The 111,717-nt window shown below is 67.2% G+C and carries 110 protein-coding genes and 5 pseudogenes (2 of these 115 only partly in view); 37 read left to right on the top strand and 78 right to left on the bottom strand.

The window, feature by feature from the left end:
- A protein-coding gene (locus tag IB278_RS15450; RefSeq protein ID WP_145747403.1) for a bifunctional protein-serine/threonine kinase/phosphatase crosses the window boundary here: on the top strand, positions 1-613 show its final stretch. It extends 1,121 nt beyond the left edge of the window; the window shows 613 of its 1,734 coding nt (coding positions 1,122-1,734); the start codon falls outside the window, past its left edge; the stop codon is at positions 611-613.
- 28 nt (positions 614-641) lie between these two features.
- Here the strand turns inward: IB278_RS15450 and IB278_RS15445 are convergent, their stop codons facing one another.
- From IB278_RS15445 to IB278_RS15435, 3 genes are all read right to left on the bottom strand, one after another.
- Complete coding sequence (locus tag IB278_RS15445) at positions 642-4,727, bottom strand: autotransporter outer membrane beta-barrel domain-containing protein (RefSeq protein ID WP_192323910.1); 4,086 nt, start codon at positions 4,725-4,727, stop codon at positions 642-644.
- A 261-nt stretch (positions 4,728-4,988) separates the two neighbouring features.
- Positions 4,989-5,222, bottom strand: a complete 234-nt coding sequence (locus IB278_RS15440) for a hypothetical protein (protein WP_145747325.1) — start codon at positions 5,220-5,222, stop codon at positions 4,989-4,991.
- Positions 5,223-5,248: 26 nt separating this feature from the next.
- Positions 5,249-5,509 (bottom strand): hypothetical protein, encoded by a 261-nt coding sequence (locus tag IB278_RS15435; protein ID WP_192323908.1) that lies wholly within the window; start codon positions 5,507-5,509, stop codon positions 5,249-5,251.
- Between the two features lie 291 nt (positions 5,510-5,800).
- Between IB278_RS15435 and IB278_RS15430 the strand changes: the two genes are divergently transcribed.
- The 9 genes from IB278_RS15430 (at position 5,801) to IB278_RS15390 (ending at position 15,486) form a co-directional block, all read left to right on the top strand.
- Positions 5,801-6,217: a type IV pilin protein gene (locus IB278_RS15430; protein ID WP_192323906.1), complete on the top strand. Its 417-nt coding sequence runs from the start codon at positions 5,801-5,803 to the stop codon at positions 6,215-6,217.
- Positions 6,211-6,810, top strand: coding sequence for a prepilin-type N-terminal cleavage/methylation domain-containing protein (locus IB278_RS15425; protein ID WP_192323904.1), 600 nt, complete (start codon positions 6,211-6,213; stop codon positions 6,808-6,810). Before IB278_RS15430 ends, IB278_RS15425 begins: the two co-directional genes overlap by 7 nt.
- Positions 6,807-7,979 carry a PilW family protein gene (locus IB278_RS15420; RefSeq protein WP_192323902.1) on the top strand — a complete coding sequence of 391 codons (1,173 nt, stop codon included), beginning with the start codon at positions 6,807-6,809 and terminating at the stop codon, positions 7,977-7,979. Before IB278_RS15425 ends, IB278_RS15420 begins: the two co-directional genes overlap by 4 nt.
- Before the next feature lie 2 nt (positions 7,980-7,981).
- Positions 7,982-8,536, top strand: coding sequence for a hypothetical protein (locus IB278_RS15415; RefSeq protein WP_145747330.1), 555 nt, complete (start codon positions 7,982-7,984; stop codon positions 8,534-8,536).
- Between the two features lie 46 nt (positions 8,537-8,582).
- Positions 8,583-11,681: a pilus assembly protein gene (locus IB278_RS15410; protein ID WP_192323900.1), complete on the top strand. Its 3,099-nt coding sequence runs from the start codon at positions 8,583-8,585 to the stop codon at positions 11,679-11,681.
- A gap of 14 nt (positions 11,682-11,695) precedes the next feature.
- Positions 11,696-12,211, top strand: a complete 516-nt coding sequence (locus tag IB278_RS15405; RefSeq protein ID WP_192323898.1) for a GspH/FimT family protein — start codon at positions 11,696-11,698, stop codon at positions 12,209-12,211.
- Between the two features lie 121 nt (positions 12,212-12,332).
- The gene (locus IB278_RS15400) at positions 12,333-13,175 is read left to right on the top strand and encodes a DUF6502 family protein (protein ID WP_192323896.1); all 843 of its coding nucleotides are present in this window, start codon (positions 12,333-12,335) and stop codon (positions 13,173-13,175) included.
- The gene (locus IB278_RS15395; RefSeq protein ID WP_192323894.1) at positions 13,172-14,536 is read left to right on the top strand and encodes a DUF5666 domain-containing protein; all 1,365 of its coding nucleotides are present in this window, start codon (positions 13,172-13,174) and stop codon (positions 14,534-14,536) included. The genes IB278_RS15400 and IB278_RS15395 overlap by 4 nt, the downstream gene beginning before the upstream one ends.
- A gap of 95 nt (positions 14,537-14,631) precedes the next feature.
- Positions 14,632-15,486: a L,D-transpeptidase gene (locus tag IB278_RS15390; RefSeq protein ID WP_192323892.1), complete on the top strand. Its 855-nt coding sequence runs from the start codon at positions 14,632-14,634 to the stop codon at positions 15,484-15,486.
- Here IB278_RS15390 and IB278_RS15385 read toward each other — a convergent pair.
- On the bottom strand, positions 15,483-16,067 hold the full coding sequence (locus tag IB278_RS15385; RefSeq protein WP_145747336.1) for a hemerythrin domain-containing protein: 585 nt from the start codon (positions 16,065-16,067) through the stop codon (positions 15,483-15,485). The genes IB278_RS15390 and IB278_RS15385 overlap by 4 nt on opposite strands.
- 190 nt (positions 16,068-16,257) lie before the next feature.
- Here IB278_RS15385 and IB278_RS15380 point away from each other — a divergent pair, with 190 nt between their 5' ends.
- Positions 16,258-16,767 carry a universal stress protein gene (locus IB278_RS15380; protein WP_145747337.1) on the top strand — a complete coding sequence of 170 codons (510 nt, stop codon included), beginning with the start codon at positions 16,258-16,260 and terminating at the stop codon, positions 16,765-16,767.
- 23 nt (positions 16,768-16,790) lie between these two features.
- On the opposite strand, the gene IB278_RS15375 is transcribed toward IB278_RS15380, so the two are convergent.
- Together IB278_RS15375 and IB278_RS15370 are read right to left on the bottom strand one after the other, a co-directional pair.
- On the bottom strand, positions 16,791-17,012 hold the full coding sequence (locus IB278_RS15375; RefSeq protein ID WP_145747338.1) for a hypothetical protein: 222 nt from the start codon (positions 17,010-17,012) through the stop codon (positions 16,791-16,793).
- A gap of 49 nt (positions 17,013-17,061) precedes the next feature.
- On the bottom strand, positions 17,062-18,249 hold the full coding sequence (locus IB278_RS15370) for a fatty acid desaturase (RefSeq protein ID WP_192323890.1): 1,188 nt from the start codon (positions 18,247-18,249) through the stop codon (positions 17,062-17,064).
- Positions 18,250-18,371: 122 nt separating this feature from the next.
- On the opposite strand from IB278_RS15370, the gene IB278_RS34220 reads away from it, so the two are divergent.
- Positions 18,372-18,785 (top strand): BON domain-containing protein, encoded by a 414-nt coding sequence (locus tag IB278_RS34220; RefSeq protein WP_261380456.1) that lies wholly within the window; start codon positions 18,372-18,374, stop codon positions 18,783-18,785.
- Positions 18,778-21,129: a phosphoketolase gene (locus IB278_RS15360; RefSeq protein ID WP_192323888.1), complete on the top strand. Its 2,352-nt coding sequence runs from the start codon at positions 18,778-18,780 to the stop codon at positions 21,127-21,129. Before IB278_RS34220 ends, IB278_RS15360 begins: the two co-directional genes overlap by 8 nt.
- Positions 21,130-21,144: 15 nt before the next feature.
- Here IB278_RS15360 and IB278_RS15355 read toward each other — a convergent pair whose 3' ends face one another.
- The 11 genes from IB278_RS15355 to IB278_RS15305 form a co-directional block, all read right to left on the bottom strand.
- Positions 21,145-21,849, bottom strand: a complete 705-nt coding sequence (locus tag IB278_RS15355) for a sulfite exporter TauE/SafE family protein (protein ID WP_192323886.1) — start codon at positions 21,847-21,849, stop codon at positions 21,145-21,147.
- Positions 21,850-21,851: 2 nt separating this feature from the next.
- On the bottom strand, positions 21,852-23,264 hold the full coding sequence (gene hemN / locus IB278_RS15350) for an oxygen-independent coproporphyrinogen III oxidase (RefSeq protein ID WP_192323884.1): 1,413 nt from the start codon (positions 23,262-23,264) through the stop codon (positions 21,852-21,854).
- Positions 23,261-23,512: a hypothetical protein gene (locus IB278_RS15345; protein ID WP_145747343.1), complete on the bottom strand. Its 252-nt coding sequence runs from the start codon at positions 23,510-23,512 to the stop codon at positions 23,261-23,263. The genes hemN and IB278_RS15345 overlap by 4 nt, the downstream gene beginning before the upstream one ends.
- Positions 23,509-23,802: a FixH family protein gene (locus tag IB278_RS15340; protein WP_145747344.1), complete on the bottom strand. Its 294-nt coding sequence runs from the start codon at positions 23,800-23,802 to the stop codon at positions 23,509-23,511. The genes IB278_RS15345 and IB278_RS15340 overlap by 4 nt, the downstream gene beginning before the upstream one ends.
- Positions 23,803-23,815: 13 nt before the next feature.
- Entirely contained in the window at positions 23,816-25,279 is a 1,464-nt protein-coding gene (gene ccoG / locus IB278_RS15335; protein ID WP_192323882.1) for a cytochrome c oxidase accessory protein CcoG, read from the bottom strand.
- Between the two features lie 15 nt (positions 25,280-25,294).
- Entirely contained in the window at positions 25,295-26,206 is a 912-nt protein-coding gene (gene ccoP, locus IB278_RS15330) for a cytochrome-c oxidase, cbb3-type subunit III (RefSeq protein ID WP_145747346.1), read from the bottom strand.
- A gap of 19 nt (positions 26,207-26,225) precedes the next feature.
- Entirely contained in the window at positions 26,226-26,366 is a 141-nt protein-coding gene (locus IB278_RS15325) for a CcoQ/FixQ family Cbb3-type cytochrome c oxidase assembly chaperone (RefSeq protein WP_012747922.1), read from the bottom strand.
- Between the two features lie 13 nt (positions 26,367-26,379).
- Positions 26,380-27,009 (bottom strand): cytochrome-c oxidase, cbb3-type subunit II, encoded by a 630-nt coding sequence (ccoO, locus tag IB278_RS15320; protein ID WP_192323880.1) that lies wholly within the window; start codon positions 27,007-27,009, stop codon positions 26,380-26,382.
- A gap of 9 nt (positions 27,010-27,018) precedes the next feature.
- On the bottom strand, positions 27,019-28,458 hold the full coding sequence (gene ccoN, locus IB278_RS15315) for a cytochrome-c oxidase, cbb3-type subunit I (RefSeq protein WP_192323878.1): 1,440 nt from the start codon (positions 28,456-28,458) through the stop codon (positions 27,019-27,021).
- Positions 28,459-28,523: 65 nt separating this feature from the next.
- Positions 28,524-28,661, bottom strand: coding sequence for a cbb3-type cytochrome oxidase assembly protein CcoS (ccoS, locus tag IB278_RS15310; protein WP_012747919.1), 138 nt, complete (start codon positions 28,659-28,661; stop codon positions 28,524-28,526).
- Positions 28,661-30,988, bottom strand: coding sequence for a heavy metal translocating P-type ATPase (locus tag IB278_RS15305; RefSeq protein WP_192323876.1), 2,328 nt, complete (start codon positions 30,986-30,988; stop codon positions 28,661-28,663). Before IB278_RS15305 ends, ccoS begins: the two co-directional genes overlap by 1 nt.
- Positions 30,989-31,092: 104 nt before the next feature.
- On the opposite strand from IB278_RS15305, the gene IB278_RS15300 reads away from it, so the two are divergent.
- A complete protein-coding gene (locus IB278_RS15300) occupies positions 31,093-31,536 on the top strand; it encodes a universal stress protein (RefSeq protein WP_192323874.1) in 444 nt (147 codons plus the stop codon).
- A 207-nt stretch (positions 31,537-31,743) separates the two neighbouring features.
- Here the strand turns inward: IB278_RS15300 and IB278_RS15295 are convergent, their stop codons facing one another.
- From IB278_RS15295 to IB278_RS15285, 3 genes are all read right to left on the bottom strand, one after another.
- Complete coding sequence (locus IB278_RS15295; RefSeq protein ID WP_192323872.1) at positions 31,744-32,700, bottom strand: T6SS immunity protein Tli4 family protein; 957 nt, start codon at positions 32,698-32,700, stop codon at positions 31,744-31,746.
- A 37-nt stretch (positions 32,701-32,737) separates the two neighbouring features.
- Positions 32,738-34,579 carry an esterase/lipase family protein gene (locus tag IB278_RS15290; protein WP_192323870.1) on the bottom strand — a complete coding sequence of 614 codons (1,842 nt, stop codon included), beginning with the start codon at positions 34,577-34,579 and terminating at the stop codon, positions 32,738-32,740.
- 262 nt (positions 34,580-34,841) lie between these two features.
- On the bottom strand, positions 34,842-35,834 hold the full coding sequence (locus tag IB278_RS15285) for an AraC family transcriptional regulator (protein WP_145747352.1): 993 nt from the start codon (positions 35,832-35,834) through the stop codon (positions 34,842-34,844).
- A 236-nt stretch (positions 35,835-36,070) separates the two neighbouring features.
- On the opposite strand from IB278_RS15285, the gene IB278_RS15280 reads away from it, so the two are divergent.
- Positions 36,071-37,120, top strand: a complete 1,050-nt coding sequence (locus IB278_RS15280) for an aldo/keto reductase (protein WP_145747353.1) — start codon at positions 36,071-36,073, stop codon at positions 37,118-37,120.
- Here the strand turns inward: IB278_RS15280 and bioD are convergent.
- From bioD to bioA, 3 genes are read right to left on the bottom strand one after another with little or no spacing between them, the layout of a single operon-like run.
- Entirely contained in the window at positions 37,103-37,831 is a 729-nt protein-coding gene (gene bioD / locus IB278_RS15275; protein WP_225612908.1) for a dethiobiotin synthase, read from the bottom strand. The two genes, IB278_RS15280 and bioD, sit on opposite strands and share 18 nt — an antisense overlap.
- A 20-nt stretch (positions 37,832-37,851) precedes the next feature.
- On the bottom strand, positions 37,852-39,084 hold the full coding sequence (gene bioF / locus IB278_RS15270) for an 8-amino-7-oxononanoate synthase (RefSeq protein WP_192323866.1): 1,233 nt from the start codon (positions 39,082-39,084) through the stop codon (positions 37,852-37,854).
- On the bottom strand, positions 39,068-40,480 hold the full coding sequence (bioA, locus tag IB278_RS15265; RefSeq protein ID WP_192323865.1) for an adenosylmethionine--8-amino-7-oxononanoate transaminase: 1,413 nt from the start codon (positions 40,478-40,480) through the stop codon (positions 39,068-39,070). Before bioA ends, bioF begins: the two co-directional genes overlap by 17 nt.
- Positions 40,481-40,904: 424 nt before the next feature.
- On the opposite strand from bioA, the gene IB278_RS15260 reads away from it, so the two are divergent.
- Together IB278_RS15260 and IB278_RS15255 are read left to right on the top strand one after the other, a co-directional pair.
- Positions 40,905-41,102 carry a hypothetical protein gene (locus tag IB278_RS15260; RefSeq protein ID WP_145747357.1) on the top strand — a complete coding sequence of 66 codons (198 nt, stop codon included), beginning with the start codon at positions 40,905-40,907 and terminating at the stop codon, positions 41,100-41,102.
- 44 nt (positions 41,103-41,146) lie between these two features.
- A complete protein-coding gene (locus tag IB278_RS15255) occupies positions 41,147-41,860 on the top strand; it encodes a UdgX family uracil-DNA binding protein (protein ID WP_192323862.1) in 714 nt (237 codons plus the stop codon).
- On the opposite strand, the gene IB278_RS15250 is transcribed toward IB278_RS15255, so the two are convergent.
- A complete protein-coding gene (locus IB278_RS15250; protein ID WP_192323860.1) occupies positions 41,824-42,432 on the bottom strand; it encodes an alpha-ketoglutarate-dependent dioxygenase AlkB in 609 nt (202 codons plus the stop codon). The two genes, IB278_RS15255 and IB278_RS15250, sit on opposite strands and share 37 nt — an antisense overlap.
- Positions 42,419-44,761, bottom strand: a complete 2,343-nt coding sequence (locus tag IB278_RS15245) for a helicase C-terminal domain-containing protein (protein ID WP_192323858.1) — start codon at positions 44,759-44,761, stop codon at positions 42,419-42,421. Before IB278_RS15245 ends, IB278_RS15250 begins: the two co-directional genes overlap by 14 nt.
- 148 nt (positions 44,762-44,909) lie before the next feature.
- Between IB278_RS15245 and IB278_RS15240 the strand changes: the two genes are divergently transcribed.
- From IB278_RS15240 to IB278_RS15220, 5 genes are all read left to right on the top strand, one after another.
- The gene (locus IB278_RS15240) at positions 44,910-48,416 is read left to right on the top strand and encodes a response regulator (RefSeq protein WP_145747361.1); all 3,507 of its coding nucleotides are present in this window, start codon (positions 44,910-44,912) and stop codon (positions 48,414-48,416) included.
- The gene (locus tag IB278_RS15235; RefSeq protein WP_307698535.1) at positions 48,413-49,267 is read left to right on the top strand and encodes a CheR family methyltransferase; all 855 of its coding nucleotides are present in this window, start codon (positions 48,413-48,415) and stop codon (positions 49,265-49,267) included. The genes IB278_RS15240 and IB278_RS15235 overlap by 4 nt, the downstream gene beginning before the upstream one ends.
- Positions 49,264-49,872 (top strand): chemotaxis protein CheB, encoded by a 609-nt coding sequence (locus IB278_RS15230; RefSeq protein ID WP_192323856.1) that lies wholly within the window; start codon positions 49,264-49,266, stop codon positions 49,870-49,872. The genes IB278_RS15235 and IB278_RS15230 overlap by 4 nt, the downstream gene beginning before the upstream one ends.
- Complete coding sequence (locus tag IB278_RS15225; protein WP_192323854.1) at positions 49,859-51,082, top strand: hybrid sensor histidine kinase/response regulator; 1,224 nt, start codon at positions 49,859-49,861, stop codon at positions 51,080-51,082. The genes IB278_RS15230 and IB278_RS15225 overlap by 14 nt, the downstream gene beginning before the upstream one ends.
- A gap of 74 nt (positions 51,083-51,156) precedes the next feature.
- On the top strand, positions 51,157-51,534 hold the full coding sequence (locus IB278_RS15220) for a response regulator (RefSeq protein ID WP_261380457.1): 378 nt from the start codon (positions 51,157-51,159) through the stop codon (positions 51,532-51,534).
- A 4-nt stretch (positions 51,535-51,538) separates the two neighbouring features.
- Here IB278_RS15220 and IB278_RS15215 read toward each other — a convergent pair whose 3' ends face one another.
- Positions 51,539-51,895: a hypothetical protein gene (locus tag IB278_RS15215; RefSeq protein ID WP_145747366.1), complete on the bottom strand. Its 357-nt coding sequence runs from the start codon at positions 51,893-51,895 to the stop codon at positions 51,539-51,541.
- 125 nt (positions 51,896-52,020) lie between these two features.
- Positions 52,021-52,968 (bottom strand): adenylate/guanylate cyclase domain-containing protein, encoded by a 948-nt coding sequence (locus IB278_RS15210; protein WP_192323852.1) that lies wholly within the window; start codon positions 52,966-52,968, stop codon positions 52,021-52,023.
- Between the two features lie 236 nt (positions 52,969-53,204).
- Here IB278_RS15210 and IB278_RS15205 point away from each other — a divergent pair, with 236 nt between their 5' ends.
- Positions 53,205-53,477 carry a hypothetical protein gene (locus tag IB278_RS15205; RefSeq protein WP_261380458.1) on the top strand — a complete coding sequence of 91 codons (273 nt, stop codon included), beginning with the start codon at positions 53,205-53,207 and terminating at the stop codon, positions 53,475-53,477.
- Between the two features lie 22 nt (positions 53,478-53,499).
- Here the strand turns inward: IB278_RS15205 and IB278_RS15200 are convergent, their stop codons facing one another.
- From IB278_RS15200 to IB278_RS15165, 8 genes are all read right to left on the bottom strand, one after another.
- On the bottom strand, positions 53,500-54,459 hold the full coding sequence (locus IB278_RS15200) for an LD-carboxypeptidase (RefSeq protein ID WP_192323850.1): 960 nt from the start codon (positions 54,457-54,459) through the stop codon (positions 53,500-53,502).
- Positions 54,456-55,565, bottom strand: coding sequence for a tRNA adenosine(34) deaminase TadA (tadA, locus tag IB278_RS15195; RefSeq protein WP_192323848.1), 1,110 nt, complete (start codon positions 55,563-55,565; stop codon positions 54,456-54,458). Before tadA ends, IB278_RS15200 begins: the two co-directional genes overlap by 4 nt.
- Positions 55,555-55,758: a hypothetical protein gene (locus IB278_RS15190; RefSeq protein WP_145747371.1), complete on the bottom strand. Its 204-nt coding sequence runs from the start codon at positions 55,756-55,758 to the stop codon at positions 55,555-55,557. Before IB278_RS15190 ends, tadA begins: the two co-directional genes overlap by 11 nt.
- Before the next feature lies 1 nt (position 55,759).
- A complete protein-coding gene (locus IB278_RS15185) occupies positions 55,760-56,404 on the bottom strand; it encodes an FMN-binding negative transcriptional regulator (RefSeq protein ID WP_192323846.1) in 645 nt (214 codons plus the stop codon).
- A 44-nt stretch (positions 56,405-56,448) separates the two neighbouring features.
- Complete coding sequence (locus tag IB278_RS15180) at positions 56,449-57,147, bottom strand: ankyrin repeat domain-containing protein (protein ID WP_145747373.1); 699 nt, start codon at positions 57,145-57,147, stop codon at positions 56,449-56,451.
- Positions 57,147-57,650: a GlcG/HbpS family heme-binding protein gene (locus tag IB278_RS15175; protein WP_145747374.1), complete on the bottom strand. Its 504-nt coding sequence runs from the start codon at positions 57,648-57,650 to the stop codon at positions 57,147-57,149. The genes IB278_RS15180 and IB278_RS15175 overlap by 1 nt, the downstream gene beginning before the upstream one ends.
- A gap of 138 nt (positions 57,651-57,788) precedes the next feature.
- Positions 57,789-58,430, bottom strand: coding sequence for a response regulator transcription factor (locus tag IB278_RS15170; RefSeq protein WP_192323844.1), 642 nt, complete (start codon positions 58,428-58,430; stop codon positions 57,789-57,791).
- Positions 58,427-59,926, bottom strand: a complete 1,500-nt coding sequence (locus IB278_RS15165) for a sensor histidine kinase (protein WP_192323842.1) — start codon at positions 59,924-59,926, stop codon at positions 58,427-58,429. The genes IB278_RS15170 and IB278_RS15165 overlap by 4 nt, the downstream gene beginning before the upstream one ends.
- A 61-nt stretch (positions 59,927-59,987) precedes the next feature.
- Here IB278_RS15165 and IB278_RS15160 point away from each other — a divergent pair, with 61 nt between their 5' ends.
- The gene (locus tag IB278_RS15160) at positions 59,988-61,061 is read left to right on the top strand and encodes a DUF72 domain-containing protein (RefSeq protein ID WP_192323840.1); all 1,074 of its coding nucleotides are present in this window, start codon (positions 59,988-59,990) and stop codon (positions 61,059-61,061) included.
- Here IB278_RS15160 and IB278_RS15155 read toward each other — a convergent pair.
- Entirely contained in the window at positions 61,058-61,558 is a 501-nt protein-coding gene (locus IB278_RS15155; protein WP_145747378.1) for a RidA family protein, read from the bottom strand. The genes IB278_RS15160 and IB278_RS15155 overlap by 4 nt on opposite strands.
- Before the next feature lie 102 nt (positions 61,559-61,660).
- The gene (gene thpR, locus IB278_RS15150) at positions 61,661-62,281 is read right to left on the bottom strand and encodes an RNA 2',3'-cyclic phosphodiesterase (RefSeq protein ID WP_192323837.1); all 621 of its coding nucleotides are present in this window, start codon (positions 62,279-62,281) and stop codon (positions 61,661-61,663) included.
- Positions 62,282-62,435: 154 nt separating this feature from the next.
- Between thpR and IB278_RS15145 the strand changes: the two genes are divergently transcribed.
- Positions 62,436-63,008, top strand: coding sequence for a protocatechuate 3,4-dioxygenase (locus IB278_RS15145; RefSeq protein ID WP_192323918.1), 573 nt, complete (start codon positions 62,436-62,438; stop codon positions 63,006-63,008).
- Here the strand turns inward: IB278_RS15145 and IB278_RS15140 are convergent.
- From IB278_RS15140 to IB278_RS15110, 7 genes are all read right to left on the bottom strand, one after another.
- On the bottom strand, positions 62,941-64,515 hold the full coding sequence (locus tag IB278_RS15140) for a PepSY domain-containing protein (protein WP_192323835.1): 1,575 nt from the start codon (positions 64,513-64,515) through the stop codon (positions 62,941-62,943). The two genes, IB278_RS15145 and IB278_RS15140, sit on opposite strands and share 68 nt — an antisense overlap.
- A 32-nt stretch (positions 64,516-64,547) precedes the next feature.
- On the bottom strand, positions 64,548-66,641 hold the full coding sequence (locus IB278_RS15135; RefSeq protein WP_192323833.1) for a TonB-dependent receptor: 2,094 nt from the start codon (positions 66,639-66,641) through the stop codon (positions 64,548-64,550).
- 65 nt (positions 66,642-66,706) lie between these two features.
- Positions 66,707-67,687 (bottom strand): CobW family GTP-binding protein, encoded by a 981-nt coding sequence (locus IB278_RS15130; protein ID WP_145747382.1) that lies wholly within the window; start codon positions 67,685-67,687, stop codon positions 66,707-66,709.
- A gap of 40 nt (positions 67,688-67,727) precedes the next feature.
- Entirely contained in the window at positions 67,728-68,633 is a 906-nt protein-coding gene (locus tag IB278_RS15125; protein WP_192323831.1) for a metal ABC transporter substrate-binding protein, read from the bottom strand.
- Position 68,634: 1 nt separating this feature from the next.
- A complete protein-coding gene (locus IB278_RS15120) occupies positions 68,635-69,510 on the bottom strand; it encodes a metal ABC transporter permease (protein WP_145747384.1) in 876 nt (291 codons plus the stop codon).
- Positions 69,507-70,268 (bottom strand): metal ABC transporter ATP-binding protein, encoded by a 762-nt coding sequence (locus IB278_RS15115; RefSeq protein WP_192323829.1) that lies wholly within the window; start codon positions 70,266-70,268, stop codon positions 69,507-69,509. Before IB278_RS15115 ends, IB278_RS15120 begins: the two co-directional genes overlap by 4 nt.
- The gene (locus IB278_RS15110; RefSeq protein WP_186454304.1) at positions 70,265-70,417 is read right to left on the bottom strand and encodes a hypothetical protein; all 153 of its coding nucleotides are present in this window, start codon (positions 70,415-70,417) and stop codon (positions 70,265-70,267) included. Before IB278_RS15110 ends, IB278_RS15115 begins: the two co-directional genes overlap by 4 nt.
- A gap of 80 nt (positions 70,418-70,497) precedes the next feature.
- Between IB278_RS15110 and IB278_RS15105 the strand changes: the two genes are divergently transcribed.
- Together IB278_RS15105 and IB278_RS15100 are read left to right on the top strand one after the other, a co-directional pair.
- Entirely contained in the window at positions 70,498-70,653 is a 156-nt protein-coding gene (locus IB278_RS15105) for a hypothetical protein (protein WP_186454305.1), read from the top strand.
- Between the two features lie 91 nt (positions 70,654-70,744).
- Positions 70,745-71,032, top strand: a complete 288-nt coding sequence (locus IB278_RS15100; RefSeq protein ID WP_145747385.1) for a DUF6616 family protein — start codon at positions 70,745-70,747, stop codon at positions 71,030-71,032.
- Positions 71,033-71,106: 74 nt separating this feature from the next.
- Here IB278_RS15100 and IB278_RS15095 read toward each other — a convergent pair whose 3' ends face one another.
- On the bottom strand, positions 71,107-71,484 hold the full coding sequence (locus IB278_RS15095; RefSeq protein ID WP_145747386.1) for a winged helix-turn-helix transcriptional regulator: 378 nt from the start codon (positions 71,482-71,484) through the stop codon (positions 71,107-71,109).
- Between the two features lie 65 nt (positions 71,485-71,549).
- On the opposite strand from IB278_RS15095, the gene IB278_RS15090 reads away from it, so the two are divergent.
- Positions 71,550-71,939: a YybH family protein gene (locus IB278_RS15090; protein WP_145747387.1), complete on the top strand. Its 390-nt coding sequence runs from the start codon at positions 71,550-71,552 to the stop codon at positions 71,937-71,939.
- A gap of 17 nt (positions 71,940-71,956) precedes the next feature.
- On the opposite strand, the gene IB278_RS15085 is transcribed toward IB278_RS15090, so the two are convergent.
- From IB278_RS15085 to IB278_RS15075, 3 genes are read right to left on the bottom strand one after another with little or no spacing between them, the layout of a single operon-like run.
- Positions 71,957-72,862 carry an alpha/beta hydrolase gene (locus IB278_RS15085; protein ID WP_192323827.1) on the bottom strand — a complete coding sequence of 302 codons (906 nt, stop codon included), beginning with the start codon at positions 72,860-72,862 and terminating at the stop codon, positions 71,957-71,959.
- A 6-nt stretch (positions 72,863-72,868) separates the two neighbouring features.
- Complete coding sequence (locus IB278_RS15080; protein WP_192323825.1) at positions 72,869-73,258, bottom strand: RidA family protein; 390 nt, start codon at positions 73,256-73,258, stop codon at positions 72,869-72,871.
- 7 nt (positions 73,259-73,265) lie between these two features.
- Positions 73,266-74,174, bottom strand: coding sequence for a diiron oxygenase (locus tag IB278_RS15075; RefSeq protein WP_192323823.1), 909 nt, complete (start codon positions 74,172-74,174; stop codon positions 73,266-73,268).
- 133 nt (positions 74,175-74,307) lie between these two features.
- Between IB278_RS15075 and IB278_RS15070 the strand changes: the two genes are divergently transcribed.
- Complete coding sequence (locus tag IB278_RS15070) at positions 74,308-75,216, top strand: LysR family transcriptional regulator (RefSeq protein ID WP_192323822.1); 909 nt, start codon at positions 74,308-74,310, stop codon at positions 75,214-75,216.
- 154 nt (positions 75,217-75,370) lie between these two features.
- Positions 75,371-76,339 carry a Bug family tripartite tricarboxylate transporter substrate binding protein gene (locus IB278_RS15065; RefSeq protein ID WP_145747392.1) on the top strand — a complete coding sequence of 323 codons (969 nt, stop codon included), beginning with the start codon at positions 75,371-75,373 and terminating at the stop codon, positions 76,337-76,339.
- Here IB278_RS15065 and argE read toward each other — a convergent pair.
- From argE to IB278_RS15040, 5 genes and pseudogenes are all read right to left on the bottom strand, one after another.
- Complete coding sequence (gene argE, locus IB278_RS15060; RefSeq protein ID WP_145747393.1) at positions 76,319-77,434, bottom strand: acetylornithine deacetylase; 1,116 nt, start codon at positions 77,432-77,434, stop codon at positions 76,319-76,321. The genes IB278_RS15065 and argE overlap by 21 nt on opposite strands.
- Before the next feature lie 18 nt (positions 77,435-77,452).
- Complete coding sequence (locus IB278_RS15055; RefSeq protein ID WP_145747394.1) at positions 77,453-78,391, bottom strand: DMT family transporter; 939 nt, start codon at positions 78,389-78,391, stop codon at positions 77,453-77,455.
- On the bottom strand, positions 78,392-79,111 hold the full coding sequence (locus tag IB278_RS15050) for an alanyl-tRNA editing protein (RefSeq protein ID WP_145747395.1): 720 nt from the start codon (positions 79,109-79,111) through the stop codon (positions 78,392-78,394).
- A 78-nt stretch (positions 79,112-79,189) separates the two neighbouring features.
- On the bottom strand, positions 79,190-80,020 hold the full coding sequence (locus tag IB278_RS15045; protein WP_145747396.1) for a helix-turn-helix transcriptional regulator: 831 nt from the start codon (positions 80,018-80,020) through the stop codon (positions 79,190-79,192).
- A 391-nt stretch (positions 80,021-80,411) separates the two neighbouring features.
- Positions 80,412-80,540: pseudogene (locus IB278_RS15040) on the bottom strand (integrase); the annotation flags it as partial.
- A 45-nt stretch (positions 80,541-80,585) separates the two neighbouring features.
- Between IB278_RS15040 and IB278_RS15035 the strand changes: the two are divergent.
- The 4 genes from IB278_RS15035 (at position 80,586) to IB278_RS15020 (ending at position 85,263) form a co-directional block, all read left to right on the top strand.
- A complete protein-coding gene (locus IB278_RS15035; RefSeq protein ID WP_192323820.1) occupies positions 80,586-81,500 on the top strand; it encodes a LysR family transcriptional regulator in 915 nt (304 codons plus the stop codon).
- 77 nt (positions 81,501-81,577) lie between these two features.
- On the top strand, positions 81,578-82,897 hold the full coding sequence (locus IB278_RS15030) for an arylsulfatase (RefSeq protein ID WP_145747407.1): 1,320 nt from the start codon (positions 81,578-81,580) through the stop codon (positions 82,895-82,897).
- Between the two features lie 52 nt (positions 82,898-82,949).
- Positions 82,950-83,921: a Bug family tripartite tricarboxylate transporter substrate binding protein gene (locus IB278_RS15025; protein ID WP_192323818.1), complete on the top strand. Its 972-nt coding sequence runs from the start codon at positions 82,950-82,952 to the stop codon at positions 83,919-83,921.
- 13 nt (positions 83,922-83,934) lie between these two features.
- Positions 83,935-85,263 (top strand): sulfatase, encoded by a 1,329-nt coding sequence (locus IB278_RS15020; protein WP_145747399.1) that lies wholly within the window; start codon positions 83,935-83,937, stop codon positions 85,261-85,263.
- Here IB278_RS15020 and IB278_RS15015 read toward each other — a convergent pair.
- The 3 genes and pseudogenes from IB278_RS15015 to IB278_RS15005 form a co-directional block, all read right to left on the bottom strand.
- Positions 85,263-85,627, bottom strand: a pseudogene (locus IB278_RS15015) (ATPase, T2SS/T4P/T4SS family); the annotation flags it as partial. The gene IB278_RS15020 and the pseudogene IB278_RS15015 sit on opposite strands and share 1 nt — an antisense overlap.
- 1 nt (position 85,628) lies before the next feature.
- Positions 85,629-86,300 (bottom strand): glutathione S-transferase family protein, encoded by a 672-nt coding sequence (locus tag IB278_RS15010; protein WP_145747400.1) that lies wholly within the window; start codon positions 86,298-86,300, stop codon positions 85,629-85,631.
- Positions 86,301-86,478: 178 nt separating this feature from the next.
- A complete protein-coding gene (locus IB278_RS15005; protein ID WP_009043159.1) occupies positions 86,479-87,231 on the bottom strand; it encodes an SDR family oxidoreductase in 753 nt (250 codons plus the stop codon).
- A gap of 127 nt (positions 87,232-87,358) precedes the next feature.
- Here IB278_RS15005 and IB278_RS15000 point away from each other — a divergent pair, with 127 nt between their 5' ends.
- Entirely contained in the window at positions 87,359-88,267 is a 909-nt protein-coding gene (locus tag IB278_RS15000; protein WP_145747401.1) for a LysR family transcriptional regulator, read from the top strand.
- Between the two features lie 109 nt (positions 88,268-88,376).
- On the opposite strand, the pseudogene IB278_RS14995 reads toward IB278_RS15000, so the two are convergent.
- The 17 genes and pseudogenes from IB278_RS14995 to IB278_RS14915 all read right to left on the bottom strand — a co-directional run.
- Positions 88,377-88,688, bottom strand: a pseudogene (locus IB278_RS14995) (DUF3363 domain-containing protein); the annotation flags it as partial.
- Positions 88,689-89,083: 395 nt separating this feature from the next.
- Positions 89,084-90,055 carry an SDR family NAD(P)-dependent oxidoreductase gene (locus tag IB278_RS14990; protein ID WP_192323816.1) on the bottom strand — a complete coding sequence of 324 codons (972 nt, stop codon included), beginning with the start codon at positions 90,053-90,055 and terminating at the stop codon, positions 89,084-89,086.
- Positions 90,056-90,097: 42 nt separating this feature from the next.
- Complete coding sequence (locus tag IB278_RS14985) at positions 90,098-91,015, bottom strand: oxidoreductase (protein ID WP_192323814.1); 918 nt, start codon at positions 91,013-91,015, stop codon at positions 90,098-90,100.
- Positions 91,016-91,064: 49 nt separating this feature from the next.
- Positions 91,065-91,634: a TetR/AcrR family transcriptional regulator gene (locus IB278_RS14980; RefSeq protein WP_145746718.1), complete on the bottom strand. Its 570-nt coding sequence runs from the start codon at positions 91,632-91,634 to the stop codon at positions 91,065-91,067.
- A 188-nt stretch (positions 91,635-91,822) separates the two neighbouring features.
- The gene (locus tag IB278_RS14975) at positions 91,823-92,257 is read right to left on the bottom strand and encodes a hypothetical protein (protein ID WP_145746717.1); all 435 of its coding nucleotides are present in this window, start codon (positions 92,255-92,257) and stop codon (positions 91,823-91,825) included.
- Positions 92,258-92,685: 428 nt separating this feature from the next.
- Positions 92,686-93,498, bottom strand: a complete 813-nt coding sequence (locus IB278_RS14970) for an HpcH/HpaI aldolase/citrate lyase family protein (protein WP_145746716.1) — start codon at positions 93,496-93,498, stop codon at positions 92,686-92,688.
- A 4-nt stretch (positions 93,499-93,502) separates the two neighbouring features.
- Complete coding sequence (locus tag IB278_RS14965) at positions 93,503-94,318, bottom strand: MaoC family dehydratase N-terminal domain-containing protein (RefSeq protein ID WP_225612906.1); 816 nt, start codon at positions 94,316-94,318, stop codon at positions 93,503-93,505.
- 108 nt (positions 94,319-94,426) lie between these two features.
- Complete coding sequence (locus IB278_RS14960; protein ID WP_145746714.1) at positions 94,427-95,482, bottom strand: cyclase family protein; 1,056 nt, start codon at positions 95,480-95,482, stop codon at positions 94,427-94,429.
- On the bottom strand, positions 95,482-96,465 hold the full coding sequence (locus tag IB278_RS14955; protein ID WP_192323811.1) for a Bug family tripartite tricarboxylate transporter substrate binding protein: 984 nt from the start codon (positions 96,463-96,465) through the stop codon (positions 95,482-95,484). The genes IB278_RS14960 and IB278_RS14955 overlap by 1 nt, the downstream gene beginning before the upstream one ends.
- A gap of 43 nt (positions 96,466-96,508) precedes the next feature.
- Positions 96,509-97,774, bottom strand: coding sequence for a CoA transferase (locus IB278_RS14950; protein ID WP_192323809.1), 1,266 nt, complete (start codon positions 97,772-97,774; stop codon positions 96,509-96,511).
- 16 nt (positions 97,775-97,790) lie between these two features.
- The gene (locus IB278_RS14945; protein ID WP_145746711.1) at positions 97,791-98,987 is read right to left on the bottom strand and encodes an acetyl-CoA C-acetyltransferase; all 1,197 of its coding nucleotides are present in this window, start codon (positions 98,985-98,987) and stop codon (positions 97,791-97,793) included.
- Between the two features lie 4 nt (positions 98,988-98,991).
- Positions 98,992-99,810, bottom strand: a complete 819-nt coding sequence (locus tag IB278_RS14940; RefSeq protein WP_192323807.1) for an enoyl-CoA hydratase/isomerase family protein — start codon at positions 99,808-99,810, stop codon at positions 98,992-98,994.
- Positions 99,803-100,552, bottom strand: a complete 750-nt coding sequence (locus IB278_RS14935) for an SDR family NAD(P)-dependent oxidoreductase (protein WP_192323805.1) — start codon at positions 100,550-100,552, stop codon at positions 99,803-99,805. Before IB278_RS14935 ends, IB278_RS14940 begins: the two co-directional genes overlap by 8 nt.
- A 34-nt stretch (positions 100,553-100,586) precedes the next feature.
- Positions 100,587-101,456: a MaoC/PaaZ C-terminal domain-containing protein gene (locus tag IB278_RS14930; protein ID WP_192323803.1), complete on the bottom strand. Its 870-nt coding sequence runs from the start codon at positions 101,454-101,456 to the stop codon at positions 100,587-100,589.
- A 14-nt stretch (positions 101,457-101,470) separates the two neighbouring features.
- Positions 101,471-102,634, bottom strand: a complete 1,164-nt coding sequence (locus tag IB278_RS14925; RefSeq protein ID WP_192323801.1) for an acyl-CoA dehydrogenase family protein — start codon at positions 102,632-102,634, stop codon at positions 101,471-101,473.
- On the bottom strand, positions 102,631-104,772 hold the full coding sequence (locus IB278_RS14920; protein ID WP_192323799.1) for an acetate--CoA ligase family protein: 2,142 nt from the start codon (positions 104,770-104,772) through the stop codon (positions 102,631-102,633). Before IB278_RS14920 ends, IB278_RS14925 begins: the two co-directional genes overlap by 4 nt.
- Positions 104,773-104,795: 23 nt before the next feature.
- Positions 104,796-105,782 (bottom strand): tripartite tricarboxylate transporter substrate binding protein, encoded by a 987-nt coding sequence (locus IB278_RS14915; RefSeq protein WP_192323797.1) that lies wholly within the window; start codon positions 105,780-105,782, stop codon positions 104,796-104,798.
- Positions 105,783-105,913: 131 nt separating this feature from the next.
- Here IB278_RS14915 and IB278_RS14910 point away from each other — a divergent pair, with 131 nt between their 5' ends.
- Positions 105,914-106,840 (top strand): LysR family transcriptional regulator, encoded by a 927-nt coding sequence (locus tag IB278_RS14910; RefSeq protein ID WP_186454255.1) that lies wholly within the window; start codon positions 105,914-105,916, stop codon positions 106,838-106,840.
- Between the two features lie 18 nt (positions 106,841-106,858).
- Positions 106,859-107,170, top strand: a pseudogene (locus IB278_RS14905) (helix-turn-helix transcriptional regulator); the annotation flags it as partial.
- A 26-nt stretch (positions 107,171-107,196) separates the two neighbouring features.
- On the opposite strand, the gene IB278_RS14900 reads toward IB278_RS14905, so the two are convergent.
- From IB278_RS14900 to guaA, 5 genes and pseudogenes are all read right to left on the bottom strand, one after another.
- A complete protein-coding gene (locus IB278_RS14900; RefSeq protein ID WP_192323795.1) occupies positions 107,197-107,445 on the bottom strand; it encodes a transcriptional regulator in 249 nt (82 codons plus the stop codon).
- Positions 107,446-107,479: 34 nt separating this feature from the next.
- A complete protein-coding gene (locus IB278_RS14895) occupies positions 107,480-108,427 on the bottom strand; it encodes a nucleotidyl transferase AbiEii/AbiGii toxin family protein (protein ID WP_192323793.1) in 948 nt (315 codons plus the stop codon).
- Positions 108,411-109,232 carry a type IV toxin-antitoxin system AbiEi family antitoxin domain-containing protein gene (locus IB278_RS14890; RefSeq protein ID WP_145746701.1) on the bottom strand — a complete coding sequence of 274 codons (822 nt, stop codon included), beginning with the start codon at positions 109,230-109,232 and terminating at the stop codon, positions 108,411-108,413. Before IB278_RS14890 ends, IB278_RS14895 begins: the two co-directional genes overlap by 17 nt.
- A gap of 241 nt (positions 109,233-109,473) precedes the next feature.
- Positions 109,474-110,128, bottom strand: a pseudogene (locus tag IB278_RS14885) (tyrosine-type recombinase/integrase); the annotation flags it as partial.
- Positions 110,129-110,429: 301 nt separating this feature from the next.
- Positions 110,430-111,717: the 3' portion of a glutamine-hydrolyzing GMP synthase gene (gene guaA, locus IB278_RS14880; RefSeq protein ID WP_192323790.1), read on the bottom strand. The gene runs 332 nt beyond the window's last position; 1,288 of the gene's 1,620 nt are visible here — the last part of the coding sequence; its start codon lies beyond the right edge, outside the window; its stop codon occupies positions 110,430-110,432.

The following is a 111,717-nucleotide window of genomic DNA, read 5'->3' as shown; positions in this document are numbered from 1 at the left end:
CATCGTGGAGCAGCTGGCCCGGGGGCTGCAGGCCTTCCATCGCATGGAGATGCTGCACCAGGACCTGCGGCCCGAGAACATCATGATCGACCGCACGGGCACGGTGCGGATCATCGACTTCGGCTCGGCCTGGGTGGCGGGCCTGGGCGACAGCACGCTGGCCGATCCGGCCCAGGTGCTGGGCACGGTGCAGTACACGGCGCCCGAATACTTCGTCGGCGATGGCGGCTCGCCTCGGTCCGACCTGTTCTCGCTGGCCGTGATCGTCTACCAGATGCTGACCGGCCGCTTGCCCTACGGCGCGCAGGTGGCGCGCATCCGCACGCGCGCGGACCAGCGCAACCTGCAATACCGCTCGGCGCTCGATGCGCAGCGAGCCATCCCGGCATGGATCGACGAAGTGCTGCGAAAGGCCCTGCACCCCAATCCGCTCAAGCGCCATGAAGCGCTGTCGGAATTCGTCGAGGACCTGCGCCAGCCGCCCCCCGATTTCCTGAACCGGCGCGGCACGCCGCTGCTCGACAAGAACCCGGTGGTCTTCTGGAAATGCGCCACCCTGCTGCTGGGCATGGCGGTGGTGGTGCTGCTCGGCGTGATCAGCCTGCGCAGCTGAGGGAGCGACAGCCGCCCCCTCGGGCCGCTCACCACTTCATCCGCACGCCCAGCGACGCGTTGACCGAGCTCTTCACCTTCGCATCGCCGCCCGAGGACCACAGCTTGCCCACTTCGCCGTACAGGCTGGTGGCGCTGCCCAGCGCCAGCGTGAAGCCGCCGGCCAGCTCGGTGCTGGTGCCGCCCGTGGGCGCCACGATGTCGGTGCGCGTGGCGCCGTTCACGAAGCGCGCCACGTCCGCACCGCTCGAGTTCCTGTAGACGTTGAAGCGGCCGTACGGCTGCAGCGTGCCCAGGCCGGTGCCGAACTCGCCCTTCACGCGCAGGCCCGCGCGCGCGATCCAGCCGCTGTCCGCCTCGGGCTCGACCACCGCGCCGACGATCGCCGAGTTGTTCAGGTCCAGGTGCTGGTGGATCAATTGCAGCTGCGGCTCCACGCTCCAGCCGCTCGCCCCGAGCGCGAAGGCCTGGCCCACTTCGACGGACCCCAGCAGGCTGTGGCCCTTGCCCTCCACGCCGCCGCCGAGGTTCGGCTGCACCGTGTAGCGGTGGCGCCCCGACTGCACCACGGCATCGGCATAGAAGCCGCTGTCGCCGCTGTAGGTGCCGTAGATGCCCACGTACTGGCTGCGCAGGTCGTTGCGGCCCACGCGCAGGTTCTGCAGGCCGCTGGCAAAGCCGCTCACCTTGGCATCGCCGTCGAGCTGGCCCACGTAGAGGCCGGCGCGCCAGTTGGGCGTGGCCAGCAGGTCGGTGCCGGCCTGCACGCCGGTCAGGCGTCCCTTGCTGGTGGGCGAGACGGTGCCGCCCTGCTGGATGTCGAGGTCGGTGGAGAGCACGCGGGCCCAGGCGCGGCGGCCGGATCCGCCGGCCGGCATGGCGGCCGTGCCTTTCACGTCGTCGTCGCCCACGCGCTTGCGCAGGTCGCCCAGCATCGCGAGGCTGCCCTGGCGCAGCTGGCTCGGCAGCGCGGCATAGAGCGAGGCCTCGGCGCGGTAGGTGGGAACGACCACGGGTGGCGTGGCCGGAGGCGTCACGGGAGTCACGGGAGTCACGGGATCGACTGGCGGGACCACGTTCGTGGTCGAGCGCAGGTACCAGTTCTCCCCTGCCCCGTTCGCATCGGCGGCATGCAGGCGGTACTCGTAGGCGCCCGCATCCACATGGCTGCCCGCGAGCGAGAAGGCGCTCTTCGTGGTCTGTGCGGTGGTGGTGGCGCCGTTGCGTGCGCTGATCACCTCGATGCCGTTGCCGCTGGTGAGCGCCCCCAGTCCGCTCAAGTTGACGATCTGCACCGTGGTGCTGCCGCTGGCGATGGCGGTGGACCCATCGAGTACCAGCCGGTCGCTCGCGCTGCCATCGGCGCCCAGCGCGGTGCCCAGGCGCAGCACGCCGTTGTTGCCGGCGTAAGGTCCGTTGACGGTCAAGGTGGTGCCCGGCGTGGTGCCGATGAGCGAGACAGTGCCGCTGTTGGCGAGCGAGGCCACGGTCTGGCTGAAGCCCGCGAGGTCCAGCGTGGCGCCGGCCGCCACGCTGTGCGCGGAACTCGCGCTGAAGGTGTTGGCCGCACCGGCGCGCAAGGTGCCCTGGGCCACGTTGGTGGCGCCGGTGTAGGTGTTGGCGCCGGTCAGCGTGAGCGTGCCGCTGCCCTGCTTGGTGATGAAGCCGCCGCCCGTGATGGCGCCGCTGAGCGTTTCGCTGAACGCGCCGGTGTCGATGACGGGGTCGTTGCTCCCGGTCAGCTCGATGGCGTTGGCGATGGTCAGTCCGTCGGCGCTGAAGCCGAGCGTGGTGCCGTCGTCCATCGCCAGCGTGCCGGTGCCCAGCGCCTGGCTGTGGCCCAGGTCGAGGCGGCCCTGCTTCAGCGCGGTGCCGCCGGTGTAAGTGTTGGCGCCGGACAGCGTCAGCGTGCCGGTGCCGACCTTCACCAGCGAGCCGCCGGTGCCGCCGTTCTCGCCGCCGTCCTCGACCGTACCGGCAAACTGCGAATCGCGTCCGCCTGCACCGAGCGAGACTGCATTCGCGCCCAGCAGCAGCCGTCCCTGGCCCGACAACGCCCCGATGCTCAGCGCACCCGTGTGGTAGGACGCATCGACGCGGCCATTGCCGTCGTTCACCAGGGTGGCGCTGTCTGCGCTGCTGCTGCCGATGAAATAGGTGACGCCGCCGGAGCGGTTCGTGATGGTGGCGGATCCGGCCGTGCTGCTGTCGTAGAAGCGTGCCTGCCCGCCGTTGTTGTCGATGACGGCGTTGCCCGCCGAGCCGTTCTGGATGAAGAAGGTGGCCGCGCCGCCGCCGTTGTTCACGATGTGTGCGTCGGCCGAGCTGGTCGTTTCGCGAAAGTATGTGAACCCGCTCTGGTTGTTGATGATCGTGGATGTGCCGCCGCTGCTCGTGCCGTAGAAATCCGTGCCGCTGGCGTTGTTGTTGGTAATGAGCGATTGCCCCGCCGTGCTCGCGCCTCGGAAGGTCGTGAAACCGTTCTGGTTCGTGATGGTCAGTGCCTGGGCATCGACCCCGTCCAGGAACTCCAGCGCGCCATTGACCGTGACCGCCCCGCTGCCGAGCGCGCCGGTTGTCGCCGCCTGCAGGAGGCCCGTGCTCACCAGCGTGCCGCCGCTGTAGCTGTTGACGCCGCCGAGCACCAGCGTGCCGGCCCCGGTCTTTTGCAGGCTGCCGCTACCGGAAAGCACACCGTTGAGCCTCAGCGCCTGCGCAGAATCGACCTCGAAAGCCGCACCGCCCGCTCCCAGCGTGACGTTGCGCGTACCGGTGGTCGTTCCGGTGGCGCGCAAGGTGCCGCCGTCCAGCGTGAGCGTGCCGGCCGAGTTGCCGAGGGCGCCGTCGTCGGCAATCGCGAGCGTGCCGCCGAGCACGTTCCAGGGCGTCAGCTCGGTGGTGGTGCCGGTCAAGGTCCAGGTGCTGGTGCCTGTCTTCTCGTAGCGGTCGAAGCCGCGGTAGGTGGCAGCGGCGAGCGACGTGGTGCCACCGCCCAGCGCGCCGGACAGCCGCAGCAGATTGCCGGTGCCGTTCGCCGTGAGCGTTCCGGTGATCACCGATCCGTTCTGCAGTTCGAGCGAGTTGTCGTTGCCGGTGATGCGCACCGCGTCGCCGCGCGTGGTGCCGTCGCCGGCGAGGCCCCCGGTCAAGGTGCCGGTGTTGACGATGGTGTTCGTGTTGCCGCGGATGCGCAGGCCCGCGCCGCCGATGCCATTGACCGCGCTGCTTCCGCCGGCACCGCCCGCACCTCCCACCAGCGCGCCGGTATTGAGCACCGAGTTGCCACTGGACTCCAGCGCCAGGCCGGCACCGCCTTCGCCGCCGCCCCCGTGCAAGCCGGCAAAGGAGGTGCCGCCATCGCCGCCCCGCCCGCCGGTGGCGGTGCCGCTGTTCGTGACCGTGGCGCCCCCGCCCTGCAGCACCATGCCATCGCCGCCACCGCCGCCGCCGCCAGCCCATTGGCCCGGACTGCCCGCGCCCCCTTGGCCGCCCGTCATCTGTCCCGCGTTGCTGACCGTGGCATTGGCCGCCACCGACTGCAGGCCCGCGCCGCCGCCGCCGCCGCCGCCCGACAGGCGCCCGGCGCCCCCGTTGCCGCCATTGCCACCCAGGAGAATGGTGCCGGACGTTGCCGTGATCGCGGTGTCGCTGGTATACACAGCGGCCCCACCTCCTCCGCCGCCACCGGCCCCGTAGACCGGATCGGGGTCGGCCACGCCGTCGGTTCCCGACGCTCCGCTGACCGAGCCGGTGACGCTGGTTGCGCCCACCGCGCCCCCCGTACCGCCAGCCCCGGCCGCTCCGTTGCCACCGGCACCGCCGGTTCCTGCCGTCGGGGCCTGTCCATTGCTGGTGGGGTACATGCCGATATTGCCGCCCCCCGCCCCGCCGCCATTCCCCACGCCGCCGCGGCCGCCGGTGCCTCCTCCCACCATGGCCGCGCCGCCGCCGGCGGCCTGCGCCCAGGCGCTTCCCGGAAGGTTGGCCAGCGCCAGCAGGCAGGTCGCCGCCGCGACCGTCGAAGAAGCACTCCGCCCGCGCCGGCGTGAAAGCTCCGAAACGGCCACCCAGGTGCCCAGCGCAGCGTTCCAGACGCTGCAATGAATTTTGTTCATGCCCTCGATCCTCGTGTTGATTGGTATTCGCTATGCGGAACCTGTGGCGAAGATCGCGTCAATGCCAAGCCCTCGGAGAGCCCCTCGACGGGAAAATGCCGAGGCTATTGAAACAATAGTTGACATATGAAGACACTTCTTCACAACTCCAGGCTTTATGCCAGAGTGCGTGTCTTCTTTCAACTGGGGGGCGACAAGCAGGCGTGCGCCACCGGCATCGTGGAGCCGGCGGCGCGACGGAGGAAAAGGGGACGCCGAGACCTATCGCTTGGCGTCGGGGTCGCGGCCTTCCTGGGCCTTGTCCTGCGGGGCCTTCGGGAGCTTGACCTTGGTCACGGTGACGGACACCGGGTCGCTCGCGGGAAAGGATTCCTCGACTCCGCTGTCCAGGGCCTCCTCGCTCGGCGCCTGTTCAGTCGGCTTGGCGGGCTCGACCGGCGGTTTGCCGTGGTTCTTGGAGGTGGGAAAGGGAAAGGCTTTTTCCGAAGAAGTCATCTTGGGCTCCTCAGCCATCCAAGCGCTCAGGGCTTGGACGGCTCCTGGTTGGTCTTGGGCCGGAGGTCTTCCCGCAGCCCGAAGGCTGCGGAATCGTCGTGGCGCGAGGCCTCCGCGTCCTTGCGCTTGCGCGCCATGCCTTCGGCTGGCGCCGGTGCCGAGTCGGGCTCGCCGGCGGCCGAGGAACTGCCCGCGAACTTTTCGCCCGCGCCAAGGTTGTCCACGCCGCCATCCGTGGTGGGCCGCGATCCGTCGCCTGAACCGAGGCTTCCGGGTGTTCTGTTCATATCGATCGACTCCTCTCTGTTCGCCTTGGGCGCCTGGGGAACACCAGTTGGAACGAACCCATTCTGGGAGGTACCCCGGTCCCGCACGTAGGACGAGGCCAGCGTCCCTTAGTCGGAAGCTTCCTCGCCCCGGCGCAGCCGTTGCGTTGTTGAATGTTGCTGAAGTGTTTCGTTAAAGGCGCAACACCTTGTCGGCGGCGCTCGAATGGATCAGCATCGAATGCCCACTATTCACATTTGTATGTGATAAATTCACATAAATAACATCGTGAAACATTGATGGCCAGCTGAATGAAAAAGCACTCGTTCCCGCGCAAACGCAATGGCTTCACATTGATCGAATTGATGATCACGGTGGCGATCATTGCCATCCTGGCGTCCATCGCGTATCCCAGCTATCAGCAATACATCGTCCGATCCAAGCGCTCTGCGGCGCAGGCGCAGATGATGGACATCGCCAATCGCCAGCAGCAGTTCCTGCTGGCCAACCGCGTGTACGCCACCAAGGACGCCCTGACGGCCAGCGGCTACACGCTGCCCGCGGAGGTTGCGGCCAACTACGGCTACACCATCACGCTGCAGGACGCCAGCACAGCGGTGCCCAGCTTTCTCCTGACCTTCAGTCCTACGTCCACGGGAAGCCAGAGGGGAGACGGCGACCTCACCCTCGACAACCAGGGCGTCAAGACGCCGGCGGGCAAATGGTGAAGCGCCGCTCACCCGCCGCATCCCACGCACGCGCCCAGCGCGGTGCCACGCTGCTCGAGGTGCTGGTCACGCTGCTGATCGTCTCGTTCGGGCTTTTCGGGCTCGTGGGCCTGCAGGCGCGGCTCCAGTCGTCGGAGATGGAGTCCTACCAGCGCTCGCAGGCGCTGATCCTGCTCAACGACATGGCCAGCCGCATCGAGACCAACCGTCGCATGGCCTCCAGCTACGTCACGACCGCGCCGCTGGGCGCGGGAGCCACTTGCCCGACAGCCACCGCCACGCGCTTGCAAGTCGACGTGAAGGAGTGGTGTAACAGCTTGCAGGGCGCGGCCGAAACGTCAAGCGGCACCAAGCTCGGCGCGATGATCGGCGGCCGCGGCTGCGTGCAGGACCTGGGCAACAACGAGTACCTGATCACGGTCGCCTGGCAAGGCCTGGTGCCTACTGCCGCGCCGCCCGAGGGCGTGCCCTGCGGCAAGGACATGTACGACGCGGCCGCCCCGGCCTCGGCCAGCGAACCGGCACCGGCCTGTTCCAGCGACAGGTGCCGCAGGACCGTGACGACGCTGGTGCGCATCGGGAATCTCTCATGAGCCGGGTCCGCTTGGCGACCGCGGTTCAGCGCCCTGCCCGGCTTGCGCGCGTCTCGCTGCGCCAGCGGGGGCTGACGCTGATCGAGCTGATGGTGGCGATCACCATCATGCTGATCGTCGTGGCTGCGCTGCTTGCGCTGTTCCTCAACGTGAACAACACGCAGCGCGAAATGGTCAGGGTCAATCGCCAGATGGAGAGCGGCCGCCTCAGCATCTTCGTGCTGGAGAACGAGATCTCGCACGCCGGCTTCTGGGAAAACTACATGCCCGAGTTCGACGACCTCACGGTCACCACGGCGCCCCAGAAAGTGCCCACGGGCACGGCGCCCGATCCGTGCCTGGCCTACACGGCGGCCAACTGGACCGACGACTACAAGCGCAGCCTGCTCGACATGCCCGTGCAGGCCTATGACGCGGTGCCAGCCTCTTGCGCGACGCTGCTCGCGAACCAGAAGGCCGGCACCGACGTGCTGGTGGTGCGCCATGCCGAGACCTGCCTGCCGGGCGCACCGAACTGCGAAGCCGACACGCTCGGCAAGCTGTACTTCCAGTCGTCGTTCTGCGGCACGCAGAAGCCTTCTGACTTCGACCTCAGCACGGCCGGCTTCGCCACCATGCTGGCCAAGAACTGCACCGCGCCGGCGCCCAAGCGGAAGTTCATCTCCGACATCTACTACGTGCGCACCTACGCCGAGACCGTGGGCGACGGCATTCCCACACTGGCGCGCTCGCGCTTCGACCTTGGAGCCACGGGACTGGCGCAGCAGCCGCCGGTGCCGCTGATCGAGGGCATCGAAGGCTTCCGCGTGGAGCTGGGCCTGGACACCGCGAGCAAGACCGGCGCGCTGGTGAACTACGCCCAGGCCATCAACTGGGCCGACTCGGCCAACAGGTCCACGCCCACCAATCGCGGCGACGGAAGCCCCGACGGCGACTTCGTGCACTGCAGCACGGCCTCGCCCTGCACGGCCGACCAGCTGATCAACGTGGCGGCAGTCAAGCTCTACGTGGTCGCCCGCAGCCTGGAGATTTCGCCGGGCCACACCGACACGCGCACCTACAACCTGGGAAGCGGAACGCTCGGCCCCTTCAACGACCATTACAAGCGGCATGCGTTCACCACCGCGATCCGCATGACCAATGTGACAGGCCGCAGGGAAACGCCGTGAAGATGCCATCGACACATTCCGTGCGCCGGCAGGCCGGTGCGGCACTGATCGTCGGGCTGATCATGCTGCTTCTGATCACGCTGGCTGTGACGGCGGGGTTCACGCTCAGCAACACCAACCTCAAGTCGGTGGGCAACATGCAGAACCGCAACGAGGCCGTGGCCGCTTCGAACCGGGCGATCGAGGAAGTGGCCGCCTCGCTGCTGCTGCCGGGCGTCGATGGCTCGCCTTCGCTTACGGCGCCCCAGGGCACCGTGAGCCTGGTGGACATCAACAACGACGGCACGATCGACTATCGGGTGCAGATTGCACCACCCACCTGCGTGCGCGCCACCAAGTCGACCGGCACCGGCGGCGGTGGCGCCGTCGGGCCTGGCGGCATCGGCGGCGGGGCATCCACTACCGGCTCGGGGCTCAACGCCGTACCCGACCAATACAACTCGGTGTGGGACATCAGCACCAGCGTGACGGATGCCGCCAGCGGCACGGTCACTTCGGTCCGCCAGGGCGTGCGCGCGTTGCTGAGCAAGGAACAGTTCCTGGCGCTGTGCTCCTAGCAAAGCGCCTCCCCCGAATGATCACGACGATGAACGGATCGCCACCATGAAAAAGAACTTCTTCCGATCGCTTTGCGCCACTGCGATGCTGATGCTCGGCCTGGGCTCGGCCCAGGCGGAAGACATCGATCTGTTCGTCGGCTACAACCAGACCACGACATCCGCGCCGAACGTGCTGTTCGTGGTGGACAACACGGCCAACTGGACGCCGCTATTTGCCGCCGAGATGAACGCGCTGGCCAGTGCCTTCGAGAGCCTGCCCACGAGCAAGTTCAGGGTGGGCGTGATGATGTTCAGTGAAACGGGCGGAGGCAACTCGAACATCGACGGCGCCTACCTGCGCGCGGGCGTGCGCCTTCTGAACGATGCCAACAAGCTCAATTACGGCGCGCTGATTCGCAGCTTCAATGTGAATGACGACAAATCCAATGGCGGCAAGGCCGGCAAGATGATGGCGGAGGTGTACCGCTACCTGAGCAGCGGCGCGCCCTTGGGCGGCAACAACAAGGCAAAGGCCGACTACGCGGGCAATGTCTTCGGAACCGCTGCGTCCAAGGCGATCTACGCGTTGCCTGGCAACCCTCTGGCAGCAATCAACAGCAGCACCTATATCGGTCCGAGCACCGCCAATTGCGCCAGAACCTATGTCATCTACATCAGCAACGGGGCCGCGCAGGACAACAGCAGCGACACCACGATTTCCCTCAATGCATTGCGCACCGCCGGGGGCGACACGAGCACAATCACGCTGAACCCGAGCGGCTCGCAGGACAACACGGCCGACGAATGGGCCAGGTTCCTGAAGACCAGCATGGGCGTCAACGTCTACACCATCGAAGCGGCCACGGCCACGGGAGGCCAGGGACCGGGCTGGACCGCCTTGCTCCAGAGCATGGCCAAGGTCAGTGAAGGCGGGTACTACGACGTCCATGCGGAGGCCAATCTGGGCACAGCGCTGGCTGGCGCCTTCGACGACATCTTCAGCAAGATCCAGTCCGTCAATAGCGTGTTCTCGTCGGTGAGCCTGCCCGTGAGCGTGAATACGCAGGGAACCTACCTGAACCAGGTGTTCGTCGGCATGTTCCGCCCTGACGATTCCGCCTATCCCCGCTGGAACGGCAATCTCAAGCAGTACAAGCTCGGGGTGAACCCCCAGACCAAGCAACTGGTCCTGCAGGACGCGGACAGCGTTGATGCTGTCAACAAGGAAACCGGCTTCATCACGCCGTGCGCACGAAGTTTCTGGACTCCGACCCAGCTCAACAACTATTGGAGCTTCAATCCTTCCGGCGACTGCATACGCACCGACCCGATCACCAGTCTGCCCGTCAGCGGACTTGCAGCTTCGGACACTCCCGACGGCAACGTGGTCGAAAAAGGCGCGCAGGGCTACATGCTGCGGCAGGTGCTCACCGCCGACCGCAATGTCAAGACCTGTGCGCCGGGTGCTTGCTCGGCCCTGACGAGCTTCGTCGACGGCAATGCGAGCATCACGTCGACGGCGCTGGGTGCACAGACCACCACCGAACGAACCGCGCTGATCAACTGGCTCCGCGGCCTCGACAACAAGGGCGACGAACGCAAGGACGCTGCCGGGAACCCCTTGACTTCCACCACCGCGATGCGCCCCTCGGTGCACGGCGACGTGGTGCATTCGCGGCCGGTGGCGATCAACTACGGCACCGACGCAGCGCCACAGGTGGTGGTGTTCTACGGTGCCAACGACGGCGTGCTGCGCGCAGTCAACGGCAACCAGACCGGTTCGATCGGATCGGCGGCGCCTGGCAGCGAGCTGTGGTCCTTCGTGCCGCCCGAGTTCTACGGCAGCATCAAGCGGCTCTACGACAACACGACGCGCATCAATTTCCCCGGCGTGCCCGTCAGCGTGGGCACCACCGCACCCAAGCCCTACGGCATGGACGGCCCGATGGCAGCCTACCGCCAAGGCACCTCGGCCTGGCTCTATGCGAGCATGCGCCGCGGCGGCCGTCTGATCTATGCTTTTGACGTGTCCAACCCGGCGGCACCCAGCCTCAAGTGGCGCCGCGGCTGCCCCAACCAGGACAACGACACCGGCTGCGACACCGGCATGAGCGGCATCGGCCAGACCTGGTCGGCGCCGAAGATCGTGAAGGCCAGCGGCTACGGCGCCGGCAGCACGCCCATCGTGATGTTCGGCGGCGGCTACGACAAGTGCGAGGACGTCGACGCCACCACGGCGGCCAGCGCCTGCGGCACGGCCACCAAGGGCAACAAGATCTATGTGCTCGACGCGAGCACGGGCGACGTCCTGAAGACCTTCGACACCGTGCGCGCAGTCAGCGGCGAGGTCACCATCGTGAACGACGGCACCGGCCTCGCCAGGTTCGCCTATGCGGCCGACCTGGGCGGCAACGTCTACCGGATCACCATCGGAGCCAGTGCACCCGCCGGCTGGGAGCTGGCCAAGATCGCTTCGCTCGGGTGCGACGACCCCGCGACCTCCTGCACGCCCAACCGCAAGTTCATGTTCGGCCCCGACGTGGTCGAGGACAACGGCATGTACGTGCTGCTGCTGGGCTCGGGCGACCGCGAGAAGCCGCTGCGCTCCTACGCTGCCGCACTCAGCGTTGCCAACCGCTTCTATATGCTGGTGGACAAGCCCTCAGATACCACCTGGCTCACCACCGAAGCCACCCGTTGCAACGGCATCTCCGTGCTGTGCCAGGGCTCCCTGTTCGCCATCACGGGCAACACGACGCCGTCGGCGACCGAGCTCGCGGCCAAGAAGGGCTGGTACCTCGCGCTTGCGGCCGGCGAGCAGGTGGTGACTTCATCGGTCACAGCCTATGGCACCACGACATTCAACACCCACACGCCGACCGACTCCAGCGTGACCCAGTCGTGCCGGGCAAACCTGGGCACCGCCAACGTGTACAACCTGTCATACCTCGACGCGACGGGGCAGAACGGCGCGCGCTTCCAGAACGTGGTTGGGGGCGGCCTCGCGCCCTCGCCCGTGGTCGGCCGCGTGATGGTGGGCGACACCTTCCGCGACGTGGTGATCGGCGCCAACCCCGATTCGTTCCTGAGCCCGAAGGGCGCCACGGTCAAGGCCGCCTTCAAGCAGCCCAAGGGCCGGGTCTACTGGTTCATCCAGAAGTAAAAGAGGAAAAAGGGATGGCCATGCCCGGCACGCGCGCCCGCGGTTTCACGCTCATCGAGCTGATGGTCACCCTCGTGGTGCTGATCGTGCTGGTGTCGGTGGCGGTTCCCTCGTTCGATTACATACGGCTTTCGACCCGGCTGAATTCGTACGCAACCGATCTCGTCGCCGGCAGCCAGCTTGCGCGCAGCGAGGCCATCAAGCGCAACGCGCCCGTCACGCTGTGCGCTTCGTCCAACGGCACCAGCTGCGCCACCGACGGGCAATGGGAGGCCGGCTGGATCGTCATCAGCAGCGGTGCGACGCCCACGGTGATCCAGAAGCAGCCCGCGGCCGCCAGCGGCTACCGCATCCGCGACAGCGGCGGCCTCAGCGCGCTCGCCTTCGAGGGCACCGGCGTCGGCGCCACCGCGGCCAACTTCACGATCTGCCGGGCTACCCCCCTGGGTACCCCGAAGCGGCTGGTCAAGATCAGCGCCACCGGCCGTTCCTCGGTCACGCGGACCGATGCAGGAAGCTGCGCCGCATGAATGAGGTCTTTTTTGTGCGATCCTCGGCGACGCGGACAATAGTGCACTGATCGACGGCCCCGGGGCCCTTCAGTCCCTGCCGCCGCACCGCAATCGCATCAGAAGAAACGCTTCATTTTTCATGGAACACCAGCTCGACTGGGCACTGGCCGCCTGCGCCCGCATCCTGCGGCCGGTGGTCAGGCTCGCCCTGGCGATGGGGGTCAAGCACCCGCACCTGGAAGTCCTGCTGCGCGACCTGCTGCTCGAGGAGGCCAAGCGCTCCTGGCGCCAGCAGGGGGTGGCAAAGCCCAACATCAGCCAGCTGTCGGTCACCACCGGGCTCAACCGCAAGGCCGTGACGGCCAAGGTCCGCGACACCGTGGACGCCCTGCCCCACACCGAGATCTCCGCCGCTGCCAAGACCTTCACGCTGTGGCTGCAGATGGTGTCGGAGAACCAGTCCTTCCAGCGCTTGCCGATCACCTCCGAGGGCGACGATGCGCCCTCCTTCGAAACCGTGGCCAGGCTCGGCAGCCGCGGCAACGTGCACCATCGGACCATCCTCGACGAGTTGGTGCGCCTGAACATGGTGGCCGAACAGGACGGCTACGCCGAACTCAAGGCCAACGGCTTCGTGCCGGTGGACGACCTGCAGTCGATGCTGGCATTCCTTGGCGACAACGGCCGCGACCACCTGCTGGCGGCGGTGTCCAACACGCTGGGCGAAGAGCCCCGCATGCTCGAGCGCTCCGTATATGCGCGCGGCCTCGGCCTGCAGGATTGCGAAAATATCCACCAGGTGGTGCGCGACCGCTGGGCGGCCCTGCACCTGGAGCTGGCGGGCGAGATGAACCGCGCGGTCGACCGGGCGCCCGAAGGCGCCAAGGGGCGCATGCGCGTCGGGATCTATACCTACTATGAAGACGAGGCGGCGCCGGGCGCGCCTCCCGTCCCCGCCCAGCGGGACAAAGGAACACGATGAAGAACCACTACCGATGGATGCGCGGCATCCTCTTTGCCGGGGCCATGGCCTTGCTGCTCTCGTGCGGGGGCGGCGGCAGTGGCGGTGGCGGTTCGGCAGGCAGCCTGGGCGGCATCGCCGGTAGCGGCGCGACGGGCTCTGGAAGCGATGGCGCGGGCACGGGAGGCGGTGGAAACGATGGCTCCGGCAGTACGGGCGGCACGGGTAGCGCAGGCGGCTCCGACGGCACGAGCACCGCAGGCAACGGCAGCGACGACGGTTCTGGCGTGGGCTCGGGCGGCACGGGCGTGAGCACCGCCGACGCCACCGGCATCGGCTCCGTCGGCGGGCTGGGCAGCATCATCCTGAATGGCGTGCGCTACAACACGGACGCTGCCACCACCAGCCTGGAGGACGCCGCCGAACTGCAGATCGGCATGAGCGTGCGGATTGCGGGCAAGATCGACAGCGAATTCACCGCGGCCACGGCGCAGCAGGTCGATTCGGCTGCCGAGCTGCGCGGTGCCGTGTCGGCCATCGTTGCCGGGGCCGGCAGCTTCGCCGTGATGGGCACCACGGTCACCATCGACAACGCCACCATCTGGAGCGGCGCGAACAGCCTGGCCCAGATCGCGATCGGCAGCGTGGTGCAGGTCTGGGGCCTGCCCTCTGCGCCGGGCACCTTGCGTGCCACGCGCGTCGAACTGAAGCCGACGTCGCCCGAGCCGCTGGTGACCGGTGTCGTGCAGAACCTGGACCGGATCGGACAGCGCTTCACGCTGGGCCTGCTCACGGTCCGGTACGGCAGCGCCGCGTTCTCGGGCGGCATCGACCTCTCCACGCTGGCCGATGGCGCCATCGTCCGCGTGCGCGGCAGCGCTGCACCGGTTGCAGACGTCTTCACTGCAACCAAGGTGCAGGGCTGGTATGCGGTGCCAACGCAGAACGCCGCCGCGGTGCAACTGGCGGGTGTCATCACAAACTACGGCGGGCTCAATGCCTTCAAGGTGCTGGGCACGGCCGTCGATGCATCCAATGCCATCGTCACGGGCGGCCCGGCGAGTTCGATCGGCGACGGCGTCAAGGTGGAACTCGACGGCTTCATGACCAACGGCGTGCTGGTGGTGAAGAAGCTGCGCATCCGCTATATCCCCGGCACGGGCGGGCCGGTCGCCTTCACGCTGATCGGCGCCATCGGCGACTACGTGTCGCCCTCTAGTTTCGTGGTAAAGGGCCAGAAGGTGAACGCCAGCAGCCCCGCGACGGTCTTCGAGAACGGCAGCGCCGCCGACCTGGCCAACGGCCGCCGCGTCACGGTGGTCGGCAACGCGGTGGTGGATGGCGTGCTGACCGCGCAGACCGTCACGTTCCTGACGCCCTGAACAGACCGCCCCGGGGCCGCACACCCCGGGAACTCGCGCAGGCCTCCGGGGTACCAACCTGCCAGGGCCGGCGCAGCTCGCCTGCCCTGGCAGGTATGAAAGAAGCGGGAGCACAAAAGAGCACGGGCGCCAGGCTGCGCCGCATCGCCCGGGCGCTCGTCTTTGCGGCGCTTGCAGTCGCGCTCGCCACCTGCTGGGCCGATCCGGCGCGGCTGCGCCAGGCTTTCACGGAACAGGTCGATCGCCGCCTCGAGCCGCCGCCGGAGGAAGCGCAGCGCTACGGCCACCTCGCGCGCGATGAACTCCAGCGCGCAGGCATTGCCGAGGAGCCCTCCCAGTACGCGCTGCTGGTGGACCGCAGCGCCTCGGTCCAGGCCATCTTCGTCTTCTGGCTGCCGGCCGGTGCTGCGCCGGTGCTGGTCGGTGCATCTCCGGTTTCGACGGGACGCCCCGGCGGATTCGAATACTTCGAGACGCCGCTCGGCGTGTTCGAGCACTCGGTGGCAAATCACGATTTCCGCGCGGAGGGCTCGCGCAACGAATTCGGCATTCGCGGCTATGGCGAAAAGGGAATGCGCGTGTTCGATTTCGGCTGGCAGCAGGCACGGCGCCTGTGGGGCCGGGGCGGCACGAGCACGATGCGGCTGCAGATGCATGCCACCGATCCCGACCGGCTCGAACCGCGGCTGGGCAGCGTGCAGTCGAAGGGCTGCATCCGCATTCCGGCCAGCCTGAACCGCTTCCTCGACCGCCTGGGCGTGCTCGATGCCGACTACCTCAGGGCCAAGGCCGAGGGCAGCGCACCGTGGGTGCTGCCGCCGGACCAGGCGCCGGTCGAAGGCGCTGGGCGCTATCTCATCGTGGTCGACAGCGGCCGCTCCGAACGGCCCGCCTGGTCGCCACCGCCGAAGCCCGGCACCCCGCCCGCCGGCGCGGACTCCGCGCCCTAGGCCGCGGGGCCCAGCCCGATCGGCGCCGGCACGATGTTCACGATGCGGGTGAAAAGCGACTCGTACTCCCGCTCCGGCCGGTAGCCGGTGAGCGGATCGCGGTTGCGGCCGAACGCCTCGTCGAGTTCGCGCCAGTCCTCGGGGGTCAGCACCTTCTCGGCGAGCGGAAGGATCTCGCGCTCCTCGATCGCCATGTGGTTGAGGTAGAAGTCGACGTATTGCTCCATCGCGCTTTCGAAGGCCGCCCGCCGCGAGTCGCCCAGCATCTCGAAGGCCAGCATCGCGTGCTCCACGTTGCGGATCTTCCGCTCGCCCCAGGCATGGTCGTTGTCGAGCCGGTCCATCAGTTCGCGCGAGATCGGCGTGCGGGCGCGCAGCTTGGGGAACAGCAGCTCGCTCTCCTTGCGGTGGTGCCGCTTTTCCGGGAATTCGTCCACGTAGAACAGCATGGCGCGCAAGGCCGCGAAGTCGGGCGGGGTTCCCTTGCGGCGGTGCTGTTCGAGCAGCATGATGATGGAGCGCAGCATGGCGGCGAGCGCCGCATGCTCCTGGCGAATGATGCGAACGGTGGCGTGGGTCATGGAATGGCTCCTGTGCGTACCCGAGGATCGCGGGTCCGGGCCCGCACAGGGTTGCTGCAGATCAAATGCCGTGCATGCCGTTCGATGCCTTTCGCCTGCGACGACGCTTTCGCTTGATCCGCATCAAGCCGCGCCTCGCACCGGCCCGGACACTGGCCGCATACCCACCTCAAAGCAAAGCGAGGACACCATGTACCAGCGAATTCTTGTTCCTGTCGATGGAAGTTCGACATCCAGCCACGGCCTGGGCGAAGCGATTCGCCTGGCCAAGGTCACCGCGGGGCGTCTGCGCCTGATCCACGTCATCGACGAGCTCTCCTTTGCCCTGGCGATGGACGCCTACTCGGGCCGGACGGGCGACTGGCTCAACGAGCTGCGCGCAGCCGCCACCAAGCTGCTCGAGGAAGGCAAGGCAAGGGCCGCCGCCGAAGGCGTCGAGGCCGACTCGGTGCTGTGCGACAACTTCAGGGGGGCCGTTCCGGACCGGGTTACGGCCGAGGCGGCTTCATGGCCCGCCGACCTGATCGTGCTCGGGACGCACGGCCGGCGCGGCCTCGGCCGCATGGTGATGGGCAGCAGCGCGGAGCAGATCCTGCGCAGCGCGAGCGTTCCGGTGCTGCTGGTGCGCGCGCCCGAATCGCACGCCAAGGCGGAAGCGGCGCGCTTCACGATGCCGAGCGGCGCTTTGGCGAGCCAGTAACCCGGCCGGCCGCGCTGTGCGGCCTACCCGTCAAGCGGCACGCCGCCGCCGAAACGGCTGGTCCACTGGTCCAGCAGCTCCTGCTGGACGGCCTTGGCCGACTGCTGCCAGGCGGCCAGCATTCCCCACTGGATCTGCTGCGCCTGCAGCACGCTTGCGCCGCAGGCCGCCTGCCAGTCGAGCAGGGAGCGAAAATAGGCATCGGTCCATGCCGATGCCGGAGTCGCGGAAAGCTTGCTGTCCATGCTGTTCTCCTGTGTTGTCGGGAAACGAAATCGTGCGGGTCGGGCCAGGTCAGGCGTAGGAACGCAGGCGCTTCGAGAATTCGGCCAGGGGCGCGATGCCGCTGGCCTCCGCGCGCTGGCACCAGTCCTGCAATTGCCCGACAAGCTGTTCGCCCGTTGCGGCGGAACGGCTCCACAACGCCGTCAGCTCCCTGCGCATCGAGTACATCGTATCGAGCGCGCGCGATCCGCGCAAAGCCAGCGCAAGCCGCATGCGCCGCGATTCATCGAGCATGCGCTCGTCCTTGGCCAGCCAGTGCCTCACGGCCCGCAGCGAATGAGCCTCGCGCGGCGACAGGCGGCGCAGCCGGCCGAACTCTTCGGCATAGGCCTGCTTCAGGGAACGCGCATAGCTCGAGAGCACGTCGTAGTGGCACCGGATGACCGCCTGCACGGTTTCCAGGTCGACGGCCGGCTTGGGCGCCGCGAGCCGCGGCGTCGGCGCCACATGCTTCACGGTGGCAAGGCCGAGCGCCTGCAGCGCGCGGATGTACAGCCAGCCCACATCGAATTCGTACCACTTGCACGACAGCCTGGCCGAAGTGGGAAAAGCGTGATGGTTGTTGTGAAGCTCCTCCCCGCCGATCAGGATGCCGATCGGCGAGATGTTCGTGCTCGCGTCCAGCGCTGGCCAGTTGCGATAACCCCAGTAGTGGCCGATGCCGTTGACCACGCCGGCGGCCCAGAACGGGATCCACGCGATCTGCGCGAGAAGAATCAACCCACCCGGCACCACGCCGAAGAGCACCATGTCCACGATGCCCATCAGCACGATGCCGAGAATCTTGTGGCGCGAATACAGCCTGCGCTCGATCCAGTCGTCCGGCGTGCCGTGGCCGTAGCGCGCAATGGTTTCCGGCTTGTCGCTCTCGCGGATGTAGAGGAAGACACCGCCCCACAGCACCCGGTTGATGCCCAGCACCTGCGGGCTGTGCGGGTCTTCGGGGGTGTCGCACCTGGCGTGGTGCTTGCGGTGCACGGCGGCCCATTCCTTCGTCACCATGCCCGTGGTCAGCCAGAGCCAGAAGCGGAAGAAATGGCTCGTCGCGGGATGCAGCTCGAGCGCGCGATGCGCCTGGTGGCGGTGCAGGAAGATGGTGACCGAGGCGATGGTGACGTGGGTCAGCGCGAGCGCCACGAGCACGGCGCCCCACCATGGAAGATCGAAGACGCCGGAGAAGAGTACGGACTGCTGCATTTGCACCTCTTGGACAACCGCGGCATTCTGCAAAGCGCCCGATGCCCGGGCCTTGATCTGGCGCAAGCCGGCCGCGGCCGCGCGGCCAAAGAATCGAAGCGTTCGGTGCCGGCGTAAGAGATGTGAAAGAACGCGACCGTCGGGGCCCGCTCCCGCTTCGCGCAAAAGACCTGCGGAAAACATTGGAATTGCAGCGCGCAGGCAAGGTGCAAACTGTGCGCGCCGATAGTGTCGGCAAGGAGCGCGTTGCGAATCACGCTGCGGACGTCGCAGCAAGAAGCCCCCTCTTCCTCGAAAGGTTTGAAATGAACCCCGATATTCAACTCAGGCACGAGGTCTTCGCCCAGCTGAACTGGGACCCGGCGGTGTGCAGTTGCGACGTCGACGTGCGCGTGGCCGACGGCGTGGTCACCCTGCAGGGCCGACTGGCCAGCGAGGATCTGAAGAGCGCCGTCGAGCGCGCCGTGCGCCGCGCCGAAGGCGTCAAGCGGATCATCAACCAGCTGACCACCGCGGAATGCGCAAACAATGGCTGAACACGACGACTTCGCACTGCTGGACGCCTGGTGGCGCGCGGCCAACTACCTGTCCGTGGGCCAGATCTACCTGATGGACAACCCGCTGCTGCGCGAGAAGCTGAGCCTTTCGCACATCAAGCCGCGGCTGCTCGGCCACTGGGGCACGACGCCGGGCCTGAACTTCATCTACGCGCACATGAACCGCGCCATCGCGGCGCGCGAACTCGACGCCATCTTCATTGCGGGTCCCGGCCACGGCGGCCCGGGCGTGGTCGCCAATACCTATCTCGAGGGCACCTACAGCGAGGTCTACCCCGCCATCGGCCGGGATGCCGACGGCATGAAGCGGCTCTTCACGCAGTTCTCGTTTCCGGGCGGCATTCCGAGCCATGTGGCACCGGAAACGCCGGGTTCGATCCATGAAGGCGGCGAGCTCGGCTATTCGCTGCTGCACGCCTATGGCGCGGTGTTCGACAACCCCGCCCTGCTCGCCTGCTGCGTGATCGGCGACGGCGAGGCCGAAACCGGCGCGCTGGCCGCAAGCTGGCATTCCAACAAGTTCCTGAACCCCGAGAGCGACGGCGCCGTGCTGCCGATCCTGCATTTGAACGGCTACAAGATCGCCGGCCCCACGGTGCTCGCGCGCATTCCGGACGAAGAGCTGGCGCAGCTGCTGCGGGGCTACGGACACGAGCCGTATTTCGTTGCCGGGCACGAGCCCGCGCAGATGCACCGGCTGATGGCGGCCGCGCTCGACAAGGCGCTCGACGATATCCACGCCATCCAGGCCAGCGCCCGCAAGAGCGGCTTCCGCGAGCGGCCGCGCTGGCCGATGATCGTGCTGCGCTCGCCCAAGGGCTGGACCGGGCCGCGGCAGGTGGACGGCGTGCCGGTCGAGGGCACCTTCCGCGCGCACCAGGTGCCGCTCACCGGCTTTTCCGCCAAGCCGGAGCATGTGGGCCTGCTCGAAGACTGGATGCGCAGCTATCGGCCCGAAGAACTTTTCGATGCGGCCGGCGCGCTGCGTCCCGAGATCGCGGCGCTCGCGCCCAAGGGAACGAGGCGCATGAGCGCCAATCCGCATGCCAACGGCGGCCTGCTGCTCCGCGACCTGGCCATGCCGCCCTTCCGCGAGCACGCCGTCACGGTCACGGCGCCGGGCGCCGCGGATGCGGAGGCCACGCGCATCGCCGGCCGGTTCCTGCGCGATGTGATGCGCCGCAACGAGGCGGCGCGCAACTTCCGCGTCATGGGGCCGGACGAAACCACGTCGAACCGCCTGGACGCGCTGTTCGAGGTCACGGCGCGGAATTCCACCGCCGAGATCCTCGCCGGCGACGACCATGTGTCGCCCGAAGGCCGCGTGATGGAGGTGCTCAGCGAGCACCTTTGCCAGGGCTGGCTCGAAGGCTACCTGCTCACCGGACGCCATGGCTTCTTCTCGTGCTACGAGGCCTTCATCCACATCGTCGATTCGATGTTCAACCAGCACGCCAAGTGGCTCAAGGTGGCGCGCGGCATCGGCTGGCGGCGCCCGATCGCCTCGCTCAACTACCTGCTCACCAGCCATGTCTGGCGGCAGGACCACAACGGCTTCAGCCACCAGGACCCGGGCTTTCTCGACCACGTGGTGAACAAGAAGGCCGAGGTGGTGCGCGTGTACCTGCCGCCCGACGCCAACACGCTGCTGTCGGTGGTCGACCATTGCCTGCGCAGCCGCAACTACGTGAACGTGATCGTCGCGGGCAAGCAGCCGGGCCCGCAGTGGCTGGACATCGAATCCGCGGTGCGCCATTGCACCGTGGGCCTGGGCATCTGGACCTGGGCCAGCAACGACGAAGACGCCGCGCCGGACGTGGTGATGGCCTGCGCCGGCGACGTGCCCACGCTCGAGACGCTGGCCGCGGTCGACCTGCTGCGCAGGATGCTGCCCGAACTGAAGGTGCGCGTGGTGAACGTGGTCGACCTGATGGCGCTGCAGTCGCCCGATGCGCATCCGCACGGGCTGCCAGACGCGGAGTTCGACGCCGTCTTCACCACCGACCGGCCGGTGATCTTCGCGTTCCACGGCTATCCCTCGCTGGTCCACCGGCTCACCTACAAGCGCACCAACCACGACAGCTTCCATGTCCACGGCTATTGCGAGGAAGGCACCACCACCACGCCCTTCGACATGACCGTGCTCAACCAGCTCGACCGCTTCCACCTGGCGGCCGACGCCATTGCGCGCGTCGAACGCTTTCGCAACAGCGCGGGCCATGTGCAGCAGCATCTGCGCGACAAGCTGCTGGAGCACCGCGCCTACGTGAGCGCGCACGGCAAGGACATGCCGGAGATCGAAGACTGGCGCTGGGCGGGCTGAAGCGGCGCGCGCCGTTCAGCGGCACCAGTCGGCGATCCGGTGGCCGAGGTCCGACCAGAGCGCCTGCAGTGCCACGGCCGCCAGCAGCACACCGGCAAGTCGCGCGCCCCAGGCCTGGAGCCGGCCGGTGCCGCCCCAGCGCAGCCGCTGCCAGAGCCACGGCGCCAGCACCAGCGAGATGCCGCTGCCGATGGCAAACAGCACCATCGACAGGCCGCCCTGCAGCGGACTGTTGCCCAGGCTGGCCAGCAGCAGCGCCGAGTAGAGCAGCCCGCAAGGCATGGCCACCCAGAGTGCGCCCGCTGCCAGCAGGCCCGCGGGCGTGCCGCCCGCCACCGGGCGAAGGCGCGCTTCGAGCGTGCGGCCGATGCGCTGCGCCCACACCGGCTGGCGGCCCGCGACGGCCAGCATGGCGCCCCACGCGAACACGAACACATGCAGCAGCATCCACAGCGGCCTGAGCGCTGCGACCTGCGCGCTGGCCTGGGCCAGGCTGTCCACACTCGCGGCGGCGATGGCGCCCGCGGCGGCGTAGCTCGCGATGCGGCCCAGGTGGAAGGCCGCCGGCGCCGCGAAGGCGGTGCCTGCATGGCCGCCCGCCGTGGCCGCTGCCGGCACGATGCGGATCACCGCCGCCGAAGCCGCGCCGCACATGGCCACGCAGTGCGGGCCGCCTGCCAGGCCCATCAGCAAGGCGGCGCCGGCCCATGCGGTCTGCATGCTCAGACCACGCGCGAAAAGCGCGTGCGGTTCTCGCGGCAATAGCGGTCGAACACCATGGCAATGGCGCGCACCACGAACCAGCCCTGCGCCGTGACCTCGATGTCGTGGTCGCTGACCCGCACCAGCCCCTGGGCCGCGAGCGGTCCGAGCGCCGCGAACTCGGCCGCGAAGTAGTGCCGGAAGTCGATGCGGTGCGCCTCGCCGATGGCGTCGAACACCACCCGCCCCCTGCACATCACTGCCATGATGACCGCGCGCCGCAGCACGTCGTCGCGCGACAGCGCAAGGCCGCGGACCACCGGCAGGCGGCCCTGGTCGAGCAGGTCGTAGTAGCTGTCCAGCGTCTTGGCGTTCTGGTTGTAGGTGGCTCCGATGCGGCCGATGGCGGAAACACCGAGCGCCACCAGGTCGCCCTCCGGCTGCGTGCTGTAGCCCTGGAAGTCGCGTTGCAGCCGCCCCTGCCGCTTGGCCACCGCCAGCGGATCGTCCGGCAGCGCGAAGTGGTCCATGCCGATGTAGACGTAGCCGGCATCGCTGAGCGTGGCAATGGCGCTGGAGAGCATCCGCACCCGCGCCGCGGCGTCGGGCAGCTCCTCCGCGGCAATGCGCCGCTGCGGCTTGAAGCGCTCGGGCAGGTGCGCATAGGCATAGAGCGCGATGCGGTCGGGCCGAAGCTCGCAGACCTGGGCCATCGTGCGCTCGAAGGAGGCGTCGTTCTGGCGCGGCAGCCCGTAGATCAGGTCGGCGTTGATCGACTTGAAGCCCAGCGCGCGCGCATCGGCCATCAAGCCGAACACCTGGTGCGCGGGCTGGATGCGGTGCACGGCCTTCTGCACCTCGGGGTCGAAGTCCTGCACGCCGAAGCTCAGCCGGTTGAAGCCCAGCGCCGCCAGGCTGGCGAGCCGTGCGGCATCGACGGTGCGCGGATCGATCTCGATGGACCATTCGCCGCCCGCTATGAAGTCGAAGGATTCGCGCAGCATGGCCAGGAGTTCACCGAGCTGCGCGTCGCTCAGGAAGGTGGGCGTGCCGCCGCCCAGGTGCAGCTGGCTCACGGCGGCGCGGCGGCCGAGCTGCGCGGCCTGCAGCCGGGTCTCGCGCGCCAGGTAGGCCAGGTACTGGGTGGCCCGCTCGCGGTGCCGCGTCACCACTTTGTTGCATGCGCAGTAGTAGCACAGCGATTCGCAGAACGGAATGTGCACATAGAGCGACAGCGGCGGCGCCGAAGTGCCCGCATCGCGCCGCTCGCGCAGCGCCGCCGCGTACTCGTCCGCGCCAAAGGCCTCGATGAACCGGTCGGCCGTGGGATACGAGGTGTAGCGCGGGCCGGCGACGTCGAACTGCCGCAGCACGGCGGCGGACAAGGGGGCGGCAAGGGGCGCCTCGATGAAGGCGGTGCAGGGCTGTGTCATTGCGCGGGCTCGGCGGGTTCGCGGGACGGCGGCATGGCCAGCAGCGCCGTGAACGCGCTCGAAGCCGCCGCCATGCCCCAAAAAACGAAGAAGGCCACGGTGTAGACGCCCTGGCGCGACATCCGCAGCGCCTCGCCGCCCCAGTGCAGGTCGGAAGGATCGACCATCGCGAAGACCAGGATTTCGATGGCGCAGGCCAGCAGGAACGCGGGCCACAGGATGCCGATCAGCTGGCGCGGCCCGCTCATGGCGCGGCCCCGCGGCGCGGTCCCGGCACGGCCTCGGCCGGCGTCGCCGCGTGGTTGCGGCCGTTGACCGCGGGCATCAATGCCTTGTCCGCCAGGGTCTTGTTGATCTCGACGCCGCGGCGGTAGTAGTCCTCGGACACCAGCGGGTCGGGGCTGTCCCAGGCGTACCAGAGGGTCACGAAGCTCGCGACCACCACCAGCGCGGGGCCGGCGATCACCATCCAGAGCAGCGGATGCCGCCACCACGCGTCGCGTGGGGCCGGCGGCGGGCTTGTTGTCGTTGCGTTCATCGTCTCGGCTCCTTCAGCGCGGCACAAGAAAGGCCGCTTTTTCCGACACCTGGACACCGCTGCGCTCGTCCCGGATGTCGAAATGCACCGTGTGCGAACCCGAGGGCACCGCGCCGTAGGGCACCTGCAGCCGCACCGCGACCCAGCGCGACTGCGCCGCACCGATCGTGACCGGTTCGCCCGGCGAGACGGTCAGGCCCTCGAGGCCGTGGGCGGCAATGCGGTAATCGCGCGCCTCCTCGGTGGCGTTCATGATCTGCAGCCGGTAGACGTTCTCGAGCCGGCCGTCCTCGACGATGCGGGCCAGCGATGCGCGGTCGCGCACCACGTCCACCTTCAGCGGCATGCGCGTGACGAGGCTCGCGAGCAGCCCGATGACCAGCAGCGCCAGGATCGCGGTGTAGACCAGCACGCGCGGGCGCAGCACGCGGCGCAGCAGCTGGCCGCGCGTCCATCCGGCCTCCATGCCGTTCTGCGTGTCGTAGCGGATCAGCCGCGGCGCATAGGCCATCTTCTGCATCACGGTGTCGCAGGCGTCCACGCACAGGCCGCAGCCGATGCACTCGTACTGCAGCCCCTTGCGGATGTCGATGCCCGTCGGGCACACCTGCACGCAGAGCCCGCAGTCGATGCAGTCGCCGAGCGCCATGCTGCGCGGGTCGACGCCTTTGCGCCGGGGCGCACGCGGCTCGCCGCGCTCCGGATCGTAGGTGACGATGAGCGTGTCGCGGTCGAACATGGCGCTCTGGAAGCGTGCATAGGGGCACATGTACTTGCAGACCTGCTCGCGCATGAAACCGGCATTGCCATAGGTCGCAAAGCCGTAGAAGAAGACCCAGAACACTTCCCACGAACCCATGCGGGTCTGCAGGAAGGCCAGCCCCAGGTCGCGGATCGGCGTGAAGTAGCCCACGAAGGTGAAGCCGGTCCACAGCGCGATGCCGATCCACACCAGGTGCTTGAACCATTTCTTCACCAGCTTCTCGAGCGACATCGATTCGGCGTCCAGCCGCATACGCGCCGTGCGGTTGCCTTCGATCCTGTGCTCCACCCACATGAAGATCTCGGTGTAGACGGTCTGCGGGCAGGCATAACCGCACCACAGCCGCCCGGCCACCGCGGTGAAGAGGAAGAGCGCCAGCGCGCTGACTACCAGCAGTCCCGAAAGGTAGATCAGGTCCTGCGGATACAGCACCAGCCCGAAGATGTAGAAGCGGCGTGCAGCCAGGTCGAACAGCACCAGCTGCCGCTCGCCCCACTCGGCCCACGGCAGGCCGTAGAACACCAGCTGGGTCAGGAAGACCATCGCCCAGCGCCAGCGCGCGAACATGCCGCGCACGGTGCGCGGATAGATCTTCTTCGAGGCCTCGTACAGGCCCACCGAGTCACTCTCGACCGGAACGATGGGAATGGTCTTGCGCGCACCGGGGCTGGCCGGTGTCGATGCAGAGGAGGAAACGGGGGCGGATGAGTCCATGACGGCCGGTCGGTGTCAGGGCCCGGTGGCAGGGTTGGAGAAACCCCAGACATAGGATGCGAGCAGCTTGATCTGGGCCTCCGTGAGCCGGCCCTCTTGCGCGGGCATCTCGCTGTGCTTGCCGGCGTTGACCATCTGCACGATGGCGGCCTCGCCGTAGCCGTGCAGCCAGATCTTGTCGCTGAGGTTGGGGGCGCCCACGGCCTGGTTGCCCACGCCGCCGATGCCGTGGCAGGCAGCGCACACCGTGAACTTCGACTTGCCGAGGCCGGCGCGCACCGAGTCGTGCGGCGCGCCCGAAAGGCTCAGCACATAGTTCGCCAGGTTCTTCACGTCGTCCTGCGAGCCCACCGCCGCCGCCATCGGCGGCATCGTGCCGACGCGGCCCTTGGTGATGGTCTCGACGATCTTCTCGGGCGTGCCGCCGTGCAGCCAGTCCTTGTCGGTCAGGTTGGGAAATCCCTTGCTGCCGCGCGCATCGGAGCCATGGCACTGGGAACAGTTGTTCATGAACAGGCGCTCGCCGATGGCCATGGCCTTGGGCTCGCGCGCAATGTCCTCCATCGGCATGGCGGCGTAGCCCGCATAGACGGGCGCCAGCGCCTTGGTGGCCTTGGCGACGTCCTCGTCGTACTCGGTCCTGGTGCTCCAGTTCGCCTGGCCGGCGAAGCTGCCCAGGCCGGGAAAGACCACCAGGTAGCCCACCGCGAAGAAGATGGTGAGCACGAAGAGGCCGATCCACCACATGGGCAGCGGATTGTTGGCTTCGCGCAGGTCCTCGTCCCAGACGTGGCCGGTGGTGTTGTCCGCATCGGACGGTACGCGCTTGCGGGCCGTGAGCCACAGCAGCAGCATGCATCCGAGGATGCTCAGCACCGTGCCGGCGGCAATGTAGTTGGACCAGAAGTTGTTGACGAAATCGCTCATCGTGGGCCCCTTTTGTTCTTCAGTCCTGCTCGAACGGCAGCTGCGCGGCTTCCTCGAAGCGCGGCGCATTGCGGCGGGCATAGGCCCAGGCCACGATGCCGAGGAAAAGCACAAAGCAGGAAACGGTGGCGGCAACGCGCAAGGTGGTGATGTCGATCATGGTTCGGTGCTCCCTACTTGAGCGCGAGGCCCAGCGATTGCAGGTACGCCACGGTGGCGTCCATCTCGGTCTTGCCGCGCACGTCGTCGGCGGAACGGGCGATCTCCTCGTCCGTGTACGGCACGCCGACCTGGCGCAGCGCGCGCATGCGGCGCGGAATGGCGTCGGCATCGACCTGGGTCCTGTCCAGCCAGGCATAGGCCGGCATGTTCGATTCGGGCACCAGGTCGCGCGGGTTGTTCAGGTGGATGCGGTGCCACTCGTCGCTGTACTTGCCGCCCACGCGGTGCAGGTCGGGGCCGGTGCGCTTGCTGCCCCACTGGAACGGATGGTCATAGACGAACTCGCCGGCCACCGAGTAGTGGCCGTAGCGCAGCGTCTCCGAGCGGAACGGCCGGATCATCTGCGAATGGCAGTTGTAGCAGCCCTCGCGCAGGTAGACGTCGCGGCCGGCCAGCTGCAGCGCGGTGTTCGGCTTCAGGCCCTGGATCGGCTCGGTGGTCGACTTCTGGAAGAACAGCGGCACGATCTCGACCATGCCGCCGATGGCGACCACCACGAGAATCAGCACGATCATCAGCAGGTTGTTGGTCTCCACCTTTTCATGGGTGAAGCCGCTTTGGGAGGGGGTCTTCTGCGTCATGGCGCTTCCTCAGGCGTGGGCAATGGCAACGGGCGGGATGGCGGCCCTCACGGAGCGCCCGGAGATGACGGTCATCCACACGTTCCACGCCATCACCAGCATCCCTGCCAAGTACAGCAGGCCGCCGGACAGCCGCACCACGTAGAACGGGAAGGTGGCCTTCACGCTCTCCACGAAGGTGTAGGTGAGCGTGCCGTCGGGGTTCACGGCGCGCCACATCAGGCCCTGCATCACGCCGGCGATCCACATGGCGGCGATGTACAGCACGATGCCGATGGTGGCCATCCAGAAGTGCGCCTCGATGGCCTTCACGCTGTACATGGCAGTGCGGCCGTACATGCGCGGAATCAGGTAGTAGAGCGAGCCCATCGTGATGAAGCCCACCCAGCCCAGCGCGCCGGAGTGCACGTGGCCGACGGTCCAGTCGGTGTAGTGGCTCAGGGCATTGACGGTTTTGATCGACATCATCGGGCCCTCGAAGGTCGACATGCCGTAGAACGACAGCGCCACGATCAGGAAGCGCAGGATCGGATCGGTGCGCAGCTTGTGCCAGGCGCCCGAGAGCGTCATCACGCCGTTGATCATGCCGCCCCAGCTCGGCGCGAGCAGGATCAGCGAGAACACCATGCCCAGCGACTGCGTCCAGTCCGGCAGCGCCGTGTAGTGCAGGTGGTGCGGGCCGGCCCACATGTAGGTGAAGATCAGCGCCCAGAAGTGGACGATCGAGAGCCGGTACGAATACACCGGCCGGCCGGCCTGCTTGGGGATGTAGTAGTACATCATTCCGAGGAAACCCGCGGTGAGAAAGAAGCCCACCGCGTTGTGGCCGTACCACCACTGCACCATCGCGTCCTGCACGCCGGCATAGGCCGAGTAGCTCTTCATCCAGCCCGCCGGAATCTCGGCGCTGTTGACGATGTGCAGCAGCGCCACCGCGATGATGAAGGCGCCGTAGAACCAGTTGGCCACGTAGATGTGGCGCACCTTCCGGATCCCGATGGTGCCGAAGAACACCACCGCGTAGGCCACCCACACCACCGCAATCAGGATGTCGATGGGCCATTCGAGCTCGGCGTATTCCTTGCCCGTGGTGTAGCCCAGCGGCAGGCTGATGGCGGCGGCCACGATCACGGCCTGCCAGCCCCAGACCACGAACGACGCGAGCGCCGGCGCGAACAGCCGGACTTGGCAGGTGCGCTGCACCACGTGGAAGCTGGTGGCCATGAGCGCGCAGCCGCCGAACGCAAAGATCACCGCGTTGGTGTGCAGCGGCCGCAGCCGCCCATAGCTGAGCCACGGAATGCCGAGGCTGAATTCGGGCCAGGCGAGCTCGGTGGCGATGATCACGCCGACCAGCATGCCGACCACGCCCCAGACCACGGACATGAGGGCGAGCTGCCGTACGGCGGTGTCGTCGTAGACCGCTGCGGGAGGATTGGGTTCTTGCATCGTGGTGCCTCTTGATGGACTGCGGGCAGTGTCCCCGCGCCCTCCTCCCGAGGGTTTGATGCAGATCAATCGCCGCGCAGGATGCGGTCGCCCTCGATCTCGATGTCTTCGAACTGGCCGCGCTCGATCGCCCACCAGAGGCCGCCGAGGATGGCGAGCACCAGCACGACCGACAGCGGGATCAGCAGGAAGAGGATGTCCATCAGCGCACCGCCCTGCCCGCGGCGGGGGCCGCGAGCCGCGCCGCGTTGAGCACCACCACCAGCGAACTCGCCGCCATGCCCAGCCCGGCCAGCCAGGCGGGCAGCCAGCCCATGACGGCCAGCGGCACGCACAGCGCGTTGTAGCCGGCCGCCCACGCGAGGTTCTGCCGCACCACGCGCAGCGTTCGCCGCGCCTGCGCGATGGTGCGCGGAATAGCCGCGAGCGCATCGCCCGGCACCACGAAGTCGGCCCGCGCGCGCGACAGCGGCACGGCGCGCCCGAAGGCGAAGGAGGCGTTCGCGCGCGCCAGCGAAGGCCCGTCGTTCAGGCCGTCGCCCACCATCGCCACCTGCCGGCCTTCGGCCTGCAGGCGCCACAGGACCTCGAGCTTGTCTTCGGGCGTGCAGCCGCCCTGCGCAAATTCGATGCCGGCGCGCGCGGCGATCTCGCGTGCGGCGCTGTCGCGGTCGCCCGACAGCAGCCGCACCGTGACGCCTTCGGCCTGCAGTGCCGCCACCGCGGCGGCCGCGTCCGGACGCAGTTCCTCGGCCAGCACGAAGCTCGCGATCCAGCCCTGCTCGTCGCTGAGGTGCACCTGCGGCGCCTCGACCTGCAGTGGCGCCACATTGCAATGGCTCGCCGAGCCCAGCCGCACGCGCCGCGCAGGCCTGCCCGCATCGCCGCTTCGGCGCAGCAGGCCTTCGAGCCCGAGTCCGGCCAGCTCGGCCGGCTGCGCCACTTCCCAGGCGGGCGGCGAGCGGAATTGCGCATTCCACGCATTCACGAGAGCCCGCGCGCCCGGATGCAGCGAGTGCGCGCCCAGCGCGGCGCCGATCTCCAGCGCGTCGCCGGGGCGCAAGCCCTGGCGGCAGTACACGCGTTCGAGGCGCGGCGTGTCGCCGGTCAGCGTGCCCGTCTTGTCGAAGATCACCGTGTCGACCGAGGCCAGCGCCTCCAGCGCCTGCAGGTTGGACGTCAGCACGCCGCCGCGCGCCAATGCGCCCGCGCTCGCGAGCATGGCGGCCGGCGTTGCGAGCGACAGCGCGCACGGGCAGGTCACGATCAGCACCGCCACCGCCACCATCAATGCCTTGCCAGGATCGACCGGCCACCAGAAGGCCGCGGCGCTGCCGGCCGACAGCAGCACCAGCACGAGGAACGGCCGTGCGATCCGGTCGGCCAGCCGAGCCAGCCGTGGCTTGCCCAGCGCGGCGCTTTCCATCAGCCGAACGATCTGCGCAAAGCGCGTGCCCTCGCCCACCGATTCGATGCGCACCTGCACCGTGGCCGACAGGTTGTGGCTGCCCGCCAGTACGCGCTCGCCGCGCGCCCGCGCCACCGGGCGGGATTCGCCGGTCAGCAGCGCTTCGTCGGTGCTGGTGCCGCCGTCGATCAGCATGCCGTCGGCCGGAAAGGCCTCGCCCGGCCGCACCCGCACCACGTCGCCCGCGGCCAGGCGCCGCACCGCCACACGCTCCCAGCCGCCCGCGGCATCCAGGCGCTCGATGCTGTCAGGCAGGCGGTTCATCACGGCCTCGAGTGAGCCGGCCGTGCGGTCGCGCAGCCGCGCTTCAAGCCAGCGGCCCGTGAGCAGGAAGAACACGAACATGGTGAGCGAGTCGAAATAGACCTCGTGCCCCAGCGCGCCCGCGCTGTCGAAGGTGGCCGCGGTGCTGACCGCGAATGCGATGGCGATGCCGAAGGCAACCGGCACGTCCATGCCGATGCGTGCATGGCGAAGATCGCGCCACGCACTGCGAAAGAACGGCCCGCAGGAGAAGAACAGCACCGGCAGCGTCAGCACCCAGGAGGCCCAGCGAAGCAGCTGCGCGGCGTCCGGCGTCATTTCGCCGGGCTGCGCGATGTAGGCCGGGTAGGCATACATCATCACCTGCATCATGCAGAAGCCCGACACCAGCCAGCGCCAGAGCGCGAGCCGCAACTCGCGCGAACGGCGCTCGCGCGCGGAGCTGTCCGCGGCGGGCACCAGCCGGTAGCCGGCAGCTTCGCAGGCCTCGAACCAGCGCGAAGGCCGCGTCTGCGCGGCGGACCAGACCACGCGGGCGCGCTGGCTTGCGGCGTTCACCTGGACCTCGAGCACGCCTGCCACGCGCAGCAGCGCCGCCTCCACGGCGAGGCCGCAGCCCGCGCAGTGCATGCCTTCCACCGCCACCTGCGATTCCCAGCGCACGGTGCCGGCATCGCCGCCATCGAGCGCATGGCCGAACGCAGGCCATTCGGCGGGATCGTCGAGCGCCTGCCACTCTTCACGGGGTGCCCGTGGAAGCGCGGCGGCCGGGGAAAAGGGGGCGAGCGCAGCTTGCATCGGGCAAGGCTAAGTGCCGGGCCCCCGTTCCCGTTTGATCTGCATCAAGTGACGAAAGCAGCCTGCGGCCTAAGCTCGCGGCACACCTCCCCGGACAGAAAACCATGTACAAGCGCATTCTCGTGGCCACCGACGGCTCCACACTTTCGAAGAAAGCGGTCACGAGTGCGATCGCCCTGGCGAGCCGGCACGATGCCGACCTCGTGGCGCTCACCGTGGTGCCGCGCTACCCCAGGAGCTACTTCGACGGCGCGATGTCCTTCTCGCCCGAAGACATCGCCCGGGTCGAAAAGCAATGGGCCGACAAGGCGCAGGACATGCTCGACGGCGTGGCGGCACGCGCGGCGGCGATCGGCGTGCCATTGAAGAAGGCCATCGCCAATTCGGACCTGGTGGCCGAATCGATCGTCGCCGCCGCGAAGAAGCACAAGTGCGACCTGATCGTCATGGCCTCGCACGGCCGCAAGGGCATCAAGCGGCTGCTGCTGGGCAGCGAGACGCAGCACGTGCTGACGCATTCCACGCTGCCGGTGCTCGTACTGCGGTAGGGTTCGATTGGTCAGGCGAGACCCGGATGCGCGGCGCATCGTCCGTGGGTTTCCACAGCAGATTGGCCGATGGCCTGGTGGGTTGCGCAATGGCCTGGAGCCGCGCGAGCGCGGCGACCGGAAAGGCCGTTACCGCCACGGCGCCCAGGGTCCATTGCAGCGCCTCTCGCCGAGTCGGGTGTTGGCTCGAAGTCATCGCTGATTTCCTCATTTGATCGCCACCGCGTCGGCGGGTGCGCCCGGCACCGCCACACGGAACTTCAGGCCTTCGAGCAGCTTGTCCCACAGCGCGATGGCTTCCTCGTCGTTGAGGGAGGAGGCCTTGGCCGCACCGATGCGGTCGGCCTCGACCTTGGTGCGCATCGTCACGCTCAGGTTGCCGGGACGCGCAACGCTGCCGCCGTTCTCGCCGATGAACATCCACTCGAAGTCCTGCGTGCCGTCGGGGCGTCGCACCAGCGACTCCTCGCCATCCCAGCTGTGGACCTTCCTCTTTCCCTCGCGCAAGGTCGTGAGCCTGGGGTAGTTGCTGCCCGCCTCGCGCTTGCGGTCGGCGATGAGCTTGAGCAGGCCATCGCTGTTGCCGGGGAAGGTGGCGTTGATGGTCTGGTTGCTCTGGACGCTGAAGACCACGTCGGGCAAGGCTGCCATGTGCAGGCCGACTTGGGTCAGCACATTGCCCTTGGCGCCATCCAGCCGCCGGAATCCGAATTCGTGGCACAGCCCTTGGTCGGTGGGCACTTCGTCGGGCTCCCGAGGGCGTAGATCCCTAGCGATTTCAACCGTGTCTCGAAGAATGGATTCCGCGGTCGCTCCGTTATCCGTCCCTCTACCGTTCACAAAAATGTGGGGGCCTACAACGTGATAGATCCGAAACCCTTCTAATTGAAGTTCTTTGGCCGATGCGCTTTTGTAAGATCGAATCATCCACGTGTCCGGAGCTGGCCCCTTGCCGAAGTAGGTGATTTCGGCAGTATTTCTTGCCTTCAAGATCTTTACCCGCTCGGCCTCCATCACCTTCTCGATGTCCTTGGCTTGGTTGGGCAGTGTCGGGAAGTCCCGCCCGAAGGCCAGGCGCGAATCCACGGGCGCCGTAAGTACATAGCGCCCGAAGCACAGCAGTTTGGTGCGTTCGAATAGCCGTTCAATGCGAGGGTTCGTCATCGGAATGCTCCCTTGGTCATGGTTAAAGCGAGGCGCTTCAGTCTTTCTTGTCCCACCACGGCGGGTCGAATTCATTGGCGATGCGCACGATGCTGTACAGCGTCGAGGCGTCGGCATCCGGATTCATATAGCTGTCCTGGTGGTCATAGCCGCGCTGGACGAACTTGAGCTTCGCCTTCACCTTGCTCGCGCTGCGCTCCACTGGAACCGTGCCATCGGCTGCGGCAGGGGGTGGCTGGAGTTTCAGTATGAGTTCCACGCCATGGTTGCCGCGCACCTTCAGCAGGCCCTTCTTGTTGTCGCCTTTCTCGCCGGGCACCATGGTCCAGTTCGCCGGGTCGCCCGCCTTCGCCGCATCGCCGTCGACCACGCGCCATGACACCTCGTTCCAGGCCGGATGATCCGGATCGTTGCCGTAGTGGGCGTAAGTTCGTTCGTGAAAGGTGTTCTGGATGGCGTTGGCGAAACTCATTGCATCCTTGACGCGTTCCATGGTCGCTTTTGGCCCGATCTGTTCTTCAGTCTTGCCGCCCTCATTTGGAGGCTTGTTGAGCTGCCCAGCCGGATCAATCCACTCCGGATTGATCAACCGCCACCATTTCTCCGGCCCCAACGTATAGATCTCATCCACCGCATTGCCCTGGGGCAGTCGTGCAAGGAACTTCCCATCCTGGTCCTGCACATGCAGCCACTGCGTGCCATAGGCCGCTGCCGGCAGCAGTTCCAGCCCGCCCTGCGCATTGGCCAGCACCGCCGTCACCTTCGCGCCGTCATCGCCCAGCACGCCCTGAATGATGTCTGCCTTGATGCCCCCACCCTCGAAGCCCGCGCGCATGCGCTTGTAGGCCGCCGCCGCGCCGGTGGTGGGCATCACGCCGTGCACGATGCCCAGCACCTTGCTCTTGATGTTGCCGTAGTCCGGGTGGATGAGCGCGCGTGCCAGGATGCCGCCCATGCTGTGGGTCACCAGGATCACGCCCGGGCAGTCGAAGCCGTTCTCGTTGTAGGTCTGGATGAGCTTGTCGATCTTCGGCGCGAGCGACCTGGCTTCCTCTCCATTGCTCTTGAGCCAGTTGTAGCCGAAGGCGTGCACGGGGTACCAGCAGCTGCCGATCTTCCGGATGTCGGCTTCGGTCAGCGCGGGGGCCCCGGTGGCGCCGAAGGCCGAGGGGTTCTGCATGGCCGCGCGATCGCGCCGGACCGGCACGGCGTGGTTGCCGCCTCCCGCAGGCGTCCAGACCGGAGAGAGCCTCGCGTTCGCGCCGTGGCCGCGCAGCATGTCGTTGAGCTGGTTCTCCATGCGCTTGATGATGTCGCCGTAGGCGCCGAACATCACCTCGCTCCAGCCGCGCGCGCGGGCCTTCTGGGCAGCGGTGAAGCTCAGGCTGTTCTTCGCCAGCGGATGGTTCGGGTCCGCCACGGGGTCATCGACCAGCAGCTTGCCGACGCGGCCGAGGTCGTCGGGCACGTTGCCATGGCGCTTGTCGGAGCTGACGGTCGCATCGCCCGTGGCGTCGAAGTGGCTGTTGCCGTTGTCGGTGACTTCGTAGCGGTCGACTTCCACTTCGTCCGGATCCAGCCGCATCTGGCGCTCGGCCGGCTCGGCGTTGCGCCGGCTCCAGCCGTCTCCCGCATCGTCGGGACGCCAGGCAATGTTGTCGCTGCGCTTGAGCTGCTGCTGCCGCGCTCTGGACAGCCGCAGGTTGCTGCCCATGATGCCCGGCAGGAACACGATGGGGATGATTTTTCCCGGCGGCACGCGCACGCGAATCCTGCGCTTGTCGGCTACCGGCGTGGTGGCGACGGCCACGTCGGCAAAGCCGCCGATGCCCAGCGAAAAATCCATCCAGTGGTCTTTGTCTTCTCCCTCGATGGCCATTGCTCAGTTCCTCCCTTGCTGTTCTCTTCGAATCTGCCGACCCGGCGCACCTTGTAGAAGTCCGGCGCGTCCGACGAAAGACGATTCTGGGTGGAATCCGATCCGTGCGATCCCGAGCGAAGGGCACTATCTCACGCGCAGGAGGATTTTCTCGACGAAGCCTTCGCCGTTTCGAGTCTGAGTAGAGCGTTGGTTTTAATGCGTGCGACCTGATCGCGATGGCATCGCACAGCAGTTGCGCTGGCCCGCAGCGGGCCATCCCTCAGGCGGCCTGCATCGAGCCCGCGCCGAGAGCGTCGTTCTCGGCTTCGCTGAGCCAGCGGCGCTTGTCGCGCAGCGGCGGCGCGCCGAACATGCGGCTGTACTCGCGCGCGAACTGCGACGGGCTCTCGTAGCCCACGCTGTGCGCCGCGCTCGACACGTCCACGCCCGCCATCAGCATCTGGCGGCGCGCCTCCTGCAGGCGCAGCTGCTTCTGGTACTGCAGCGGGCTCATGGCCGTCACGGCCTTGAAGTGATGGTGGAACGACGACACGCTCATGTGCACCGCGCGCGCCATGTCCTCGATCCGCAGCGACTGCGAATAGTTGATGCGCAGCGCGCTGATCGCCTTGGCGATGCGCTGGGTGTGGCTGTCCTGCAGCGCGATCTGCCGCAGCCGCGCGCCCTCTCCGTTCACCAGCAGGCGGTACATGATCTCGCGCTTGATGAGCGGCGCCATGATCGGCACGTCCTCGGGCGACTCGACCAGCCGCAGCAGCCGCAGCACCGGCTCCAGCACCGGCATGCCGATGCGGTTGACGTACATGCCGCGCGACGCCGGCGCATTGGCCTTGGCGGGCAGCTTCTCGTCGCCGATGAGCTTGCCGATCTCGTCGATCGCGAGCTCCAGCCGCAGCCCGAGGTAAGGTTCGTTGTCGCTCGTCAGGCGCACCTGGCCGCACACCGGCAGGTCGACCGAGGTCACGAGGTAGTGCATGGGGTCGTACACATAGATGTCGTCGCCCACGATGATCCGCTTGGAGCCCTGCGCGATCAGCCCGAGCGCCGGGGTCGCGAAGGCATGCTTGGGACCGTCGGGCTTGCTGATGCAGTGGACCTGCAGGCCGTCCACCGGCGTTTCCACGGTGCCGTCCTGACCGCGCGTGATGCGGTTGATCAGCCCGACCAGCTCCTTCCGGGCTTCGTCGAGTTCGGGCTCCAGCGGCATCGGCTGGGCAATGGCGGCAGCGATTTGAGGTGTTGGGTCAGGCATGTTCGGGGCCTTGTCACGGGTGGGGGCCGCATGGGCGGCCGGCGTGGAGGATCGGGTGGTTCAAAGCTTAGCGCCACGCCAACGAATCTGCACGGCCCGCGCAGGAGGTCTGGAGAAATAGGCAAGGACTTTGCAGGAACGCGCTCGCCATGCCCGGCGCCGCGGCCGGATACTTTTGCGGACGGCGGGGGCCTTCCGGCCCTCTTCTCGCGCCACCCACCCAAAGGACATCTCTCATGCAGTACCGCAAATTCGGCCGCACCGGCCTGTTCGTTTCCGAACTCTGCCTCGGCACCATGACCTTCGGCGGCTCCAGCGGCATCTGGGGCCAGATCGGCAACCTCCAGCAGTCCGAGGCGGAAGGCCTGGTCGGCCGCGCGCTCGACGCCGGCATCAACTTCATCGACACCGCCGACGTGTACTCCGAAGGCCTGTCGGAAACCATCACCGGCCAGGCGCTGAAGAACCTCAAGGTGCCGCGCGAAAACGTCGTGGTCGCCACCAAGGTGTTCGGCGAGACCGGCAAGACCGCCAATGCGGCCGGCGCCTCGCGCTACCACATCATGGACGGCGTGAAGGCCAGCCTCAGGCGCCTGCAGCTGGACCACATCGACCTCTACCAGATCCACGGCTTCGACCCGGTCACGCCCATCGAGGAAACCGTGCGCGCGCTGGACAACCTGGTGCAGCAGGGCCACGTGCGCTACGTGGGCGTTTCCAACTGGGCGGCCTGGCAGATCATGAAGGCGCTGGGCATCGCCGAACGCCAGGGGCTCGCGCGCTTCGAATCGCTGCAGGCCTACTACACCATCGCGGGCCGCGACCTGGAGCGCGAACTGGCGCCGATGCTGCAGAGCGAAAGCCTCGGCCTGATGGTCTGGAGCCCGCTGGCGGGCGGCCTCTTGAGCGGCAAGTACGGGCGCGGCACCGAAGCCGAGAAAGGCAGCCGCCGCGCCAGCTTCGACTTTCCGCCGGTGAACGTCGAGCGCGCCTACGACTGCATCGACGTGATGCGCCAGCTGGCCGAAGCGCGCAAGGTGTCGGTGGCGCAGATCGCGCTCGCGTGGCTGCTGCACCAGCCGGTGGTGACCAGCGTGATCGTCGGCGCCAAGCGCGTCGCGCAGCTGGACGACAACATTGCCGCCACCGCGATCCGGCTCTCCGCCGATGAGCTGGCCGCACTCGGCAAGGTGAGCGCCCTGCCCTCCGAGTACCCGGGCTGGATGCTCGAGCGCCAGGGCGGCGCACGGGCGAAGCGCCTCGCCGAATCAGGCCAGCGCGGCTGACCGGCGCGCAGCGTGGGCCGCGGTAGCGCGCAATGCGCGCAGGTCGAGGTGCCGCGCGGCGTGGGCCGCCGAGGGCTCGGCCAAATGCGGCACCACGCCTAGCAAGGGCGCGCCGAGCCGGTCGCGCAGCGTCTGGAGATTGGCCTCGGGTGCCAGCATCTCCGGCTCGATGGTGCTCGCGATCCACCCCGCCAGCATGAGCCCGCGCGTGCGGATCGCTTCAGCCGTGAGCAGCGCATGGTTCAGGCAGCCCAGGCGCAGCCCGACCACCAGGATCACCGGCAGTCCCAGCGCCACGGCCAGGTCGGCGCTGTCGATGTCGATGTCGTCGCCGAACGGCACGCAGAAGCCGCCCACGCCTTCGACCACCACCGCGTCGGCGCACTGCGACAACGCCGCGAAGGCCGACAGCAGCGGCGGCAGTTCGATGCGCGCGCCCTCTTCGCGCGCCGCAAGATGCGGCGACATCGGCGCACGCAGCAGGTACGGGCAGCGCAGGGCCAGGGGCGCATCGACGTTGCCGGCCGCGCGCAGCTGCTCGACGTCCTCGTTGCGCCAGGCGCCATCGATGAGTTCCAGCCCCGCGGCCACCGGCTTCATGCCGACCGCGCGCAGGCCCGATGCGGCCAGCAGGCTCAGCATTGCGCCGCTGGCCAGCGTCTTGCCGACGCCCGTATCGGTGCCCGTGACGAACCAGCGGCGGTGTGTCATGGGTGCACCCGGCGCGGCGCTCATGCGGCTTTCTTCCACGGCTGCGCCAATGCTTCACCCAAGGCGTCGAGCAGCCGTGCCACGTCGTCCTCCGAATGGCTGGCCGACAGCGTGATCCGCAGCCGTGCGGTGCCGGCGGGCACGGTTGGCGGGCGAATCGCACCGACGCGCAGGCCGCGGGCATCGAGCTGCGCCATCGTCTGCATCGCGCGTGCGTTGTCGCCGACGATCAGCGGCTGGATCGCGGTCGGCGAATCGGGCAGCCAGGCGCTGCCGTCCGCCGGCAGGATCGCCTCGAGGCCGCGGCGCAGCTGGGCGATGCGCGCATGCAAATGGGCGCGGCGCACGTCGCCTTCTTCGCCCTCGATCAGCGCCAGGCTCGCGAGCAGCGCATGCGCGATGGCCGGCGGCGCGGCGGTGGTGAAGATGTACGGCCGCGCGCGCTGCACGAGGTAGTCGATCACGGTGCGGTGCGCCGCCACGAAAGCGCCCGACACCCCGGCCGCCTTGCCGAGCGTGCCGACGAGCACCAGCCGCTCCGAGCGCAGCTCCATGGCCTGCAGCACGCCGCGGCCCGTGGCGCCCAGCACGCCGAAGCCGTGCGCGTCGTCCAGCACCAGCCAGGCGTCGTGGCGCTCGGCCAGCGCGAGCAGCTCGGCCACGGGCGCGATGTTGCCGTCCATGCTGAAGACCGCATCGCTCACGATCAGCTTGACCGGCGCATCGCAGGCGCCGAGCTGCGCATCGAGCGCGGCCACGCCGCAATGCGGATAGCGCTCGACCCGCGCCTTGGCCAGCCGCGCCCCGTCGATCAGCGACGCGTGATTCAGCGACTCCGAAAAGATCACCGCCTCCGCGCCGCCGAGCGCCGACAGCACTGCGAGGTTGGCCATGTAGCCCGTGCAGAAGAACAGGCTTTGCGCCTCCGGGATGAACGGCGCCATCCAGCCGGCCAGCCGCTCCTCGAGTTCGGCATGCGCGCGCGAGTGGCCGAGGATCAGGTGCGACCCGCCGCTGCCCGTGCCGTAGCGTGCCGCGCCTTCGGCCAGTGCGGCGGCCAGTGCCGGATGCGCGGCAAGGCCGAGGTAGTCGTTGCTGCTGAAGCCGAGCATGGTGCGCGGCGCGCTCGCGCCGGCCAGCGTCAGCGATTGCTCGGGGGCGCAGGCGGTTTCGGCGATCTGCCGGCGGCGGCGCAGCGACTGCGCGTCGAGCGCGGCGATCTCGTCCTGCAGGCGTTCAAGCAAGCGCGGCATCGCGGCTTCCTTCTACGTGATTTGCGTGGTCTGCATGGGCGGAGGCGGCCACGGCCTGCAGCGTGGCCAGCGTGCCGTCGACCAGCAGGTCGATGTCGCCGTCGCCGATCGCATACGGCGGCATGAGGTAGACCGTCGAGCCGATCGGGCGCATCAGCAGCCCGTTCGCCCGTGCGGCAAGGTGAAAGCGTTCCGCGAACCGGGCGCCGGGCTCGCGCATGTCGAAGGCCGTGATCATTCCGCGCTGGCGCAGATGCTCGACGGGCATGCCGTGAAGCCCCTCGCGCAACCGGTCGATCAACCGTTCGGCACGGGCGCGGTTGCGGCGCAGCGCGTCCTCGCGCTCGAACAGATCGAGTGTCGCGAGCGCCGCGCGGCAGGCCAGCGCGTTGCCGGTGTAGGAATGGGAATGCAGGAAGCTGCGCGCCACGTCGTCGTCGACGAAGCCCTGGTAGATCGCATCGCGCGTCATCACCAGCGCCAGCGGCAGGTAGCCGCCGCTGATGCCCTTGGAAAGGCACAGGAAATCGGGCCAGATGCCGGCCTGCTCGCACGCGAAGAAGCTGCCGGTGCGCCCGCAGCCCACCGCAATCTCGTCGGCGATGAGGTGCACGCCGTAGCGGTCGCACAGCGCGCGCACGAGCCGCAGGTAGTCGGGGTCGTGCATCGCCATGCCGGTGGCGCATTGCACCAGCGGCTCGACGATCACGGCAGCGATCGATGCATGCCGTTCCGCCAGCAGCGCTTCGAGTTCGGCCGCGGCGCGGCGCGCCACGGCAGCGGCGTCCTCGCCCGGCTGCGCGGCCCGGGCGTCGGGCGATGCCACGAGGTGCGAATTCGCGAGCAGCGGCGCGTAGGCGTCGCGGAACACCGGCACGTCGGTCACATGCAGCGCCCCCAGCGTTTCGCCGTGATAGCCCCGGCGTAGCGCGACGAAGTCCTGCTTGCCGCTCCGGCCTGCATTGCGCCATGCATGAAAGCTCATCTTCAACGCGATCTCCACGGCCGAGGCGCCGTCCGAGGCATAGAAGCAGTGGCCCAGCGCATGGCCCGTCAGCGCGGCGAGCCGCTCGGCCAGCTCGACGGCCGGCGCATGCGTACAGCCCGCGAGCATCACATGCGAGAGCGTGTCGAGCTGGTCCTTGAGAGCGGCGTTGATGGCCGGGTGCGCATGGCCGAAGAGATTGACCCACCACGAGCTCGTCGCGTCGAGGTAGCGGCGTCCGTCGTGGTCGAACAGCCAGACGCCCTCGCCCCGCGCGATCGGCAGCGGCGGCACGGCTTCGAGCCGGATGCTCTGCGTGCACGGATGCCAGACGTGGCGCCGGCTGCGCTGCTGCCAGCCGGCGTTTTTGGACGCGGCAGGCGTCGAGGGAGAAGCAATCGTTGGCGGCATCAGCGCATTCCTTTGGGGGCAAGGCGCGGGATCGTATCGGTGCAGGTCCGGCACGGCAAACCGCCGGTGCGGGCATCGAAATGCGGGCACTTGAGCGACGTTGGCCGGGATAGAACACTCGTTCGGATCAACCTCGTGCAACCGGGCCGCTTGACGTGCGGAGGCCGGCCCGGGAAGCCATTGCAAGTTGTCTTGGGGGCGACAAAGATTTCCGCGGAGTATCGAGTTCTCACCCCGATCGAGGTGGTGATTCTCCGGATCGGACAGCTGAATGGCAGATATCGGCTATTGGCAAGTCCCCCACCCGCCGTGCCCGCGCATGAGGCTTGGACGACGCCCGCGGTGGGCCAATTCCGACACCAGCGGGCATGCGCGGCGCGGACAAATAAATGTCCAACCATCCATTCATTCGAAGGAGCAGCCCATGTCCAAGACGAACCCCAACACGCCCGACGAGCGTGGTTCGTTGCCTCCCCAGCACAACAAGGCCGGCCACCAGAGCCCGACACCGCGCAACGAGCCGCGCCGCACCACCGAGAGCCGCCACGACCGCGAAAGCCACATCGGCGGCAGCAACCAGAGCCAGTCGCGGCGCGGCGGTGGCGGCGGTTCCACGCATTGAGGGTGGTGGCCGCTTGAACCCCAACGGCGCACCGGAGCCGGCCCATGTCCCATCGCAACGAGGCCACGGCAGCGCTGAAGGCCCTCAGCATTGCGACCGACGCCTGCCGCGAATGCCCGCTGGGCGCGCATGCAACCCAGTCGGTGTTCGGTGAAGGCCCGGTTGGCGCGGCGCTGATGGTGGTGGGCGAGCAGCCGGGCGACAAGGAAGACCTGGTCGGCCGCCCCTTCGTGGGCCCGGCCGGCAAGCTGTTCGACCGTGCGGTGGCCGAGCTCGGCTGGTCGCGCGAGAAGCTCTACGTGACCAATGCGGTGAAGCACTTCAAGTACGAGCCACGCGGCAAGCGCCGCATGCACAAGACCCCGGGCCAGCGCGAGGTGGAAGCCTGCCACCACTGGCTCGAAAGCGAGATCGAACTCGTGCAGCCGCGCGCCTGCATCGCGCTCGGCGGCACGGCCGCGCGCTCGCTGCTCGGCCGACCCGTCGCGGTGATGAAGGAGCGCGGCCAATGGATCGAGAATGCGCAGACAGGCCGCCGCGTTTTGGTCACGCTGCATCCCTCCGCCCTGCTGCGCGGCGATCCACTGCAGCGCGAAGCAGCCTGGGAAGCCTGGCTCAAGGACCTGTCGGTGGCTTCGGAGCTGATGAAGAAAGCCGGGGCCAGGCGCCCGGCCGAAAAGCAGCCCGCCGCGGAAAAACCCGCGGCAAGACCCGCCGCAGGTCACGCGCGGCGCCGCGTGCGCATGGTGATGGAATAGCGCAGCGCCTCGGTCGGCGCGATGCTGTGCTGCCAGGCCCAGCGCGCTTCGCCGCGCAGCATGTAGATGGAGCGCGGCTCGATCAGCAACTGGAGGCTGGCGGGCGCGGTGGCGCTGGCCGGTGGATAGGGCCGCAGCTGCATCACCGCGCTGCTGCGCAGCGAAACCCCCACGATGTCCTCGAAGTCCGGCACGTCGCGGTGCCAGCCGAGCGGCGTGCCGGGCCGGTATTCGGAGATCAGCACATGGGCGAAATCCTCGGGCGCCATGCCCATCCATGCCGCCACCCGCGCGCGCAGCGGGTGAAGCGCGGGCGGCATGGCCGTGCCCGGACGCAGCTGGTGCTTGTCGAAGTCGTAGCTGCCGCCAAAGCTGATGCCGCGGCGGCGCGCGGTGTATGCCTTGTAGCGCATCTCGCGCAGCTCGAAGCCCTGCACGAGGCGCAGCAGCTCGGCTTCCTCGGTGCGGGTGAGGAATTCGCGCTCGTAGCCCAGGCCTTCGATGGCGGCCGCGGGCGCCTCGCCGAACAGGTCGGGCTCGTCAGCGAGCTGGATGTGCCTAGCGGAGCGCATCGAAGAAATCCTCCCCTTCATCGGCATGCGCCGGCCCGCCCAGGCGCAGCTCCCACCAGGGCGGCAGCAGCTGCCGGATCTCGGCGCGCGCGAAGCGGTCGTCCAGCAGGTGCAGCACGCCGCTGTCCTGCTCGGTGCGAATGACGCGGCCGGCCGCCTGCACCACTTTCTGCAGGCCCGGATAGAGGTAGGTGTATTCGTAGCCCTTGCCGAAGCGCGCCTGCATGCGCTCGCGCGTGATCTCGTTGAGTGCGTTGTGCTGCGGCAGGCCGAGGCTTGCCACAAAGGCGCCGATCAGCCGGCTGCCGGGCAGGTCGATGCCTTCGCCGAATGCGCCGCCGAGCACGGCAAAGCCGATGCCCTGGCCTCCCTCCTCGAAGCGCGCGAGAAAGCCATGGCGATCGGCCTCGGCCATGCCGCGCGTCTGGGCCCACACGGGCACGCCGGGGTGCCTGGCCAGGAAGGCCGCGCAGGCTTTTTCAAGGTAGTCGAAACTGCTGAAGAACGCGAGGTAGTTGCCCGGCATGCGCTCGAACTGGTCGCCGATGATCCCGGCCACGCGAGCGAGCGAGCCCGCGCGGTCGCGAAAACGCGTCGACACGTTCATGGCCACCTCCACGCGCAGCTGCTGGCTGCGGAATGGCGAGGCCACGTCGAGCAGCATGGTCTCCGGCGGCAGCCCCAGCGCGTCGCGGTAGAACTCGAAGGGCGACAAGGTGCCGGAAAAACAGGTGACCGATGCGGCATCCGCGAAGCGCGGCTCGAGGAATGGCGCCGGCACCAGGTTGCGGATCGCGAGGCTGCGCTGCTGATGGTCGTGCGCAGGGCCCAGCGTGCGCTCGAAGATCGAGTGGTCGTCAAAGGCATCGGCCAGCCGGGCAAACTGCAGCGCATCGAAGAAGAAGCGCTGCAGCGGACCTTGCGCCGCGTCGGGCGTGGCCGCGAAGTACTCGCCCATGGCCGTGTTGGCGGCCTGCAGCGTGCGAGCGAAGCGATCGGGAATCTCGTCGGCCGTGTCGTAGGGTTCGGTCTGTGCCTGCTGCACCGTGTCCCATTCGCGGTACAACCGGCCGAGCGCGCCGCGCACCGAGGCGGGCGCCACGCGGTGCGCGTCTTCCAGCGCCAGGCCGTCGAGCCGCGCGGTGTACATGCCGCGCGCGCGCTCCAGCAGGTTGTGCGCCTCGTCCACCAGCACCGCCGCGCGCCATTCGGCGTCCTTCATGGTGGCGTAGAGAAAGGCGCTGCCATCGAAGTAGTAGTTGTAGTCGCCCACGATCAGGTCGCACCAGTGCGCCATTTCCTGCGCGAGGAAGTAAGGGCACACGGTGTGCGTCAGCGCAATTCGTCGCAGCGCCTGCCGGTCGAGCCTGGCGGCCTGCGCGGCTTCTTCGCGCGCAGCGGGCAGGCGGTCGTAGAAGCCCTTGGCGAGCGGGCAGGCATCGCCGTTGCAGGCCCGGTCGGGGTATTCGCAGACTTTTTCGCGCGCGGTGAGCTCGAGCACCCGCACCTGCGCGCAGTCATTGCCCAGCACGCCGACGGCCTCCAGCGCCACGGCCCGGCCCGAGGTCTTGGCGGTGAGAAAGAAGATCTTGTCGATCCTGCGCGCGGCCCGCGCCTTCAGCAGCGGAAAGATGGTGGCCAGCGTCTTGCCGATGCCGGTGGGCGCCTGCGCCATCAGGCAACGCGCGTTGACGGCGGCGCGATAGACGGCCTCGGCCAGTTCGCGCTGGCCGGGCCGGAACGAGCCATGCGGAAACGCCAGCTGACCGAGCGCACGGCCGAGCGCCGCATGGTGCGCGGCCTCGCTCTGCGCCCAGGCGCTGTAGCGCGCGCACAGAAGCTCGAAATGCGCCTGCAGCTCGGCCCGCGCGTGCGGCTCTTCCAGCACGGTTTCCTCGCCGGTGCCGAGGTCCAGGTACACCAGCGCCACGGTGATGTGCTCGTAGCCGTGCATCTCGCAGAGCATCCAGCCGTAGCAGCGGGCCTGGGCCCAGTGCAGCGCCCGGTGGTTGCCGCGGATGGCGTCGAAGTCGCCGCGGAAGGTCTTGATTTCCTCGACGCGGGGTTCGCCCGGGTCGTGCCCGTCGGCACGGCCGCGAACCGTGAGCGCGCCGCATTGCGAGCGCAGCGGCACTTCGCTCTCGTAGCCGTCGCCACGCCGGCCTTGCACCAGCGCGTGGCCGGCCATGCCTTCGAGCGCGCTGGGCGCAGGCACGAAACGCAGGTCGAGGTCGCCGGCCTTGGCACCGAAGGCGCACAGGGCCTTGACGGATACGGTGCGAGCATCGGGCGCCGGTGCCGGCGACTTTGGAGGAAGATCCGTGGTCACGCTGATGCTGTACAAAACAACAGTATAGCGAGGCCGCGCCTGCCCCGCGACCCACGCGCGAGAAAAGTGGTATCGGGGCCTTCTCCGACAGCTGGTGCACCGAAATTCGGCAAAACTTCAAAGGTTTTGCTTACAAATATTTGATGGAATGAAGATGCCGACCGCGATCGATCCCGACGACTTCGACCGCCTGCTGAGCCGCAACCTGAAATGGCCGCTGCTTGGCGGGCTGGTCGGTGCGCTGGTGTTCGTCAGCTTGATCGTGTTCCTGTTGGTAACCATCAGCCGGGTCGAGCAAACCGACCAGGTGACGCGCAGTGCCAGCGAACTGCAGGCCCGCAGCATCGACATGGAAACCGGCCTGCGCGGTTTCCTGATCACCGGCGAGGAAAGCTTTCTCGAGCCCTACCAGAGCGCGCTGCCCCGGATCAAGAGCGACACCGCCGCGCTGCGCGAACTGGTGCTGGACAACCGGCAGCAGGCCGAGCGGGTCGAGCGCATCGCGGCGCTGCAGGAGGCCTGGAACGGGTTCGCGGAAGACCTGATCGCCCTGCGCCGCGCCGGCGGCAACTACCAGCAAGGGGTGCGCCAAGGCCGGGGCAAGCAGCTGCGTGCCGACATGCGCACCGAGTTCACCGCCTTCATGGACACCCAGGCGGGCCTGCGCTTCCAGCGCAACGAAGAGGTCAACCGCACGGCCTGGCTGGTGGTGGCCGTGTTCCTGCTCTTCACGCTGGTGTTCACCGGCATGGTGGCCTACTTCGGCCGCCGGCAGCTGATGCGGCTGTCGGGCAGCTACGACGCGGTGCTGCGCGACCAGGCCGCCCACGCCGAACAGCTGGCGCAGCAGGCGTGGCTGCGCAGCGCGCAGACCGAGCTGGTCGGAGAGCTCGTGGGCGAGCTGAACGCCAACGACCTCGGCCGCAAGGTCCTGGCCTTTTTCTCGCGGCACCTGGGCAGCGCGGTCGGCGCGCTGTACGTGCGCGAGCGGCAGGGCACGCTGCGCCGCGCGGCGAGCTACGGCTTCTCGATGGAAGCCGAGGCTTCGCCGCAGGTGTTCTCGCCGACCCAGAGCCTGGTCGGCCAGGCGGCCGCGGAACGGCGCCGCATGCTGGTGGAGCCGATCCAGGCCGACTACCTGAAGGTCAACTCGGGCCTGGGCGAGATGGCGCCCACGGCGGTGCTGCTGGTGCCGGTGTCGAGCGACGGCGTGGTGAACGGCGTGGTCGAACTCGGCCTGCCGGCCGTGCCCGATGCGCGCACCAACGAGCTGCTCGACCTGGTGGCCGAGGACATCGGCGACTCCCTCGCGGCGGCGCGCTACCGCGAGCAGCTGCAGGACGCGCTGGCCGAAACGCAGCAGCTGAACGAGGAACTGCAGGTGCAGCAGGAAGAGCTGCGCACCGCCAACGAAGAACTCGAGGAGCAGTCGCGTGCGCTGCGGGCTTCGCAGGCCATGCTGGAGAACCAGCAGGCCGAACTGGAACAGACCAACAGCCAGCTCTCCGAGCGCACCGAGGCGCTCGACCAGCGCAATGCGGCCCTGCGCCGCGTGCAGCGCGACCTGGAAGACCGCGCCGACGAACTGCAGCGCGCCAGCCGCTACAAATCGGAGTTCCTGGCCAACATGTCGCACGAGCTGCGCACGCCGCTCAACAGCGCGCTCATCCTGGCCAAGCTGCTCGCCGACAACCCGCAGGGCAACCTGAGCCCCGAGCAGGTGAAGTTCGCGGAATCGATCTACTCGTCGGGCAACGACCTGCTGGTGCTGATCAACGACATCCTCGACATCTCCAAGGTCGAGGCGGGCAAGCTCGAAGTGGTTGTCGAAGAGGTGGCGCTCGGCAAGCTCGCGCAGAGCCTGGAGAGCACCTTCAGGCCGCTGGCCGCCGAGAAGCAGCTGGCCTTCCGCCTGGAGATGCGGCCCGGCTCGCCCGCCACGCTGGCCACCGACCGCCACCGCGTCGAGCAGATCCTGAAGAACCTGCTCTCCAATGCGATCAAGTTCACCAACAGCGGCGAGGTGGCGCTCACGGTTTCCGCGGCTGCGAACGGCGGCGCGGTCTTCGCGGTGAGCGATTCGGGCATCGGCATTGCGCCCGAGCAGCAGGAGCTGATCTTCGAAGCCTTCCAGCAAGCCGACGGCACCACCAGCCGACGCTACGGCGGCACCGGCCTGGGACTTTCGATCTCGCGCGACCTCACGCGCCTTCTGGGCGGCACGCTCACGCTGCAAAGCCGGCCCGGCCAGGGCAGCACCTTCACGCTGCAGCTGCCGGCTGCCGCGCCGCAGGTCTCGCCACAGGCCCCGCAACAATCAGCTCGGCCCCCTGCTCCGGCGCCCGCCAGCTCCGCAGCGGCGCGCACGCCCTTCCCTGCCGCGCACCCTACGCCCGCCGCACCATCGCTGCCCGTTGCCGTGCCGCCGCCCTCCTTTGCCGACGACCGCACGCTGCCGCCCGACCAGGTGCGCCGGGTGCTCGTGATCGAGGACGAGCCGCAGTTCGCGCACATCCTCTACGACCTGGCGCACGAACTCGGCTACCGCTGCCTGGTGGCCCATGGCGCGGCCGACGGCTTCGAGCTGGCGCACCAGTTCTTGCCCGATGCCATCCTGCTCGACATGCGCCTTCCGGACAGCACCGGGCTCGGCCTGCTGCAGCGCCTGAAGGATTCGCCGCAGACGCGCCACATTCCGATCCACGTGGTCTCGGCCGCCGACGACGCGCAGGCCGCCGCCCTGCACATGGGCGCCATCGGCTATGCGCAGAAGCCCGCCACGCGTGCCGAGCTGATGCAGGTGTTCGCCCGGCTCGAGGAAAAGCTCGCGCAGAAGGTCAAGGCCGTGCTGCTGGTCGAGGATGATGCGCTGCAGCGCGAAAGCGTGATCCGGCTGATCGGCGACGAAGACATCGAGATCGCCGCCGTGGGCTCCGGCGAAGAGGCGCTCGAACTGCTGCGCAGGCGCGTCTTCGACTGCATGATCACCGACCTGCACCTGCCCGACATGCAGGGCAGCGAGCTGCTCAAGCGCATGGCGTCGGAAGAGATCGTCTCGTTCCCGCCCGTGATCGTCTACACCGGGCGCAACCTCACGCGCGACGAGGAAGCCGAGCTGCAGCGCTATTCGCGCTCCATCATCATCAAGGGCGCACGCTCGCCGGAACGCCTGCTGGACGAGGTCACGCTGTTCCTGCACAAGGTCGAGGCCGAACTGTCCAGCGAGCGCCAGGGCATGCTGAAGGCGGCGCGCGGGCGCGACCGCATCTTCGAGGGCCGCACCATCCTGCTGGTGGACGACGACGTGCGCAACCTCTTTGCGCTCACGAGCGCGCTGGAGCAGCGCGGCGCGGCGGTCGAGATCGGCCGCAACGGCCGCGAGGCGCTCGAAAAGCTCGACCAGGCGCGCGAGATCGACCTGGTGCTGATGGACGTGATGATGCCGGAAATGGACGGCCTGGAGGCCACGCGCCGGCTGCGCGCGGACCCGCGCTTCGAGAAGCTGCCCGTGATCGCCATCACCGCCAAGGCCATGAAGGACGACCGCGAGCAGTGCCTGGCCGCGGGCGCCAGCGACTACCTGGCCAAGCCTGTGGATTTGGAGCGCCTGGTCTCGCTTCTGCGCGTGTGGATGCCCAAAATGGAGCGGCTGTGAACCCCAATGCCGCTGCCCTGTCCCTGACCTCCGCGTTGAGCAACACGGAGATCGAGCTGCGGCTGCTGATGGAAGCCATCTACCTGCGCTACAGCTACGACTTCCGCAACTACACCGTGGCTTCGCAGAAGCGCCGCGTGCTGCACGCGCTGGCACAGCTCGGGCTGCCGAGCATTTCGGCGTTGCAGGAGAAGGTGCTGCGCGATCCGCTGCTGTTCGGCCGGCTGCTCGAGTACTTGACGATTCCCGTGAGCGAGATGTTCCGCGATCCGGCCTACTTTCTCGCGCTGCGCCGGCACGTGGTGCCGATCCTGCACACCTATGCATCCCTCAAGGTGTGGGTGGCGGGCTGCAGCACCGGCGAGGAAGTCTTTTCGCTGGCCATCCTGCTGCGCGAGGAAGGCCTGCTCTCCCGCACCCAGATCTACGCCACCGACATCAACCCCGCCTCGCTCGAGAAGGCACGGCAGGGCATCTTCCCGATCGAATCGATCCGCGGCTACACGGCCAACTACCAGCGCGCCGGCGGCCGCAGTTCTTTTTCCGACTACTACACTGCGGCCTACGACGCCGCGCGCTTCGACCCCGCGCTGTGCGCCGACGTCATCTTTGCCGACCACAGCCTGGCCACCGACAGTGTCTTTGCCGAAACGCAGCTCGTGTCGTGCCGCAACGTGCTCATCTATTTCAACCGCGAGCTGCAGGACCGGGCGCTCGGCCTGTTCCACGAGTCGCTCTGCCACCGCGGCTTCCTGGGCCTGGGCGCGAAGGAGAGCATCGACTTCTCGAGCTATGCCGATCGCTTCGACGTCCATTCGCAGCCAGAGCGCATCTACCGAAAGGCCACATGAAGCCGAATGCTCGCCAAATCCCTGCGCGGCGCGTCGAAGCCGTGGTGGTCGGCGCGTCTGCGGGCGGCATCGAGGCGCTGCTGGCGCTCCTGCACGGCATTCCGCCGCCGTGGCGGCTTCCGGTGGTGGTCGTCCTGCACCTGCCCGAAGGCCACCAGAGCCACCTGGCCGAGATCTTTGCCGAGCGGCTGCACATGCCGGTGCACGAGGCGGCCGACAAGATGCCGATCGCGCCCGACAGCCTGTATTTCGCGCCGCCCGGCTATCACCTGTCGATCGAGCGCGATCGATGCTTTTCGCTCAGCTGCGAGCCGCCCGTGCACTTTTCGCGGCCGTCGATCGACGTGCTGATGGCCTCGGCCGCCGATGCCTACGGTCCCGCGCTGGCCGGTTTCCTGCTCACGGGCGCGAACGACGACGGCGCCGAAGGCCTCTTGCGCATTCACATGGGCGGCGGCATCACCGCCGTCCAGGACCCGGAGGAAGCCCAGATTCCCACCATGCCCCGGGCCGCCATTGCCCTGCATCGTCCCGACCACGTGCTTGCCCTGCGCGAGCTTCGCACATTGCTGCTGCAACTGGAGTCCGCCCATGCCCATCATTGACGTCGAAAGCAAGCTGCTGATCGTCGATGACCTGCCCGAGAACCTTCTTGCGCTCGAGGCCCTGATCCGGGGCCCGGGGCGCGCCGTGTACCGCGCGGCATCGGCCGAGGAGGCGCTTGCGCTGCTCTTGGACCACGAGTTCGCGTTGGCCATCCTCGACGTGCAGATGCCCGGCATGAACGGCTTCGAGCTGGCCGAGCTGATGCGCGGCACGGAGCGCACGCGGCACATCCCGATCATCTTCGTGACGGCGGCGGGCCGCGATTCGAACTACGCCTTCCAGGGCTATGAAAGCGGCGCGGTCGACTTCCTCTACAAGCCGCTCGATCCGCATGCCGTCACCGGCAAGGTCAACGTGTTCGTCGACCTGTACCGCCACCGCAAGGCGCTGCGGCACGAAATGAATGCGCTCGCGGTGGCCAACCAGAAGCAGGAAGAGCTGGTCCAGCAGCTGCGCCACACGCAGCACGAACTCGAACGCGCGGTGCGCATGCGAGACGACTTCATGTCGATGGTCTCGCACGAGCTGCGCACGCCGCTCAACACCCTGTACCTCGAAACGCAGTTGCGCCAGGTCCAGGTGTCCAGGGGCAAGCTGGAGTCCTTTTCCGCGGATCGCCTTCCCGCCATGATCGAGCGCGACCAGCGGCAGATCCGCAACATGGTGCGGCTGATCGACGACATGCTCGACGTCACGCGCATGCGAAGGGACGCGCTGTCGATCCAGCCCAAGCCGGTCGACCTTGTCGCGCTCGCGCGGGCCGTGGTGGAAGGCCTCAGGCAGCAGGCCGAAGCCGCGGGCTCGGTCATCGCGCTGGAAGCACCGCGCGAGCTGCGCGGCGTGTGGGACGAGTTCCGCATCGAGCAGGTGCTGACCAACCTGCTGACCAATGCACTGCGCTACGGCGGCGGCAAGCCCGTGGAGATGATGCTGTGGGAGCGGGACGGCGCCGCGCACATCACCGTGCGCGACCAGGGCATCGGCATTGCGCCCGAAGACCAGCAGCGCATCTTCGAGCAGTTCGAACGCACCGACGACAGCCGCAAGCATGCGCCCGGCCTTGGGCTCGGGCTCTACATCACGCGCAAGATCGTGGGCCTGCACGGCGGGCGCATCGAGGTGGAGAGCCGGCCCGGCGAAGGTGCGGTGTTCCATGTCGAGCTGCCGCTGCAGGCCGCCGCGAAGACTGCGACGCAAGTGCGGGCGTAGGCGCCCTCCTACTGCGCGGAAGGCGATTGGCCGGGATACTGGGTGGATACAAATTGCTTGAAAGCCACCTCCCAGTGAACGTGCTGATCGTCGACGACAACGAAGCCGCGGCAGACCTGCTGCAGGAACTGCTGACGCTGCAGGACCATACCGCCCGCTGCACCTACACGGCGCAACAGGCCATGGATGCGGCGGCCGAGGAGCGCTTCGACGCGGCGCTCATCGACCTCACGCTGCCCGACTTTCCCGGCACCGAGGTGGCGCGGCGGCTGCGTTCGGCCGCAGCGGACCGTGGCCCTCGGCTGCTCGTCGCCATTTCGGGCTTTTCGGAGGAAGAGGCGGCCGGCGCCGCGGCGCGGAACCTGTTCGACCACCACCTTCAGAAGCCCATCGACATGGGCGAACTCTCCGCCATCCTGTCCGCGCCGCGCCGCGCTGAGCGAGGCACCTAGCCGTTCAGTCCCGGTCTTCGTAATCCCGGTCGTTGTCCCATTCGTCGCCGTTCGGCGGGCGATACGGGTAGCCCGGCCCGTAGTAGATCCGTCCGGGCGGCGGCGCATAGACGGGTGCCGGCCGGTAGTACACGGGCGGCGGCGGACGGTAGTAGACCGGCGGGGCCGGCGCGTAGTAGATCGGCGCCGGATAGTAGGCAGGCGGCGGCACGTAGTACGGCGCCGGATAGCCACCCGCCCCGATCTGCACCGACCAGCTGCCGCGCGCGCTGGCCGCGCCCGCGGCGAGCAGCGCACTGGCCGCCATCGCGCCAAGGGCCACCCATTTGAAGACAGAAGAACGCTTGTTTTTGACTTTCACTGCAGCTCCCTTGAAAAGGCGCTGACGGCCAGCACCCATGGTGGTTGCAACGCCCGACGCACTCTGCGAGTGCACCTGCCGCCTCGCCGGACCGTTGCCAAACGTCACTGCGCGGCCGATGCCGCTCAGCTCGTGATCTCGCGGCGCGAAAGCTGCACTTCGGCGCCGGCGGTATTGAACGCAATCGTCGGTGCGGTGAAATCGCTCAGCGGCGCGCCCAGGCCGATTTCGCCGCGCCCGTGCAGCACGCATTCCTCGCGCCTGAGCGCCACTTCCTGGCTCGGCCCGCCGTTGCCGTGAAACCGGACCCAGGTGCCGTAGGTGCTCAGGTCGGTCAGCACGCAGCTGCCATGCCGCAGCTCGATGCGTGCATGCAGCCTGGAGACGCGCGGATCATTGACCACGAACTGCGCATCGCTCACGCGCCCGAGGTGGATCGGCAGTTCTTCGGTGCGGAAGGTGGACCGCACATCGAGCCACGCCAGCTCGATCTGTCCCAGCGAAGAATCGGGCAGCCGCAGCGGCGTCAGCGCGGCCGGCAGCGTGAGGAACGAAGTCATTTCCTCCTGCCAGTCGATGCGGTGGACGGCCGACATCTCGCTGCGCCCGCGAATGGTGATGAGCCCCAGGTCGCGATGCCGAACGCCGGTTTCGCCCAACTGCGCGATCGCCGCATCGGTGGCCCAGATCTGCCCGGGCCCCGCCAGGTCGCTCAGGCGCGACGCCAGGTTGACGGCATCGCCGAAGCAGTCGCCCTCGACCTCGACCACCTCGCCGCTTGCAACGCCGATCTGCAGCGCCATGCGCAGCGGCACGGGCCAGGTCATGAGGCGCTTCTGGTGATGGCGCTGCAGTTCGATCACTGCCTGCATGGCGGTGGCCGCGTTCGAAAAAATGGCGAACACGCCATCGCCGAGCGACTTCACGACCCTGCCGCCGTGTGCCTGGCAGACGCCGCCGATCCATTGGGTCAGCCGCGTCACCGTGTCGGTGGCGCGTGCATTTCCCATGGCTTCGAAAACCCTGGAGCTTCCGGTCAGGTCTGCGAATACGACTGTGGAATTGACGTCCATGCTGTGACAGCGGCTTGTTTATATTACTTTTGTACTCAAACCCTTATGGCAGCTTTAAGTGCAACGTAAAGTGTGTTGTTTACAAACAAGAAACAGTGTTTCAGAACTTGTGATTCGCGCGCCCGAGGCTTAAGGTAGCGACCGTCCTGGCTCCCGGCAATACGCCTTTAGTCCACATGCTGCCTCTTCGTCGTTTTTTCCGCCTCCTCGGAATTCCCGGTATCGGGTCTCCCCGGGTGGGAGAGAACCAGCTGGGACGCATACGGGCCGCCATGCTGTCGGTGCTGCAGGCGCATGGCGAGCACTCGGTCCAGCGCGTGGCGCAGCGCGTGCGCTTTGCATCCGATGTGGAAGCGCTCTGGTACCTGCGGCAGGACGTGATGGTTGCGCTGAGCGCCATCGACGGCGAAGCCGCAGCCCGCCGCCAGATGAAAGCCATCAACAGCATGTTCAAGGGCGGCCTGCCCGGCTCGATGGGCCCGCGCGCCCATCAGCGCTTCACCCACTGAAGGATACCGCGGCAGCTCGCGTTCAATGCGCATGGCCGTGGTCGTGGCCGTGGCCGTGGCCGCCATGCCGGTGGCCCCACACCATGAAGACGTCGCGTCCTTCGGCCGCCAGCTCGACCTTCGCGCCCACGGGCAGCAGCACCTTGGTCGGCACGTGCCCGAAAGGCAGGCCCGTGAGCACGGGCACCTTGAGCGTGGCTCGCAGCCGGTCGACCACCGCTTCGAACCCGAAGCCGCGGTCGTAGCCCGGCACCTTGCGCATGCCCGTGAACTGGCCGAAGACGATGGCGCGCTGCCTGGCCAGCACGCCGGCCATACGCAGCTGGTCGAGCATGCGCTCGATGCGGTAGGGATGCTCGTTGACGTCCTCGATGAAAAGCACGCCCTTCTCCACTGCGGGGAAATAAGGTGTTCCGAGCAGGCTCGCGAGCACGCACAGGTTGCCGCCCCACAAGGTGGCGTCGTGCACGGGCTTCAGCTTCAGGCCGGCATCGCGCACCGGCATGCGCCAGCCGGTGCCTTCGCCCTGCCCGCTTGCCAGGTCGCCGAAGCAGGCTTCCATGATGTCGTCCGCGCCGCCTTCGGCACCGAAGTCTTCGCCGACGGCGGGGCCGGCCCAGGTCACGGCGCCGGTCTTGGCGAAGAGTGCGCACTGCAGCGCGGTGAAGTCGCTGAGGCCGACGAATTCGGTGCCGCGCCCGATCGCCTTGGCCACGGCCTTGTAGGGAATCGCGTCGAGGATGCGCGTGAGTCCGTAGCCGCCGCGTGCGATCAGTGCAATGTCGGCGCTGCTTGCGGCAGCGCGGCTGATGGCGGCGAGGCGCGTGGCGTCGTCGCCCGCAAAGCGCTGGTGCACGGCCAGCGCGGCTTCGTCGATTTCGACCTCGTAGCCCAGCGCCTTGAGTCTTGCCACGCCGCGCCGGAAGGCGGCCTTGTCGCGAATCGCGCTGGAGGGGGAATAGATGTAGATGTGTTTGCTCACGGCGTCGAGTATCCCATTGCGTTGCGCACCTCCTGGGCGAGCAGCGCAGCCTGCTGCGCATTCGGGCCGGACGAGGACGCCATGGGGCCGAGCGCGCGCAGCGCGGCCTGGTAGCCGCGGTCGGGGAACGGCGTGCGCCATGCATCGCCCACCGGCTCGCCGCCTTCGGGCGCGAGCAGCACGGCTGCAAACAGGCCGCCCCTTCCGGCCTGCAGCCGTGTGGCCAGGCCGGTGGCCGCGGCGCTGTGCACCAGCACCATCGGCGGCGGCTGCAGGCGGTCGAGCCATTCGTTCAGGACCTGGCAGTGCCATTCGATGCGGTGCGCCGCTTCGCGCTTGGGCTTGTCGCTCTTGCCGAAGCCGATCAGGTCGGGCACCAGTGTGCGCAGCCCGGGCGCCCCGACGAGGTGGCGAAAGAAGTAGCCCCATTCGCCCGGACCATGAAGGCACAGGCAGGCGGCGGCCGAACCGTCCTGCGGTCCCTCGTCGAGGTAGTGCATGCGCCAGCCCTGCAGGCTGGGCAGGTCATGGATGTAGCGCGGCTCGAAGGCGTAGCCGGCGAGCGCACCGAAACGCTCGGGCGGCGTGCGCAACGCGTCGTCGCGCAGGGGCTCCGCCAGCTCGCGCGCCGCATCGCGGCGCTGCTGGAAGAAGCCTTGCAGCAGCGCGCTGCACTCCGCGGCCAGCACGCCGCCCTGCACCTGCGTGCGGTGGTTCAGCCGGGGTTCGGCAAACAGATCGAGCACCGAGCCGGCCGCGCCGGTCTTGGGGTCGGCCGCACCGAACACCACGCGCGCGAGCCGCGCATGCAGCATGGCACCTGCGCACATCGCGCAGGGCTCGAGCGTGACGAACAGCTCGCAGCCGTCGAGCCGGTAGTTGCCGAGCGCGGCGGCGCCGGCGCGCAGCGCGTTGATCTCGGCATGGGCGCTCGGGTCGTGCTGCGCGACCGGCGTGTTGCGCCCGGTGGCGACGAGCTGCCCGTTCCTGACCAGCACCGCGCCGACCGGCACCTCGCCCGCCTCGGCCGCAAGGCGCGCCTCGGCCAGCGCGAGCGCCATCCAGTGCGCATCGCCCATGGGCTTGGAAGCGGACTCAGTTGTCATCCGGCATCTTGCGCGCCTGCGCCGCGGCGTCGAGCGCTTCCTTGACCTGCTTTTGCACCTGCTGGGCCTGCGTGCGCGCATCGGCGGGCGCCTCGCCGGCCGCGGGCGCGGCAACGCTGGTGAGCTGCTTCTTCGCCACCACCCCGGCGATCACGAGCGCCAGCAGCAGGCCGGCCAGTCCGAACATGCGCATCTCAGCTTCCTTCCGCCACGGGCGCTTCGGCCGTCATGCCCAGGCGCTCCATCCACACGGCCAGCGCCTTCTCGTCGGGCGTGCCGGCGCTGTAGACGGCATGCATGGCGGCGTGCGATTCGCGCCGGTGCTGGTTCAGCTTGACCTTGCATTGCAGTGCGCTCACGCGCAGCTCGAATCCGACGATGCCGGCCAGCATCTTGAGCTGGAACTCCTCGCCCAGGTCGCGCCATTGCTGCGCATAGCCGGGCTCGTGCTCGCCGATGAGCTTCTTGAGCAGCGCGTCCTTGGCCGCGGGCTCCTCGATCAGCCGGGCCTGGACGGTGCAATGCACCACCAGGTAGTTCCAGGTCGGCACGCGCGCGAGGTCCGGATAGACCGAGGGCGACAGGTAGGCATGCGGACCGAGAAAGGTGGCCACCGCCTGCGGCCGCGCCTGCAGATGGCGCCAGTGCGGATTGGGCTTGGCGCAGTGGCCCAGCAGCACCAGCTGGCCACCCTCCTGCTGCTCGGCCACCAGCGGCAGGTGGGTGACGTAGGGCAGGCCTTCGTCGTCGGTCGAGATCAGGCTGGCGAAGGGATGTGCGCGCATCAGCTCCAGCGCGATGGCCGGGTCCTTGGCGTTGAATTGCGGCGGCATGTACATGGGGCAATTTCCTCGTGGTGAGGCTCGATTGTCCCCGAGCCGTCCTATCGTGCGCGCGGCGTTTCCAGCAGCTTCACCATGGCCGTGTAGCCGCGGGCCCGGGCCAGCTGGAGCGGCGTGTTGCCTTGCCGGTCCGCCAGCGAGAGGTTGGCGCCCGCATCGATCAGCGCGGCCAGCGTGCGTTGGTGGCGCGGGCCGCCGTCGCCGAGCACGATCGATTCGATCACTGCCGTCCAGTGCAGGTTGTTGACATGGTCGAGCGGCGCGCCGGCCGCGATCAGCTGGCGCACCACTTCGTCATGGCCCAGGTGCGCGGCGGCAATGAGCGCGGTGCCGTCGTAGCGGCTCGTCACCTGTCCAGCCTTTGCGCCGAGCGACAGCAGCAGCGCGAGCGTCGCGGCGTCGTCGGCCACCGCGGCGATGGTGACGGCGTCGTAGCGGTCGTCGTCGAGCAGGTCGAGGTTTGCGCCGGCCTTGGCAAGCAGCTTCACCGCCTCGCGCTGCCGGGCATGCGTGGCAACGTGCAGGGGCGTGCGGCCCCGCGCGTCGCGCGTGTCGAGATTGGCGCCGGACGCGATCAGGCCCTTGAGCCTGGGCAGGTCGCCCTGCCAGGCCACGCGGTGCAGCCCTTCATAGGCCAGCAGCTCGGCCGCCTGTGGCGGCACCTGGGCCGACGCACCAGCCGATGCGCCCAACCCAAGCGCGACTGCCAGCAGCCCGGACCAGATGCCATGCTTCATCATCAGCCCAGCTGGCCCTTGACCTTCTCGATGGCGGCGTTGGCGCACTGGTCGTCCAGGTGGCCGCCCGGCGCACCGCCGACGCCCACGGCGCCGATCACTTCGTTGCCCGACTTCACCGGCACGCCGCCGCCCAGCAGCAGGAAGCCCGGCAGGTACGCCAGGTTGGCGGCGCCCGGATTCTTCTGCGCACCTTCCATCATGGCCTGCGTCGCGCTCTTGGCCGATGCCGAGGTCCATGCCTTGCGCTCGCTCGACGCCAGCGTGTGCGGGCCGGCGTTGTCAGCGCGCTGCATGGCGCGCACGGTGCCGGCGCGGTCGACCACGGTGGCGGCCACGTTGTAGCCGTTGGCGGCGCAGGCGGCCACGGCTTCGGCCGCGATCTGGTTGGCCAGCGCGAGCGAGATGTTCTTTTCGGTGCGCACCGCGGGTGCTGGCGCCTGGGCCTGGACGGCCGATGCAGCGAGCAGGATGGCGAGGGCGCCGAAGCGAAGGTTGGGACGCATTTTTCGTTTTCTCCAGTGAATGCAGGGTGAATGGCGCCGGCCGTTTGCCGGCGGCTGCGCCACTGTAGAAAACACTGCCCGCCGCAGCCATTCGTACGGCTACGCCCGGGGCTCCGTAGTTCTACGGAGCGCCCACGTTCAGCCTTCGCCGGCCGCCAGCACCGCGTAGCGCCGGATCAGCTGCGCGAGCGAATCGCAGTCGAGCTTGGCGAACAGGTTGGCGCGGTGCGTCTCGACCGTGCGCGGCGACAGCGCAAGCGTGCGCGCAATCTCCTTGTTGGTCAGGCCCTGCACGATGAAGGCAAGCACCTCGCGCTCGCGCTCCGACAGCTGCGCCACGCGCTCGCGCGCTGCGTTGTCGGCCTGCGAGCGTTCGCGCGAACGCACATGCTGGCGCACCGCCTGCTGCAGGGCTTCGAGCAGTTGCTCGTCGTCCACCGGTTTCTCCAGGAACTCGGCCGCGCCGGCCTTGAAGGCGCGGCGGCACATCTCGACCGTGCCGTGGCCCGTGAGCATGATCACCGGCTGGTCGACGCCCTGCGCCATGAGCCGGTCGAGCACCGTGAGGCCGCTGATGCCGGGCATGCGCACGTCGAGCACGATGGCGCCGACGCTCGCGCGGTCGAAGCCGTCGATGAAGGCCTGCGGATCGGCCCAGCCCTGCACCCGCAGGCCGACCGTGCCGATCAAGAGCGACAGGCTGTCGCGCACCGCCTGGTCGTCGTCGATGAGATGGATCAGCGGCGATTGCGGCTGGTGGATGGCCGAGGTGTTGTTCATGCCATGCGCTCCGTGGATGCTGCCACCAGCGGCAGCAGCAGCGTGAAGCGTGCGCCGCGCGGCGCCGCGTTGGCCGCGGACAGGCTGCCGCCCATGCCGCTCGCCAGCGTTTCGCTGAGGCTCAGGCCAAGGCCCAGGCCGCCTTCGCGAGTGCTGAAGAAGGGCTCGAAGAGGCGCGGCATGGCTTCGGGCGCGATGCCGCGTCCGTTGTCGGTCACGGTCAGCACGCCCTCCTGGCCGTTGCGACCGACAGAAACGGAAAGGCGGCGTTCGGACGCAGGCACCAGGTCGAGCGCCTGCAAGGCGTTCATCAGCAGGTTGTGCACGATCTGCTCGAGCGCCACCGCTTCGGCCTGCACGCGCACCGGCGCCTGCGCGGTGGCGTCGAACTGCGCCGCAACGCCGCGCTGCGCGAACTCGGGCGCCAGCAGGTGCATGGCGCTGCGTACCACCTCCTGCAGCACCAGTGGCTTCACGTCGCCGCCGGCTTCGGGGCGTTCGATGACGCGGCGCAGTCGCCCGACCACGCCGGCCGCGCGGCGCGCCTGCTCCACGGCTTGCCCCATGGCATTGCGCGCCGTGGCCAGGTCGGGCGGATCGTCGTCGAGCAGCCGCCGTGCGGCCTGCGCATTGGCCAGCACGGCCGTGAGCGGCTGGTTCAGCTCGTGTGCCAGCCCCGCCGAAAGCTCGCCCAGGGCATTGAGCCGCGCCACCTGGCCGAGCCGCAGCAGCTCCTCGGCCCGGCGGCGCGCGATGCGCTGGCGCTGCGCGGTCCACAGGCCGGCCAGCAGCAGCGCCGTCGCCACGCCCCAGCCGCCGATGCTGCGCCATGGCAGCTCGGCCCAGCCCACGTGGCGCTCGGCCACCACGTCGAAAGGCTGGCTCGGCGAGGCCAGGGGTTTGGTGAGGGCAAAGCGCCAGCCGCCCGCGTCCGCTTGCGCCGCGCGCCCCGGCTGCAGCTCGAACTGCTGCGCGCCGCGCTGCAGGCTCACGCGCACCGGGCTTCGCTTCGGGTCCATCGGCCAGTCGCGCCACGGCACCGAGCCGGCGAGGTCGATCTCGAGGGCGTAGCTGGCGGGCGTGGCGCCCATCACGAGCTGGTAGCGGCCCTGCGCGAGGTCCAGCTCCGCCAGCTCGGCGCGGCGCTCGCTGCGTGAACGCGCTTCCGCAGCCGCCAATGCGGCGGCCTGCTTCTCGTCGGGCCAGGCCTGGTCGCGTTCGCGCCGCTGCACGCGCAGGATCGACGGATAGACCGATGGCAGGCGCTGCTCCGGGCGGTCAGCGCCGTCGCCGGGTTCGAGCAGCGCGAGCGTGGCCAGCACCGCGTCGTACTGCACCACCTGCTGGCTCAGGAGCCGGTGCGCGATGCGCGCGTCGGTCTCGAAATCCTGCTGCAGCTGCGCGAGCTCGGTGCGCGCGAGCCACACCGCGCCCACGGCCGTGAGGGCCAGCCATGCCAGCCACCAGCCACCCTGCGTGCGCAACCACTGTTTCATGGCGCGGATTGTGCCCGGCGCGGCGAGGCCGCCCGATGTTGGCCGAGAATGCGGCCCCAACATGGCTGATGAAGTGCAGGACTCCCTTTTCCCCGATCTTCCGCGCCCGCCCGAGGCGCATTCCACGGTGCCGCCAGAGGCCGAGCCGCCTGTGAAGAAGAAGCCGCGCGGCGCCACGGTGGAACCGGCGCCCGCCGATCCGGCACTGGTCGAGCTGGCCGCGGCGCTCCCTTCCGGCCTGCGGCTCGGCACCTCTTCATGGAGCTATCCTGGCTGGGCCAATCTCGTCTGGGATGGCGACTACGCCGAAACGGTGCTGTCGAAGAACGGACTGTCCGCCCTCGCCCGGCATCCGCTTTTCCGCACGGTGAGCCTGGACCGCAACTTCTACCGCGCGCTCACTGCGAGCCAGTACGCGCGCTACGCGGCCATGGTGCCCGACGACTTCCGCTTCGTGGTGAAGGCGCCGAGCCTCGTGACCGACGCCACCGTGCGCGACGAGAGCGGCCGCGGCACGCAGGCCAACCCGGTGTTCCTGAACAGCGAGATCGCGATCCAGGAATTCGTGCAGCCGGCGCTCGAAGGCCTGGGCCACCGCATCGGTGCGCTGGTGTTCCAGCTGAGCCCGATTCCCGCGCAACTGCTGGCCGACCAGCCCGCGCTGCTCGCGCGCCTCGGCGAGATGCTCGAAGCCTTGCCCAGCCTGAAGCCGACGGCGCCCGATGCCGTGATCGCGGTCGAGGTGCGCGACCCGCAGCTGCTCTGCCCTGCCTTTGCCGACATGCTTCGCAGCGTGGGCGCCACCTTCTGCATGGGCCTGCATGCCAAGATGCCGCCGATTGAAGACCAGCTGCCGATGCTGCGCGCGCTCTGGCCCGGACCGCTGGTGTGCCGCTGGAACCTGCACCGCCGCCACGGCCGCTTCGGCTATGAAGATGCGGAAAAGCTCTATGGTCCGTTCGACAGGATCGTCGATCCCGACCCCGAGACCCGCGAGGCGCTGGCCCGCGTGATCGCGGGCACCACCGGCGCGGGCCAGCTGGCCTACGTCACCGTGAGCAACAATGCCGAAGGCTGCGCACCGTTGACGATCGCCTCGCTCGCGCGAGACATCGCCGGCCTGTCCAAGCGCTAACTGCTGCGGCCTGCATTGTCCTTGGCTGCCACCGTCATCTCCAGCTCCACGCTCGCATTCTTCGGCAGCGCATAGACGCCGACGGCCGTGCGCACATGCACGCCAGCCTCGCCGAACACACGGTGCAGCAGCTCGGACGCCGCATCGGCCACCTCGCTCTGCTGCGTGAAATCGGCCGTGCACTGCACGAAGACCCCGACGCGCAGCACCTTCTCGATGCCGTCGAGCGAGCCGAGTTCGCGCCGCAGCAGGGTCAGGCAGCGCAAGGCGCAGATCTGCGCGGCCTCGCGGGCCTTGCCGAGCGGCACCTGGTCGCCCACGCGGCCGGTGACGACCACCGTGGTGCCCACGCGCGGCACCTGGCCGCTGGTGTAGAGCGTGCGGCCGTCACGGGCGATGGGTGCGTAGTTGCCGCCGGCAATGAGCTCGCCCTCGAAGCTGTGGCCCAGCTCGGCGGCAATCCGGTCGGCAATCTGGTCTCGGGTTTGCGATGTCATTCGGCTTCCGTTCAATGAAGCTTCATTGTCGCCATCCGCTCCTTGAAGAACAGATACAGATCGCATGGACGCGAGGCACAACAGGCGATGCCTGGCGCGTCGTCAGGCCGCCCGCTCCGAGGGCCACCGCCCCAGCACCTCGTGGATGCCTTCGCCGACGTGGCTTTCGATCAGCGAGAACGAGCCCGCCATCCACCGGACCGGCTCGATGGCATGCGGCTCGATCTTGCGCGGCGTGTAGGCCAGCGTCATGTGGGGCGTGAAGCCGCGCTCGGGCTTGAAGCCCGCATCCGCCAGCGCCTCACCCAGGCGCTGCCTGAACGCCGCAAGCGCCGAGGTGCTGCTGCCGCCGCCGTACAGCACAAAGGCCTTGCTCTGCTCGAAGCGCATGGCCTCGTCGAACATCACCTCGAACGACGGCGGCGCCACGGCGGCAGCCGCCTCCAGGGCCGCTTGCACCGTTTCGCGCGGCACCGCCAGAAAATGCCCGAGGTGATACAGCGTGACATGCAGGCGATGCGCCTCGGTCAGCTTGCCTTTCAGCGAATGCCGGTCCTTCAGGCGCGCCGCCAGCGCGGCAATCGACGCGGCATCTTCGGGGCGCGGAAAGATTGCGAAGAAGAGAGAGCGCGGCAGGCGCTCCTTGCGCGGCGCGGTGCTGCGCGCACGGCGGGGCGGCGGCGGCGCGGGATCGATGCCTGGGAGTAGCAGCTGTTCGGGCATGGCAGATGTCGGATTCACCGGTGCATTCAAACACGGCCCGGCGCCGTTGACCCGCACCCGGAACTCGGCGCATGCTGCACGGCTCTGACCTGCCATGAACGCCCCATCAGCATCCGGCCTTCCCCGGCGCACCGTCGCCGCAGCGCTCGTTGCCATGCCCGCGCTCTGGCTGGGCGCCCGCGCGCAGCCAGCGGCCAGCCGGCTCGCCACCCCTTCGCAGACCGAAGGCCCCTTTTATCCCGTGCGCCTGCCGCAGGATTCCGACGGCGATCTGCTGCGCAACGGCGCGCTGGACTACCGCGGCGGCCAGCCGGCCTGGGTCGACGGCACGGTGACCGATCTGGCCGGCAAGCCGCTGCGCGGCGCCCAGGTCGAGATCTGGCAGTGCGATCAGAACGGCCACTACCACCACCCCGGCGACGGCGACCGCGCCGATGCCGCCTTCCAGGGCTTCGGCCGCGTCACGGTCGGTGAAGACGGCAGCTACCGCTTTCGCACCATCCGCCCCGTGCCCTACAGCGGCCGCACGCCGCACATCCATGTCAAGGTGAAGCTCGGCACGCGCGAGCTGCTGACCACGCAGCTCTACGTGGCCGGCGACCCGGGCAATGCGCGCGACTTCATCTGGCGCAATCTTCCGCAGGCCGCGAGGGAGGCCGTCACAGTGCCTTTCGAGCGCGGGCCGGATGGGCTGCAGGCGCGCTTTCCAATTGCGGTTGCGGCCTGAAGGCGCCCGCCGCTGCCGCCGCTGTTGCCCGCCTTCGCCGCGAGGGAACCAGGGCACGCCAGGCGATCACGCAAGACGTGAGGCACAGCCCGATCCCCAGCAGCGAGAAGCCCAGGACCAGTGCATGCCGCAGCCAGGGGCGCGCAAGAAGCGGCGCAAAGTCCAGGCTGTGCAGCCCATGGTAGAGAACGCGCTGCCAGCGGCCCGACGCATCGCTGCGCAGGAGAATGCGTGCCGACGCGGGGTCTGCGAAGGCGGACACGCCGTCGGTCCAGTCGGCGCGCCACACGGGCAGCGGACGGGTGTGGCGGGTGTTCGGGTCCGCAGCCTCGCGTGCGTAGTACAGATCGTCGTAGGAATCGATGCGGCGCAGCGCGGGAACGCCGGCCTCCGGACGCAGCGCGGCCAGCAAGGCCTGGACGGTGGCCGCAGGCAGCGCGGCAATGGCCCGCTCCGGATCGCGCGTCTCGGCACGTACCAGCAGTTGGCCCTCGGCAGATTGCAAGCGATACCACGGCTGCCCCGCAACGTGCAAAAGCTCCAGTTCGCGCGCAGCGAGGCCCTGCCGGCTGGCCTGCCTCAGCGCCTCGGCCGGATCGAGCCACGCCTCGATCGGTGCGCCGGCCCAGCGCACGCGCTCGTCTGCCGTGGCCCCGCGCGGGGAAAACACGCCGAACGGATTCATCGACAACAGGCCCGAACATATCCATGTGAGCGTGAAGATGCCTGCCGCCAGCCCCGCGATGTGATGCCAGCGCAGCCAGAACTTGCGGTAGGGAATCCAGCGCGAACGGTTCAGGAAGAGCTGCCAGGTGCCCAGCACCACGCCGCTCAGCGCCAGCAGGGTCGCGGGAAGGGAAAGCCACACCACGGCGTGATGCCAGGCGGCGGGGAACTGCCGCAGCACGGTCGGATAGATCCAGTGCGGCACGGCACCCAGCCAGTTCCAGAAGCGCTCGGCGCGGCGCGTGTCGCGCACGACCTCCGCCGCACCTGGAGAAACATAGAGTTCCAGCCCGTCCTCGCCGTCCAGCGCAACCTTCACCAGCGGCCGGTAGGGATCGAGGCCCTGCGGCACGGTCCATTGATCGCGCTCCAGGCGCTCGGCGTGCCGTGCGCGGCGCCCGCTGAAGGCCTCGGCCGCGGCGGCCGCCTGTGAATCCGTGAGCGGCGGCCGCAAGGCACCACTGCGCGCGTCGAGCGTTCGCCAATGGGGCGCAGCGGCGCCCTGCTCTCCATGCGCCAGCAGCCGCCAGACCGGATCCGCACCCGCCATGCCCAGGCGCGCCTCGGTGAAGCGAAGTCCGGCGCGCCGAGCCGCCTCCTCGGCGGTCAGGCAGCACCCCGGCGGCAGTTGCAGCGGCGGCAAGGCCTGCAGGCGTTCGACGGGGGTGAGGCTCGGGAACGGCACGAAGTACAGGACAACGCCGCTCGCAAACCACATGAGGAAGAACAGCGCAAGCACGACGCCCAGCCACTTGTGCAGAAAGACCAGTGCCTTCTTCATGACGCAATCCCCGGCCGCACGGCATCAATCATTCAGAAGCGCGCACGCGCCGTCAGCTGCACCGTGCGCGGCGCGCCCAGCAGCCAGCGCACGTTGCCGGTGCCCGAGACCGCATAGTCGCGGTCGGTCAGGTTCTTGACGGCCAGGCTGAAATCGAGGCTGCGCGAAAACTCGTAGGCCAGCGACACATCGAACACCGTGTAGGCCGGCAGGCGCGCCGTGTTGGCCGCGTTCGACTGCCGCGCGCCGACATAGCGTGCCCCGATGCCCAGCTGCCACCGCGGCTGGAAGCGATAGGCCGTCCACAGGTTGGCCGTGCGCTCGGGCACGCCGACCGGGATGTTGCCCGCGCGTGAGATGGCGCGGCCAGCGACCACCTCGTTGAAGTCGTCGTAGCGCGCACGCAGCAGCGCCGCATTGGCGTCGACGGTCCAGCCGGGCAGCGGCTCGGCCGCCACGGCCAGTTCGATGCCGGTCGACGATTGGCGCCCGACCTGTTGGGTGATCCTGGGGTCGCTGGCATCGCGGGAGAGCAGGTTGCGCTTTTCGATGCGGTAGAGGGCCAGCGTCCATTCGCCCTTGATGGCCGGCAGGCTGCTCTTGGCGCCCACCTCGACCTGCCGGCCTTTGGTCAGGTCGAAGGCGTTGCCACCGTTCGGAAGCGACAGCGCACCGCTCAAGGGGTCGGTTCCCGTGCCGTACTGGCCATAGAAGGAAACCGCATCGCTGGGTGTCCAGACCGCACCGATGCGGCCCGTGACCGGACTGTATGTCTTCGACAGACGGGCGCCAGTGCGCAGATCGTTGTTGTCGAGCCGCATGCGATCGCTGCGCAGGCCCGCCACGAGCTTCCAGCCGGGGGCGAGTTCCAGCGCATCCTCCGCGAAGAGCGCGGCCGTCTCCAGTGTGGAGCGGCGTCCCGGAAGCGTCGGCACCGGGCTGGTGAAATGGCCCGGCGCAAAGAAGAACGGGTCGACCGTGCTCACGCCGCCGTAGGGCGAATTGTTGGTGTGCAGCAGGGTCGTGCGGTACCAGTCCAGGCCGGCGACGAAGCGGTTCTTCAAGCCGCCGAGTGTGCCGTCGAAGGTGGCATCGAAGCGGTTGCCCGTCTGCTCCTGGTCGTGCAGGATCTCGATGTAGTCGCCGCGGCCGACCCGCGTGCCGGCCCTGTTGAAGCTGTAGGCCTCCGTGTTGCGCCAATGGCGCGCGGACGCCAGGTGGTAGAGCTCGTTGCGCAGCCGGATGCCGTCGCCGAGCTGGTATTCGGCCTTGACGCGCCACATGCGGTCGTCGTACTTCACGACCGAATCGTCCACGTTGAAATTGGTGCGCCGCAGCCGGCTGTCGAGCGCGCCATCGAGAAGCGGCGTGCCGAAGTAGCGCGCATCGTCATTGCGGCCGCCATCGAACGACAGCGTCAGCTTGAGCGCCCTGCTCGGACGCGCCGCAAGCGCGAGCGCGTAGTTCTGCCGGTCGTAGTTCTCGAAGCGGCGAAAACCATCGCTCGCGCCCGCATCGACGTAGACGGAATAGGCCAGGCTGTCATTGATCGGCCCGCGCAGTCCGATGCCGCCCTGCCGCGTCCCGAAGGAGCCCAGGCTGAAGAAGGCTTCGCGCTCCGTGCGATCGAAGCGCGGCTGCTTGGTGATGTAGTTGACGGCCGCGCCGATGGCGCCGTCGCCAAAGAGCACCGAGGCCGGCCCCCTGAGCACCTCGACCGACTCGAAGGGCCAGCTGGAGAACGGATAGGTCACGGTGCCGGACGCAACCACCAGCCGCGTGCCGTCGACCAGTTGGGCCACGGAGTTGTGCCCCGCAAAGCCCCGCGCCACCAGGCTGGTGCCGCCATTGCCGGGCGCCGGCGCTTCGGTGACGCCCGGAAAGCGGATGGCGACATCCTGCGCGCGGGCCAGGTTGCGTTCGGCGATGTCGGCGCTGCCCAGGCTGCTGACACTGGCCGGCGTCTCGCGCGGCGCAAGGCCCAGGCGCGAGCCAGTTGCGCTCGGCAAGTCGAGGCCCAGGCTGCTGCCGGGAGCGGTTTCACCGGCTGACACCTCGACGGCCGGCAAGGCGGCTTGGGCGCGGGATGCGACCGGGTGCATCGCCAGGCCGGCGATGCATGCCATGGCGCGTATCGCCCTGTGGCGGCGGATCGATGGGCACTCGATCGATGGGAACTTTGCGGATGGCTTCATGCTGCTGCGGCCAGGCATTGTTCGAGTCCCTGCACCAGGACATCCCTGGGCAGCTGCCTGCCGATGAAGACGATGCGGCTGTGGTGCGGCTCGCCCTCTTTCCAGCCGGGGCCGGCCTCGGTGCCCATCAGCATGTGGACGCCTTGCAGCACCACGCGGGTGTCCAGTCCGACCACCGCGATCACGCCCTTGTAGCGCATCAGGTGGGTGCCGTAGATCCGCAGGATGGCGCCGAAGAAATCTTCCAGCCGCGCCGCATCGAAGGGCCGCTCGGCGCGAAACACGAAGCTGGAGACGTCGTCATCGTGTTCGTGATCGACGTCGGTCAGGAAGTCGGGTTCGATCTCCAGGATCGCGTTCAGGTTGAACCCGCGGATATCGAGCAGCTGGTCGATCGGGGCCTGGCCGAAATGCGCCGCGGTGATCGGCGCGCGCGCATTCATGCGCAGCAGGCGCTGCTCGAGCGCCCTTACCTCTTCGACCGACACCAGATCGGTCTTGGACAACAGGATGCGGTCCGCAAAGCCCACCTGCTCCTGGGCTTCATGGTGCTCGTCGAGCTGAGCCATCGCATGCCTGGCGTCGACCAGCGTGACGATCGCGTCGAGCAGATAGGTCTGGCTGATCTCTTCATCGACGAAGAAGGTCTGCGCCACGGGCGCCGGGTCGGCCAGCCCGGTGGTCTCGATGATCACACGCTCGAAGCTCGCGCTGCCGTTCCTGCGGCGCGCCGCGAGCTCGCCGAGGATGCGCACCAGATCACCGCGCACGGTGCAGCAGATGCAGCCGTTGTTCATCTCGATGATCTGCTCGCCCTCTTCCTGCACCAGCAGTTCGTTGTCGATGCCGGCTTCGCCGAACTCGTTCTCGATCACGGCAATCTTGTGGCCGTGCTGCTCCTTCAGGATGCGGTTCAGCAACGTGGTCTTGCCGCTGCCGAGGAAGCCGGTGAGGATGGTGACGGGGACGAGGCTCATGGATGGCTCTGAGTGAAGATTGATGGGGCGCTCGACGAACTCAGCGCTTCGCGGAGAGCGCCGAGGCAATGGTTATGGCGTTGTGGGCGAACAGCTTCAGGTAGGTGTCTGCTTCGGTTCCCGGTGCCGACAGCGCATCGGAATAAAGCCGGCCGCCGACGATGACCCCGCCCTCACGCGCAATGCGCTGGACCAGGCGCGGGTCGGAGATGTTCTCGACGAACACCGCGCGTACGTCCTCGCGCCGGATCTGGTCGATCAGCCGCGCGACCGAGGCGGCCGAGGCCTCGCTGTCGGTGCTCATGCCCTGCGGCGCAAGGAACTCGATGCCGTAGGCCGCGCCAAAATAGCCGAACGCATCGTGCGAGCTGATCACGCGGCGATGCTGGCGCGGCACCGTATCGAAACGTGCGCGAATCTCGCGGTCGAGCGCCTGGAGCCGCTCGATGTAGCTGGCGCAGCGCTGGCCGATCTCGGCTGCAAACGCCGGCCGTGCGCGCGCCATCGCATCGCGCAGGTTCGCCGCATAGCGCTGCGCGTTCGCAAGGTCCTGCCATGCATGCGGATCGGGCTCGCGGCCCATGCGGCGCACCGGCACGCCCTCGCTGGCCACGGCGACGGCACCGCGGTAGCCGGATGAACGCACAAGCCGGTCCATCCAGCCTTCGAACGCCAGCCCGTTGACGACGACCAGCTCGGCATTGGCGAGGCGACGCGCATCGGCCGGGCTCGGCTGAAAGACGTGCGCGTCGGAGTCCGGACCGACCAGGGCCGCGACTTCGACCGCGCTGCCGCCGATCTCGCGCGCCATGTCGGCGAGGATCGAGAAGCTCGCGACGACGCGCAGCGGACGCGGTGCGGTGGATTGCGCAAACACCGGCAGCGGCAGCGCGATGAGCGACGTGGCGAAGAAGCGGCGGCGCATGGGATTCGATGGAAAGTTCATGTCAGGCATTTCGATGAGAGCGTGGGCGCAGGAGCCGGGTGAGCAATCCACCGTTCGGTCCGAACACGAGCGACAGCAGATAGGTCGCGCCCGCCACCAGGACGATCGCGGGCCCCGAGGGCCACTGCGCATGAAAGGACAGCAGCAACCCGGCAAAGCCGGACAGCAGCGCCATGCCGGCTGCAACCAGCGCAAGGCTCCAGACTTCGGCGGCCCAGAAGCGCGCCGCGGTGGCCGGCAGCATCATCAAGCCGACCGCCATCAGCGTGCCCAGCGCCTGGAAGCCTGCCACCAGATTGGCGACGGTAAGAACCAGAAAGACGCCGTGCACCAGCGAGCCGGGCCCGCCCACATTGCGCAGGAAGCCCGGATCGAGGCATTCCACGAGCAGCGGCCGGTAGATGGCCGCCAGCACGACCAGCGTCGCGCTCGCGACGCCGGCCATCAGCATCAGCGCCGCGTCGTCCACGGCAAGGATGGTGCCGAAAAGCATGTGCATCAGGTCGACGCTGCTGCCATGGGTCGACACCAGCAGCACACCCAGCGCGAGCGCGATCAGGTAGAAGGCCGCGAAGCTCGCGTCTTCGCGCTGCGACGTCACGCGGGTGACGAAACCGGCCGCCAGCGCCACGGCGAGCGCCGCGAGGAAACCGCCCGCACTCATCGCCGCCAGCGAGAAGCCCGCAAACAGAAAGCCGAGCGCCGCGCCCGGAAGCAGCGCGTGCCCCATCGCGTCGCCCATCAGGCTCATGCGCCGCAACACCAGCAAGGTGCCGATCGGCGCGCTGCCCAGGCCGAGCGCCAGCGTGGCCACCAGCGCGCGGCGCATGAAGCCGTACTCCACGAAAGGCTGCACCAGCAAGGCCGCGGCGTTCATGACACAACCTCCCTGCACACGGGCGCATCCTCGTCCCACGCCTCGGCCATCTGGCGCGCGCGGAACAGGTTCCCGGCATGCAGCACCTCGGCCGTCGGCCCCCAGGCCACACAGCGCCGCGCCATGAGCAGGGTGCGGTCGAAGTGCAGGCGCACCTGCTCGAGGTCGTGCAGCACGGCGATGACGGTGCGTGCCTCTGTATGCCAGCGCGCAACCACGGCCAGCAGGTCGGCGGTGGTGCGCGCATCGATCGCATTGAACGGTTCGTCCAGCAGGATCACCGGCGCGTCCTGTAGCAGCACGCGCGCAAAGAGCACGCGCTGGAACTGCCCCGCCGACAGCTCGGCGATGCCGCGGCGCTGGAAGCCGCCAAGGCCGACGGCCTCCAGCGCGGCTCCCACGGCATCGCGCTGCCGTGCGGCGATGCCCTTGACGCAGCCGAGCCGCCCCCAGTGCCCGAGCGCCACCAGGTCGAACACGCGGATCGGAAAGCTCCGGTCGATCTCGGCCTGCTGCGGCAGCCACGCGATGCGGTCGCGCGAAGCGCCGTCGAAGGAGACGCCGCCCTCGGCTGGCCGGACGCGTCCCATGATCGCGGCGAGCAGGCTGGTCTTGCCGGCGCCGTTCGGCCCGACGACGGCGGTGAGCGAGCCCGGCGCGAACTCCCCCGACAGGTGATGCACAGCCGGGTGGCCGCGATAGGCCACCGTGAGGTTGTTCAACCGGATGGCAGGAGGAGGAATCGGCGTGCCGCTCATTTCAGCGCCCAGCCGACAGCAAGCCACAGCGCCGCGGCCAGCATCAATGCGCCCGCCACGCGCACCCATGCGCTGGCCATCAGCAGGCTCGGCGGGCTTTGCGGCCAGGCATTGGGCGCAGCTTCAGTTCGGCGGGGCGGGTGTTCCATGCCTGGACTATATTGCAATTGCGAATGCATTCGCAATAACAGAGAAAACCTTTGCGCCACAAGAGTGCGATCGGCGTTCCTTGAACATTCGACTGACGCGCAAGGGCAAGCAGATGGCCAGGAAGGCGTTCGATCAACACGGCCGGTGGATTGCCAGCCTGTTCCTCCATCTGTCCGTACAGGAGCGAAAGACGCTCGCCGGCCTGCTGCAAAAGGTGGCGGCAGACCGGCCATGACCAGCGGCATCGCTCATCACAACCTCAAGCAAAGGAGCTCCCATGTCCCACTACCGTTGAACTCTATTCCCCCAAGCCCGGCTGGCTGGCGTTGCCGGCGCTGCAGCGCAGCCAATTCCTGGACGAAATCAAGGCGGGCATGGGCGGGCTGGGCGCGCTCGGCGTCGAAATCCTGATGCTCGGCCAGACCGAGCCGGGCATCGACCAGGCCAGCGGCCATCGCTTCCTGGGCATCTGGCGCTTTCCCGATGCCAAGGCCCGCGATGCCTTGCTGGCAGGCATCAAGGCATCGGGGTGGTACGACCATTTCGAGCACGTGAATGCCGCTGGCGCCGGGGGCGGCTTTTCAAGCCATCTGGCCGAGTTGGCGAATGCTTGAAGGCTGATCTTCCGGTGCATGCCAGGGAATAGCGACAGGGCTGCAGCGCCCTGCCCTGTGCCGCCGCGCCCGACTCAATCTTTTGGTGCGTGCGCCACGCCAGCCTTGGCCCACACTTCCAACCGATCGAGCAGCAAGACCAGCGACTGCCCGCGCGCCGACAGCGTGTAGCGAACCCCACGGGGAAAACTCGACAGGAGCTCGCGCGAAACCAGGCCTCGTTGTTCCAGGCCATCCAGGCGTTCGGTCAGCACCTTGGGCGTGATTCCGGCCAGGCACCCGACCAGTTCGCCATGGCGCTTGGGACCGGTCTGCAGATGCCAGAGGATCAGCGCGTTCCAGCGGTGCCCCAGGAAGGCCAGCCAGTCTTCGACCGGGCACTCGCTCGCGTGCTTGGCCGCAGGTGTGTCGATGCCGGCCGGGGCCGCCAGGTTCTCTGCAGTCCTATCCATTTGGTGAGTACTGGATCCGCATGCTGTGATGGGCTCCATCGTATTTCAGAGAGAGCCCGTCCGTCATGTCCAAGGTCACGACCCCCGCCGCAATGAACGAAGCCTTTGCCCGCGCGTTCAACAGCCGGCATATCGACAACCTGCTGTCGCTGTACGAACCGGATGCCGCCCTGCGCACCGATGCGTCCGCCCCGACATGCAGGGGAAAACCCGCCATCGCCGCGGAGTTCGGCAAGCTGCTGGAGATTCCGGGAGTGATGGTGTCTCGCAACAACTTCTGCGTGGAAGTGGACGGCCTTGCGCTGCTGCGCGCCGACTACAGCCTGAGCTCGCCGGAGGGAAAGACGATCCTCGCCGGCAGCTCGGCCGAGGTCGTGCGCCGGCAGGCGGATGGCTCGTGGCTCTACGTCATCGACCATGCGGCGGGTGCGAGCCTGCCGCGTGTTGAAGGCTGAGCCGGTCTGCGCCTGCCCTACCGGCGGCAGGAGGCCGCGAAGAAATCGAGGATCTGCTCGCCCAGCAGCTGCTCCCCGCTGTTGAAGTGCGCCATGACGGAAACGTGGTTGTGGCCCGCGACCGTCATGTGGCGCGGCGCGACACGACGTGCCTCCGCCACGCGATAGGCGAATTCGGTCGCATAGACGTCGAGCAGCGGGTTCTCGTATTGCGCATTGACGACGAACACGGGCATTGCGAGGTGCGCTGCATGCGCGATGGGCGCGAGGGCCGGATAGAGGCTCGGGTCGTTGCCGAAATACGCCCGCACGCCGGCCGCGTTGGGGTTTTCCGGCAAGGTGTCGGCGCGCAGCCGCGCGGACACCAGCACCAGGCAGCACACGTCGCGCCGCAGGTGGGCGAGCGCGGGATCGCAGGCAAAGGTCGCCGCGTGGGTGCCTCCGGCGGAATGGCCGATCAGGCAGATGCCGCGCGGATCGCCGCCAAAGCCGCGGATGTGCCCGGAGACCCAGGCGCAAGCCGCGGCGACGTCCAGGGCGCCTTGCGGATGCGGCGCCTCCGGTGCCAGCCTGTACTCGACATTGACGCCCACGCAACCCTGGCGGGCGAACCAGGTCAGCACGTTGGCGTACATGGCCTCGTTGATGTCCTTGGCGCCACGGACGAAAGCGCCGCCGTGCACGAAGACCACCACGGGCGCGTCGCGCGCAACTGCCGGACGATAGACGTCCAGCAGCTGGCGCGGGTGAGGTCCGTAGGAAAGTTCACGCGTGACGGCGACGCCATCGCGCGGTGCTGCCATCAACACAGGCAGGTAGGCGGCCTTGACCCGGTCGCCCGCGCTGCGGATGTCCTGCTGCCACATCGGGCCGACCTCGCGCAGCAGTTCCTCGATTGCGACGGGCCGGGGGATCGCGCGCATGGCCGGTCAGTCCTGCCGGAAGGCCGTGGCCTCGACCTCGAAACACCAGTCCGGGTGTGCCAGCGCCGCGACCACCACCAGGGTCGAGGCCGGCCGCGCCGATCCAAGGTACATGCTGCGGATCGCATTGAGCCGGGGCAGGTCCGCCGCACGGGTGAGGTAGGTCGTCACCTTGACCAGGTGCGATGCGTCCATGCCGGCCGCCTGCAGCACCGCCACCAGGTTCTTCCAGGCCTGGTCGGCCTGGGCCTCGAAGCCTTCCAGCAGACGGCCTTCCGGGGTCACCCCGATCTGGCCCGCCACATGAAGGCAGGTGCCCGGGCCATGGGTGGAGATGCCGTGGCTGTAGGCACCGGCGGGCGCTGCGACGTTGCCGGGAACGATTCGTTGATGCATGGCGGCCTCAGTGCACGACGCTGTCGATTTCCGGGATGGCCGGAATCTCGACGCCGTACACGCCGATGTCCTCGCGGATCTTGTTCACGCCCCTACGGATGATGCCGATCTCTTCATCGGGGTGCGTCGCGCCGAGGCCGTGGTCGGCCGCCAGCGCCCGGTTGCGGCCGGAGCGCGCGCGCTCGGCGTCCGGCAGGTTGACGACGGCATAGACGCCGTTGAGCAGGCTGCCGCGCAGCTTCTTCGCGACCTTCAGGCCGATCAGGCGCTTTTCCTCCGGAGACAACTCGCTGAAGAAGCGCCGCATGATGATGCGGCCGAACTGTATGTGGCGCGCCTCGTCGCGCAGGATCAGCCGGCAGACCTCGCGGATCGAGTCGAACCGGGCGTTCTCGTAGCGCGCCTGCAGCAGGTCGCCGGACAGCTGCTCGAACAGCGTGTTGACCGAGAGGCCGGCGAAGAAGCTCATGGCCTTCTCGTCCGACTCGTCGTGGAAGCGCGGGATGATGTCCTTGAAGTAGTCAGACCGCGGCATGGGCTCGTATTCGGCAAGGGCGTCGGCGATGCGGAAGCTGGCCTCGTGATGGCGGAACTCCTCGGCGATGAAGTTGGTGATGTGCTGCTTCACCTCGAACGGCTGGTGTTGAAAGATCGCGTCGCGCAGGCGCTCTGCGCCATAGGGGGTGGCGCCGTGCTCCATCCAGGCACGCAGGCTCCACCATTCGGCGCCGGCCTTGCGCACCTCCGGCGGCAGATCGGCCTGCTGGAGGTCCGAATAGTCGATGTCTGCGACCGGGTTCCAGGCCAGGTCGCGTGCCTGGGTACAGAGGCGCCAGACCTCCGGGTACTCGATCTTCGACACGACCGGATAGGGGTTGGGAACGGCGGGGATTTCTTCGAGCAGGGACGGCTGCATGGGCGTGGCTCCTTCATTCGGCGATGGGGATGCCATTCATGCTAGGCGCGTGCTCTTGATACATCCAATACTGTTTAAATGGAGTCGTGATCCGAACTGTGTATATCCAGTCAACTTTCACAAGGCTGTTCAGATGATCGAGTTCAGGCAATTGCGTCAGTTCGTGGTGGTGGCGGAAGAGCTCAACTTCGGCCGTGCGGCGGAAAAGCTGCACATGTCTCAACCGCCACTGAGCGTGGCCATACGCAACCTGGAGCTGCAGGTGGGCACGCTGCTGATAGACCGCAGCCGGCACCATGTGCGCCTGACGCCGGCAGGCAAGGTTTTCCTGAGGGATGTGCACCGCCTGCTGACACAGGCCCACGCGGCCACGGAGCGCGCCCGGCGCGCCGCCCAGGGCGCCGAAGGCTCGCTCAGCGTGTCCTTCGTGCCAAGCGCCGCGCTCGACCTTCTTCCGGACATCTTCAAGCGGTTTCAGCGCGACTACCCGACAGTCCACCTGCAGGTAACCGCGGAGACCACCACCCGGCAGGTGGAGGCCCTGCGTCGCGCCGAAGTCGACCTGGCCCTCGTGGTCGGCCCGCTGCAGGACGTGCCGGACCTTGCCTTTGTCGATCTTCAGGCACAGGGTTTCGTGATTGCCGTGCCTCGCAGCCATGCCCTGGCAAAACAGCGCTCCGTGAAGATCAAGGCCCTGGCGGCAGAGTCCTTCATCGCCTTTCCAGCGGCCGAGGGAGCGGGTTTCGTGGCGGCGCTTCTCAGTGCCTGCAAGGCCGCGGGCTTCTCGCCAAGGGTCGTCCAGGAAGCTTCCCAGATGCAGGCGGTGCTGACACTGGTCGCCGGCGGCCTGGGCATCGCCCTGGTGCCGGCCTCCATGCGCATGCTGGCCATGAAGGACGTGACTTTTCTCGACGTGGCCGAAACGCGCGCGCCGCCGACCTACCAACTGGCCTTCGCCTACAGCCGCACCAACGACAACCCTGTGATCCATTCTTTCCTGTCGGTGGCGAGCAAGGTCGTCTCGCACGCGCGCAGCACCTGAATCCCGGCATTCCGGCCGGACCATGGTGATTCGATTCATGTATGGATTCGGTACGCAGTCCGTATTGGACGTTATGACGCACCGTTTGCATCATGTTGGCAAGGCGCCGGGGAACGCCGCCGATGTCGCCCGCATCTGCCAACTGGAGTCCACGATGAAATTCATGAAGCTGTTCGCCGCCCCGGTGCTGCTGGCTGCAGCCATCTTCGCTGTGCCGTCGTCCGCGCAGACCTACCCTGCCCGCGCCATCACGCTCGTCGTTCCCTATCCGCCGGGGGGCTCGGCCGACATCCTGGCGCGCACCGTCGGCGAACAGCTGGCAACCCGCCTTGGGCAGCCTGTGATCGTGGAGAACAAGGCCGGTGCCGGCACGGCCATCGGCGCACGTTTCGTCGCAGATGCCAAGCCCGACGGCTACACGCTGCTCATGGGCACCGTCAGTTCCCAGGCGATCAATCCGGCCATGAGCAAGGTGGGCTACGACCCGATCAAGGGCTTTGCGGTCGTCAGTGCGCTGGCATCGATTCCCTTCGTGCTGGTGGCCCATCCCGCTGCTCCCTACAGCAATGTATCGGAACTGATCGCCGCCGGCAGGAGCAGCCCCGGCACCATCGGCTTTGCATCGGCCGGGCCCGGAACCTCCAACCACCTGGCGGGCGAGATGCTCGCGAACGCCGCGCATGTCCAACTGCTGCACGTGCCGTATCGGGGCAGCGCGCCTGCGCTTGCGGATGTGCTGGCCGGGCATGTCCCCGTGATGTTCGACCTGCAGACCACCGCCATCCCCAACCTCAAGGCGCAGAAGGTCAAGGCGCTGGCCGTGACGAGTCTGCGTCGCAGTCCGTTGCTTCCCGACGTGCCCACGGTGGCGGAGAGCGGCTTGCCGGACTTCGAAGTCAGCGCCTGGTTCGGCCTGTTCGCACCCGCCAAGGTCCCGCAGCCTGTACTCAGGCAGCTGTCCGAGGCAATGGCCGACGTCCTGCAGGCTCCCGCCATGGTGCAGCGCCTGCGGGAAATCGGTACAGAGCCGGATACCCGCAACGCCGCGCAGTTCGCCAGCTACACAGCAGCGGAAGTCGGCAAATACGCGCTCATCGTGAGGTCAGCGGGCCTCGCGCCCTGATGCCGCCCATGCCCCGACGCGAGCAAGAAAGCGCTCGGCAGCACGGAGCTCACTGGCGGCGATCCACTCGTTGGGCTGATGGGCCTGCGCAATGGCACCAGGCCCGCAGACCAGGGAGGGGATGCCCGCCTGCTGGAAGAAGCCCGCCTCTGTGCCGAACGGGATCTCGCCCGGTGGCCACAGCGCGCCCAAAGTCCTGGCCACATTCACAGCCGCGCTGCTGCCTTCCGCGCAGAGTGCCGGCACCCCGGCCAGTTGCTTCATCTCGACGGCCACGTCGGTTGGAACAGCCGCGAGCAGCCGTTCGAACTCGTCCCTTACCACCGCTGCGCTCGCTTCGTCCGGCGGACGGAACTCCCACAGCAGTTCGCAGCATCCGGGGACGATGTTGATCGCAGTCCCGCCGTTGATGCGGCCGACATTGAAGGTCGTGCGATTGCCCTGCCGGAGAAGCGTGCGCGCCAGGCTTGCCAGCTGCGCGACGAGCAAGGCGGCCGGCTCGATCGCGCTGATGCCCAGCGCAGGGTCGCTGGAATGGGCCGGCCGGCCGCAGAAGGTGACCCGATGGCCGAAGAAGCCCCGATGGGCCAGCCCGATGCGCATCTGGGTCGGTTCGCCGACGATGGCAAGCGCTGGTGACGGAAGATGGCCGCGCATCCCCGCGATCAGGCGCGGAACGCCGAAGCACCCCACCTCCTCGTCGTAGGAAAGCGCGAGGTGGATCGGGCGGCGCAGATCGAGGCGGCGCCACGATGGCACTGCGGCGAGGCACGCCGCGATGAAGCCCTTCATGTCGGCGGCTCCCCGGCCGTGGAACCGGCCCTCGCGCTCAACGAGCGTGAAGGGGTCCGAATCCCAGGCCTGACCGTCGACGGGAACCACGTCGGTGTGGCCGGACAGAACGATGCCGTCCGGCGCCGGCGGGCCGATGCTGGCCAGCAGGTTGGCCTTCGTGCCGTCGTCGCTGTGGATCAGCCGTGCCTCGACGCCATGGCCTTCCAGGTATCCGGCCACCCAGTGGACGAGCGCCAGGTTGGACCGATGGGACGTCGTATCGAAGCCGACCAGAACGCGCAGGAGTTCGACCGTGTCCATGGCGTGATTCCGATGGGATCAGGAAAGGGAAGGATCGGACGCTGTCGCCGGGCGCCTGGCCGGACGGAAGGTCGTGACGAAGAAGCCGAGCAGGATGAGCGCGATGCCCGCGATGTGGAAGCTGCGCACGGGTTCCCGCAGAACCAGGAACGCCAGGAGAGCGGTGAACAGCGCGACGAGGTGAAAGGACACGCCAGTCACCGTCGCGCCCAGGGTCGCAACGCAGCGGCTCCACAGGATGAACGCGAACAGCGAAGCAAAAATTCCAATGTAGAGGACCGCGCCCATCGAAGCGGCATCCGTCGGAATGCGTGCGCCGCGCACGAGCTCCAATATCCAGAATGGCATCAGCACGACAAGTCCGGCGGCCATGGTCGCGGCCAGAAACACCAGCGGACTGATCGCTGCAGGCTTCCGTCGGAGGAGAACGGAATACACCGCATAGTTGGAGACGGCCAGCAGCACCAAAAGCTCACCGCCGCCCAGCCGCAATGCCACGAGGCTGGCGAGTTCCCCGCGCGCCACGATCCAGGTCACGCCGATGAACGAGATGGCGATGCCGACCAGCGTCTTCCAGGCGATGCGCTCGGCGCCGAGGACCACCGCGGCGAGCGGAACCATGAGCGGCAGCGTCGAGTTCAGAAAGGCAACGCTGGTGGCAGGCACCGTCTGCAAGGCCAGGTACCCCAACGCGTTGTAGCCGGCGATGCCGAAGGCGCCGCAAGCCGCGATCAACCGCCAGTGCCGCGCAAGCAGCGCCCGCTCCCGCCAGGCCTGCAGCCCGACGAATGGCGCCAGGGCTGCGAGTGCCACGACCCAGCGGCCGACCGCAAGGGACACCGGGGGAAAGACAGGGCCGAGCGCGCGGCCCAGCACGAGGTTGCCGGCCCAGAAAGCCGGTGGCACCCACAGAAGCCAGACGGGATGCGCCCAGAGGGCGAGGAACGGCTTGCGCATCTACAAGCCCTGCAGTCCGATGCGGACGCGACGGTTGGAGCGGCCCTTGTTCTCGATCTTGAGAATCCGGATCGGACGTGAGGCGCCCGTCGATTGAAGGTGCGTTCCCCCGCATGCCTGCCGGTCGAGCCCGGCGATCTCGACGATGCGGACGAGGCCTTCTGCCGATGGCGGCGGAGCCACCGAGCGGGAGCGCAGCAGTCCCTGCTCGCCATGGGCCTCGGTGACCGAAACGTAGCTTGTCTCGACGGCCAGATCCTGAGCGACCACATCGTTCAATTCGGCCTCGAGCGCCCGCAGGCGGTCGTTGTCGGCACCCGGCAGGTCGAAGTCGATGCGTGCCGTACCGTCCTCGTTCATCTGGACGCCGGTCACCAGCGCGCCGTCGAAGTCCCTGAAGACGAGCGCGTTCAACACGTGCAGGTCCGTGTGAAGCTCCCGCATGAGCTGCCGGAAAACCGGGTCGACCTCCACCTGGACTTCGCCGGTGATCTCGATGTCGCCGGGAAGCTGGATCCATGCGAGGCCACCTTCTTCGGAAAACCCGGCGACCGGTGTTTCCCCGCCCTGCCATCGGACGATGCCCCGGTCCGGCAGCTGCCCGCCCCCGCCGGGATAGAGGGGGTGTTGGGAAAGAAGGACGGCGCCGGGCCGTGATTTCAGAACCCGGGCATCCAGCCTCAGGATGCCTGGGTTGTCCTGGCAGAAGAGTCGTGTCATGGTTGGCCTTGCTGATGGATGTCAGCATGGCAGGACGCCCCGAATTGCTATTGGTCAGAATTGACGCCAGCCATCTTTTCAGTTCGTCAGCGCACGCACGTATTGGAGCGGCGTCATGCCGAAGGTGCGCTTGAAGTGCTTGTTCAGGGCGCTCTGGTCATAGAAGCCTGACGCGAGCGCGGCATCGGCGACGGACTGGCCCGCATGGAGCTGCCGTATGGCGGCTCTCAGGCGCAATTGGGTCAGGTAGGTGTGCGGGGTCAATCCGATCGATCGGTTGAACATGCCGATCAACTGGAATGTCGTCAGGCCGGCAACCTGGCCCATCTGCTCGAGAGTCAGGCGCTCTGCATGGCAGTCGCGCATCAGTTCCAGCACGGGTGCGAGCAGGCGCGCATCTGCCGGCGCGACGGGAACGCGTTGTCCTGCCTCCGCATGCCTTCCGAACAATGCGCCGAAGCTGCGTACGAGCAACTCCTGGTGAAGCAACGGGTCCGGCTCGCCGTCCAGGGTGCGATGGAGTGCCAGGAAACGTGCAACGAGATCCGGATCGCGAAAGACATTCGCCGTGAAATGCCGGGGCTGTTCCGTCCCCAGCGATGTCAGAACGTGCTTGATGCCCGGTTCGGCCAGGTAGAAAGACCGGTACCGCCAACGCTTGCTGCCACCCATGCGGCCCGAGTGAGGTTCGGAGGGATTGAAGACGAGAAGCGCCTGCTCGTGGGCAATGTCCGTGCGGCCGCGGCTCCTGAACTCCGAGCCACCCACTTCCGTGACCGCGACCACGAGGGAATCATGGACGTGGGGCGCGTAGTCGTGCGTTGTGAAATCGGCATGGAGCAAGTCCAGGCCCGGCACGCCGGGCGCATGCCAGTACCGCGAGGTGTTGCGAGGATCGGAACGGGCCAACGGGCATCCTTTCGCACGAAGGGTAGCGGCGCTTCCGGCCGCCGGATCAGATGCAATTAGATCGCAAACGGCGCGTGGCGCGGCCTTCGGTCACCAGGGCCTCGAAAGCCGGATTGTTGGCGACAGGCGCCGAAGGCCCGCCAGAGAAAACTCACTCCCACTCGATATCAACAGCCCGCCCAAACCCGCATGGTTAAAGGACTTGGCGGCAATTGACATAGGTCCTTACCGTCGCTTGCGACAGCGCGGCTTCGGCGAAAGCGCCCTGCTCCATCGCATCCAGCATCACCGAGCGCATGCCGTCGCGCTGCATCCGCACCCGCTCGAAGCCCTCGAGCACTTCGTACGCCCCGGCAACCACGCGCTCCGCGATCGTGCACGATGGCAAACCATAGATTTGCTTGGCGATGTCTCGCACGTGGACGGCCGTGGCCGGCGCCCCCTTATTGCAGAGCTCGCGCAGGTCGTCCGACGTGATTTCGCTCGGGAGGCGGTTCTTGAACACGGGCAGGATAGAGCGCACCTCGATAATGCGGGCAATACCTCCAGCACATTCCTTCACCGCATGAACCTCTCTGTCGCAGACCTCACGGCGTTCATGGAAGTTGTGCGCAGCGGGAGCATCAGCCGTGCGGCGCAGCATTTGGGTATCACTCAGCCCTCGGTGTCCAAAGCGATGCGCCGGCTGGAAGACGAGGTGGGCGTGCAGTTGCTCGAACGGGGGCTGCACGGTGCACGTTTGACGGCCGATGGCGAGATGTTCCTGGAAGCTGCGCGACGTTTTGAGCTACAGCGCTTCGACCTCACGCGCGCCGCGTCTGAACTGCGCGCGCGACATGCTGGTCTGCTACGCCTCGGCATCACCAGCCCGGCAGCCGACAACACCGCAGTGATAGCCGCCGCCGAAATGGTGCGCAAACGCCCTGGTCTGAGGCTGCGCCTTCGTGTCGGTAAGTCTGACGCGCTCGATACGGCGGTCGATGACGGCGAGATTGACTTGGCGGTTGTGCCCTCTTACAAGGGCCAGTCGTTGCAGAGCACGCAGCTCCAACTCGGCGAGGACCACATTCGCGTGGTGGTGCGGCAGGGGCACCCGCTGACGAAGAAGCCGGTCGTCAGCTTGAACGACCTCACGCCCTACGCGTGGGTGATGGCACCGCCGCGAAGTGCGGCGCGGAGGCATTTTTTCGCCATTTTCGAACGCAACGGTGTGCCCATGCCGCGCGTGGCAGTCGAGACCGAATACACCTCCGAGGCAGCAATGGGAATCCTGACTTCGACGGACCTCCTGAGTATCGTGCCGGACTCCGTGCTGCGCAGTTGGCTGGGCAGGGCAACGCCGCTGAGCATTCCCGAACTTGCGGTAAGCCGGACGCTCGTGCTCCTGTCGCGCCCGGGCGCGCGATGGTCCCCGCTGATGACGGAATTTCGCGAACTGGTGTCGTCGTACTGGCCGAAGGGCCATTCCTCCAATGAATGAAATGGTGCGCGTGATGGAATGATTCGGGCGTGGATCTGGCTGTGCAATGGAATCTTCCAAGTGCAAAAAAGCCATCCATGTCATTGCCAAACATTGTCCTGATCGTCGCCGACAACCTGGGTTGGGGCGAGCTCGGCTGCTACGGCGGGGGCGCGTTGCGCGGCGCGCCCACGCCGCGCATCGACCATCTGGCCCGCGAGGGCCTGATGCTGCAGAACTTCAACGTCGAGAGCGACTGCGTGCCCACGCGCTCGGCGCTGATGACCGGGCGCCATCCAATCCGCACCGGGTGCCTGCAGTCCGTACCGCCGGGCATGCCGCAGGGGCTCACCCGACGCGAAATCACGCTCGCGCAGTTGCTGTCGTCGCGCGGCTATGCCACGGCGCACTACGGTAAATGGCATCTCGGTGACATCGAAGGTCGCTATCCCTCGGACCGCGGCTTTGACGAGTGGTACGGCATTCCGCGCACCACGGACGAGAGCCAGTTCACTTCCACCATCGGCTTCGATGCGAGCGTGGTCGACCTGCCCTACATCATGGAAGGCCGGTGCGGCGAGCCCTCGCGCCAGGTCAAGGTCTACGACCTCGAATCGCGCCGCTCCATCGACGAAGAACTCGTTGCGCGCTCATGCGATTTCATGCGCCGGCACAGCGAGGCCGGTCAGCCGTTCTTCCTGTACCTGCCAATGGTGCACCTGCACTTCCCCACGCTGCCGCACCGCGACTTTGCTGGCAGCACGGGCAACGGTGATTTCGCCGACTCCATGGCAGAGATGGACCACCGCGTCGGCCAGATCATCGACGAAGTCGAGCGCCTGGGGCTGACGGACGACACGCTGTTCATCTTCTGCAGCGACAACGGCCCCGAGTTTCGCGCGCCCTATCGCGGCACGGCCGGGCCGTGGCGCGGCACATACCACACGGCCATGGAGGGTAGCCTTCGCGTGCCATTCATCGCGCGCTGGCCGGGGCGAATCGAGCCAGGCCGCATCAGCAATGAGATCGTGCATGTGACGGATGTGTTCGCAACGCTGGCGAAGGTTGCAGGAGGTGAGCTTCCTGCCGACCGCCCGATCGACGGGGTGAATCAACTTCCCTTCATGCTCGGCGAGCCCAAATCATCGCGCGAAGGTTTCCCGTTCTTCATCAAGAACGAATTGCGCGCACTGAAATGGCGCGATTGGAAACTGCACTTCTACTGGGAGCCCGAGGTCAACGAGGGCAAGGGCAAGCTCGAGTCGCCTTACCTGTTCAACATCATCCGTGACCCCAAGGAAGAGACCGACGTGCTCGTCTTCAATACATGGGTGATGGGGCCGATGCTGCGAATGCTGAAGGTGTTCAACGACAGCTGTCAGCAGTTTCCAAATACGCCGCCCGGTGCCCCGGACTGAGCGCCAGCCTCCCCTCTCTTAAACGCCAATCGACCAGACAGGAGAATTGATCATGTCGTTCCGCTTTTCACGCCGTCTTTTTGTCCTCGCAGGCCTCGTTTCCGGTCTGTACGTGCAAACCGCTGCAGCCCAGGACAAGCCTTGGCCAACGGCCAAACCCATTACCTGGATCGTGGGATTCGTGCCCGGCGGCTCGGTCGATGTGCTCACGCGCGCCATGGCCAAGGCGGTGTCCGATAAAGTCGGGCAGACCATCGTCATCGACAATCGGCCGGGTGCGTCGGGCGCCCTGGCGCTGCAGGCGGCGGCCCGCGCCTCCAAAGACGGCTACACGCTCGTAACTGTCCCCGGCCCGGTGGTTTATGGGCAACGCCAGCCCGAGATCGGCAAGGAACTGGCGGCCGTCGCGCTCATGTCGCAGGGCCCGATCGTCTTGGTTGGCAAGGCGGCCGGCGCGCCGGCCAACCTTTCCGAACTGATCCAAGCCATGAAGAAGGCGCCGACGCTGTGGAACTTCGCGAGCTCGGGTACCGGCACCGGTCAGCACCTGGCCGGCGAGCTCTTCAACTCCATGGCCGGCACCGAAATGGTCCACATTCCCTACAAGGGCGGTGGCCAGGCGGTAACAGACATCATCGGCGGCCAGACCGGTCTGGGCATGCTGGGCGTGACACCCGTTCTCGCGCACATCAAGTCAGGCCAGCTCAAGGCCTACGCGGTGACGACGACCTTCCGCATACCGGGCCTGCCGGATGTGCCAACGATGGAAGAGGCCGGACTCAAGGGTTACGAGGCGACGCAATACTTTGTAGCCGCGATGCCCGCAGGCGTGGACGCGCGCATCGTCGCGCGACTCAACGTCGCCATTGAGGAGGCCAGCCGCATGCCTGAGGTGGTGAGCGCGCTGAACGCAGGCGGTCAGGTGGCCACCAAGCTTTCGCCCGCGGAGGCCCAGAAATTCGTTGTGAAAAGCCTCGCGAAATTCGACGCCGTGGCGAAGAAAGCCAACATCACGCTCAACTAGGGCCCGATCGGCAATGCGCTCTGAACGCCCCAACTTCGTGTTCATCCTCGCCGACGATCTCGGCTATGCCGACCTGGGCTGCACGGGCGCGCGGGATGCGGGTAACCAGCCGGCGGACGTGTCGCCGCACCTGGACCGTATGGCACGCGAAGGCATGCGCTTCACGCGTGCCTATGCCAATTCACCGGTTTGCTCGCCCACCCGCTTCGCGCTGGCCACCGGCCGCTGGCAGTACCGGTTGCGTGGTGGCGCCGAAGAGCCTTTGCCCACCGTCATGCACGACAAAGTGCTGGGCCTGCCGCCCCAGCACCCAACGTTGCCCTCGCTGCTGGGCGCGGCCGGCTACGCCACAGCGTTGGTCGGCAAGTGGCACCTCGGCTATCCGCCGGCGTTCTCGCCACGGGCCTCCGGCTACCAGGAATTCTTCGGCTTCCACGCAGGCGGCAACGACTATTTCGAACATTGCGACCCACGTGGCCGCGCCGACTTATGGGAAAACGAAGCGCCGGTACAAAGAGCCGGTTATCTCACCGACTTGCTGAGCCGGCGCGCAGTCGACTTCGTTGAACGGCAAGCCGCGGACAGACCCTTCCTGCTAAGCCTGCACTACAGTGCGCCACACTGGCCCTGGCTCACACGCGACGACGCCGATGAAGCGTTGCGCATCGCGGGCGTGGGCAAACATCTGGATGGTGGATCAATCGCCACCTACCAGCGCATGATCCATCACATGGACGAAGGCATCGGATGGGTTCTCGATGCTCTGGCCAGGAAGGGTGCCGCAGACAACACACTCGTTGTCTTCACCAGCGACAACGGAGGCGAGCGCTTCTCCAACAACTGGCCTTTCGTGGGCCAGAAAATGGACTTGCTCGAAGGCGGCATCCGCGTGCCCCTGATCGCACGCTGGCCGGCGCGCATCGCGTCATCCACCTTGCACAACGTACCCAACCTGACGATGGACTGGACGGCCACGATGCTCGACGCTGCTGGCGTCGCAGCACATCCGGACTACCCTCTCGATGGAAAGAGCTTGCTATCAGTGCTGGACGATCCTCATGCGCATATGCCGCGCGACCTGTTCTGGCGCATGAAGCATCGGACCCAGCGCGCGGTGATTCGCGGCGACTGGAAATGGCTGAGCATTGAAGGAAACGAGTTCCTCTTCAACCTCGGTCATGACGCACGGGAGCGCGCCAACCTCAAGAACCGTTATCCCACGATGGCCAATGAGCTCCGAAGTGCGTGGCAAGCCTGGGATGGCAGCATGCCATCCATTCCGCCCGACGCCCAAGCTCACCTAGTCTTTACCGAACGGGAGATTCCGAGGGCGAGCTTTTAGCTTTCGACGCGGCGCTTGCGGCCACGCCCGGCGATGTGGATGACGACGTTCACCGCTTCGGCGATCAACGCGCGGGGCGGATTCACCGCCACTTCGAGAATCAGTTGCTCCACGCGCGGCAGCGCGCCCAAGGCGGAACCGGCGTGGATCGTGGCGATGCCACCGGGGTGGCCGGTGCCCCACACCTTGATGAGATCCAGCGCCTCGCCGCCGCGCATTGCAGTTCGATGGTGTCTTCGAGCACCAGCACGCGGTCGCCGGTGGCGGCGATCTCGGCCAGCAAGGCATTGGCGAGCGTGGTCTTGCCCGTACTGGTGCCGCTCGCGATCAGGATGTTCTGCCGCTCGCGTACCGCGCGGCGCAGGCTAAGCGGCAGCGATCAGCGCTCCTTGTTGGCGGAGATGCGTTTGGAAACGATCGGCATAGTCTCCGACAACGGCATCTCTTACGCTGGAGCGCGCCTCAAGCGCCTCACGCCAAGCCGAAATGCGCGGAAGACCGTCGAAAATCTGGTGTGCGACAGCTGCGTCGATACTCTCGAAGTAACGGAAAAGCGGGGCATAAACCGCATCAACCATTCCAAAGGCCGAGCCATCGAAGAACGGCCCCACGCCTATTTCTGACTCCAGTTTGCCGAGCCGTTCGCGAAATGCGGTGCGCTTGGCATCTGCGGTCGCAGAGTCACGAGCGTGGAGAAACTGCCAGGCTTCAGCTAGAGTCTGCGAGGCGAACTCGATCCATGCGCGATTCCGTGCGCGAGCTAACGCATCAACGGGGTACATCGGCGCGCCGCCTTGGGTTTCGTCGAGGTACTCGCAGATGACCATGCTTTCGAACAGGATCGCATCTTCCGCATTGTCCTGGCGCACCTTGAGCACGGGGACCTTGCCGGTTGGCGAAACTGCCAGGAACCAGTCTGGCTTGGCTGATAAATCGACATTTACCCGATCGAATTGGATACCCTTTTCAAGAAGCACAATCGCGGCGCGCTGTACGAATGGGCATAGTGGGTGGCTTATTAGCGTAAGAGCGTTCATTGCTTTTAGTGGCTCTGGATGGTTTATCAAGCGGAAACAGCGGCAGAGGTTTCCCGCATACCGCTGTTTGCACGGTCTGGATTGGACTAGTTCGTCGCTAAGTGCTGAGGCGGGCGTTCAGTACCTAATTAACTCAGCCCAGGCGATGTTGCATTCGCGCAATTTTTGAGCTGCGCGCTTAGCCATTCAGCAGGCGGCCGCCATCAAGAACGATTTCAGAGCCGACCGTCCAGCGCGACTCGTCGGATGCCAGATACAGCACTGCTTTGGCCACCTCGTCGGAGGTACCGAAGCGCCCAAGCGGAATGGTTGCCGCGATCTCTTTGTTAAGCTGCTCGCGATAAGCTTCCGGAATACCGAGCTTGTCGTAAAGCGGAGTCTCGACGGGGCCAGGGCTCACTGCGTTGACACGGATGCCTCGGCCCAGCAATTCGGTCGAGAGCGTCTTCGACATGTTCAGCAATGCGGCCTTCGTTGCGGCATACACGGACGAGCGATCTGCGCCTGCATGCGCGCTTACGGAAGTAGTCAACACAACGGAAGCAGGATTTGCGAAGACCGGCAACAGCGCCTGCATCAGGAAGTACGGCCCTTTGACGTTGATGTCGAAAGAACGGTCGAACATATCTTCCGTCCATTCCTCAATGGGCAACCAGACGGACACGCCGGCATTGAGGAAGGCAACGTCGAGTTGGCCGTAGTGTTCCTTGATGACTTGTGCCAGCTCCTTTTGTGCTGCAACGCTGGCCGAGTCGGCGCGCAGCACCGGCACTTCCGGGCCCAATTCGGCCTGGGCCTTTGCAATCGAATCGGGGTTGACACCCGTTACGATCACGCGAGCACCCTCCGCCAGGAACTGCTTTGCCGTTTCCAGCCCGATGCCACTGGTGCCGCCAGTGATGAGAGTACGTTTACCTTGCAAGCGCGACATTTGAATTCTCCGGTGAATGACGACCACCGCGGTCGACATGGAGAAATATGCGCTTATGGCCCGTAGTAGATAAGACTGCCTATTTGCATATAATTCATGCAGATTTGGCATGAATTAAGGTGGAGAAGTGGACCGATTTCTTTTGATGACGTGCTTCGCGCGTGCTGTAGAGACCGGGAGCTTTTCGGCGGCAGGGCGCGATCTAGGGCTGGGGCAACCCAATGTAAGCCGCTATGTAGCGGCTCTGGAGGATCATTTGCAGACGCGCTTGCTGCACCGGTCTACGCGGAAGCTGTCCTTGACGCCGGAGGGCGAACGCTACTATGCGGACATCCGGCGCATCCTGGATGCGGTGGATGAATCCGAATCGTCCTTCAGGAACAACGTCGAGCCATCGGGACTCTTGCGCGTAGCCTGTCCGACAGCTCTCGCACACGCGTTTGTGCTGCCGCATGTGCCGGCCTTTTTGGAGCGCTACCCTCAATTGATCTTGGATCTCCAACTCAACGATCGATACGTAGACCTAGTCAATGAAGGTACCGAACTCGCCATTCGCATAGGACAGCTGGAGGACAGCACCTTGCGCGCCCGGCGTCTTGGATGGTACGACCGGGTCTTCGTCGCCAGCAAGGACTACTTGGCTAAACGCGGAGTTCCGCAGACCCCGGATGATCTACGCGACCACGATTGCATCGTCTACACCTTACTGTCGTCCGGGGCGACCTGGCGATTCCGTGACGCGGACATTCCGATTGCCGGCAGGCTCAGGGTCAACTCGCCAGACGCTGTGAGTACGGCGGTCTCGGCAGGCCTGGGTGTGGCGCATGGACCTGCGTGGCTGTTTGAGGGCGGGCTGAACAGCGGGAGATTACAGTTCATTCTCACCAACCATGCGGCGCCCCCAGTCCCCGTGCAGATGGTTTATGTCGCCAATAGACTGCTCCCCACGCGGGCTATCGTGTTCATGGATTTTATAGCTGACGTGTTTTCAAAGATTCCAGCCTTGAACGGCAGCGCCCCTGTGCCGACTCTATAAGACGCGACGACAAAACGTGACCTCTCGCGCTCTTGCCTAAGGCTACGATTAGCCGATAGACGTTCCGCGCTGTCGCCCGATCTCCCAAGAGACGCAGTCGCCGCGCACAGTTGCAGGTGCGATGTCAACTCCACGGACACCCCACCCAGGCGCTGCGCGTCGTATTGGCGGACACGCTCCGTCAGGTCGTCCGGCACCTTCCATAGCCCCTCGGCCACACGCTCCACCATGCCGACCCGACGCAAGGCTTCCAGCCGGCGAACGTGGGCGGTGACGACTGCCTGCGGGTCGCGCCCTTCTCTGCCCCGGTCTTGCTCAATCGCGAGGTGATGATCGGTGCGGTATAGGCCATCGCTCAGCAGCGCGGCGATGTTCCTGTCGGCGGCGCGCAGGTCCCGGCCGCCCCCTTTACCTCCACCACCCGAAGGACCTGATTTCACTCCACTCGATCATCAACAGGCCACCCAAACCCGCGTGGTTAAAGGACTTGGCTGTGATCGACATGGGTCTTTACCGTCGTTTTTACCGTCAGAAGCGCAGATCTTTTGCTGGCGCGGGAGATGGAGCGATTTGCAGGGAAGCGACGTTTTCGACTTCATTGTCAATCGACTGACATCATACCGAGCAAGGACCAAAACTTCAGCCTGGGCACGGTAGTGCGATCCAAATTGCGAGAACAGCCATCATCGGGGCATCCAAGCAAGTCGGTTTCGGAACTTGCTCCAGATGAATTGGACAAGATTTACTCCTCAGAAGGAGTTGGTCTGCGCCGGAGCACATGGCTGAGGGACAAGGCGTCCCCAATCAGCCAGTGGCTCAGTAGCGCTCGCCGACCAGATCTTCGCTCTTGCGCCACAGTTCAGCCGCTCGTGCTGCATCCAGGGCATAGGCGCGATAGCCTCCCGAGAAGCCATCGTCTTGCGGTGCCTTGAACTCGGCCGCGACATGGCAATCCTCGCAGTACCTGCCGCCGACCTCGTCGCTGGAGGCGGTGAAAGCCGCCCAGACCGACGTCGCTGCGCCTTGAGGAATCGTTTTCGGTTCGAACGGTGGCAGCCTCTGCTGGGCACGGGAGGCGTTGAGACCTGCCATCCAGCCCTTCAGCATCTCGACATCGACGTTGCGGGTCAGACCCGTGTTGATCACGCCTGGATGGACCGCGACAGCGCGGATGCCCCGATCCTTGTGGCGGCGGTCGAACTCGACGGCAAAAAGCGCATTTGCGGTCTTCGACTGGCCATAGGCAGCCGGCCCGTCATAAGTTCGCCGCTCGTAGTTCAGATCTTCCAGATCAACGTCGCTCATTCGATGCGCGTTGGATGACAGCACGACGACGCGCGAACCCCCAGGCAAAAGCGGCGCGAGTCGGTTGACCAGGACAAAGTGGCCCAGATGGTTGGTTCCCATTTGGGTCTCGAAGCCATCAGCCGTATGTCCGTAGTGGGTCGCCATGACACCCGCATTTGCAATGACGACATCGAACGGCTCGGCCTGGAACAGCAACCTATCGGTGCAGGCGCCGACGCTGCCGAGTGATCCCAGATCGAGTTCGATCAGTTCGAAACTGCCGCTCGTGGCGGCAGCCGCGCGTACGGCTGCGGTGGCCGCATGGGCCTTGTCGAGATCGCGCGCCGTCCCCACGACATCAGCCCCGTGAGCAACGAGGGCCCGAGCGGTCTCAAGGCCCAGGCCAGACGAAGTCCCCGTGACGAGAACCCGTTTGCCCTTCAGGTCCAGGCCTGCAAGAACATCGTCGGCGGTGGAGGTGGCGCCAAATTTTGCGGTCATGGATCAGATCACTTGGTTGATTGCCCGAAACAGGCCGTGCGGTCAGATGGCAGGCAATCCGGGGTCGATCCCGGTCATGGCGACGGAAACGTCCCAGAGCCGCTTGGCAAGTGCCGGGTCTTCAGCCTGCGGCGCGCGTTTGGCCTCGCCAGCGACGCCTCTGATCCCTCCGAATCCGGTCGGGCCGTAATAGCCTCCGGGTTTCACGGGACCGGTTGCGGCCAGCAACGCAGGCCATGCGCCCTTGTCTGCACTGTTGAGAAGCAGGCCGACGATCGGCCCGGCCCACTGGGCCGGGCCCATGTGTCGTCCCAGGCTGGTGTTTGCCACACCGGGGTGGACACCAATGGCCGTGACGGGCGAGCGGTTCGCACGCAGGCGGCGGTCCAGCTCGAAGAAGAACAGTGCATTCGCGAGCTTGCTGGCGCCATAACGAGCCACCTTGGAGTAGCTGCGCTCGGCATTGAGATCGTCCCAATCGATCTTTGCTTTCAAATGCGCAATGCTGGAAGTAACCCCGACGCGCGAGCCCGGCGTCTCGGCTAACTTGGGCAGCAGCAGCGAGGTCAGCGCGAACACGCCCAGATGGTTGACCCCAAACTGCGATTCGAACCCCTGCTTGGTGCGCGTCAGGGGCGGGTACATGATGCCGGCGTTGTTGATGAGCGCATCAATGCGAGGCTCCTGCGACGCTTTTGCGGCGGCCGCCCGTAGGTTCTCGATGTCACCCAGGTCCAATGGCAACCATGCGAGATTGGCGCTGGGCGTGATCTGTTTGATGCGGGCCATGGCCTCCTCCGCCCGCCCCTTTTCGCGGCAACCCAAGAGCACACGCGCCCCCCGCGCAGCCAGGACTCTGGACAACTCGAACCCCACGCCTGCATTGGCGCCTGTGACGATGAAGCACTTCCCTGACTGGTCAGGAACATCTGCCTCGGTAAAGCCTTTGTGATTTGACATACGAACTCCTTATTTGAGTGACTACATACTCATTTAATAGGTAAAAAAATCAAGCCGCGGAGCCTTTCCAGAACAGGTCGAATCCCGCCTGTCGAATCGCTTCACGTTCCTTCGGTTTAGCTGCAATGGCATTCATGGTGATATCCGCCAGGTCGAACAGTATCGTGTTGATGTAGAAGGCGACCCGTTCAGGGTCAGAATGACCCGCAAGACACTGTTCGACCATTGCACGAGCTTCGCGGAACATGGCGTGGCAGCGCTTGCGGCTGGCCGCGGTCACTCGATCCGACACCTTCAACTGGCGCAACGCATTGCGCGCAGTGGAATGATTCAGTCCCCACTCGATCAGCCGACTCCAGACCATGAACAGTCGGTCGCGTGCCGACGCGTCCACCGGGTATGGCGCCAGCATCGACTCGGCGAGCCCGCCCTCTATCTCAATAAACAGCTCATTCAGAAGATCGTCCTTCGACGGAAAGTAAGTAAACAGTGTCCCTTCAGACACGCCGGCTGCCTTGGCGATCTTCGCTGTGGAGGCGCCAATGCCGAGTTGGGCGATGAGATCTGAAGCAGCCTCAAGCAGGGCATCACGCTTCTCCTCGCTCAAGGGACGAGCCATGGTCTCAAATCTCAAATTGAGTGAGTGGATGCTCAATTATCGCATCCAGAATTTTCGACGTCAACTGGCACACTCGGGAAGTTGCCCAACCAATGCAGGCGAGAGTTCCCCGTTCAGCCCGCTGCCATCCAGACCGGGCGAGTATCCCACGCGCTCGACGGCCTGCTGTCGGCTGAGGACGGCGACGTTCATGTTCTCCCCCTCGCTACGCGCTCTTCACCCGGCGAACGGCCGATGTCTTTGGCCAACTTTGCCAGGTACGCACCAACCACCAACGTCGGATTGGCGATCAAGGCACGCAGCATCTCTTGTCCTCGCAGCCAGTTGTCGAAGCGGACCTCCGCCGGACAAAAGGCCAGAGCTAGCGCCATCGCGGAAAGCACCGTGTCGCTCGAGACCCGGTAGGCATGGGCCTTGTCGACGAAATGATGTTCGAGGTCTCGAGCATCACTGCATTCAAACGCTGACAACACTTTCGACCTGTGAACTGATGACAGCGGTCCCAATGCGCGGGCGCCATGCCACCGTCGATAGTGGACGAGCAGCATGGCGACCGTTCTGTCTGTCGTATGGCGCGTCGCTTCAATATCGACGCGCGCTCCCAAATCGGCCAGAGAAGTCACGCGCTCACGAAGACTGACGACAGCTGCATATCGTCGTCCAAGATGTCTTGCGACAACAAGGCACCTGGCGCAGGCACTGACATGCCGGCATAGCAATCGCCCGTCTTGACCGCGACATATCGATCCGGGTTGCGAAGGTCATATCGCCTCACTACGACGGCTTGGTCGGCGCCAGCCTCATCGACCAAGCGCGCGAGAAGAGACCTATCCCGGTGTTCAAGCTTCCAACGCAACGGTGAAACTCCTGGTGGAAGCTCAAACGATCGTGCCCAAGTTCGTCAGCCACGGCCATGAAATAGCGGAGATGGCGCAGTTCAATCATCTATGTCAGTTAACGGTCTCGACCGCGGCTGAGTCTTCCATGCCACGCGCGGCAATGTCGGCCGCGCTTGACTGCACTGTCAGACAAACTTGAAACGACCGGCGTCTCAGGAGCCGATGGCCAGAATGCGCCGCGCACGCTCCACCACGGGCCGGTCGACCATCTTGCCGTCCACCGCCACGACGGCCCCGCCGCTGGCCTCAAACGCCGCCAGCACGCGCACAGCCCAGTCGCGCTCCTGCGCCGAGGGCGCAAACGCGGCATTCACGCCCTCGACCTGGCGCGGGTGGATGCAGAGCTTGGCGCCAAAACCCAGACGACGGGCGTGCCCCGCCTGCCTGCCGGCCGGGTCGTCCTCGCCGAAGGCGGGCGTGACGCCATCGATCGGCGGCGGCAGGCCGGCATGGCGCGACTCAAGCGCGATCTGCACCCGCACGGCGGTCATGCCCGGCTCATCATCGCCGTCGGCCATACCGGCATCGACACCGAAGTCAATGCTGCCGAAAGCCACGCGGCCCACGCCCGGCACGGCGGCAAGTGCACGCAAGCCCAGCAACCCGGCCACGGTCTCGACCAGCATCACGCGCTCGCGCGCGCCCTCCAGGCGGGGCAGCACGTCGAGCACGGACCCGGGCTCGGCCTTGGGTAGCATCAGCCCGGCATAGGGGTGTTGCCGCAGCATGCGCAGGTCGTCGTCGTGCCAGGGCGTGTCGACGGCATTGACGCGCACCAGTGACTGCAGACCGGCGTGCGCTGCCAGCCATTGCGCCACCGCGTCGCGCGCGGCGGCCTTTTCTGTGGACGCCACGGCGTCCTCCAGGTCCAGGATCATGCGGTGCGCGCCGCTGGCGGCAGCCTTGTCGAAGCGCTCGGGCCGGTCGCCGGGTACGAACAGATAGCTGCGGGGCAGTGTCGGCATGGTGTCAGTCCGGCAAGGTGAAGCGGGCGGTGGCCTCCACGGCTGTGCGGCCATCAGGCGCGACCGCGCGCAGCGCCAGCCCGCCCTCCTCTGTCTCGTCGGCGCACAGGGTGAACGGCTGGCCGGCGAACAGCGGCTGCAGGCCCCGGAAATCGAACGCAGCCAGGCGCCGTCCCGGCCGCAGCGAAGCCGCAAAGCCTTGCAGCAGCGTGGCGGTGAGCGGCCCATGCACGACCAGACCCTGGTAGCCTTCAACGTCCTGCGCATAGGGCAGGTCGTAGTGGATGCGATGGCCGTTGAAGGTCAAGGCCGAATAGCGGAACAACAGCACGGGATCCGGGTTGACCAGGCGCTGCCATGCCGCCTGCACCGGCACCGGAGCGGCAGGCGCGGGCTCAGCCGCCGCGCGCGCGGCCGCGGGCGGCGTGGCCTCGCGGTACACGATGTCCTGCTCCTCGGCGATGCACACACGTCCACCACTGGCCGTGGTGTGAGCCACCGTCACGAAGCACATGCGGCCGGTCTTGCCCTCTTTCGGGGTGATGCGCAGGATGCGGCTGGAGCGCTCGGCCTCGGCACCCACCCATAGCGGCGACAGGTAGCGGGTGCGGCTGCCCGCCCACATCCGGCGCGGCAGGTCGATCGGCGGCAGGAAACTCTCGGGCGTGCGGTGCGGATGGCCGTCCTGACCCAGCATGCTTTGGCGCACCACGGGGTTGAAGAACAACCACTGCCAGCCCGGCGGCAACGGATCGCCATCGGTGGGCGCGTGGTCCCAGTCCAGGGTTGCGGCCAGAGCGGCAACGGCGCGAGCATCCATGCGCTCATGCAGAACCTGCTCACGGTTGAGCCAGGCAGCGCAGCAAGGGTCGTTTGGTGGCATGGCAATCTCGAATTTTCTGGAGAGGGGCCGTGGTCGCGGGTCGTGTCAGACGGTCGCCACAGGAGTCACGGGCGAGCCCACGGCTCCCGGCAGGTCCAGTGGTGGCGCCGTCAACAGGAAGCGGTGCCGGCCATTGGCGCGCAGCCACCGGGCCAACGGCGTGAGGCGCCACAACTCGCCCAGGTGGATACCCAGCTTGACCAGGCAATGCTGGTGCAGCGGAAGCACGCTGCAACAAGAGTCGCCGGCGCGCGCGGGATACTCCTCCACCGCCAGGTTGTCGGCCGCAACCGCGGCCACGCCGCAGTCGGTGATCCACTGCAGCAACCGTTCGTCGTGGCCGTCCAGCGCGGCGCCCGTGCGCGCCAACACGCCAGTGTCGGGTTGGCCTCGCATTTCCAGCAGCGCCTCCGCATAGCCGGTGTGGATGCACAGCAGGTCGCCCGTGCGCACTTCGATGCCGTCGGCATCCAGCACGCGACGCAGCGCGTCGTAGCCGACGAGGGTGCGGCCGGAGCCGAAGTGCGCTTGCAGGTCAATCATCACCGCCACGCCTTGCACGCCGGTGCGTGCCAGCCGCTCGATGCCCAGCGCCTGTGCGCGGCTGGTGCTGGCGAAGGGCGAACCCTCCGGGCCAATGCCGCAACCCTCCACACTGGCCGGGGCGCACATGTCTGCCGCGGTGTAGCCGTTGTAGTAGCGTGTCTCGGGCAAGCCATCGCCGTCGGCGTCGAAGCGCGTACCGGCATGCGCCAGACTGTCCCACTGCGTCGAATACTGCAGATGCAGGATTGCGAGGTCGTCCGAGAGCACGTCGGGCCGGCCCGGGTTAAGCAGACAGTTGAAGTTCACGCGCCCCTGGCGCAGCGTGGGCCTCAGCACGGGCGGAAGGCGATTGGGGTTGAGCGCGGTCCCGCCGGGGATGTCCAGCGGCAGGCTCAGGCTGAACACCCGCCCCTCGCGTACCTCGCGCACGCCTTCGAGCACCTTTCCCGGCGTGACGAGATTCATGCGACCAATCTGGTCATCGGACCCGAAATCGCCCCAGTTGGCCCCCTCGGGGCGATGCCGCCAGCGCGGGTTGTCAGCGGGGGCGGACATCAGTTCAGCACCGCGCCCGAAACCTTCACACGCTCGGCCTGGCGCACGCGATCCTGCTCCAGGAAGGCCGCATATTCCGCTGGCGAGGAGCCGTGCAGCACATAGGAGAACGGGTCCACATTCCTGGCGCGGAAATCCGGCTGGTTCAGGATGCGGCGGGCGTCGGCCGCGATCCTGGCTGTGATGGCAGGTGGCGTTCCCTTGGGTGCGGCGACACCGATGTTGAAGCGCGCCTGGATGTCCTTGACGCCCGATTCCTCGAAAGTTGGCACGTTGGGCAGCGCGACCAGGCGGCGCGGCGCGGAGACCACGACGGCCTTCATGGTGCCGGCCTTGATGTGCGGCTCGATCACCGGCACCGCCAGAGCCGAGGCCTGCACGATGTTGGCGATCAGATCTGGAATCGTCGGCGCCGCGCCCTTGTAGGGCACGTGGTTGAGCGTGATGCCTTCATTCTTCGCGAGCATCGCCATCGGCAGGTGCGAGATACCACCGGCGCCGCCCGACCCATAGGCCAGTGGCGTAGGCGACTTGCGCGCGAGTTCGATGAACTCCTTGATGTCATTGGCGGGCAGCGACGTCGGCACTGCAATGGCCAACGGCACCTCGACCAGCCGCGTCACAGGCACCAGGTCGACCGTGGGCGAGTACGGCAGCTTGGTGTAGAGGTGCTGGTTCATGGTCAGCGCCGATTCGGTGGCAGCCAAGAGCGTGTAGCCGTCCCCGGGAGCTTTCGCCACCGTCTCGGCAGCGATGATTTCGTTGGCGCCGGGCTTGTTGTCCACGATCACGGGCTGCTTCCACTCGTCCTGCAGCGCTCGGGCCAGGGCACGCACCAGGCCGTCTACGGGGCCGCCGGCCGCGTAGGGAACGACAAAGCGCACCGCCTTGCTGGGAAAAGGCGCGTCCTGCGCCAGCGCCATGCCGACGGACAGCGCCGCGAGCGCGCCCAGCACAAGGCGGCGCGTGTATCGAACTTTCATGGGTTTGTCTCCTGGTGGTTTTTGTTGGGGTCTATTTCGAAAATCAAGCTGCCCCGGACAAGCCGGACGTCGGATCGCACTCGGGACCGGCCACGACACCGGCGTCGTGCAAGCGGCCGATGGCCGCGCCATCCAGGCCCAGCACCTCGTGCAGCACCTCGTCGGTGTGCGTGCCCAGCAGCGCGGCCGGGGCAGTGGGCTCGCGCGCCAGGCCCGGTGCGCGCACCGCCGCGCCGGCGGCGATGTGCTGGCCGATGCCGGGCGTGTCGATGCGCTCGAACACCGGGTTGGTCGCGACGCTCACGCGCGAGTCACTGGCCAGCAGTTCACCGACGGTGCCGTAGCCGCCCCAGGTGGCCTTGTGCGCATCGAGCTCGCGTTCGGCCTGCTCGCGCGTGCGCGCGGCGAACCAGGGCTCGACCAGCTCGGCGATGGCGTCGCGCGCCTCGAAGCGCTGCGCCTCGTCCGACAGATCGAGGCCGGTGCGCTGCTCGATGGCCTTCACCCCCTCTGCGATGCCACAGGCATTGACCAGGCATTTCCATTGGCCTGCGGAGATGGCTACCACCATCAGACGCTGCCCGTCGGCGGTCCCGAAGTCGCGGCCAAACGCGCCGTAGAGATGATTGCCGATCGAGGGCCGCTCCTGCCGCAGCAGCTCGGCCTCGGCCAGCACGCCCAGGTGCGAGAGCATCGTGAATGCTGTATCGGACAGTGCCAGCTTGAGTTCAGCCCCCTCCCCCATGCGGCGACGCCGGTCCACCGCGGCAACGACGGCGAAGGCGGCCTGGTAGGCGCAGGCGATATCCCAGGCTGGCAGCACATGATTGACAGGCCTCGCCATCGAGCCGCCGCCCGTCACCAGCGGGTAACCGGTGGCGCAGTTGACGGTGTAGTCCACTGCCGTGCTGCCGTCGCCGTTGCCCTGGATGGTGCAGCTGATGACATCGGCGCGTCGCGCGGCCAGCACCCCGTGCGCGAGCCACGGCGTGCCGATGTTGGTGAGCAGCACACCAGCCTCGGGGCCGGGCGCGGTGGCCAGGGCCTGGATCAGTTCGCGGCCCTGGGACTTGCGCAGATCGATGGCAATGGAGCGCTTGCCCTTGTTGAGCGCGGTCCAGTAGAGGCTGCGGCCCCTGCCCTCCGGGTGCGGCATGCGAGGCATGCGGCCGTAGTCGATACCGCCGCCGATCATGTCCACGCGGATCACGTCGGCGCCGTGCTGCGCCAGCGTCAGGCCGGCGAGCGGCGCGGCAATGAAAGCCGAGCTCTCGATCACTCGCAGGCGATTGAGAAAAGGGTAGGTCATGCGCGGCACTCCGGCTTCAGGCGCGCTCGAACACCGCTGCGATGCCCTGCCCGCCGCCGATGCACATGGTCTCCAGCCCGTAGCGCGCGCCGCGCCGCTGCATCTCGCGAAGCAGTGAAGTCATGATGCGCACGCCGGTGGCGCCCACCGGGTGGCCCAGCGAGATGCCCGAGCCGTTGACGTTGAAGCGCTCCGGGTCGTTCCAACCCCAGCCCTTGGCGCAGGCCAGCGCCTGGCAGGCAAAGGCCTCGTTGAGTTCGACCAGCCCCATGTCGTCGAAGCCCAGGCCGTTGCGGGCGAACAGCTTCTTGACCGCCGGCACCGGGCCGATGCCCATGTGCGATGGCTCGCAGCCCGCCGCCGCCCAGCTGTGCAGGTAGCCGATCGGTTCGAGGCCCAGTTCGGCCAGCTTGTCCTCGGCCACGATCAGGCAGGCCGCCGCCGCGTCGTTCTGCTGGCAGGCGTTGCCGGCGGTGACGGTGCCGTCTTTCATCAGGGGCTTGAGCTTGGCGAGCTGTTCGAGCGTCAGGTCGGCGCGGATGCCTTCGTCGCCGTCCACGACTACCGCATCGCCCTTTTTCTGCGGCACGCTGACCGGCACCACCTCCTCGGCGAACTTGCCTGACGCCCAGGCCGCCGCCGCGCGCTGGTGACTGCGCAGCGCGAAGGCATCGGCCTCCTCGCGGCTGATGCCATAGTCGCGCGCCAGGTTCTCGGCGGTCTCGATCATTCCGCTGATGCGGCCGAAGCGCGACTCGGGCTGCGAGCGTTCACGCCCCCGCTCCAGCCGGTCGTGAAACTTCACCGTACCCGCGCGCTTGCCCCAGCGCATGTCGGTGGTGTAGTACTCGACGTTGCTCATGCTCTCGACGCCGCCGGCCATCACCACGTCGGCGGCGCCGGTCTGCACCATCATCGCGGCGGTGGCGATGGCCTGCAGGCCGCTGCCGCAGCGGCGGTCCAACTGCATGCCCGCGACCTCGATGGGAAAGCCCGCCTGCAGCGCCACCCAACGGCCGGTGCACGGCACTTCACCGTTGGCATACGAATGGGCGAAGACCACGTCCTCGATGCGGGACGGGTCCAGCCCGGTACGTTCAACGACGGCACGGGCGACGATAGCCCCGAGTTCTTCGACAGGCACGCTGCGCAGGCTGCCGCCGAAAGCGCCGATGGGGGTACGAAGTGGGGAGACGATGGCAGCGCGCTTCATGGCGTCAGTCCTTTGAATTTGGATGGAATGCGTTGGGGAAATTCGGCGCTTCCTTGGCCAGGAAGGCGCGCACGCCCTCTTTCGATTCGGCCGAGGTGAAGACGCGCTCCGAGAGCGGCAGCGCGGCAGCGATGGCCGCGTCTTCCGCCAGGTCGAAGGTCAGATCGATGGCCTGCTTGCACAGCGCCAGCGCCAGTGGCGGTCGCTGCGCCAGCGTGGCGGCAATGGCCAGGGCGATTTCGAGTGCCGTGCCCTTCGGCACCACGCGGTTGACGAGACCCCAGGCCTGGGCCGTTGTGGCGTCGATCGGCTCGCCCAGGAACATCAGTTCCTTGGCCCGCCCTTCACCCACGCGGCGCGTGACCCGCACCGGACCGCCGCTGCCGGGAAAGACGCCGAGCTTGATTTCGGGTAGCGCGAAGCGGGCCGTCTCGTCGGCCACGATGAGGTCGCAGCAGACAGCGATCTCCAGTCCGCCACCAAAGGCCAGGCCGTTGACGGCGGCCACGGTGGGCTTGTGAAAGTCGTCGAGCCGGGCAAAGACCTGGTGCTGCAATTCCAGCTTCTCGGGCCCGATGCGGCCGGGCTGCATGAGCGGCTGGAATTCGGCGATGTCCGAGCCCGCGCAGAAAGCGCGCGTGCCGGCGCCTGTCACGACCACGGCGCGCACATCAGCATCCTGTTCGAGCGTATCGAGCGCACCGCCCAAAGCTTCGGTGAGGCCGCGGAACACGACATTGAGCGGCGGGTTGTCCAGCGTGAGCACGGCCACGCCGTCGTCCTGCACGCGACAGCGCACCGGTCCGTCGATGGTCTCAACCATAGCGGCCGCCGGTGACATGGAGCACCTCACCCGTGATGAAACTCGCGCGCTCCGAGGCCAGGAAGGCAACGGCATCGGCGATGTCGTCGGGCTTGCCCACGCGCTTGATCGGTTGCGCGGCGACGGCGCGCTCCTTGATGGTTTCGTAGGTGGCCAACGCCTGCACCATCTCGGTTTCCATGAATCCGGGCGCCACGCAGTTCACGGTGACGCCGTAGCGCCCCTCCTCGATCGCCAGCGCCTTGGCCATCCCGATCAGGCCGGCCTTGGCGGCGGAGTAGTTGGCCTGCGTGGCGTTGCCGAAGTGGGCGCGCGAGCTGATGTTGATGACCCGACCCCAGCCCTGTTCGATGAACTTCGGCATCACGGCCTTGGTGGTCAGGAAAGCGCCCTTGAGCATGACTTCCATCACCAGGTCCCAATCCTCCTCGCTCATCTTCACGAGGTACTTGTCGCGCGGGAAGCCGGCGTTGTTGACCAGGATGTGGACGCCGCCGAAATGCGCCACCGTTTTATCGACCATCCGCTGCACCTCGGCGTCTTTGGTGATGTCGGCGATGATGCATTGCGCCTGCAGACCGTCGGCGCGCAGCGCCGCAGCGGTGGCCTCCGCCTGTTCCTTCAGGATGTCGGTGACGATGACTTTCGCACCCTCTTCGGCCAGACGGCGCGCGGTGGCGGCGCCCAGGCCCCGGGCGGAGCCCGTGACAATGGCGACCTTGCCGTTGATCTGCAGATCCATGGGAAAACTCCTTCAGTGTTCGGTGTGACTGGGTTCAGGCCAGATCGACGCGGCCCGCGTTGAGAACGACCGCTCCGCGCTCCAGCACCGTGCTGCGCAGCGACACCACACGGCCGTCACGCCACAGCTCGGTGCGCAACGTTTCGCCGGGCAGCACGGGCGCGGTGAAGCGCACCCGCATGCCGCGCACCGCCGCGGCGTCGTAGTCCAGAACGGTCTTGAGGACGGCATGCAGCGCCACGCCCATGGTCGCCAGCCCATGGAGAATGGGTCGCGCAAAGCCTGCGGCCTGTGCCACGGCCGGGTCGGCATGCAGCGGGTTCAAGTCGCCGTTCAGGCGGTAGAGCAGTGCGGCCTGGGGCAGCGTGGATAGGTCGCAGACCTGGTCGGGCACTCGGTACGGGATGGCGTGCGGCGGCGCCTGCGGCAAGCCGTGCGACCCGCCAAAGCCGCCATCGGCGCGCAGCATGGTGGTCTGCGTGACGGTGGCCAGCAGTGCACCCGAAGCGGCATCGACCACGCGCCGCTCCTGCAGCATCAGCGCGCCTTTATCCGCCCCCTTGTCGTGCAGCGCGACCACGCGGTTGGTGCCGACCACGCGGCCCTCTGGCGCCATCGGGCTGTGCAGTTCAATCGCCTGCTCGGCATGCACCAGCTTGCGCCAGGTGATGCCGGTATCGGGCTGGTCGGCCCAGAAGCCGCTGTAGCCCAGCACGTTGGCGAGCGTGGGCAGCGCCTGCAGGCCACCGGGGGTGCGTTCGTAGACATAGCGTAGTTGCCCTGCATCCAGCGGGTCGGCGCCGAGGCCGCAGCCCAGCGCATACAGCATGCTGTCGTGCGCGGTGTAGGCCTGCTCCACCGGGGCGAAAGCGCGAGACAGCAAATGGTGGGGGTCGAGTGGCATGCGACACTCCCCATTCAACCCCGGGCCGCCGCACGCACCATGTTGCGCGCGATGACGACTTGCTGGATCTGGCTCGTTCCCTCGAAGATGCGGAATAGCCGCACGTCGCGGTAGAAGCGCTCGATGCCGTTGTCGGCCACATAGCCCGCGCCGCCGAAGATCTGCACGGCGCGATCGGCCACGCGGCCGCACATCTCGGAGGCGAAGAGCTTGCAGCAAGCAGCCTCGGTGACGACGTTCTTGCCCTCGTCGCGCCGCCGCGCGGTGTCGAGCAGCATGCTGCGCGCGGCGTACAGCTCGGTCTTGCTGTCGGCCAGCATGGCCTGCACGAGTTGGAACTCGGCGATCGGCTGGCCGAACTGCTTGCGCTCCATGGCGTAGCGCAGCGCGTCGGCCAGCATGCGCTCGGCCACGCCCACGCACACGGCGGCAATGTGGATGCGGCCCTTGTCCAGCACCTTCATAGCGGTGCGAAAACCGTTGCCGGTGTTGTGTTCGCCGCCGATGATGCGGCTGGCCGGCACGCGCACACTGTCGAAGATCACGTCGCAGGTGTGCGAGCCCTTCTGGCCCATCTTGCGGTCGCGCTTGCCGAAGCTGATGCCAGGGCTGCCCGCATCGACGATGAAGGCCGTGATGCCACCCGCGCCTTTGATGCCGGTGTCGGTGCGCGCCATCACGGTGAAGATGCCGGCATAGGGCGCATTGGTGATGTAGCGCTTGGTGCCGTCGATCACGTAGTGGTCGCCGTCCTGGCGCGCAGTAGCGCGCAGGGAGGCGGCGTCCGAACCCGCCTCGGGCTCGGTGAGCGCAAAGGAGGCCAGGATTTCGCCGCTCGCCAGCCGGGGCAGGAAGGTCTGCTTCTGCTCCTCCGTGCCATCCATCAGGATGCCCTGCGAGCCGATGCCGATGGTGGTGCCGATCAACGAGCGGAACGCGGGCGAGGTCTGGCACAGTTCGATCGCGGCCAGCACCTCTTCTTCGGTCGTCAGACCGAGGCCGCCGTAGGTCTCGGGGATCGTCATGCCGCACAGGCCCAAGTCCTTCATGCCCTGCACGACGTGCGGCGGAATCTCGTCGGTCTCATCCACCTGTTTCTCTACCGGCACCAGCACTTCGCGCACAAAGCGGCGGATGCCGTCGAGCAGGGCTTCCAGCGTTTGGGTGTCGCGGATCATGCGGCCACCGCTTCGACGGGGCCGGCGGGGAGTGGGGCCGGGGTGGGCAGCACCTCGATCACAGCATCGGCCGCATAGGCGCCCTGCCCGGCAGGCAAGGCGAATACGGGATTGAGGTCGATGGACTGCAGGCGCTCGCCGGCCTGGTGTGCGAACACCGACAGGCGCGAGAGCATGACCGCCAGGGCCTTCACATCCACGGGCGGCTTGCCGCGCGCGCCCAGCAGCAGAGGGGCACCCTGGATGGAGCGGATCATCGTCTCGGCCACATCCTCGCCGAACGGACACAGCTGCAGCACCACGTCCTTCATCACCTCGACGAAGATCCCGCCCAGGCCGAACATGGCCACCGGGCCGAACACCGGGTCCCGCTGGATGCCCAGGATGCACTCAACGCCGCCGGAGAGCTGCTTGGCAACCAGCACGCCCTCGATGCGCGCCTCGGGCACGGCCTGCTTCGCGCGCTCGATCAGCGTGGCGAAGCCGTCGCGTACCGCGCCGGCGCTGGCCACGTTCAGCAGCACGCCGCCGATCTCTGACTTGTGCAAGATGTCGGGCGAGAGGATCTTGAGCACCACTGGGAAGCCCAGCGCCCCGGCGGCGACAACCGCTGCATCAGCCGTGGCGCAGGCGCGCTCGGGTGCGACGGCAATGCCTGCTTCGGCCAGCACACGCTTGGCCTCCGCCTCGCTCGGCGTGCTCGCCGGCAGCGCAACTCGCGGCACGGACGGCGGCGGCAATCCGGCCTGGCGCGCAAAAGCGTGGCCGAATCGGCCCATGGCCTCGATGGCAGCCACGGCACGCGCTGGATCCTCGAAGACGGTGAAGCCGTCGACATCGTACTGCTGCACTCGCTCCTTCGAGGCCAGGATGGACAGCACGAACAGCCGGTCCGGGTGCTTGTCGCGCACGGTCTTGAGCTGCGCGCGCAGGCCCTCAGCGATGGAGTCAGCCCCTACGGTGTAGGTGAAGAAGCCGAGGATGGACTGGTAGCCGCCCTCCTCCACCACGGCCTCGGTGAAGCGGCCGGCAATGGACAGGTCGTTCATGAACTGCGCAGTGCAGTCCACCGGGTTACGCGGCGCGGCGAAGGGGATCAGTTCCTTGAGATGCCGTTGCGCATCGGCGGGCATCTCGGGCATCGGCAGGCCGGCCAGTTCGGCCGCGTCGGAGACGATCACGCCTGCGCCGCCGCTCACCGTGATCACGCCCAGGGTGTTGTTCGCGGGGTAGATGCGCCGCGTGGCCAGGCGCGCCACGTCGAGCATGTGCTCGGTGGAGCGCGCACGCACCACGCCGAATTCAGCCAGCACCGCATGGGTCACCGCGTCGTTGCCGGCGATGGAAGCCGTGTGCGACTGTGCCGCCGCACTGCCGACGACGCTGGTACCGACTTTCATCATCACGACGGGCTTGCGGGCCCGGCGGGCGGCCTCGAGCGCGGCCAGCAGGCGGTCGCCGTCGCGAATGCCCTCGGAATACACGGTGATGACGTCGGTATCCTCGTCCTCCACAAAGGCGTGCACGAGCTCACCCAGGCTGATGTCGCACTCGTTGCCGCTCATCACGCACGATGACACGCCAATGCCGAACTCGCGCGCCAGCCCCAGGATATGGCTGCCATACGCGCCCGACTGGCTTGCGATGCCAACGCGCCCCGCCTTCGGAAAGCCCATCTCCACCACCGAGGTGAAGCTGCCGTAGAAGCCGATGCGCGGGTTGAGCACGCCCAGCGAGTTCGGGCCCAGCAGCCGGATGCCGCTGGCGCGCGCCGCGTCCAGCATCTGCTGCTGCAGTTGCGCCCCCTCCTCGCCCATTTCGGCAAAGCCGGCCGAGAACACGACGGCGGCGGCCGTGCCGCGCGCGCCCAAGTCGGCTACCACCTGCGGTGCGAGCTTGGCGGCCACGGCGACGATGGCGACGTCGGGCGTTTCGGGCAATGCGGCCACGCTGGCGTAGGCAGGCAGGCCCTGGATCTGCGGCCGGTTCGGGTTCACCGGCAGCAGCCGGCCCTGGTAGCCCTGCGACTGCATGTAGGCGATGGGCCGGCCGCCGATGCGCAGTGCATCGTCGGAGGCGCCGACGACGGCGACGGAACGGGGATGGAGCAGGCGGCCGAGCGAGTGGTTCTGGGTCATGTCTGATGGCAGTGCGAAATGCGTTACTCGGCCTTGGCGCCAGAGGTCTTGACCACCTTGGCCCAGCGTTCGATGTCGGAGGCGATGAGCTTGTCGAACTGTTCCGGCGTGGACCAGGCCGGCTCGTAGCCCTGGGCGGCCAGGCGCTCCTTGAATTCGGGGCTGTCCAACTCTCGCTTGATCTCGGCATTGAGCTTGGCAATCACCTCCTTGGGCGTGCCGGCGGGCGCCATCAGGCCGTTCCAGACCGAGACATCGAAGCCCGGCAGGCCCGCCTCGGCGACCGTGGGCACATCGGGCATGGCGGGAGAGCGTTTGGCGCCGGTCTGCGCGATGGCCTTGAGCTTGCCGCCCTTCACCTGCGGCGTGGCGGAGAACATCATGTCCATCACCACCTGCGAGTTGCCCGCGATCACATCCATCATGGCCGGGGCGCTGCCATTGAACGGGATGTGGGTCATCTTGATGCCAGCCCGTTCACTCAGGTATTCGGTGGCCAAGTGAGTGGAGGAGCCGTTGCCGGCCGACGAGAAGTTCAGCGCACCCGGCTTGGACTTGGCAAGTGCGATTAGATCTTTCAGGCTGTTGACCCCCATGTTGGGGTTCACCATCAGCAGTGCGGGGCCAGTGGTCAACGAGGTGATGGGCGCGAGATCGGTGCGGATGTCGTAGCGCAGGTTCTTGTACAGCGACGGGTGGATCGTGTGCCCCATGGTCACGAGGATCAATGTGTAGCCGTCGGCCGGCGCGCGCGCCACGAACTCGGCGCCGAGGTTGCCTGAGGCGCCGGCCTTGTTCTCGACGATGAAGGGCTGGCCCAGGCGGTCGCCCAGGCGCTGCGCGAGCACGCGGGCCACGCTGTCGTTGGTGCCGCCCGGTGGGTAGGGCACGACGATCTTGACGGTTTTGGAGGGATAGGCGGCTTGCGCCACCGCGGTCGTGGGCATAGCCGAAGCAGCCAGCAGGCCCAAAAAGGCGATGACGAACGCGCGACGCGCGGATGTGTTCATGCTTTGTCTCCTATTGATGTATCGGTGCGCCGCGAGCCCGGCGGAACCCTGTCTGGAACATCAATCGTAAGAACTTAGGTATATTCAATCCAATACTTTGGATGAACTTTCCTATAAATCCTGTATATAGAATGGAACTCAGACAACTGCGCCAGTTCGTCGTGCTGGCCGAGGAACGCAGCTTCAGCGCTGCCGCACTGCGCCTGTTCATCGCGCAGCCCGCGCTGTCCGTCGCCATCCGCAAGCTCGAAGAAGAGATCGACGCGAAGCTCTTCATCCGCGGGTCCCGGGGCGTACGGCTCACGGCCGCCGGGGACGCTGTGCTCAAGGCCGCACGCCGCTGCCTTGAGTCGGCCCAGGGGATCAAGGAAGCCGCGCGCCTGGCCACTGCTGGCGAGTCGGGCACACTGCATATCGGCGTGAGCGGCTCCGTCACGGTGCGGCTGCTGCCCACGCTGGTGCAAGCGTTCAGTCCGCAATATCCAAAGGTGCGGCTGGAACTGCGGGAAGGCACCAACCTCGAGTTGCTGTCGATGGTCGAGACGGGGACACTGGACTTGGGTTTTGTCCGCATCCCGGTCAACCGTCCTCCCGAGTTGCGATTTCAACTGGTCGAGGAAGATCGCTTGTGCCTCGCTCTGCCTCGTGGCCATGCTCTCACCAAGCGGTCCGCCATTCCCCTCGCCGAACTCGAAGGGCTGCCATTCATTGGCTATGCGCCGTCACCCGTGGGCGGATTGCATACTGCCGTTAGCCAAGTGTTGCAGCGCGCTGGCGTGGCACCTCGCATCACCCAGGAGGCAGTACAGGTGCAGACCGCACTTGGGCTCGTCGCCAGTGGGCTAGGCATAGCAATGGTCCCCGCAGCCAACACGCCCTATCAACGCTCGTCGGGCGCAGTGTTCCGCCCGATCGCGGACCTCCCTGCGGATACCCGCATAGGTATCGCCTTGGCTTACCACAGCCGCAACGAGAACCCCGTATTGCACCGCTTTCTCGAAGTATCCGAAGAACAAGCTCAAACAGTGCCAAAGCGAGAGGTTCTAAAACGGCAATGAACTCAGCCGAGGCAATGCGCACCGCATCCGGGTACGGATGGCTATGACAACCTGCCGCAGTTTCCTGCCAGGTTTCCCCTGCTCTTTCGTCGCACCATTCGCCGGCACGAGCTGCACCAGATCGTCCCCCTGGCCGAGACGACGGTCTACGAGATGGAGCAGCGCGGCGAGTTCCCGAGGCGCTTCCGGCTCACGCCCCGCTGCGTCGTCTGGGATCTGGAAGAAGTCGAAGCATGGATCGAAGAACGCAAGCAAGCCTCGCACGCAGCGAAGTCCACTACACCTGTCGGCCCGGACGTCAGGCAACGCCTGTACCGACCCGTCAGGTGAGCGTTCTCAACGCAATTCGGTGAACATCAAGGCGACCCTGCCTCTGTCCTGACCAGCAATGCACCCGGCAGGACCTGCGCCATCTGAGCGACAGCCAGAGCCACCGCCGCATTGCAATCCATCGCCTCCCGGCTGAACGCCAGAGCAACATGCCCAGGCCGCCCCCAGCCCACCGTGGCATCGGCACAGTCACTGCCTGCGAGCCGGCGCATGACCTCATCCTGCGAATCCAGCCCAGGATTCAGCGCACAGACCAATGTGAAATCGTGAACCATCACCATCGCTCCATCTGCTTGTCTTCTCGCCGCATCAGCGCGCCGTGATGCGCGCCAGTGCATCCATCAACTGACCCCGATCTGCCTCACGCTTGGCCGCCGTGCGCTGCGCCAGGTTGTGCAGCTTGCGCCGAACGCCGGGCAGATCTGCCGCATGGGCAAGCCCGATCAAGCTGAAATCCGGCTGCTCATCCTCGATGGATTGCAGAAAGGCGCGCGACGGCTCATCCAGCCACGCAGCCACGCGCGCCAACAGGCGCTCGCGGCTCTCCAGTAAGGCCCCGACCTCGATGGGCTCGGTCGTCATGCCCTTGAAATGGGCCTCGAAGGTGGCCTCGAAAGCCGCAGGCACGCGCGGCGCCAGCACCTCCCAGGCCGGCTTGGGACTGCACGTCAGGTACACGAGGAAGGTGCGCCAGAGTGCTTCATCCGCACGCTCGTCCTGCAACAGCAGGCCGACATCGAAGAGGTCGCGTGGATGCTGCCGAGACAGCGCCGCAGCCAGCTTGCCGGCGTAGAGGTCGGCGAAGTCCAACACCTGCACCTCAGCGAAGCCGAACACCTCCTCCACCCGCGGGCGCACCACCATGCTGCGCACCGGATGCACCGTGCCGCGCATGACGGGCGTCGTTTCGATCTGCACGCGCGCACGGCCGCGGCTGACCACGAGCCGCGTGACCGTCCCTGCGCCCTCGCCCGCCGAGGTCTGGACCTGCAACTGCAACGGACGGGCGCGCATCGCATCGGCCAGTCGCGCGAGCGCTTCTGCGATCAGCGCCGCATCCTCGGCATAGTCATGCACCGGCAGCCAAGCCAGATCGATGTCCACCGACAGGCGCGGCAGATCGTGCTCGAACAGATTGATGGCCGTGCCGCCTTTGAGCGCGAAGCGCGGCTCCTGCGCCAGCACCGGCAGGATCTCGACCAGCAGCCGCACGCGGTCCGTGTAGCGCCGGTCCCAATGGTCAAGCCAGGTGCTCATCGAGGTCTCCCGGCAAGGTGATCTGGTAAGTGGGATGCAAGCGCCCGCCGGGCACGAGCGCGCGCTTGCCTCGGCCCAGGTCAACGCCTTCGAGCGACACATGCGCCAGCCATGCATGCCGATGGCGATCAGCCAGGGCCAGGAACAGCCGCGTGGCCTTGATGCTGCGGCAATGCCGCAATAGCAGGCCGACCCGCTGCGGCCGCAGCGTGGTCATGGCCTGCATCAGCGCATCGGCCTCGTAGACCCCTGCGGCATCCGACACGCCATCGCACAGCTCCAGCATCGCCCGCTCGGGCGAGGAGCACACCAGGGGGTCGGTGCTGGGCCCGGCCCGGTACCAGGCCAGCCCCTGCGCCGACAGTGCCGCCTCGGACATGTCGTCCGTGAACGAGACGGCAGGCAGATCGAGCGGCCCCTTGCCCAGGTATTCGAAGCGCTGCGCCATGGACAGCTTGTCCACCCAGCCCGGCGGTCGGTTCGGCCCGTAGAGGGTCACCGTCCCGGCATCGCCCAGGCGCAGGTAGTGCTCGTGTCCCTGCAGGGTCAGCGCAAAACGCCCTCCGACGTGCAGCGACGAGCCCTCCCCGAGCTGCAGGCTCCGGACCATGCCCTCCCACTGCAATCGCCCTCCCTTGCGCAGGTAGACACCCCGCGCGGGCGACACCAGCCAACCGCTGGCGACATAGCGCGCGACCAGGCTGTTGGAATAGCCATGCGCCCGCAGCCAGCGGCTGGACACCAGGCGCGTGTCGCCCAGTTCGGCCAGCAGCTGGTTCAGTTTTCCTGAATTTTGAGCATCCATGGTGCTCAAAATATCAGATTCATAAACCACCGTCAAAGCCGAGTGGTTTGACAGGAACGGAAAAGAGTCACCTTGAGTGATTTTTTTCCGATAAAAGCAAACCGACCGCTGCCCAGTGGCCGCGAGTGCCGATGCAGTCATCATGCAGCCCCCGCCTCACAATGCCGCGCTGAGCACTGGCACCGGGACGTTCTCCGGCTGCAACGTCGGCACATGGGTTCGCCCGTCAAGCCAGGCATCTGGACTCCAGCTGATGAAACGCCAGGCGGATTTCCACCGGCGAAAGCGCCCTGTCTTTCGGCACGAAGGTCGCGATCGAGGCGGCCGCCACATCATTGGCCGGGTTGTCCACCTTCTCGCCGTGCAGGATGGCAAAGGCGTAGACCTGCTTCACGATGCTCGCGAACATGCACCGCCGTGGCGGGCGCCCCGCGCGCCTTCACCTTGCTGCACAGGGCCCGCAGGTCGTCGGCGGTGATTTCGTTGAGCAGCCGGTTCTGGAACGCCGGCAGGATGTCGCGGTCCATGACGTGCTTGCGCATCGCGCGCGTGCTGTCGGCCATCCGAGCGTCCGCCAGCCACTTGAAGGCCACGTCGCCGAAGTTCTTGGCCGCGGTCAGCCGGCGCTTCTCACGCTGCTTTTCCAGTGCCGGGGAGCGGCCAGCAGCGACGGCCTTCTTGGCGTCGAGCAGCTTTTCTCGGGCCAGCGCCAGCGAGATGCCACCAGCGCCATAGCGGCCGATGGTCAGGGTCTCACGGCGCCCGTTGAGACGGTAATCGTAGCGGAAGGTGACGGTACCGGCGGTCGATACCGTCACGTACATCCCATCCCGGTCAGAAGCCTTATAAGTCAACGACTTAGGCTTCAGGTTGCGCCGTGCTGTGTCGGTAAGCATCGAGGTTTTTCTCCTGTTTCGTGACGGCTTTTACCGTCAGGGGTTAGGAGACCCGTCGATGCCCGGAAAGCCGCATAAAACAAGCTTTCCCGAGGAGACATTTACCGTCAAAGACCGGTTTGGTCTGGATAGTAAACGGGAGGGTCTTAATCCGACCTCCGGTTCTTACCGTCAGTTCTACCGCCAACCTGTTCCGCTGGCCGGCGATAGTCACCGATAGCTGTCGAGACGTATTTCTTTCTAAATCAACACGTTACGTCAGTTTTTCGATTGCTGGCGATAGTCCCTGAAGGACCTCAAATCACTCCCACTCGATCGTCGCCGGCGGCTTGCTCGACACGTCGTAGGTCACGCGATTGATCCCGCGCACTTCATTGATGATCCGCCCCGACACCCTCTTGAGCAGCGCATACGGCAGCTCCGCCCAGTCGGCCGTCATGAAGTCGCTGGTCTGCACGGCGCGCAGCGCGACCACGTAGTCGTAGGTGCGGCCGTCGCCCATCACGCCCACGCTCTTCACGGGCAGGAACACGGTAAAAGCCTGGCTCGTGAGGTCGTACCAGCTCCTGCCGGTGGCGTCGTCCTTGAAGTTGCGCAGCTCCTCGATGAAGATCGCATCGGCGCGGCGCAGCAGGTCGGCGTATTCCTTCTTCACTTCGCCGAGGATGCGCACGCCCAGGCCCGGGCCGGGGAACGGATGGCGGTACACCATCTCGGGCGGCAGGCCGAGGGCCACGCCGAGTTCGCGCACTTCGTCCTTGAACAGGTCGCGCAGCGGTTCGAGCAGCTTGAGGCCCAGCTGCTCGGGCAGGCCGCCCACGTTGTGGTGGCTCTTGATGGTGACGGCCTTCTTGCTCTTGGCGCCGCCCGATTCAATGACGTCCGGGTAGATCGTGCCCTGCGCCAGGAAGGTCGCGCCCTTGTGGCCGCCATCGCCCGCCTTGAGCTTGGCGGCCTCCTGCTTGAACACGGTGACGAATTCGCCGCCGATGATCTTGCGCTTGGCTTCGGGGTCGCTTACGCCCGCCAGCTTGCCGAGGAACAGCTCGCTCGCATCGACGCGGATCACCTTCGCATGCAGCTTGCCCGCGAACATTTCCATGACCATGTCGCCCTCGTTCAGGCGCAAGAGGCCGTGGTCGACGAACACGCAGGTGAGCTGGTCGCCGATGGCGCGATGGATCAGCGCGGCCGCCACGCTCGAATCGACGCCGCCCGAGAGGCCGAGGATGACTTCCTCATCGCCCACCTGCTCGCGGATCTTTGCCACGGCTTCGGCGATGTGGTCGCGCATGACCCAGTCGGGCTTGGCCTCGCAGATGCCGAGCACGAAGCGCTCGAGGATCGCCTTGCCCTGCACCGTATGCGTGACTTCGGGGTGGAACTGCAGCGCGTAGTAGCGGCGCACCTCGTCGGCCATGCCGGCGATGGGGCAGCTGTCGGTGCTGGCCATGAGCTTGAAGCCCGGCGGCAGCTCGGTGACCTTGTCGCCATGGCTCATCCACACGTTGAGCATGCCGTGGCCTTCCGGCGTGGTGAAGTCGGCGATGTCCTTCAAGAGCGCGGTGTGGCCATGCGCACGCACGGAC

Origin of the sequence: Variovorax sp. VRV01 (assembly GCF_014852545.1) — a bacterium.
In the GTDB taxonomy this organism is placed as follows: Bacteria; Pseudomonadota; Gammaproteobacteria; order Burkholderiales; family Burkholderiaceae_C; genus Variovorax; species Variovorax beijingensis_A.
Note: the sequence above shows the minus strand (reverse complement) of the source record. Positions and strands in the feature narration are given on the sequence as shown.

Bases quoted from the DNA above. Each gene is read 5' to 3' on its own strand.
- IB278_RS15420 (WP_192323902.1), top strand. From the start codon at position 6,807: ATGAGCCGGGTCCGCTTGGCGACCGCGGTTCAGCGCCCTGCCCGGCTT.
- IB278_RS15240 (WP_145747361.1), top strand. From the start codon at position 44,910: ATGAAGATGCCGACCGCGATCGATCCCGACGACTTCGACCGCCTGCTG.
- IB278_RS15370 (WP_192323890.1), bottom strand. From the start codon at position 18,249: ATGCAGCAGTCCGTACTCTTCTCCGGCGTCTTCGATCTTCCATGGTGG.
- IB278_RS15130 (WP_145747382.1), bottom strand. From the start codon at position 67,687: ATGAGCCTCGTCCCCGTCACCATCCTCACCGGCTTCCTCGGCAGCGGC.
- ccoN (WP_192323878.1), bottom strand. From the start codon at position 28,458: ATGCAAGAACCCAATCCTCCCGCAGCGGTCTACGACGACACCGCCGTA.
- argE (WP_145747393.1), bottom strand. From the start codon at position 77,434: ATGGACACGGTCGAACTCCTGCGCGTTCTGGTCGGCTTCGATACGACG.
- IB278_RS15030 (WP_145747407.1), top strand. From the start codon at position 81,578: ATGTCATTGCCAAACATTGTCCTGATCGTCGCCGACAACCTGGGTTGG.
- IB278_RS14895 (WP_192323793.1), bottom strand. From the start codon at position 108,427: ATGAGCACCTGGCTTGACCATTGGGACCGGCGCTACACGGACCGCGTG.
- IB278_RS14980 (WP_145746718.1), bottom strand. From the start codon at position 91,634: ATGGCTCGTCCCTTGAGCGAGGAGAAGCGTGATGCCCTGCTTGAGGCT.
- IB278_RS15260 (WP_145747357.1), top strand. From the start codon at position 40,905: ATGTCCAAGACGAACCCCAACACGCCCGACGAGCGTGGTTCGTTGCCT.
- IB278_RS15090 (WP_145747387.1), top strand. From the start codon at position 71,550: ATGTCCAAGGTCACGACCCCCGCCGCAATGAACGAAGCCTTTGCCCGC.
- IB278_RS15185 (WP_192323846.1), bottom strand. From the start codon at position 56,404: ATGTACATGCCGCCGCAATTCAACGCCAAGGACCCGGCCATCGCGCTG.
- IB278_RS15160 (WP_192323840.1), top strand. From the start codon at position 59,988: ATGGCTGATGAAGTGCAGGACTCCCTTTTCCCCGATCTTCCGCGCCCG.
- IB278_RS15225 (WP_192323854.1), top strand. From the start codon at position 49,859: ATGCCCATCATTGACGTCGAAAGCAAGCTGCTGATCGTCGATGACCTG.
- tadA (WP_192323848.1), bottom strand. From the start codon at position 55,565: ATGACAACTGAGTCCGCTTCCAAGCCCATGGGCGATGCGCACTGGATG.
- IB278_RS14950 (WP_192323809.1), bottom strand. From the start codon at position 97,774: ATGACCTACCCTTTTCTCAATCGCCTGCGAGTGATCGAGAGCTCGGCT.
- ccoP (WP_145747346.1), bottom strand. From the start codon at position 26,206: ATGAGCGATTTCGTCAACAACTTCTGGTCCAACTACATTGCCGCCGGC.
- IB278_RS15380 (WP_145747337.1), top strand. From the start codon at position 16,258: ATGTACCAGCGAATTCTTGTTCCTGTCGATGGAAGTTCGACATCCAGC.
- IB278_RS15135 (WP_192323833.1), bottom strand. From the start codon at position 66,641: ATGGCATGCATCGCCGGCCTGGCGATGCACCCGGTCGCATCCCGCGCC.
- IB278_RS15140 (WP_192323835.1), bottom strand. From the start codon at position 64,515: ATGAAGAAGGCACTGGTCTTTCTGCACAAGTGGCTGGGCGTCGTGCTT.
- ccoG (WP_192323882.1), bottom strand. From the start codon at position 25,279: ATGGACTCATCCGCCCCCGTTTCCTCCTCTGCATCGACACCGGCCAGC.
- IB278_RS14940 (WP_192323807.1), bottom strand. From the start codon at position 99,810: ATGGTTGAGACCATCGACGGACCGGTGCGCTGTCGCGTGCAGGACGAC.
- IB278_RS15435 (WP_192323908.1), bottom strand. From the start codon at position 5,509: ATGAACAGAACACCCGGAAGCCTCGGTTCAGGCGACGGATCGCGGCCC.
- IB278_RS14910 (WP_186454255.1), top strand. From the start codon at position 105,914: ATGGAACTCAGACAACTGCGCCAGTTCGTCGTGCTGGCCGAGGAACGC.
- IB278_RS15305 (WP_192323876.1), bottom strand. From the start codon at position 30,988: ATGCAAGCTGCGCTCGCCCCCTTTTCCCCGGCCGCCGCGCTTCCACGG.
- IB278_RS15175 (WP_145747374.1), bottom strand. From the start codon at position 57,650: ATGCGTCCCAACCTTCGCTTCGGCGCCCTCGCCATCCTGCTCGCTGCA.
- IB278_RS15345 (WP_145747343.1), bottom strand. From the start codon at position 23,512: ATGAGCGGGCCGCGCCAGCTGATCGGCATCCTGTGGCCCGCGTTCCTG.
- IB278_RS15120 (WP_145747384.1), bottom strand. From the start codon at position 69,510: ATGAACGCCGCGGCCTTGCTGGTGCAGCCTTTCGTGGAGTACGGCTTC.
- IB278_RS15445 (WP_192323910.1), bottom strand. From the start codon at position 4,727: ATGAACAAAATTCATTGCAGCGTCTGGAACGCTGCGCTGGGCACCTGG.
- IB278_RS15095 (WP_145747386.1), bottom strand. From the start codon at position 71,484: ATGGATAGGACTGCAGAGAACCTGGCGGCCCCGGCCGGCATCGACACA.
- IB278_RS15425 (WP_192323904.1), top strand. From the start codon at position 6,211: ATGGTGAAGCGCCGCTCACCCGCCGCATCCCACGCACGCGCCCAGCGC.
- IB278_RS15085 (WP_192323827.1), bottom strand. From the start codon at position 72,862: ATGCGCGCGATCCCCCGGCCCGTCGCAATCGAGGAACTGCTGCGCGAG.
- IB278_RS15300 (WP_192323874.1), top strand. From the start codon at position 31,093: ATGTACAAGCGCATTCTCGTGGCCACCGACGGCTCCACACTTTCGAAG.
- IB278_RS15405 (WP_192323898.1), top strand. From the start codon at position 11,696: ATGGCCATGCCCGGCACGCGCGCCCGCGGTTTCACGCTCATCGAGCTG.
- IB278_RS15415 (WP_145747330.1), top strand. From the start codon at position 7,982: ATGCCATCGACACATTCCGTGCGCCGGCAGGCCGGTGCGGCACTGATC.
- IB278_RS15250 (WP_192323860.1), bottom strand. From the start codon at position 42,432: ATGCGCTCCGCTAGGCACATCCAGCTCGCTGACGAGCCCGACCTGTTC.
- IB278_RS15075 (WP_192323823.1), bottom strand. From the start codon at position 74,174: ATGCAGCCGTCCCTGCTCGAAGAAATCCCCGCCGTTCCCAACCCCTAT.
- IB278_RS15010 (WP_145747400.1), bottom strand. From the start codon at position 86,300: ATGAACGCTCTTACGCTAATAAGCCACCCACTATGCCCATTCGTACAG.
- IB278_RS15390 (WP_192323892.1), top strand. From the start codon at position 14,632: ATGAAAGAAGCGGGAGCACAAAAGAGCACGGGCGCCAGGCTGCGCCGC.
- IB278_RS15360 (WP_192323888.1), top strand. From the start codon at position 18,778: ATGGCTGAACACGACGACTTCGCACTGCTGGACGCCTGGTGGCGCGCG.
- IB278_RS15025 (WP_192323818.1), top strand. From the start codon at position 82,950: ATGTCGTTCCGCTTTTCACGCCGTCTTTTTGTCCTCGCAGGCCTCGTT.
- IB278_RS15110 (WP_186454304.1), bottom strand. From the start codon at position 70,417: ATGGAACACCCGCCCCGCCGAACTGAAGCTGCGCCCAATGCCTGGCCG.
- IB278_RS15230 (WP_192323856.1), top strand. From the start codon at position 49,264: ATGAAGCCGAATGCTCGCCAAATCCCTGCGCGGCGCGTCGAAGCCGTG.
- IB278_RS15355 (WP_192323886.1), bottom strand. From the start codon at position 21,849: ATGCAGACCGCATGGGCCGGCGCCGCCTTGCTGATGGGCCTGGCAGGC.
- IB278_RS15280 (WP_145747353.1), top strand. From the start codon at position 36,071: ATGCAGTACCGCAAATTCGGCCGCACCGGCCTGTTCGTTTCCGAACTC.
- IB278_RS15325 (WP_012747922.1), bottom strand. From the start codon at position 26,366: ATGATCGACATCACCACCTTGCGCGTTGCCGCCACCGTTTCCTGCTTT.
- IB278_RS15020 (WP_145747399.1), top strand. From the start codon at position 83,935: ATGCGCTCTGAACGCCCCAACTTCGTGTTCATCCTCGCCGACGATCTC.
- IB278_RS15255 (WP_192323862.1), top strand. From the start codon at position 41,147: ATGTCCCATCGCAACGAGGCCACGGCAGCGCTGAAGGCCCTCAGCATT.
- IB278_RS15065 (WP_145747392.1), top strand. From the start codon at position 75,371: ATGAAATTCATGAAGCTGTTCGCCGCCCCGGTGCTGCTGGCTGCAGCC.
- thpR (WP_192323837.1), bottom strand. From the start codon at position 62,281: ATGCCCGAACAGCTGCTACTCCCAGGCATCGATCCCGCGCCGCCGCCG.
- IB278_RS14965 (WP_225612906.1), bottom strand. From the start codon at position 94,318: ATGGATGCTCGCGCCGTTGCCGCTCTGGCCGCAACCCTGGACTGGGAC.
- IB278_RS15125 (WP_192323831.1), bottom strand. From the start codon at position 68,633: ATGAACTTTCCATCGAATCCCATGCGCCGCCGCTTCTTCGCCACGTCG.
- IB278_RS15395 (WP_192323894.1), top strand. From the start codon at position 13,172: ATGAAGAACCACTACCGATGGATGCGCGGCATCCTCTTTGCCGGGGCC.
- IB278_RS15035 (WP_192323820.1), top strand. From the start codon at position 80,586: ATGAACCTCTCTGTCGCAGACCTCACGGCGTTCATGGAAGTTGTGCGC.
- IB278_RS14920 (WP_192323799.1), bottom strand. From the start codon at position 104,772: ATGACCCAGAACCACTCGCTCGGCCGCCTGCTCCATCCCCGTTCCGTC.
- ccoO (WP_192323880.1), bottom strand. From the start codon at position 27,009: ATGACGCAGAAGACCCCCTCCCAAAGCGGCTTCACCCATGAAAAGGTG.
- IB278_RS14900 (WP_192323795.1), bottom strand. From the start codon at position 107,445: ATGGTTCACGATTTCACATTGGTCTGTGCGCTGAATCCTGGGCTGGAT.
- IB278_RS15440 (WP_145747325.1), bottom strand. From the start codon at position 5,222: ATGACTTCTTCGGAAAAAGCCTTTCCCTTTCCCACCTCCAAGAACCAC.
- IB278_RS15295 (WP_192323872.1), bottom strand. From the start codon at position 32,700: ATGACGAACCCTCGCATTGAACGGCTATTCGAACGCACCAAACTGCTG.
- IB278_RS15285 (WP_145747352.1), bottom strand. From the start codon at position 35,834: ATGCCTGACCCAACACCTCAAATCGCTGCCGCCATTGCCCAGCCGATG.
- IB278_RS15375 (WP_145747338.1), bottom strand. From the start codon at position 17,012: ATGGACAGCAAGCTTTCCGCGACTCCGGCATCGGCATGGACCGATGCC.
- IB278_RS15180 (WP_145747373.1), bottom strand. From the start codon at position 57,147: ATGATGAAGCATGGCATCTGGTCCGGGCTGCTGGCAGTCGCGCTTGGG.
- IB278_RS15155 (WP_145747378.1), bottom strand. From the start codon at position 61,558: ATGACATCGCAAACCCGAGACCAGATTGCCGACCGGATTGCCGCCGAG.
- IB278_RS15430 (WP_192323906.1), top strand. From the start codon at position 5,801: ATGAAAAAGCACTCGTTCCCGCGCAAACGCAATGGCTTCACATTGATC.
- IB278_RS15170 (WP_192323844.1), bottom strand. From the start codon at position 58,430: ATGAACAACACCTCGGCCATCCACCAGCCGCAATCGCCGCTGATCCAT.
- IB278_RS15190 (WP_145747371.1), bottom strand. From the start codon at position 55,758: ATGCGCATGTTCGGACTGGCCGGCCTGCTGCTGGCGCTCGTGATCGCC.
- IB278_RS15145 (WP_192323918.1), top strand. From the start codon at position 62,436: ATGCCCGCGCTCTGGCTGGGCGCCCGCGCGCAGCCAGCGGCCAGCCGG.
- IB278_RS14935 (WP_192323805.1), bottom strand. From the start codon at position 100,552: ATGGATCTGCAGATCAACGGCAAGGTCGCCATTGTCACGGGCTCCGCC.
- hemN (WP_192323884.1), bottom strand. From the start codon at position 23,264: ATGACACAGCCCTGCACCGCCTTCATCGAGGCGCCCCTTGCCGCCCCC.
- IB278_RS15005 (WP_009043159.1), bottom strand. From the start codon at position 87,231: ATGTCGCGCTTGCAAGGTAAACGTACTCTCATCACTGGCGGCACCAGT.
- IB278_RS14925 (WP_192323801.1), bottom strand. From the start codon at position 102,634: ATGATCCGCGACACCCAAACGCTGGAAGCCCTGCTCGACGGCATCCGC.
- bioA (WP_192323865.1), bottom strand. From the start codon at position 40,480: ATGCCGCCAACGATTGCTTCTCCCTCGACGCCTGCCGCGTCCAAAAAC.
- IB278_RS14930 (WP_192323803.1), bottom strand. From the start codon at position 101,456: ATGCCACTCGACCCCCACCATTTGCTGTCTCGCGCTTTCGCCCCGGTG.
- IB278_RS14890 (WP_145746701.1), bottom strand. From the start codon at position 109,232: ATGGATGCTCAAAATTCAGGAAAACTGAACCAGCTGCTGGCCGAACTG.
- IB278_RS14960 (WP_145746714.1), bottom strand. From the start codon at position 95,482: ATGTCCGCCCCCGCTGACAACCCGCGCTGGCGGCATCGCCCCGAGGGG.
- IB278_RS15340 (WP_145747344.1), bottom strand. From the start codon at position 23,802: ATGAACGCAACGACAACAAGCCCGCCGCCGGCCCCACGCGACGCGTGG.
- IB278_RS14985 (WP_192323814.1), bottom strand. From the start codon at position 91,015: ATGTCAAATCACAAAGGCTTTACCGAGGCAGATGTTCCTGACCAGTCA.
- IB278_RS15115 (WP_192323829.1), bottom strand. From the start codon at position 70,268: ATGAGCGGCACGCCGATTCCTCCTCCTGCCATCCGGTTGAACAACCTC.
- IB278_RS14970 (WP_145746716.1), bottom strand. From the start codon at position 93,498: ATGCCGACACTGCCCCGCAGCTATCTGTTCGTACCCGGCGACCGGCCC.
- bioF (WP_192323866.1), bottom strand. From the start codon at position 39,084: ATGCCGCGCTTGCTTGAACGCCTGCAGGACGAGATCGCCGCGCTCGAC.
- IB278_RS15210 (WP_192323852.1), bottom strand. From the start codon at position 52,968: ATGGACGTCAATTCCACAGTCGTATTCGCAGACCTGACCGGAAGCTCC.
- IB278_RS15290 (WP_192323870.1), bottom strand. From the start codon at position 34,579: ATGGCCATCGAGGGAGAAGACAAAGACCACTGGATGGATTTTTCGCTG.
- IB278_RS15070 (WP_192323822.1), top strand. From the start codon at position 74,308: ATGATCGAGTTCAGGCAATTGCGTCAGTTCGTGGTGGTGGCGGAAGAG.
- bioD (WP_225612908.1), bottom strand. From the start codon at position 37,831: ATGACACACCGCCGCTGGTTCGTCACGGGCACCGATACGGGCGTCGGC.
- IB278_RS15385 (WP_145747336.1), bottom strand. From the start codon at position 16,067: ATGACCCACGCCACCGTTCGCATCATTCGCCAGGAGCATGCGGCGCTC.
- IB278_RS15050 (WP_145747395.1), bottom strand. From the start codon at position 79,111: ATGACACGACTCTTCTGCCAGGACAACCCAGGCATCCTGAGGCTGGAT.
- IB278_RS15165 (WP_192323842.1), bottom strand. From the start codon at position 59,926: ATGAAACAGTGGTTGCGCACGCAGGGTGGCTGGTGGCTGGCATGGCTG.
- IB278_RS14990 (WP_192323816.1), bottom strand. From the start codon at position 90,055: ATGACCGCAAAATTTGGCGCCACCTCCACCGCCGACGATGTTCTTGCA.
- IB278_RS15410 (WP_192323900.1), top strand. From the start codon at position 8,583: ATGAAAAAGAACTTCTTCCGATCGCTTTGCGCCACTGCGATGCTGATG.
- IB278_RS14915 (WP_192323797.1), bottom strand. From the start codon at position 105,782: ATGAACACATCCGCGCGTCGCGCGTTCGTCATCGCCTTTTTGGGCCTG.
- ccoS (WP_012747919.1), bottom strand. From the start codon at position 28,661: ATGGACATCCTCTTCCTGCTGATCCCGCTGTCGGTCGTGCTGGTGCTC.
- IB278_RS15080 (WP_192323825.1), bottom strand. From the start codon at position 73,258: ATGCATCAACGAATCGTTCCCGGCAACGTCGCAGCGCCCGCCGGTGCC.
- IB278_RS15400 (WP_192323896.1), top strand. From the start codon at position 12,333: ATGGAACACCAGCTCGACTGGGCACTGGCCGCCTGCGCCCGCATCCTG.
- IB278_RS14955 (WP_192323811.1), bottom strand. From the start codon at position 96,465: ATGAAAGTTCGATACACGCGCCGCCTTGTGCTGGGCGCGCTCGCGGCG.
- IB278_RS15055 (WP_145747394.1), bottom strand. From the start codon at position 78,391: ATGCGCAAGCCGTTCCTCGCCCTCTGGGCGCATCCCGTCTGGCTTCTG.
- IB278_RS14945 (WP_145746711.1), bottom strand. From the start codon at position 98,987: ATGAAGCGCGCTGCCATCGTCTCCCCACTTCGTACCCCCATCGGCGCT.